106 protein-coding genes and 1 tRNA gene (2 of these 107 only partly in view) are annotated in these 112,796 nt (G+C 59.5%); 50 read left to right on the top strand and 57 right to left on the bottom strand.

Annotated features, from left to right (window positions below):
* From N6L24_RS07075 to clpB, 3 genes are all read right to left on the bottom strand, one after another.
* Positions 1-193: the 5' end (the start) of a multidrug effflux MFS transporter gene (locus tag N6L24_RS07075; RefSeq protein WP_271843960.1), read on the bottom strand. The gene continues 992 nt to the left of window position 1, outside the view; 193 of the gene's 1,185 nt are visible here — the first part of the coding sequence; the start codon lies at positions 191-193; the stop codon falls past the left edge of the window.
* Between the two features lie 103 nt (positions 194-296).
* On the bottom strand, positions 297-1,658 hold the full coding sequence (gene dgt / locus N6L24_RS07070) for a dGTP triphosphohydrolase (protein WP_271843959.1): 1,362 nt from the start codon (positions 1,656-1,658) through the stop codon (positions 297-299).
* A 61-nt stretch (positions 1,659-1,719) separates the two neighbouring features.
* Positions 1,720-4,335, bottom strand: coding sequence for an ATP-dependent chaperone ClpB (gene clpB, locus N6L24_RS07065; protein WP_271843958.1), 2,616 nt, complete (start codon positions 4,333-4,335; stop codon positions 1,720-1,722).
* A 567-nt stretch (positions 4,336-4,902) separates the two neighbouring features.
* On the opposite strand from clpB, the gene N6L24_RS07060 reads away from it, so the two are divergent.
* The gene (locus N6L24_RS07060; protein ID WP_271843957.1) at positions 4,903-5,187 is read left to right on the top strand and encodes a hypothetical protein; all 285 of its coding nucleotides are present in this window, start codon (positions 4,903-4,905) and stop codon (positions 5,185-5,187) included.
* Between the two features lie 90 nt (positions 5,188-5,277).
* Positions 5,278-5,973 carry an orotidine-5'-phosphate decarboxylase gene (gene pyrF, locus N6L24_RS07055; protein ID WP_271843956.1) on the top strand — a complete coding sequence of 232 codons (696 nt, stop codon included), beginning with the start codon at positions 5,278-5,280 and terminating at the stop codon, positions 5,971-5,973.
* Here pyrF and N6L24_RS07050 read toward each other — a convergent pair whose 3' ends face one another.
* Positions 5,974-6,432, bottom strand: coding sequence for an NUDIX hydrolase (locus N6L24_RS07050; protein ID WP_271843955.1), 459 nt, complete (start codon positions 6,430-6,432; stop codon positions 5,974-5,976).
* A 15-nt stretch (positions 6,433-6,447) separates the two neighbouring features.
* Between N6L24_RS07050 and N6L24_RS07045 the strand changes: the two genes are divergently transcribed.
* On the top strand, positions 6,448-7,704 hold the full coding sequence (locus N6L24_RS07045) for a DNA polymerase IV (RefSeq protein WP_271843954.1): 1,257 nt from the start codon (positions 6,448-6,450) through the stop codon (positions 7,702-7,704).
* Here the strand turns inward: N6L24_RS07045 and N6L24_RS07040 are convergent, their stop codons facing one another.
* Positions 7,705-8,565 carry an N-formylglutamate amidohydrolase gene (locus N6L24_RS07040; protein ID WP_271843953.1) on the bottom strand — a complete coding sequence of 287 codons (861 nt, stop codon included), beginning with the start codon at positions 8,563-8,565 and terminating at the stop codon, positions 7,705-7,707.
* A gap of 150 nt (positions 8,566-8,715) precedes the next feature.
* Here N6L24_RS07040 and N6L24_RS07035 point away from each other — a divergent pair.
* Together N6L24_RS07035 and ykgO are read left to right on the top strand one after the other, a co-directional pair.
* Positions 8,716-8,790, top strand: a tRNA-Val gene (locus N6L24_RS07035).
* Between the two features lie 69 nt (positions 8,791-8,859).
* A complete protein-coding gene (ykgO, locus tag N6L24_RS07030; protein ID WP_012177066.1) occupies positions 8,860-8,985 on the top strand; it encodes a type B 50S ribosomal protein L36 in 126 nt (41 codons plus the stop codon).
* A gap of 80 nt (positions 8,986-9,065) precedes the next feature.
* Here ykgO and N6L24_RS07025 read toward each other — a convergent pair whose 3' ends face one another.
* The 9 genes from N6L24_RS07025 to N6L24_RS06985 form a co-directional block, all read right to left on the bottom strand.
* Positions 9,066-10,049 (bottom strand): Hint domain-containing protein, encoded by a 984-nt coding sequence (locus N6L24_RS07025; protein ID WP_271843952.1) that lies wholly within the window; start codon positions 10,047-10,049, stop codon positions 9,066-9,068.
* Between the two features lie 121 nt (positions 10,050-10,170).
* Positions 10,171-11,820, bottom strand: a complete 1,650-nt coding sequence (locus N6L24_RS07020; protein WP_271843951.1) for a peptidoglycan-binding domain-containing protein — start codon at positions 11,818-11,820, stop codon at positions 10,171-10,173.
* 154 nt (positions 11,821-11,974) lie between these two features.
* Positions 11,975-13,195: a phenylacetate--CoA ligase family protein gene (locus tag N6L24_RS07015; RefSeq protein WP_271843950.1), complete on the bottom strand. Its 1,221-nt coding sequence runs from the start codon at positions 13,193-13,195 to the stop codon at positions 11,975-11,977.
* A gap of 57 nt (positions 13,196-13,252) precedes the next feature.
* Positions 13,253-14,077, bottom strand: coding sequence for an ABC transporter ATP-binding protein (locus N6L24_RS07010; protein WP_271843949.1), 825 nt, complete (start codon positions 14,075-14,077; stop codon positions 13,253-13,255).
* A gap of 59 nt (positions 14,078-14,136) precedes the next feature.
* Positions 14,137-15,420 carry an ABC transporter substrate-binding protein gene (locus N6L24_RS07005; protein WP_271843948.1) on the bottom strand — a complete coding sequence of 428 codons (1,284 nt, stop codon included), beginning with the start codon at positions 15,418-15,420 and terminating at the stop codon, positions 14,137-14,139.
* 88 nt (positions 15,421-15,508) lie between these two features.
* On the bottom strand, positions 15,509-16,585 hold the full coding sequence (locus tag N6L24_RS07000) for a branched-chain amino acid ABC transporter permease (protein ID WP_271843947.1): 1,077 nt from the start codon (positions 16,583-16,585) through the stop codon (positions 15,509-15,511).
* A gap of 55 nt (positions 16,586-16,640) precedes the next feature.
* Positions 16,641-17,627 (bottom strand): branched-chain amino acid ABC transporter permease, encoded by a 987-nt coding sequence (locus N6L24_RS06995; protein ID WP_271843946.1) that lies wholly within the window; start codon positions 17,625-17,627, stop codon positions 16,641-16,643.
* 32 nt (positions 17,628-17,659) lie between these two features.
* Entirely contained in the window at positions 17,660-18,481 is an 822-nt protein-coding gene (locus tag N6L24_RS06990; protein WP_271843945.1) for an ABC transporter ATP-binding protein, read from the bottom strand.
* Complete coding sequence (locus N6L24_RS06985) at positions 18,478-20,469, bottom strand: AMP-binding protein (protein ID WP_271843944.1); 1,992 nt, start codon at positions 20,467-20,469, stop codon at positions 18,478-18,480. Before N6L24_RS06985 ends, N6L24_RS06990 begins: the two co-directional genes overlap by 4 nt.
* 177 nt (positions 20,470-20,646) lie before the next feature.
* Between N6L24_RS06985 and N6L24_RS06980 the strand changes: the two genes are divergently transcribed.
* Together N6L24_RS06980 and N6L24_RS06975 are read left to right on the top strand one after the other, a co-directional pair.
* Positions 20,647-22,563, top strand: coding sequence for a hybrid sensor histidine kinase/response regulator (locus tag N6L24_RS06980; RefSeq protein ID WP_271843943.1), 1,917 nt, complete (start codon positions 20,647-20,649; stop codon positions 22,561-22,563).
* Positions 22,560-23,264 (top strand): response regulator transcription factor, encoded by a 705-nt coding sequence (locus N6L24_RS06975; protein ID WP_271843942.1) that lies wholly within the window; start codon positions 22,560-22,562, stop codon positions 23,262-23,264. The genes N6L24_RS06980 and N6L24_RS06975 overlap by 4 nt, the downstream gene beginning before the upstream one ends.
* Positions 23,265-23,532: 268 nt before the next feature.
* Here N6L24_RS06975 and N6L24_RS06970 read toward each other — a convergent pair whose 3' ends face one another.
* Both N6L24_RS06970 and N6L24_RS06965 read right to left on the bottom strand, forming a co-directional pair.
* Positions 23,533-25,458 (bottom strand): PhoX family protein, encoded by a 1,926-nt coding sequence (locus N6L24_RS06970; protein ID WP_271843941.1) that lies wholly within the window; start codon positions 25,456-25,458, stop codon positions 23,533-23,535.
* 109 nt (positions 25,459-25,567) lie between these two features.
* Positions 25,568-26,440 (bottom strand): LysR family transcriptional regulator, encoded by an 873-nt coding sequence (locus N6L24_RS06965; RefSeq protein ID WP_271843940.1) that lies wholly within the window; start codon positions 26,438-26,440, stop codon positions 25,568-25,570.
* A gap of 201 nt (positions 26,441-26,641) precedes the next feature.
* On the opposite strand from N6L24_RS06965, the gene N6L24_RS06960 reads away from it, so the two are divergent.
* Positions 26,642-26,875 carry a WGR domain-containing protein gene (locus N6L24_RS06960; protein WP_271843939.1) on the top strand — a complete coding sequence of 78 codons (234 nt, stop codon included), beginning with the start codon at positions 26,642-26,644 and terminating at the stop codon, positions 26,873-26,875.
* 24 nt (positions 26,876-26,899) lie between these two features.
* Here the strand turns inward: N6L24_RS06960 and fdhF are convergent, their stop codons facing one another.
* Positions 26,900-29,665, bottom strand: a complete 2,766-nt coding sequence (fdhF, locus tag N6L24_RS06955; protein WP_271843976.1) for a formate dehydrogenase subunit alpha — start codon at positions 29,663-29,665, stop codon at positions 26,900-26,902.
* A gap of 206 nt (positions 29,666-29,871) precedes the next feature.
* Between fdhF and N6L24_RS06950 the strand changes: the two genes are divergently transcribed.
* Entirely contained in the window at positions 29,872-30,531 is a 660-nt protein-coding gene (locus tag N6L24_RS06950; protein WP_271843938.1) for a histidine phosphatase family protein, read from the top strand.
* 5 nt (positions 30,532-30,536) lie between these two features.
* Here N6L24_RS06950 and N6L24_RS06945 read toward each other — a convergent pair whose 3' ends face one another.
* Positions 30,537-30,719 (bottom strand): zinc-finger domain-containing protein, encoded by a 183-nt coding sequence (locus N6L24_RS06945; RefSeq protein WP_271843937.1) that lies wholly within the window; start codon positions 30,717-30,719, stop codon positions 30,537-30,539.
* A gap of 84 nt (positions 30,720-30,803) precedes the next feature.
* On the opposite strand from N6L24_RS06945, the gene N6L24_RS06940 reads away from it, so the two are divergent.
* Entirely contained in the window at positions 30,804-31,736 is a 933-nt protein-coding gene (locus N6L24_RS06940) for an ABC transporter ATP-binding protein (RefSeq protein WP_271843936.1), read from the top strand.
* Here the strand turns inward: N6L24_RS06940 and N6L24_RS06935 are convergent.
* Positions 31,733-33,310: a DUF5928 domain-containing protein gene (locus N6L24_RS06935; protein WP_271843935.1), complete on the bottom strand. Its 1,578-nt coding sequence runs from the start codon at positions 33,308-33,310 to the stop codon at positions 31,733-31,735. The two genes, N6L24_RS06940 and N6L24_RS06935, sit on opposite strands and share 4 nt — an antisense overlap.
* A 146-nt stretch (positions 33,311-33,456) precedes the next feature.
* On the opposite strand from N6L24_RS06935, the gene N6L24_RS06930 reads away from it, so the two are divergent.
* Positions 33,457-34,275 (top strand): sulfotransferase family protein, encoded by an 819-nt coding sequence (locus tag N6L24_RS06930; RefSeq protein ID WP_271843934.1) that lies wholly within the window; start codon positions 33,457-33,459, stop codon positions 34,273-34,275.
* Between the two features lie 73 nt (positions 34,276-34,348).
* Here the strand turns inward: N6L24_RS06930 and N6L24_RS06925 are convergent, their stop codons facing one another.
* Both N6L24_RS06925 and nth read right to left on the bottom strand, forming a co-directional pair.
* Positions 34,349-35,335 (bottom strand): adenosine kinase, encoded by a 987-nt coding sequence (locus N6L24_RS06925; protein WP_271843933.1) that lies wholly within the window; start codon positions 35,333-35,335, stop codon positions 34,349-34,351.
* The gene (nth, locus tag N6L24_RS06920) at positions 35,332-35,976 is read right to left on the bottom strand and encodes an endonuclease III (protein WP_271843932.1); all 645 of its coding nucleotides are present in this window, start codon (positions 35,974-35,976) and stop codon (positions 35,332-35,334) included. Before nth ends, N6L24_RS06925 begins: the two co-directional genes overlap by 4 nt.
* 260 nt (positions 35,977-36,236) lie before the next feature.
* Between nth and N6L24_RS06915 the strand changes: the two genes are divergently transcribed.
* Together N6L24_RS06915 and N6L24_RS06910 are read left to right on the top strand one after the other, a co-directional pair.
* Positions 36,237-36,890 (top strand): OmpA family protein, encoded by a 654-nt coding sequence (locus N6L24_RS06915; RefSeq protein WP_271843931.1) that lies wholly within the window; start codon positions 36,237-36,239, stop codon positions 36,888-36,890.
* A gap of 137 nt (positions 36,891-37,027) precedes the next feature.
* The gene (locus tag N6L24_RS06910) at positions 37,028-37,573 is read left to right on the top strand and encodes an NADPH-dependent FMN reductase (RefSeq protein WP_271843930.1); all 546 of its coding nucleotides are present in this window, start codon (positions 37,028-37,030) and stop codon (positions 37,571-37,573) included.
* On the opposite strand, the gene N6L24_RS06905 is transcribed toward N6L24_RS06910, so the two are convergent.
* Entirely contained in the window at positions 37,570-38,616 is a 1,047-nt protein-coding gene (locus N6L24_RS06905) for an NAD(P)/FAD-dependent oxidoreductase (RefSeq protein WP_271843929.1), read from the bottom strand. The genes N6L24_RS06910 and N6L24_RS06905 overlap by 4 nt on opposite strands.
* 69 nt (positions 38,617-38,685) lie before the next feature.
* Here N6L24_RS06905 and mnmD point away from each other — a divergent pair, with 69 nt between their 5' ends.
* Together mnmD and N6L24_RS06895 are read left to right on the top strand one after the other, a co-directional pair.
* The gene (gene mnmD, locus N6L24_RS06900; protein ID WP_271843928.1) at positions 38,686-39,363 is read left to right on the top strand and encodes a tRNA (5-methylaminomethyl-2-thiouridine)(34)-methyltransferase MnmD; all 678 of its coding nucleotides are present in this window, start codon (positions 38,686-38,688) and stop codon (positions 39,361-39,363) included.
* Entirely contained in the window at positions 39,360-40,226 is an 867-nt protein-coding gene (locus tag N6L24_RS06895; protein ID WP_271843927.1) for a DMT family transporter, read from the top strand. The genes mnmD and N6L24_RS06895 overlap by 4 nt, the downstream gene beginning before the upstream one ends.
* Before the next feature lie 9 nt (positions 40,227-40,235).
* Here N6L24_RS06895 and N6L24_RS06890 read toward each other — a convergent pair whose 3' ends face one another.
* Positions 40,236-42,173, bottom strand: a complete 1,938-nt coding sequence (locus N6L24_RS06890; RefSeq protein ID WP_271843926.1) for a lytic transglycosylase domain-containing protein — start codon at positions 42,171-42,173, stop codon at positions 40,236-40,238.
* 160 nt (positions 42,174-42,333) lie between these two features.
* Here N6L24_RS06890 and dapA point away from each other — a divergent pair, with 160 nt between their 5' ends.
* Positions 42,334-43,209 (top strand): 4-hydroxy-tetrahydrodipicolinate synthase, encoded by an 876-nt coding sequence (gene dapA, locus N6L24_RS06885; protein WP_271843925.1) that lies wholly within the window; start codon positions 42,334-42,336, stop codon positions 43,207-43,209.
* 83 nt (positions 43,210-43,292) lie between these two features.
* On the opposite strand, the gene ubiB is transcribed toward dapA, so the two are convergent.
* Together ubiB and ubiE are read right to left on the bottom strand one after the other, a co-directional pair.
* On the bottom strand, positions 43,293-44,822 hold the full coding sequence (gene ubiB, locus N6L24_RS06880; protein WP_271843924.1) for a 2-polyprenylphenol 6-hydroxylase: 1,530 nt from the start codon (positions 44,820-44,822) through the stop codon (positions 43,293-43,295).
* A 1-nt stretch (position 44,823) separates the two neighbouring features.
* Entirely contained in the window at positions 44,824-45,576 is a 753-nt protein-coding gene (gene ubiE / locus N6L24_RS06875; RefSeq protein ID WP_271843923.1) for a bifunctional demethylmenaquinone methyltransferase/2-methoxy-6-polyprenyl-1,4-benzoquinol methylase UbiE, read from the bottom strand.
* Between the two features lie 116 nt (positions 45,577-45,692).
* On the opposite strand from ubiE, the gene mutM reads away from it, so the two are divergent.
* The 7 genes from mutM (at position 45,693) to gyrB (ending at position 54,792) form a co-directional block, all read left to right on the top strand.
* On the top strand, positions 45,693-46,544 hold the full coding sequence (mutM, locus tag N6L24_RS06870) for a bifunctional DNA-formamidopyrimidine glycosylase/DNA-(apurinic or apyrimidinic site) lyase (RefSeq protein WP_271843922.1): 852 nt from the start codon (positions 45,693-45,695) through the stop codon (positions 46,542-46,544).
* Between the two features lie 64 nt (positions 46,545-46,608).
* Positions 46,609-47,385 (top strand): enoyl-CoA hydratase, encoded by a 777-nt coding sequence (locus N6L24_RS06865; RefSeq protein WP_271843921.1) that lies wholly within the window; start codon positions 46,609-46,611, stop codon positions 47,383-47,385.
* A 311-nt stretch (positions 47,386-47,696) separates the two neighbouring features.
* Entirely contained in the window at positions 47,697-47,960 is a 264-nt protein-coding gene (gene rpsT / locus N6L24_RS06860) for a 30S ribosomal protein S20 (RefSeq protein WP_271843920.1), read from the top strand.
* A 474-nt stretch (positions 47,961-48,434) separates the two neighbouring features.
* The gene (gene dnaA / locus N6L24_RS06855) at positions 48,435-49,802 is read left to right on the top strand and encodes a chromosomal replication initiator protein DnaA (RefSeq protein WP_271843919.1); all 1,368 of its coding nucleotides are present in this window, start codon (positions 48,435-48,437) and stop codon (positions 49,800-49,802) included.
* Between the two features lie 169 nt (positions 49,803-49,971).
* Positions 49,972-51,090, top strand: coding sequence for a DNA polymerase III subunit beta (gene dnaN, locus N6L24_RS06850; protein ID WP_271843918.1), 1,119 nt, complete (start codon positions 49,972-49,974; stop codon positions 51,088-51,090).
* A 58-nt stretch (positions 51,091-51,148) separates the two neighbouring features.
* On the top strand, positions 51,149-52,243 hold the full coding sequence (gene recF, locus N6L24_RS06845) for a DNA replication/repair protein RecF (RefSeq protein ID WP_271843917.1): 1,095 nt from the start codon (positions 51,149-51,151) through the stop codon (positions 52,241-52,243).
* A gap of 131 nt (positions 52,244-52,374) precedes the next feature.
* Positions 52,375-54,792, top strand: a complete 2,418-nt coding sequence (gene gyrB, locus N6L24_RS06840; RefSeq protein ID WP_271843916.1) for a DNA topoisomerase (ATP-hydrolyzing) subunit B — start codon at positions 52,375-52,377, stop codon at positions 54,790-54,792.
* A 26-nt stretch (positions 54,793-54,818) separates the two neighbouring features.
* On the opposite strand, the gene N6L24_RS06835 is transcribed toward gyrB, so the two are convergent.
* From N6L24_RS06835 to N6L24_RS06825, 3 genes are all read right to left on the bottom strand, one after another.
* Complete coding sequence (locus tag N6L24_RS06835; protein ID WP_271843915.1) at positions 54,819-55,475, bottom strand: GntR family transcriptional regulator; 657 nt, start codon at positions 55,473-55,475, stop codon at positions 54,819-54,821.
* Positions 55,476-55,582: 107 nt separating this feature from the next.
* Complete coding sequence (locus N6L24_RS06830; protein WP_271843914.1) at positions 55,583-55,843, bottom strand: hypothetical protein; 261 nt, start codon at positions 55,841-55,843, stop codon at positions 55,583-55,585.
* A 235-nt stretch (positions 55,844-56,078) separates the two neighbouring features.
* The gene (locus N6L24_RS06825; RefSeq protein WP_271843913.1) at positions 56,079-56,753 is read right to left on the bottom strand and encodes a GntR family transcriptional regulator; all 675 of its coding nucleotides are present in this window, start codon (positions 56,751-56,753) and stop codon (positions 56,079-56,081) included.
* A 292-nt stretch (positions 56,754-57,045) separates the two neighbouring features.
* On the opposite strand from N6L24_RS06825, the gene N6L24_RS06820 reads away from it, so the two are divergent.
* Genes N6L24_RS06820 through N6L24_RS06805 form a run of 4 tightly spaced genes read left to right on the top strand, consistent with a single transcriptional unit; the run spans position 57,046 to position 60,961 of the window.
* On the top strand, positions 57,046-58,413 hold the full coding sequence (locus N6L24_RS06820) for an NAD(P)/FAD-dependent oxidoreductase (RefSeq protein ID WP_271843912.1): 1,368 nt from the start codon (positions 57,046-57,048) through the stop codon (positions 58,411-58,413).
* A 9-nt stretch (positions 58,414-58,422) separates the two neighbouring features.
* Positions 58,423-59,244 carry a pyrroline-5-carboxylate reductase gene (gene proC / locus N6L24_RS06815; RefSeq protein WP_271843911.1) on the top strand — a complete coding sequence of 274 codons (822 nt, stop codon included), beginning with the start codon at positions 58,423-58,425 and terminating at the stop codon, positions 59,242-59,244.
* Positions 59,245-59,276: 32 nt separating this feature from the next.
* A complete protein-coding gene (locus N6L24_RS06810) occupies positions 59,277-60,035 on the top strand; it encodes an electron transfer flavoprotein subunit beta/FixA family protein (protein ID WP_271843910.1) in 759 nt (252 codons plus the stop codon).
* Complete coding sequence (locus tag N6L24_RS06805) at positions 60,035-60,961, top strand: electron transfer flavoprotein subunit alpha/FixB family protein (protein WP_271843909.1); 927 nt, start codon at positions 60,035-60,037, stop codon at positions 60,959-60,961. Before N6L24_RS06810 ends, N6L24_RS06805 begins: the two co-directional genes overlap by 1 nt.
* An 82-nt stretch (positions 60,962-61,043) precedes the next feature.
* On the opposite strand, the gene N6L24_RS06800 is transcribed toward N6L24_RS06805, so the two are convergent.
* From N6L24_RS06800 to N6L24_RS06775, 6 genes are all read right to left on the bottom strand, one after another.
* The gene (locus N6L24_RS06800; protein WP_271843908.1) at positions 61,044-61,370 is read right to left on the bottom strand and encodes a DUF3775 domain-containing protein; all 327 of its coding nucleotides are present in this window, start codon (positions 61,368-61,370) and stop codon (positions 61,044-61,046) included.
* 77 nt (positions 61,371-61,447) lie between these two features.
* Entirely contained in the window at positions 61,448-61,819 is a 372-nt protein-coding gene (locus tag N6L24_RS06795) for a hypothetical protein (protein ID WP_271843907.1), read from the bottom strand.
* Between the two features lie 44 nt (positions 61,820-61,863).
* Positions 61,864-63,162, bottom strand: coding sequence for a DNA recombination protein RmuC (locus N6L24_RS06790; RefSeq protein ID WP_271843906.1), 1,299 nt, complete (start codon positions 63,160-63,162; stop codon positions 61,864-61,866).
* Entirely contained in the window at positions 63,162-65,054 is a 1,893-nt protein-coding gene (gene mutL, locus N6L24_RS06785; protein ID WP_271843905.1) for a DNA mismatch repair endonuclease MutL, read from the bottom strand. The genes N6L24_RS06790 and mutL overlap by 1 nt, the downstream gene beginning before the upstream one ends.
* A 113-nt stretch (positions 65,055-65,167) precedes the next feature.
* Positions 65,168-66,724 carry an alanine/glycine:cation symporter family protein gene (locus N6L24_RS06780; RefSeq protein ID WP_271843904.1) on the bottom strand — a complete coding sequence of 519 codons (1,557 nt, stop codon included), beginning with the start codon at positions 66,722-66,724 and terminating at the stop codon, positions 65,168-65,170.
* 21 nt (positions 66,725-66,745) lie between these two features.
* Positions 66,746-67,180: a universal stress protein gene (locus N6L24_RS06775; protein ID WP_271843903.1), complete on the bottom strand. Its 435-nt coding sequence runs from the start codon at positions 67,178-67,180 to the stop codon at positions 66,746-66,748.
* Between the two features lie 111 nt (positions 67,181-67,291).
* Here N6L24_RS06775 and N6L24_RS06770 point away from each other — a divergent pair, with 111 nt between their 5' ends.
* Positions 67,292-67,807, top strand: coding sequence for an Lrp/AsnC family transcriptional regulator (locus N6L24_RS06770; protein ID WP_271843902.1), 516 nt, complete (start codon positions 67,292-67,294; stop codon positions 67,805-67,807).
* Between the two features lie 2 nt (positions 67,808-67,809).
* On the opposite strand, the gene N6L24_RS06765 is transcribed toward N6L24_RS06770, so the two are convergent.
* Genes N6L24_RS06765 through N6L24_RS06750 form a run of 4 tightly spaced genes read right to left on the bottom strand, consistent with a single transcriptional unit; the run spans position 67,810 to position 71,712 of the window.
* Positions 67,810-68,736, bottom strand: coding sequence for a metal ABC transporter permease (locus tag N6L24_RS06765; RefSeq protein ID WP_271843901.1), 927 nt, complete (start codon positions 68,734-68,736; stop codon positions 67,810-67,812).
* Positions 68,733-69,938 carry a metal ABC transporter permease gene (locus tag N6L24_RS06760; RefSeq protein ID WP_271843900.1) on the bottom strand — a complete coding sequence of 402 codons (1,206 nt, stop codon included), beginning with the start codon at positions 69,936-69,938 and terminating at the stop codon, positions 68,733-68,735. The genes N6L24_RS06765 and N6L24_RS06760 overlap by 4 nt, the downstream gene beginning before the upstream one ends.
* Positions 69,938-70,741: a metal ABC transporter ATP-binding protein gene (locus tag N6L24_RS06755; protein ID WP_271843899.1), complete on the bottom strand. Its 804-nt coding sequence runs from the start codon at positions 70,739-70,741 to the stop codon at positions 69,938-69,940. Before N6L24_RS06755 ends, N6L24_RS06760 begins: the two co-directional genes overlap by 1 nt.
* Before the next feature lie 8 nt (positions 70,742-70,749).
* On the bottom strand, positions 70,750-71,712 hold the full coding sequence (locus tag N6L24_RS06750) for a metal ABC transporter solute-binding protein, Zn/Mn family (RefSeq protein WP_442872584.1): 963 nt from the start codon (positions 71,710-71,712) through the stop codon (positions 70,750-70,752).
* A gap of 173 nt (positions 71,713-71,885) precedes the next feature.
* Between N6L24_RS06750 and deoC the strand changes: the two genes are divergently transcribed.
* From deoC to N6L24_RS06735, 3 genes are read left to right on the top strand one after another with little or no spacing between them, the layout of a single operon-like run.
* Complete coding sequence (gene deoC / locus N6L24_RS06745; RefSeq protein WP_271843897.1) at positions 71,886-72,878, top strand: deoxyribose-phosphate aldolase; 993 nt, start codon at positions 71,886-71,888, stop codon at positions 72,876-72,878.
* 9 nt (positions 72,879-72,887) lie between these two features.
* On the top strand, positions 72,888-75,233 hold the full coding sequence (locus N6L24_RS06740) for an aldehyde dehydrogenase family protein (protein WP_271843896.1): 2,346 nt from the start codon (positions 72,888-72,890) through the stop codon (positions 75,231-75,233).
* Complete coding sequence (locus tag N6L24_RS06735) at positions 75,230-75,913, top strand: NAD(P)H-binding protein (protein ID WP_271843895.1); 684 nt, start codon at positions 75,230-75,232, stop codon at positions 75,911-75,913. The genes N6L24_RS06740 and N6L24_RS06735 overlap by 4 nt, the downstream gene beginning before the upstream one ends.
* Here the strand turns inward: N6L24_RS06735 and N6L24_RS06730 are convergent.
* The 8 genes from N6L24_RS06730 to N6L24_RS06695 all read right to left on the bottom strand — a co-directional run bounded on the left by N6L24_RS06730 (position 75,910) and on the right by N6L24_RS06695 (position 85,160).
* A complete protein-coding gene (locus N6L24_RS06730) occupies positions 75,910-76,431 on the bottom strand; it encodes a GNAT family N-acetyltransferase (RefSeq protein ID WP_271843894.1) in 522 nt (173 codons plus the stop codon). The two genes, N6L24_RS06735 and N6L24_RS06730, sit on opposite strands and share 4 nt — an antisense overlap.
* 89 nt (positions 76,432-76,520) lie before the next feature.
* A complete protein-coding gene (locus N6L24_RS06725) occupies positions 76,521-77,816 on the bottom strand; it encodes a M16 family metallopeptidase (protein WP_271843893.1) in 1,296 nt (431 codons plus the stop codon).
* Positions 77,813-79,156, bottom strand: coding sequence for a M16 family metallopeptidase (locus N6L24_RS06720; protein ID WP_271843892.1), 1,344 nt, complete (start codon positions 79,154-79,156; stop codon positions 77,813-77,815). Before N6L24_RS06720 ends, N6L24_RS06725 begins: the two co-directional genes overlap by 4 nt.
* A gap of 81 nt (positions 79,157-79,237) precedes the next feature.
* Entirely contained in the window at positions 79,238-79,753 is a 516-nt protein-coding gene (locus N6L24_RS06715) for a DUF3035 domain-containing protein (RefSeq protein WP_271843891.1), read from the bottom strand.
* Positions 79,754-79,803: 50 nt separating this feature from the next.
* Positions 79,804-80,274, bottom strand: coding sequence for a signal peptidase II (gene lspA, locus N6L24_RS06710; RefSeq protein ID WP_271843890.1), 471 nt, complete (start codon positions 80,272-80,274; stop codon positions 79,804-79,806).
* 138 nt (positions 80,275-80,412) lie between these two features.
* The gene (purH, locus tag N6L24_RS06705; protein WP_271843889.1) at positions 80,413-82,002 is read right to left on the bottom strand and encodes a bifunctional phosphoribosylaminoimidazolecarboxamide formyltransferase/IMP cyclohydrolase; all 1,590 of its coding nucleotides are present in this window, start codon (positions 82,000-82,002) and stop codon (positions 80,413-80,415) included.
* Between the two features lie 16 nt (positions 82,003-82,018).
* The gene (locus tag N6L24_RS06700) at positions 82,019-83,767 is read right to left on the bottom strand and encodes a heparinase II/III family protein (protein WP_442872583.1); all 1,749 of its coding nucleotides are present in this window, start codon (positions 83,765-83,767) and stop codon (positions 82,019-82,021) included.
* A gap of 124 nt (positions 83,768-83,891) precedes the next feature.
* The gene (locus tag N6L24_RS06695) at positions 83,892-85,160 is read right to left on the bottom strand and encodes an RsmB/NOP family class I SAM-dependent RNA methyltransferase (RefSeq protein WP_271843888.1); all 1,269 of its coding nucleotides are present in this window, start codon (positions 85,158-85,160) and stop codon (positions 83,892-83,894) included.
* A gap of 87 nt (positions 85,161-85,247) precedes the next feature.
* On the opposite strand from N6L24_RS06695, the gene N6L24_RS06690 reads away from it, so the two are divergent.
* Positions 85,248-85,433, top strand: coding sequence for a DUF1674 domain-containing protein (locus N6L24_RS06690; protein WP_271843887.1), 186 nt, complete (start codon positions 85,248-85,250; stop codon positions 85,431-85,433).
* A gap of 149 nt (positions 85,434-85,582) precedes the next feature.
* Positions 85,583-85,957 carry a DUF983 domain-containing protein gene (locus tag N6L24_RS06685; RefSeq protein ID WP_271843886.1) on the top strand — a complete coding sequence of 125 codons (375 nt, stop codon included), beginning with the start codon at positions 85,583-85,585 and terminating at the stop codon, positions 85,955-85,957.
* A 72-nt stretch (positions 85,958-86,029) separates the two neighbouring features.
* Here the strand turns inward: N6L24_RS06685 and dapB are convergent, their stop codons facing one another.
* A complete protein-coding gene (dapB, locus tag N6L24_RS06680) occupies positions 86,030-86,839 on the bottom strand; it encodes a 4-hydroxy-tetrahydrodipicolinate reductase (RefSeq protein WP_271843885.1) in 810 nt (269 codons plus the stop codon).
* A gap of 84 nt (positions 86,840-86,923) precedes the next feature.
* On the opposite strand from dapB, the gene rbfA reads away from it, so the two are divergent.
* From rbfA to truB, 3 genes are read left to right on the top strand one after another with little or no spacing between them, the layout of a single operon-like run.
* The gene (gene rbfA / locus N6L24_RS06675) at positions 86,924-87,331 is read left to right on the top strand and encodes a 30S ribosome-binding factor RbfA (RefSeq protein ID WP_271843884.1); all 408 of its coding nucleotides are present in this window, start codon (positions 86,924-86,926) and stop codon (positions 87,329-87,331) included.
* 2 nt (positions 87,332-87,333) lie between these two features.
* Complete coding sequence (locus N6L24_RS06670) at positions 87,334-88,071, top strand: phosphodiester glycosidase family protein (RefSeq protein ID WP_271843974.1); 738 nt, start codon at positions 87,334-87,336, stop codon at positions 88,069-88,071.
* Positions 88,072-88,129: 58 nt separating this feature from the next.
* Positions 88,130-89,035: a tRNA pseudouridine(55) synthase TruB gene (gene truB / locus N6L24_RS06665; RefSeq protein ID WP_271843883.1), complete on the top strand. Its 906-nt coding sequence runs from the start codon at positions 88,130-88,132 to the stop codon at positions 89,033-89,035.
* Positions 89,036-89,038: 3 nt separating this feature from the next.
* On the opposite strand, the gene N6L24_RS06660 is transcribed toward truB, so the two are convergent.
* Positions 89,039-89,587 carry a CAP domain-containing protein gene (locus tag N6L24_RS06660; RefSeq protein ID WP_271843882.1) on the bottom strand — a complete coding sequence of 183 codons (549 nt, stop codon included), beginning with the start codon at positions 89,585-89,587 and terminating at the stop codon, positions 89,039-89,041.
* 345 nt (positions 89,588-89,932) lie between these two features.
* Here N6L24_RS06660 and N6L24_RS06655 point away from each other — a divergent pair, with 345 nt between their 5' ends.
* The 9 genes from N6L24_RS06655 to N6L24_RS06615 all read left to right on the top strand — a co-directional run bounded on the left by N6L24_RS06655 (position 89,933) and on the right by N6L24_RS06615 (position 98,650).
* Entirely contained in the window at positions 89,933-91,195 is a 1,263-nt protein-coding gene (locus tag N6L24_RS06655; protein ID WP_271843881.1) for a hypothetical protein, read from the top strand.
* Between the two features lie 40 nt (positions 91,196-91,235).
* Entirely contained in the window at positions 91,236-91,790 is a 555-nt protein-coding gene (locus N6L24_RS06650; RefSeq protein ID WP_271843880.1) for a DUF1643 domain-containing protein, read from the top strand.
* Positions 91,774-92,058, top strand: a complete 285-nt coding sequence (locus N6L24_RS06645) for a DUF5665 domain-containing protein (protein WP_271843879.1) — start codon at positions 91,774-91,776, stop codon at positions 92,056-92,058. Before N6L24_RS06650 ends, N6L24_RS06645 begins: the two co-directional genes overlap by 17 nt.
* Before the next feature lie 95 nt (positions 92,059-92,153).
* Positions 92,154-93,248 (top strand): calcium-binding protein, encoded by a 1,095-nt coding sequence (locus N6L24_RS06640; protein WP_271843878.1) that lies wholly within the window; start codon positions 92,154-92,156, stop codon positions 93,246-93,248.
* A 156-nt stretch (positions 93,249-93,404) separates the two neighbouring features.
* Positions 93,405-93,674, top strand: coding sequence for a 30S ribosomal protein S15 (gene rpsO, locus N6L24_RS06635; RefSeq protein ID WP_271843877.1), 270 nt, complete (start codon positions 93,405-93,407; stop codon positions 93,672-93,674).
* Between the two features lie 148 nt (positions 93,675-93,822).
* The gene (gene ypfJ, locus N6L24_RS06630) at positions 93,823-94,671 is read left to right on the top strand and encodes a KPN_02809 family neutral zinc metallopeptidase (RefSeq protein ID WP_271843876.1); all 849 of its coding nucleotides are present in this window, start codon (positions 93,823-93,825) and stop codon (positions 94,669-94,671) included.
* Positions 94,672-94,861: 190 nt separating this feature from the next.
* On the top strand, positions 94,862-97,003 hold the full coding sequence (gene pnp, locus N6L24_RS06625; RefSeq protein ID WP_271843875.1) for a polyribonucleotide nucleotidyltransferase: 2,142 nt from the start codon (positions 94,862-94,864) through the stop codon (positions 97,001-97,003).
* Positions 97,004-97,100: 97 nt separating this feature from the next.
* Positions 97,101-97,817: a glycosyltransferase family 25 protein gene (locus tag N6L24_RS06620; RefSeq protein WP_271843874.1), complete on the top strand. Its 717-nt coding sequence runs from the start codon at positions 97,101-97,103 to the stop codon at positions 97,815-97,817.
* Positions 97,814-98,650: an alpha-1,2-fucosyltransferase gene (locus tag N6L24_RS06615; RefSeq protein WP_271843873.1), complete on the top strand. Its 837-nt coding sequence runs from the start codon at positions 97,814-97,816 to the stop codon at positions 98,648-98,650. Before N6L24_RS06620 ends, N6L24_RS06615 begins: the two co-directional genes overlap by 4 nt.
* Before the next feature lie 3 nt (positions 98,651-98,653).
* On the opposite strand, the gene N6L24_RS06610 is transcribed toward N6L24_RS06615, so the two are convergent.
* Together N6L24_RS06610 and rarD are read right to left on the bottom strand one after the other, a co-directional pair.
* Positions 98,654-99,307 carry an RluA family pseudouridine synthase gene (locus tag N6L24_RS06610; RefSeq protein WP_271843872.1) on the bottom strand — a complete coding sequence of 218 codons (654 nt, stop codon included), beginning with the start codon at positions 99,305-99,307 and terminating at the stop codon, positions 98,654-98,656.
* A 37-nt stretch (positions 99,308-99,344) separates the two neighbouring features.
* The gene (gene rarD / locus N6L24_RS06605) at positions 99,345-100,247 is read right to left on the bottom strand and encodes an EamA family transporter RarD (RefSeq protein WP_271843871.1); all 903 of its coding nucleotides are present in this window, start codon (positions 100,245-100,247) and stop codon (positions 99,345-99,347) included.
* Between the two features lie 136 nt (positions 100,248-100,383).
* On the opposite strand from rarD, the gene N6L24_RS06600 reads away from it, so the two are divergent.
* A complete protein-coding gene (locus N6L24_RS06600) occupies positions 100,384-100,701 on the top strand; it encodes a hypothetical protein (protein ID WP_271843870.1) in 318 nt (105 codons plus the stop codon).
* On the opposite strand, the gene N6L24_RS06595 is transcribed toward N6L24_RS06600, so the two are convergent.
* From N6L24_RS06595 to N6L24_RS06570, 6 genes are all read right to left on the bottom strand, one after another.
* Positions 100,698-103,151 (bottom strand): GcvT family protein, encoded by a 2,454-nt coding sequence (locus tag N6L24_RS06595; protein ID WP_271843869.1) that lies wholly within the window; start codon positions 103,149-103,151, stop codon positions 100,698-100,700. The two genes, N6L24_RS06600 and N6L24_RS06595, sit on opposite strands and share 4 nt — an antisense overlap.
* A gap of 97 nt (positions 103,152-103,248) precedes the next feature.
* Complete coding sequence (locus N6L24_RS06590; protein ID WP_271843868.1) at positions 103,249-104,211, bottom strand: GlxA family transcriptional regulator; 963 nt, start codon at positions 104,209-104,211, stop codon at positions 103,249-103,251.
* Positions 104,208-106,652 (bottom strand): GcvT family protein, encoded by a 2,445-nt coding sequence (locus N6L24_RS06585; RefSeq protein WP_271843867.1) that lies wholly within the window; start codon positions 106,650-106,652, stop codon positions 104,208-104,210. Before N6L24_RS06585 ends, N6L24_RS06590 begins: the two co-directional genes overlap by 4 nt.
* 12 nt (positions 106,653-106,664) lie before the next feature.
* Positions 106,665-107,237, bottom strand: a complete 573-nt coding sequence (locus N6L24_RS06580) for a helix-turn-helix domain-containing protein (RefSeq protein WP_271843866.1) — start codon at positions 107,235-107,237, stop codon at positions 106,665-106,667.
* 148 nt (positions 107,238-107,385) lie between these two features.
* Positions 107,386-107,850 (bottom strand): GAF domain-containing protein, encoded by a 465-nt coding sequence (locus tag N6L24_RS06575; RefSeq protein ID WP_271843865.1) that lies wholly within the window; start codon positions 107,848-107,850, stop codon positions 107,386-107,388.
* A 66-nt stretch (positions 107,851-107,916) separates the two neighbouring features.
* The gene (locus N6L24_RS06570) at positions 107,917-109,089 is read right to left on the bottom strand and encodes a thiolase family protein (RefSeq protein WP_271843864.1); all 1,173 of its coding nucleotides are present in this window, start codon (positions 109,087-109,089) and stop codon (positions 107,917-107,919) included.
* A gap of 207 nt (positions 109,090-109,296) precedes the next feature.
* Here N6L24_RS06570 and N6L24_RS06565 point away from each other — a divergent pair, with 207 nt between their 5' ends.
* From N6L24_RS06565 to ggt, 3 genes are read left to right on the top strand one after another with little or no spacing between them, the layout of a single operon-like run.
* Positions 109,297-109,626: an STAS domain-containing protein gene (locus tag N6L24_RS06565; protein ID WP_271843863.1), complete on the top strand. Its 330-nt coding sequence runs from the start codon at positions 109,297-109,299 to the stop codon at positions 109,624-109,626.
* Positions 109,619-110,116: an ATP-binding protein gene (locus N6L24_RS06560; protein ID WP_271843862.1), complete on the top strand. Its 498-nt coding sequence runs from the start codon at positions 109,619-109,621 to the stop codon at positions 110,114-110,116. Before N6L24_RS06565 ends, N6L24_RS06560 begins: the two co-directional genes overlap by 8 nt.
* Before the next feature lie 54 nt (positions 110,117-110,170).
* Positions 110,171-111,748, top strand: coding sequence for a gamma-glutamyltransferase (ggt, locus tag N6L24_RS06555; RefSeq protein WP_271843861.1), 1,578 nt, complete (start codon positions 110,171-110,173; stop codon positions 111,746-111,748).
* 28 nt (positions 111,749-111,776) lie between these two features.
* Here ggt and hspQ read toward each other — a convergent pair whose 3' ends face one another.
* Positions 111,777-112,103 (bottom strand): heat shock protein HspQ, encoded by a 327-nt coding sequence (gene hspQ / locus N6L24_RS06550; protein WP_271843860.1) that lies wholly within the window; start codon positions 112,101-112,103, stop codon positions 111,777-111,779.
* 196 nt (positions 112,104-112,299) lie between these two features.
* On the opposite strand from hspQ, the gene N6L24_RS06545 reads away from it, so the two are divergent.
* On the top strand, positions 112,300-112,796 hold the 5' portion of the coding sequence (locus tag N6L24_RS06545) for a transglycosylase SLT domain-containing protein (protein WP_271843859.1). It continues 91 nt past the right edge of the window; the window shows 497 of its 588 coding nt (coding positions 1-497); its start codon is at positions 112,300-112,302; its stop codon lies off the right edge, out of view.

Raw genomic sequence — 112,796 nt, 5'->3', positions numbered from 1 at the left:
CGGCCCAGGGGCCATAGACCAGTTGCGCAATGCCAAAGGCGACAAAATAGACGGTCAACGTCTGCTGCACAGCGACAACATCAGCGGCCAGATCCTGGCGGATCGCTGGCATCGCTGGCAAATACATATCAATGGCAAAGGGTCCCACCGCTGACAGCAGGCCGAGCACAAGCGCAATTCGAAACAATGACATGGCGGCCTCGCGGAAAATCAGGGGTCATGGAGCTGCCGCAGGCTTGCACGCGGCTTGGCGCGCGGTCAAGCGGGACAGCGCCCCTGCGGTCCAGAGGTACCCCCTAGGCTCCGGATATCAACGTCGCGACCTCAACGGCATAGCGGTCGGTCATGCCCGACACGTAATCGGCCATGGCGTGCAGCGCCGAATAGCCATCGGTCACATCGCGGACATCCAGATCAAGCGCGCGCATCAGCTGGGTTTCATAATCCGGCAAACCCTTGGGGTTCCAACCGTTTTGCGCCATGGCCTCATAGACCGGCAAGATCCCATCCAAGACCGTCATCAAAACATTGCGTCCGCGCACCTCAAGCTTGGTCTTGCGCGGCGCGGTAAAGAGCTGATCCCGTGCCTTCTCTTTGATCCGCGCAAATTCCGCCGCTTTTCCCGACACCGCAATCAACTCGCCAGAAAAACGCCCCGCCAGAATAGCATCGTGATAGGTTTGGAAGGCTTTGACACAGGCCTCGATGCCGCCGCCAATCGCCCGCGCGCGCAGGTAGGCCATTTTTTCCTGCAAATTATATTGGCTTTGATCGCGGTTGGTCTTTTTGTCGATCAGCGGATCAAGCAGCGCCTTGGCCTCGTCAAACGCGATTTCACCCGCGATGACGCCGTCTTCAAGGTCAACGATATTATAACAGATGTCATCCGCCGCCTCGACCAGATAGACCAGCGGATGCCGCCGCCACCAGATGTCGCCATTGGGGGCGGTTTCCTCGGGCAGGCCCAGCGCCCGGGCCGCGCGCGCCAATGTGTCAAATTCGGTTTCAAACACGCCGAATTTCTTGGCCCCCACATAAGGTATCTGCCCGCTTTCCTTGGCAATCGCCCCCAGCGCCTCTGAGGTGCAGGCCCGCATCGGGTATTTGCTAAAGGCCCCCAAGACAGCGTTGGACAGGTTCATACCGCCGTCATTGCGATACATCTCCAGCCGCGTCAGGATGCGAAACCCCTGCGCGTTGCCTTCAAATTTCGTGAACTCCGGCCAGCGGTTGGCGTCGATGCCGCGAAAGATGCCGTTGGAAGCATGCAGCTTTTGTGCAAACCAGGCCCCAATCGTGGCCTCGCCGGAATGGCCAAAGGGCGGGTTGCCGATGTCATGCGCCAAACAGGCCGCATGCACGATGCCCGCCAATTTCGCGGCCTCACCGGGGGCGATCTGCCCTTCGTGCTCCAGCCAATGGCCAATCTGTGTGCCAAGCGACCGGCCCACGCTGGCCACCTCGACCGAATGGATCATGCGATGACGCAGATGGTCGTTGTTATACAGGGGATGGACCTGCGTTTTATTGGCCAGCCGTCGAAACGGCGCGGAAAAGGATATGCGATCCGCGTCCTGCACATAGTTGGGGCGCGCCGGATCTTCGGGCTGCACGGTGCCATGGGATCGGTCGGTATTCAGGAGGGTCTGCCAGTCCATCGCGGCCTTTTCCGTCGTTATCTGTAAAAGGAGGCCGGGCTGAAGCCCGGCCTACAAATGCTTAATGCACAACCGCATCATCAGGGCGCGGTCGATCCGAGGTGCCCAGACGATCGCCGATCAGCAGCCCATCTTCATTGGCGCTGACGGGGATTGTATCGCCGTCGGTCACTTCGCCGCCCAGCAGCATCTCTGCCAGTGGGTTTTGCAAAGCGCGTTGGATCACCCGCTTCAGCGGACGTGCGCCAAAGACCGGATCATAGCCTTCGTCAGCCAGCCATTGTTTGGCAGCGTCATCCAGCGTGATCGTGATCTTGCGCGCCGCAAGCCGTTTGATCAGACGCGCCAGCTGGATATCAACGATGCCATCCATATCAGCGCGGCCCAGACGGTCAAAGATGATGGTTTCATCCAGACGGTTCAGGAACTCGGGCCGGAAATGCGCCCGCACCGCATCCATCACGTCCCGCCGCGCCTGGCTGGCATCAGCCCCATCGGGCAGCTGGCTGAGGGCCTGCGCCCCAAGGTTGGAGGTCAGCACAATCAGCGTCTGCTTAAAATCAACGGTGCGCCCCTGACCATCGGTCAGCACCCCATCATCCAGCACCTGCAACAGCACGTTGAACACATCTGGATGCGCCTTTTCGACCTCGTCAAACAGCACCACCTGATACGGGCGGCGCCGCACGGCTTCGGTCAGTACACCCCCTTCGTCATAGCCGACATAGCCCGGAGGGGCCCCGATCAGCCGCGCGACAGCGTGTTTCTCCATGAATTCAGACATGTCGATGCGCACCATCGCATTGTCATCATCAAAGAGGAAATCCGCCACCGCTTTGGTCAGCTCGGTCTTGCCCACACCCGTTGGCCCCAAAAAGAGGAAGGAACCAAGCGGACGATTTTCATCATTCAGCCCAGCGCGCGCCCGGCGCACCGCATTGGCGACCGCTGTGACCGCCTGCGATTGGCCAATCACCCGGCGGTGCAGCTCGTCTTCCATGCGCAGCAGCTTCTCGCGCTCGCCCTCCAGCATTTTGGAGGTCGGAATACCTGTCCAGCGCTCGACCACTGCAGCGATCTGCTCAGGGCGCACGGCCTCTTCGATGGTCATATTGGCGTCTTGGGTTTCCGCCTCGGCTAGTTCCTTTTCGAGCTGCGGGATCACGCCGTAGGACAGCTCCCCCGCTTTGGCGAGGTTGCCATCGCGCTTGGCGATGTCGAGTTCTGCGCGCGCCTGATCGAGCCGTTCCTTGAGGTCGCGGGCCGAGGCCAGCTTGTCGCGCCCCGCCTGCCATTTCGCGGTCAGCTCAGAGGAGCGATCTTGCAGATCGGCCAGATCTTTTTCCAGCTTCTCCAGCCGATCCTTTGAGGCTTGGTCATCCTCCAGCCGCAGGGCCTCGCCCTCGATCTGCAATTGCAGGATCTGACGATCCAGCGCATCCAATTCCTCTGGCTTGCTGTCCACTTCCATCCGCAGACGGCTCGCCGCCTCGTCCATCAGGTCGATGGCTTTGTCCGGCAAGAACCGATCGGTGATATAGCGGTGGCTCAAATTGGCCGCCGCCACCAAGGCAGAATCCGAGATCCGCACCCCATGGTGCAATTCGTATTTTTCCTTGATGCCGCGCAAGATCGACACGGTGTCTTCCTCGGTCGGCTCTTCGACCAAGACCGGCTGAAAGCGCCGCGCCAGCGCCGCGTCTTTTTCCACGTATTTGCGGTATTCATTCAGGGTCGTCGCGCCAACGCAGTGCAGCTCCCCGCGCGCGAGGGCCGGTTTGATCAGGTTGGCCGCATCCATGGCACCATCGGTCTTGCCCGCGCCGACCAGCGTGTGCATTTCGTCGATGAACAGGATGATTTCCCCCGCTGCCTCGGTGACTTCGGTCAGAATGGCCTTCAGGCGTTCTTCAAATTCACCGCGATATTTCGCCCCGGCAATCAGCGCGCCCATATCGAGCGCCAAAAGCTGCTTGTTGCGCAGGCTTTCGGGCACATCGCCATTGACGATGCGCAGCGCGAGCCCTTCGGCAATCGCGGTTTTCCCAACGCCCGGCTCACCGATCAGCACCGGGTTGTTCTTGGTGCGGCGTGACAGAACCTGCATGGCGCGGCGGATTTCGTCATCGCGGCCAATGATCGGGTCAATCTTGCCCGCGCGCGCTCGTTCGGTCAGATCGGCGGCGTATTTCTTCAGCGCGTCATAGCCGTCTTCGGCGCTGGCACTGTCCGCCGTGCGCCCTTTGCGGATGTCATTGATAGCGGCATTCAGCGCCTGCGCATTAACTGCGCCTGCTTCCAGCGCCTCGCGCGCCTTGGATTTCACCAGCGCCAGCGCCATCAGAATGCGCTCCACCGGGACAAAGCTGTCGCCTGCTTTCTGCGCGACTTTTTCCGCCTCGCTCAGCACTTTGACCGTTGCGGCATCCATATAAGGCTGCCCGGTGTCGCCGGTCACACGCGCGATTTTGGCCACCGCCGCATCCACGGCCTCGGCCACGCGGTTGGGGGCACCGCCTGCGCGGCTGATCAGATTGGAGGCAAGCCCCTGATCATCATCCAGCAATGTTTTGAGTAGGTGTTCTGGCAGGAGCCTTTGGTGGCTTTCCCGCATTGCAATCGTCTGCGCCGCCTGAACAAAGCCGCGCGACCGCTCTGTGAACTTGTTAAAGTCCATCGCTCTCTCCTTTTTTAAGCGCCCTGTGTCTGGGATATAGCGCCCGCTTGGCGGCACGCCCCCTCTTGGGCCTCAAGAATAAATTGGGGGTTTTGCGCGGTGGCTTCAACCCCACTTGGGTCGGATATTGCAGGAAAATAACCGCCGGTGGACCGCCACAGAACAAACTTCGCACCAGCCTCAGCCAAATCGCCAGCCAGAGGAGGGGCTGACGATAGGCGGGCCGCTACCGCGGCTGTGAACCGGCTGGGTGCATTGCGGCGATGTCTGCAACGAGCTTCATTCAGACCTTAGCTGCGCTCCGCACGAAGGCCAGCTCTCAGATTTTATGAAAATGGTCAGACGTGTTGTGACCTCATGGGCTAACATTTCTGATCCCCCACAATCGCGGTTTACGGCGGCGGCATGCCCCGGATGCCTCGCGTGTTGCACGGGGCGCGCGCGTTGCGAAAATGGGGGGCTTTCAGTAACATATTATTAACGCCTTACCCGCGGATAAGATGCTGTAATATAGGCGATTTATTAAGGTCTGTCGCGCTAGATTTCCCCGCATCAACAGGGGATGCCATGAAGATCACACGCACCGAATTGCTGGAACGTTATTTCACCGACGATGGCCGCTGTCATGGCAAACTGCGCCTGCATGGGGATGGCGGCGAAAGCATTGAACTGGCCTGCAACGTGCCCGGCCATTTGCTTGGCGGCAGCGCCGCGCTGAACAAGGCGCTGGCGCAGGATGCATTGCGGCAGCTGGCGCGCATGCCCGAGTTTCGCCGCGCGCCCTGCCCGACGGCGGCAGATTTCGCCCTGCCCAAAGGGCGCAAACAGCGACGCTTGCGGCTTTCCTTTTAGCACCCTCCTTTTGGCACCCCGCCAGACGGCTTGCGCGCAAGGGCCGCGCAGCATACACAAGGCCGATTTCTTTAGCGCCGGAGCCCTGCCATGTCTGATGACCGTTTGATTGTTGCCCTTGATGTCCCCAATGCCATTCAGGGGCTGGAACTGGCCGGGCAGATCGGCGACGCCGTGTCGTTTTATAAAATCGGGTTGGGCATGCTGACGGGCGGCGGGCTGGCGCTGGCCAACGAGCTGAAAAGCGAGCACGGCAAACGCATTTTCTTGGACATGAAGCTGTTTGATATCGGCGCAACCGTTGAAAAGGCCGTCCAGGGCCTGGCGCAGTTTGACCTGGATTTCCTCACCGTGCATGGCGACCCCTATGTGGTCAAAGCCGCCAAAGAGGGCGCGGCGGGCAAGGACATGAAAATTCTGGCTGTGACCATTCTGACCTCGCTTGACCGGCAGGATCTGGACGGCGCGCTGATCAAAGACGGCGCGATCAAGGATCTGGTGCAGGAACGCGCGGGCAACGCATTTGCCGCTGGGGCCGACGGGGTGATTGCCAGCCCACAGGAAGCGGCGCTGATCCGCGCCCTGCCCGAAGCCAAGGGCAAGCTGATCGTCACCCCCGGCGTGCGCCCCGCCGGCGCGGCGCTTGGCGACCAAAAGCGTGTCGCCACCCCCGCTTCGGCCGTGGCTGATGGCGCTGATCACATCGTGGTGGGCCGCCCGGTCTGGACCGCCAAAGACCCCCGCGCCGCGGCCCAGGCCATTGTGGACGAGCTGCGCGGCCTCTGATCAGATATCAGCCCCCGCCATTCCTGCGATCCAATCGGCCAGACGGCGTTGGAAATTCGGGATGGCTTTGGGGTGGGTCAGGTAGTGGTCGATGGACATACGCATGAGCGCCTGCCCTTCGCTGCCCAGATGCATCGCGCCGGCGCGCGCTTCGGAGATCCGCGCCACGAAAAACCAATTGGTATGTGCGCCGTTCACATAAGAACGCGCCCAGATCACATCGCGCCGTGTCAGGCGCAGATGGGTTTCCTCAAAGCACTCGCGCGCGGCGCAGCCCCAGGGGCTTTCATCGCCTTCGCGCCCACCACCAGGCAGATCCCAATGGTTGGGATAGGGGATATCCGCGCGCGCATCGCGCAACAGGGTCACAAGATCCCTGCTGACAAGAACCGTCACTTTGGCGCCGTGAAAGCGGCTGTGATCCCCCGCCGTGAATGCTATGCTCTTGCCTGACGTCACACCCGGACCCTTCTGATGCCTACCCTTTGCCGCGATTGCCTAACGACTGTCAGCGACACCCGCCGCTGCCCCGCTTGCGGCAGCCTGCGGTGTCTGCAGCATGACGAGCTGTTTGACCTGTCGATCGCGCATATGGACTGTGATGCCTTTTATGCCAGCGTGGAAAAACGCGACAACCCGGAATTGGCCGACAAGCCGGTGATCATCGGCGGCGGCAAGCGCGGCGTGGTTTCCACCGCCTGTTATATCGCGCGCATACGCGGGGTGCGCTCGGCCATGCCGATGTTTCAGGCACTGAAACTGTGCCCCAATGCAGTGGTGGTCAAGCCGCGCATGCAGGTTTATGTCGAGGTCAGCCGCCAGATCCGCGCTCTGATGGATGAGCTGACGCCCGCCATTGAACCGCTCTCGCTGGACGAAGCCTTTCTGGACCTGACCGGCACGGCCAAGCTGCACGGCGCGCCGCCCGCCGTCATGCTGGCGCGGCTCGTCAAACGCATGAAGGATGAGGTCGGCGTGACCGGCTCCATCGGGCTGAGCCACAACAAGTTTCTCGCCAAGGTCGCCAGTGATCTGGACAAGCCGCAGGGCTTTGCCATCATCGGCAAGGCGGAAACCGAGGATTTTCTGCGCGACAAACCCGTGCGCCTGATCTGGGGCGTGGGCCCGGCGGCGCAAGAGTCACTTGAACGCGCGGGCATCTATACCTTTGCCGACCTCTTGCGCTGGGATCAACAGGAGCTGAGCGAGCGCTTCGGCAGCATGGGCTATCGCCTCTGGCACCTGGCGCGCGGGCAGGACCGGCGCAAGATTTCCGCCCGCCAGCCGGTCAAAAGCATCAGCAAGGAAACGACCTTCTTTGAGGACACCAGCAGCCTTGATTTGCTGGACGGCCACCTTTGGCGGCTGAGCGAACAGGTTGCGGATCGGGCCAAAGCCAAACGCAAGGCGGGCCGGGTGGTAACGCTGAAACTCAAGCAGGCCAATTTCTCGCTGATCTCGCGCCGTGTCAGCCTGCGCGACGCCACGCAAATGGCGGACACCATCTATGCCACCGCGCGGGGGCTGTTTGATCAGGTTGGCGATCAGGGCCCCTACCGGCTGATCGGCGTCGGAATTTCCGACATCGTTGACGAAAGCGGCGCGGACCTGAGCGGCGATCTTCTGGACCCCAAAGCCGCGCAGCGCCGCAAGGCCGAACGTGCCACCGACAGCATTCGCGCGCGCTTTGGCAGCGATGCGATCCAAAAGGGGCGCGGGTTGCGGCGCTGATTATTCCGCTGCCACCCTTTGATCACAGGTCCCAATGGTGGCGATTTTGGCGATCACCCCGTCGAGCGCAGCTTTGAACCCGTCAAAATCGGCACTCGGCACAATGCGTTTTTCGTCCATATAAAGCGCGCGGTCGATTTCGACCTGAATTGCATGCTGCCGCCGCGAGGGGCGGCCATAGTGCTGTGTCACGTAAGCCCCGGCAAAGGGCGCATTGCGCGACACGACAAAGCCCGCCTCCTGAAAGGCGGCCTCGATAGCATCGACGATCTCGCCATGGGCCGATGCACCAAAGCGATCACCCAGCACGATCTCGGGGCGGCGACCGCCGGGCATCCGCACGGAATCGATCGCCTCATGGGGCATGGAATGGCAATCCACCAGAATCGCCTCGCCAAAATGCTGCACCGCCTCGTTCAGCAGCCCCTGCAGCGTGGCATGATACGGCCGCCAATAGCCGCTGATGCGGGCATCGGCCTCCGCGCGCGTCAGCTTGCCGCGATAAATGGCGCGGCCATTGGACACCACGCGGGGAATCACCCCAAGCCCGGAAGACACCCGCGGGTTGTTGCCAACCCACGCCACCCCGGCAATCAGGGCAGGGTCCAGTTCTTCGGCGCTGCGGTTATAGTCGACAAAGGCGCGCGGCGCGCCGCTGCGCAAAAGCGGGGCCCCATAGGTCGGGGCGGCGGCAAATAGCGCGTCTACAAAGGCATCTTCGCTGCTTCGGATGCTCCGCGCATTGAGAATACTGCGCTCTAGAAACCAGCTGGGGTAATCGCGGCCACTGTGCGGGGAGGCGAAGACCACCGATGAGGTCAGCTTTGCGGGACGATCCAAGATGAAAGCGTGTTCGGGCATTTGACCTCCTGATTGAAATAAATCATAGCCCGAAACAGATAATTGCTGAAAGCCCTTGATCCCCCTCCCGACTCCTTTTATAGACCGCTCCACCAGCGCGGAATTCCGCGCCCTTTTTTCTTGAAGGGCTTAGGTTTCGCAAGGTTTCATGGGCGATTAGCTCAGCGGTAGAGCACTTCGTTGACATCGAAGGGGTCACAAGTTCGATCCTTGTATCGCCCACCATGAATTCACCGACCCGCAAGGGTTGCCCGTTAACTGGCGCACGCCGCGCCGCGAACTAAGGAGAAGGCCATGAAGGTCAAAAACTCGCTCCGCTCGCTCAAGCAGCGTCACCGCGACTGCCGTGTTGTGCGCCGTAAGGGTCGCGTTTACGTCATCAACAAGACGCAACGCCGCTTCAAAGCGCGTCAGGGCTAAGCACCGACGCCTGAAGGCAGAGACAAAAACCGCTCCGAGATTTCGGAGCGGTTTTTTTGTCGCCAATGCAAAGAGAAACGTCAGCTGTAAAGCGTCGTGCCCGCACTGCGTTTGAGACGTTCGATCAGCTCATTCTGCGCTGGCCCGGTCGGAATCAGGCGCGCGGGGGTCATGGCGCTGCCTTCGGCTTTCAGGCCCGGGAACATCAGATAGAGTTCCTCGCGCGCGGCATCCGGCATGGCGCGCAGCCCCTCTGGGCCGGTAAAGAGGCTTTCGGTCGCCGCGCCTTCGGTCAGGATGATCTCATGCTGGTCAAACACCAGGTGATAATAGGTCACAACCGGCAGGCTGGAATCGACATAGATACCCGGCAGCTGCGTGAGCTTTATGGCGGGCAAAAGCACCTCGGCGCTGTCAAACAGACGCGCCACAACCGGGGCATTCACCAGCATCCGATGCTGGCGCGAGACCAGCAGGTCGCGCTGCGGCAAGCCATTGCCCATGGCCCCAGCCACAATGCGCACCGGGGCAAGCGCCCCATTGGCGGACACATCGCGCGCCGTGAAACTGCTGGAAAGCACCATGCGCAAGGTCAGGCTGCGCCCATCTTGGGCGGTCACGGTCATGCCCGCCTTGAGCATTTCAACCGGCACCGGCCCCTCGGGTGTGGCCACCAGCGTTCCAGCGACCAGGCAGGGCGGGCCGAGATCTTCGCTGACATCCAGGCTGCCGTTTTTGGTCACATAGGTTGAGGAAACAAAACTGGCCTCATCCAGCGCCGAGCCGTCGGTGGGCGTAAACACAACCGAGCCATCGGCCAGGTAAAAGGTGATCCCCTCGATGGTGGTGGTGCTGCCATCTTCCAGTTGGACCGTGACCGTGTCGCCCGGATAGGCATTGGTGACTTCCTGCCCGTTGACGGTGTCATCGCCTTTGCCGCGGCTGATATCACCGTCGTCGTCCTGATCGACAAGCTCATACTTTTCCACGGTCAGCGTCGTGCCATCCGCAGGCGGACTTGAGGGGTCCAGCACCCAAAACTGGTCCAAATACGTTGCTGGCATGTTCTGCTCCGATGCCTGATTTTCTTTTTCCCAAATCATAATCCCAAGTGGCGACACAAAAAAAGAGGCAATAAAAAATTGCCTCTTTGGTGTGGCCTTGGGCCAATTGTCACATCGCGCGTTAGCGACCGAGCAGCATTTGAACCATTGTCGCCTGATCCATATAGCCCGTGACCGTCAAATTACGCGCCTTTTGAAAGCGGCGCAGGGCGCGGCGGGTGTCCTTGTCGAATGCGCCGTCAACCTTGCCCGGCTCCAATCCGAGGCTCTGCAAGCGGTTTTCGATCAGCAGCCGTGCAGCGGTGCTGCCCGCCACGGCGTTTTCCGCGGACTGGAACCGCGCCCGCGCTTCGTCGTCGTCGGCCTCGTTGGTGAGCTCATCAATACGTGTCTGCGCCGCTTCGGCAAAGACACCTTCGGGATGGGCCTGCAAAAAGGCGCGATAGCTCTCGGCCGTGTTCTGGTTGCGCGCCTCGTCCCAGGCGTTGCGTTCGCGCGCGTCCATTTCTGCGCGGCGTTCAGATTCGATCGCATCCAGTTCCTCGCGGGCCAGTTCGGCAAAGACCCCATCGGGGAATTCCTTCAAATAGGCGCGATAGCCCGCTTCGGTGTTGCGTGCGCCGGTATCCTGCCAGAACGCGCGGTCGCGCGCTTCTTCGATCTCGCGGCGGCGGCGGGCCTCTTCTTCCAATTCTGCAGCGCGGCGCATCGCAAATTCCTGCATCACTTGCAGCTGATCGCGGCTGAGATAGCCGGTGGCTTCGCGGCCCTGCGCTGCCTGCCAGGAGCGGATGGCACTGCGGGTCGCAGGCCCAAAGACGCCGTCAATACCGCGCGGGTCAAACCCCAAAAGCGACAGGTCCCGTTGCACATCGCGGCGCTGGTCGCGCGACAGGTTGAGCGCGGCTTCCGCCTCTTTCAACCGTGTCTCGCGGCTCGCCTCGCGCTGCGCCATCAGGCGGCGGGCATCGTCGACAAATTGGCCATTGGGGTACTGTTCGATGTATGAATTCAGCGCGTTTTGCGTGCCAATATCGCGCGCGGCATTCCAATAGGCCTGTTCGCTGGTACTTTCGCTGACCGCCTGCGTGTCGGCACGCGCTGAGGCGTCAAAATCCACTTCGGTGAAGGCAACCGTACCGGAAATGAACCCGGAGACATCAATGTCCCCCGGGGCTTCGGCCAACTGCCGGGTGGTCGCCCCTTCGGCCAAAAGGTTGCGTAGCGCCGATTGCACCGCGCGGCTGTCCCCTTCGATCAGCGTGGCACCCTGCACGGGCGTATAGATCAGATCATCATGCCCCAGCCCCTCGATATCCTCTAATGGGCGCGGATCATCCACGATGGCGATCAGCGCGCGCCCCGCCGCTGCGCGCAGCGCGGTATCAAATAGCGGCAGCGGCATGGCTTTAGAGTTGATGTCAAACCGGTCAGGCGCGCGGGCCTCTTGGGCCAGCACCCAGCCTTGGCGCGTATCAGACAGCACATGACCGCGAATAATGATCACAAGGCGATCCACCTCGCTTTCGGCGGCGGTCTCAAGCGCAAATATGGCGGCGCGCAACTCGCTAAGCGTGGCATTTTTCACCGAAGAGACGTCAAACCCCGCGTTGTCGAGCGCATTTGACATGGCCTCCATCCGGGCATCCCGTGGCAGATCTGAGAGCGATCTATAGTCCTGCTGATCCACGATGAGCGCCAAATCCCGCGCGCTAACGGCGGCGGCGGACATCATCAATGTGGCCATACATGCTGCTTTGAAAATACGCATTCTTCCCTCCTGATCCTCAGCGGATGCTGAAATTCCTTATGTAGTTAAACATGTTTGGATAAATTTTGGTTCCCGTTGAGGGGAAAAACAGCAAACGCGCGCCCACAACGGGAGCGCGCGCCATAGACTCTCACCAGTCTCTAATAAGGGAATGTCAGTCGTATTTACGCTGATCTTCGATCACCACGCCGTCGTTCGGCAGGCTGCCGGGCGCGACGATTTCGATCTGCCCCTTGAGTTTCAGGACCCCGACAACACTGTCCAAATAGGCTGAACTGTCCTGTGCCTCGGTCTCAAGTTGCACGGTCATCACATCCATTTCGCCCTCGCGGCTGGCGATGACGCGGGCGCGGCTGACATCGGCGTGACGCGCCACCAATGCGGCGACCTGTTCGGGACGCACAAACATGCCTTTGATCTTGGCGGTCTGATCGGCGCGGCCCATCCAGCCCTTGATGCGCATGTTGCTGCGCCCGCAGGGGCTTTGCCCCGCCATCACAGCCGAGAGATCCCCGGTGGCGAAGCGGATCAGCGGATAGTCCGGGTTAAGCGAGGTCACGACAACTTCGCCAACCTCGCCGGGGGCGACGGGGGTGCCGGTGCCAGGGACGACAATTTCGACCACCACATTCTCATCCACAATCATCCCCTCCATCGCGGGGCTTTCATAAGCGATATTGCCCAGATCCGCCGTGGCGTAGGATTGCAAACATAGAATGCCGCGATCCGCGTATTCTTGGCGCAGGCTGGGGAAGAGCGCGCCGCCACCGACCGCTGCCTTGCTGATCTGAAGCGAGGTGCCCAGAGCCTCGGCCCGATCAAGGATCACCTTGAGGTAGTCGGGCGTGCCGGCATAGGCGGTGCTGCCCAGCGCGGCGGCCGCCTGCACCTGCAGATCGGTCTGGCCGGTGCCCGCAGGCAGAACCGTCGCGCCCACAGCCCGCGCGCCGCTTTCAAACATCATGCCCGCAGGTGTCAGATGATAGCCAAAGCAGTTCTGGATGATATCACCCGGGCCAATGCCCACCGCATGCAACAGCCGCCCCATGCGCCACCAGTCGTGGCCCGCACCGCCCGGCTCATAGATCGGGCCGGGGGACTGAAACACATGCGCAAACCCCGTGGGGGCAAGCGCATTGTAGCCCCCAAAGGGCGCCTGCGCGGCCTGCGCCGCGCTCAGGTCTGACTTTCGCAGAATTGGCAACGCCGCCAGCGCGGTAGGCGTGGTGATCGCCTCTGCATCAACCTCGGCAAAGGCGGCGGCGTAGCCCGGCAGCGCCTTGGCGCGCGCGATTTGGCGCGGCAGCGCGCTGGCCAGTGCCGCTGCGCGCGCATCTGCCGATCTTGTTTCCAACTCATCATAAAAGGCGCTCATGCGTCCCGGTCCTTTTGGTCTTGGTGTGTCCGCTTGGGGTCCATCTTGGGCGTTCGGTCAGCTGAGCCAGCGTTTGCGGCGGCGATAGGACCGCACGTCGCGGAAGGATTTTCGGCCTTCGTCGGACATGCCGAGATAGAATTCTTTTACATCGGGGTTTTCACGCAGCTCGGCGGCCGGGCCGTCCATCACCACGCGGCCGGATTCCAGAATATAGCCGTAATGCGCATAGCGCAGCGCGACATTGGTGTTCTGTTCGGCCAGAAGAAAGCTCACGCCTTCGTTTTCATTCACCGATTTCACAATCTCAAAGATCTGTTCCACCAGCTGAGGCGCAAGGCCCATGGACGGCTCGTCGAGCAGGATGGTTTCCGGGCGGCTCATCAAGGCGCGGCCCATGGCGACCATCTGCTGCTCCCCGCCCGAGGTATAGCCGGCCTGTGATTTGCGGCGTTCTTTGAGGCGTGGGAAATAGTGGTAAACCATCTCAAGGTCCGTCTGGATATTGGCCCGCCCGTCGCTGCGGGTGTAGGCCCCGGTCAGGATGTTTTCCTCAACCGTCAGGTGTTCAAAGCAATGGCGACCCTCCATCACCTGGATCACCCCGCGTTTCACCAGCGCGGCGGGGTCCAGATCCTGGACCTGGGTGCCGCGATAGGAAATCGTGCCTTTTGTCACCTCCCCGCGCTCAGAATGCAGCAGGTTGGACACGGCTTTCAGTGTCGTGGTCTTGCCCGCGCCATTGCCGCCCAAAAGCGCTGTGATCCCGCCCTTTGGCACCGTCAGGCTGACGCCTTTGAGCACAAGGATCACATGGTTGTAGATCACTTCGATATTGTTGACGTCCAACAGGGTTTCTTCGGTCCGGGCCGCGTCAAGCATGGGTGTCATTCCTTCAATCATAAGGGGCCCGGCCAGACGACCGGCCAGGCCAATCCGGCTTAGCTGCAGCCTTCTGAGATGTTGTTCTCAGAGGCATAGGCCGCAGAATCGGCGTTGATCAGCGGATCGATCACCGAAGCGTCGGAAGGCGCGAATTCGGAAATCAGCGTCCATGCCTGTGCCTCGGCATCCCACTGTGCAATCGCTGCCATGCCGTCACCGCCATGGTTCATGCAGCTCACGCTGAATTCCGGGCCGAAATTCGGCAGACCCGCCGCTTCCATGGTTTCAGCGGTGATGGTCAGGCTTTCCATCGCATCCCGCATCATGCCGGAATCGATCGCAGAGGTGCCATTGGCTTCCTGCGCCTGTTTCGCCGCTTCGGCTGCAAGGAAGGCCGCGTAAACGCCGCGGTTATAAAGAACCGTGCCCACCTGATCGCCCGCACCGGCGGCTTTGCCCGCGTCGACGACATATTTCTGGATGTCGTCAAACACTGGGAAATCAGAGCCTACGTTGTGGAATTGCACCGATTTATAGCCATCCGCGCCCATGCCCGCAGGCTTCACGTCGTTCTCGGAACCGGACCACCAGATGCCCATGAAATTTTCCATGTTAAAGCGGATGTTGGCCGCTTCCTGAATGGCCACCTGGTTCATCACGCCCCAGCCCCAGAACAGGATATAATCCGGACGTTCGCGGCGGATTTGCAGCCACTGGGATTTTTGCTCTTGGCCCGGGTAGTCAATCGGGATGGCGTTAAACTCAAACCCGTGCTTTTCGGCCAAGGCTTCCAGTGTTGGGATCGGTTCGCGCCCATAGGCCCCGTTAAAGTGCAACAGCGTGATTTTCTTGCCGTCCAGAGAGCCGCCGGACTGCTCAAGGAAATGGTTCACCCCGGCAGAGGCCCCATCCCAATAGTTGGCCGGATAGTTAAAGACGTGGCTAAAGACCTTGCCGTTTTTCGCCGAGGTGCGCCCATAGCCCATGGTGTGCATGGGGATGTTGTCTGCGGTGACTTTGGGGATCAGCTGATAGGTGATGCCGGTGGACAGCGGTTGATAGATCAGCGCGCCAGAATCTTTGGTCGCCTCGTAACATTCCACGCCTTTTTCGGTGTTATAAGCGGTTTCGCACTCTGGCACCTGTGCGATTTCGCCGCCGATGCCACCGTCGCGTTCATTGAGCAGCGTGAAATAATCCGCATAGCCATCAGCAAACGGAATGCCGCCTGCCGCAAAGGGGCCGGTGCGGTAGCTCAGCGATGGGAACACAAGGTCTGCCATGGCTGGGGCCGCTGCAACTGTTGCGCCAAGTGCAAGGCTTGCAAGTTTCATTTTCATCGGGGTTCTCCTCCCTAATAGAATGTCCGATTTCGAGGTGTTCAGAGCTTTCGAGCGCCCTGTATTTCTGGGGTGGTCTGGCCCCGCCTTAATGCGGGAAGGGCCAGAGCCGCAGTTTTTCCTTGGCCACGCGCCAAAGCTGCGCGAGCCCGTGGGGTTCAAGGATCAAGAACAGGATGATCAAGCCGCCCACGATGATGAATTCCAGATGCGCCGCCAGATCGGTGGGCCAGCCCAGCATGCCGACCAGCACGTTCTTGAGCAGCACAGGAAGCAGCACGAGGAAGGCCGCCCCTGCAAAGCTGCCAAAGATCGAGCCCAGACCACCGATGATGATCATGAAGAGCACAAGGAAGCTTTTGGTGATGCCAAAGCTGTCGCCTGCCTCGGCCGCGCCCAGATAAACTGCGAACAGCAGCGCGCCTGCGATGCCAACGAAAAAGCCCGAGACCCCAAAGGCCGAGATCTTGGCCTTCAGCGGGTTCACCCCGATGATTTCCGCCGCAATATCCATGTCGCGAATGGCCATCCAGGTGCGGCCAATGGTGCCGCGTGTCAGGTTACGGGCGATCAGCGCGCAGAAAGTCAGGAAGACCAGGCAGAACATGTATTTCGCCCAGGCATCGGTATTCGGGCCGGTGACGGCAATATCCAGAACAGTGCGCTCTGGCGCGTTGATCTGACCGGAGGCCGAGTAGTTGTAGAACCAAGGTACCCGGTTAAAAAGCCAGACCAGAAAAAACTGCGCCGCCAGCGTGGCCACCGCCAGGTAAAACCCTTTGATGCGCAGCGAGGGCAGGCCAAAGAGAATGCAGACCGCCGCCGTCACCCCGCCTGAGAGGATGACATGCACGATGATGCTGATCTCGGGGAAAGCGGTCATGAACTTGTAGCAGGCATAGGCCCCCACCGCCATGAAACCGCCGGTGCCCAGCGACACCTGTCCGCAATAGCCGGTCAGAATGTTCAGGCCGATGGCCGCGATCGAATAGATCAGGAACGGCAGCAGCATGGCGTTGACCCAGTAGTCATTCACGATGAACGGCACCAAGGCAAAAGCCACAAACAAAACAGCGTAGTAACGGTAGCGATCAAACTTGATCGGAAAGGTTTGGTTGTCGTCTTTATAGGACGTTTTGAAATCGCCCGCTTCACGATAGAACATGGCTCAAAACTCCTGCATTCGTGTCTGTTTCAGCTCGGGTTGGGGCGGGGTCAGGTCAAACGCGCTCAATGATCTTCTCCCCAAAGAGGCCCTGCGGGCGGAACACCAGGAAGACCAGCGCGAGCACATAGGCGAACCAGTTCTCGGTCGCGCCGCCCACCAGAGGGCCGACTGCGAATTCAAAGAGTTTCTCGCCCACGCCAATGATCAGACCGCCGACAATCGCGCCCGGGATCGAGGTAAAGCCCCCCAGCATCAGCACCGGCAGTGCCTTGAGCGCGATCAAGCTGAGCGAGAATTGCACGCCCGATTTGGTGCCCCACATGATGCCGGCAACCAGCGCCACAAAGCCTGCGACCGACCACACCATGACCCACACAAAGCTGAGTGAGATTCCGACCGACAGCGCGGCTTGGTGATCATCTGCCACAGCGCGCATGGCCCGGCCCTGTTTGGTGTATTGGGCAAAGACAACCAGTGCCGCCACCAAAAGCGCAGCGATTATGGTTGCGACGATATCAAGGTTATCGATGAAGAAACCGTAGCCAAACCACTCAAAAGTGGTTTCATCAATGACCGCGTTGATGCCCTGGGGCAGACCAACGTCGAGTTTCTTGATCTCAGAGCCCCACATCAGATCGCCGACGCCCTCAAGGAAATAGGCAAGGCCGATGGTGGCCATGAAAAGGATGATCGGCTCTTGGCCCACCAAGTCACGGAACACAAAGCGCTGAACGCACCAGGCCAGCAGGATCATGACGCCCATGGTCAGAAGGATCGCCGCGAAGGCCGGCACATGCCAGCCAAACCCGTGAATTTCCGTGCCAAAGATCGCGTTGACCAGATGGCCAAAGGGCACTTGCCCTTCCATGATCCCCACCAAGGTCAGGGCAGAGAATAAGGCCATCACACCCTGCGCGTAGTTAAAGATGCCGGATGCTTTGTAGATCAGGACAAATCCGAGCGCGACAAGGGCGTAAAGAACACCCGCCATGAGGCCGTTCAGAAAGACCTCCATGCCAAAGATCAACTGTTCAGGCATTGGACTGGCCTCCGGTTTTGATGCGTGTGTGGTTAGTCATGGGCGACCCCCAGATAAGCGTCGATAACGTCTTGGTTGTTGCGCACTTCGTCTGGCGTGCCGTCGCCAATTTTCTTGCCGTAATCCATCACGACCACCCGGTCGGACAGATCCATGACAACGCCCATGTCGTGTTCGATCAGGGCGATGGTGGTGCCAAATTCGTCATTCACGTCGAGGATAAAGCGGCTCATGTCCTCTTTCTCTTCGACGTTCATGCCGGCCATCGGCTCATCCAGCAGCAAGATCGACGGTTCCGCCGCCAGGGCGCGCGCAAGCTCAACGCGCTTTTTCAACCCATAAGGCAGCCGGCCAACGGGGGTCTTGCGAATGCTTTGGATTTCCAAGAAGTCGATAATCTTTTCAACGGCTTCCCGGTTCTCAACCTCTTCACGCTCGGCGCGGCCTTTCCACAGGGCCTGCGAGAACAAGCCCGCCTTCATGTGGTGCAAACGGCCGGTCATCACGTTGTCGAGCACAGACATGCCCTCAAACAGCGCGATGTTCTGGAACGTGCGCGCGATGCCAAGACGGGCCACTTGATAGGGGCGCATCGGGGGGCGTTTCTGGCCCTTGTAAAACACATCGCCTTCCTGCGGATTATAGAACCCCGAGATGACGTTGAGCATTGAGGATTTGCCGGCACCGTTGGGGCCAATGATGGCGCGGATTTCGCCCTGACGGATGTCAAAGCTGATGTCCTTGATCGCCACCACACCGCCAAAGCGCAGGGTGATGTTTTTCATCTCCATCACGGTGCCGCCGATGGTGCGGCCATCCGCCGTGACGTAGCTGTCTGGTGTAATCTGATTCATTCTGCGGCCACCTGTTGCGAGAGGGTGGGAAGGACGGCGACATCGCGCAGTTCAAGCGTGGCGCTGATGCTGCCTTTGCGCCCGTCCTCATAGGTCACTTCGGTGGTCGTCGAGACGGTTTTGGAGCCGTCATAAAGCGCATCCACCAGATCCTTGAACTTGTCAGCGACGACAACCCGGCGCACTTTCTTGGTGCGGGTCATTTCGCCGTCATCCGCATCCAGTTCCTTGTGAAGCACAAGGAAACGATGGATTTGACAGCCAGACAGCATCGGGTCTTCGGCAACGCTGCGGTTGACCTCTTCGACATGCCCTTGGATGGTTTCAAGCACACGCGGATGCCCGGCCAATTCCTGATAAGAGGCATAGGCGATATTGTTGCGCTCAGCCCAGTTGCCGACGGCCTTGAGGTCGATATTGATAAAGGCAACACACCGATCCCGGCCATTGCCAAAGACCACAGCCTCCAGAATATCGGGATAGAACTTCAGTTTGTTTTCCACAAACTTGGGCGCGAACATCCGTCCATCGGCCAATTTGCCGACATCTTTGATGCGGTCGATGATGCGCAGATGGCCACTGCCCTCTTCAAAGAAACCTGCATCACCCGTCGCAACCCAATTCTCCGCATCTTTGGTGGAGGCGGTGGACTCCGGGTTGTTGAGATATTCGACAAAGACACCTGGAGAGCGATAGAAAATCTCGCCGCTGTCTTCGATCTTGATCTCAACTTCGGGCGCAGGCACGCCAACGGTATCTGCACGCACTTCGCCATTGGGCTGCAGCGTGATGAACACGGTTGCTTCGGTCTGGCCATATAGCTGTTTCAGGTTGATGCCGAGGCTGCGGTAAAACTCAAACAGCTCGGGACCGATCGCTTCGCCCGCTGTATAGCCGACGCGCACGCGCCCCAGCCCCAATGTGTCTTTGAGCGGACCATAGATGAACAGATTGCCCAGCGCATAGTTCAAGCGATCCAGCGGTCCGACGGAATGGCCATCCAGAATTTTGCCGCCCACTTTCTTGGCGTGGGCCATATATTTGCGGAACAACCATTGCTTGAAACGGCCGGCATCTTCCATGCGGATCATCACATTGGTCAACTGGCTTTCAAACACGGCAGGTGGCGCGAAAAAATACGTTGGCCCGATTTCACGCAGGTCTGTGACCATTGTGTCTTCGCTTTCTGGGCAGTTCACGCAGAAACCGCACCACATCGCTTGGCCAACCGAGAAAATAAAATCGCCGACCCAGGCCATGGGCAGATAGGCAAGGATGTTTTCATCCGCACGCAGGCTGTCAAAATCGACCGAATTTTTCGACGTCTGAATAACGTTGCGGTTGCTCAGCACCACACCCTTGGGCTTGCCGGTGGTGCCCGACGTATAAAGCATCACGCAGGTGCTGTCATAGGTCAGCCGGCCTGTGCGCGCCTCCAACTCGGCTTCATGCGCCAGACGCTGGGCGCGACCTTCGGTTTGCAGTTTTTGAAACTGATGCAGAGCCGTATGATCGTATTTCCGCAGCCCGCGCGGGTCGAGGTAGACCATATGCTCAAAATTGGGCAGTTGGTCTTGCACGTCGATGACCTTATCGACCTGCTCTTGATCTTCGGCGATGACAAAGCGCGCGCCGCAGTGGGCCAGCACATAGGCCATTTCTTCGGCTGCGCTGTCTTTATAGACCGGCACCGGGACCGCGCCGACCATCTGCGCGGCCACCATGGACCAATAGAGATAGGGTCTGTTGCGGCCGATAATGGCGACAAAATCGCCCTCTTTGATGCCAAGCGTCAGAAGCCCAAGCGCAAGGGTCTCAATCTCCTCGCGGGCCTCGGACCACGTCCAGCATTGCCAGATGCCAAATTCTTTTTCACGATAAGCGGCTTTGCCTGCGAACCTCTCCGCATTGCGCCGCATCAGCGCAGGGATGGACATAAGTCCATCGGTCGCCTGTGACGACTGTGCCAATTCCAATTCCTCCCTCATGCCCACAACCGCAAATTGCAATCACGGCTGTGATTCCCAACTGCATTAGGCGTTTCGTTAAGATAGCGGGTCAACTTTTTCCTGAACATTTCCCAATCCTTACGAATTGTAACAGCGCAGTTTTGTCCCTTTCCCTGACGGTCAATCCGGTGCTAGCCATAAGAGGGAGGAGACAAAATGGCACCGCGCTCTGACAGCCAGCAGGCGATGATGATGGCCGGGCTGAACCTTATTCAGCAGGCCCTTTCGATCTATGACGACCAGCTGAGGCTGGTGGTCGCGAATGCGCGGTTTCGCGACATGTTCGACCTGCCGGAACATCTGATGACCCCCGGAGCATCGTTTGAAGACACGATCCGCGTCATCGCGTCGCGCGGGGAATATGGCGACAGCGAGGATGTCGAAGCGCTGGTGCAGGAACGGGTGGAGCGCGCCAAAGACTTTGAGCCGCACTATATGGAGCGGCAGCGACACGATGGCCGCTGGATCAGCGTCGAAGGCACCCCCCTGCCCGGTGGCGGTTGGGTTGCGGTCTATACCGACATCACGCGCACCAAACGACAAGAGGCGCTGCTGCGCGGGCGCTCCGAAGAGCTGTCCGATCAGCTCCTGCGCTATGCTGAAGAACTCTCAAGCGCGAACCGGGAACTTGAAAGTACCATTGTGGCGCTGGAAGAGGCCAAGCGTCAGGTCACGATCAGTGAACGCCGCATGCGCCTGACGGCCGAAATGATGCCGGCGCATATCGCCCATGTCGGCCCTGACCGGCGCTACACCTATTCCAACCGGCGCCTGACCGCGATCATGCCCGGTCGCCCGAGCAATATTATCGGGCATGGCATTGCCCACACGCTGGGACAGGCCACCTATGACAAGATCGAACCCTATCTCAATGCCGCCTTTGAGGGCGCGCCCGGTGTCTTTGAATTCAATGACCCGATGAGTTCGCGCCGCATTCGGCTTGCCCTCACGCCGGACAGTGAAAAAGGTGACGAGCGCGGGGTTTACATCCTGTCCATGGACGTGACCGCCGAAACCCAGGCGCGCGTGGCGCTGCAACAGACACGCCGCCGCGAGATGGCGGCGCAGATGACCAGCGGGCTGGCGCATGATTTTTCCAACCTGCTGACCATCATTCTGGGCATGCAGTCCAAACTGGAGAAAATGCCCCTGCCAGCGCCTGCACAGGAGTTGATTGGCGGCACGCTGAATGCCGCGCGCCGCGGCGGCACCCTGCTCAACCGTATTGCTGACATGACCGGCCAGCGTGCGCCCCAGCTCAAGGCGACCGATCTGGCCCGCGTATTTGCCGATCTGCGCACACTGGCCACCCCCTCGTTGCCGGAGGGTATTACCCTGGTCATCGACAACCAGATCCCGCCTGCGCCGCTGCTTTTGGATGCCGGCATGTTGCAGGACAGCCTGCTGAACCTCGTGCTCAATGCCCGCGATGCCTGCGGCAGCAAAGGCACGATCACCCTGCGCGCCGCGCTGATCAAAGACACTTGGGTCCAGATCGAGGTTGATGACACCGGCGCGGGATTCTCAAAACTGGCGCTGACCAAGGCGCTTGATCCCTTTTTCACCACCAAGGGCACCGATGGGTCAGGCCTGGGCCTGTCCATGGTCTATGACACCACAAAGCTTATGGGGGGGCAGCTGCGCATTGCCAATATGGATCAGGGGGCCCGCGTGACGCTGCAATTGCCGCTGCGCCCGGTGCATGACTCGCGCCGCCCGGGGTTGAGCCTGCTGGTCGAAGATGACGCGGAACTGCGCGGCGTGATCCGTGATATGCTGACCGCGCAGGGCCATATGGTGATCGAAGCCACCAGCGCCGACGAAGCGCTTGCCCTGATGGATCAGGTGCCCGAGATCACCCTGGTTCTTTCCGATATCGATATCGAAGGGGACGCCACCGGCGTGGATCTGATCACAACGCTGACGCAGCGCGCCCTGCCCGCCTATCTGATGACCAGCTTTCCGCGCACCCACCCGCTTTATGTCAAAGGGGCGCAGATCGCGCCGGTGATCCGCAAACCTTTTACCGCAGAGGCCCTGCGCAGGTTTCTGACGGCTGAGGACCAAACATGACTGACCCGCTCATAACAATCCTGGATGACGAACCTGAGATTCGCCAAATCCTCAGCGAGGCGCTGGCCGATGCGGGGTTCCGCACCATGAGCTTTGCGCGCGCGACCGAATTCGAAGCCTTCTTGCGCAAAACCACCCCGGCGGTTTGCCTGGTGGATCTGAGCCTGCCAGATCGCGATGGGCTGACCCTCGTGCACCGGCTGGCGCTGGAACAGGGCGCCGTGGTGATCATCATTTCGGGACGCGCGCAAGTGCAGGATCGTGTCACCGGGCTGGAGCTGGGCGCAGATGATTACATCATCAAACCCTTTGATGCGGTCGAAGTGGTCGCCCGGGTGCGCGCGCATCTGCGCAAGGAACGCGCCGCCGCCCCGGCCCCGTCAAATATCGCCGAATTCAACGGATGGCGCGCCAATTTCGACAGTTACACACTTGAGAACGCCGACGGTCAGACCACCCCTTTCAGCCATGCCGAGGGCGAGGTGCTGCGGCTGTTTCTCAACAGTCCTAAACGTCTGATCAGCCGCGCGCAGATGCAGGAAACGCTGGGCGGCGCAGCTGGCGAAAGCTTTGATCGGGCGATGGATGTGCGCATCTCGCGGCTGCGCACCAAATTGGGCGAAGACCCCAAGAACCCCCGCCTGATCAAGACCATTTACGGGGCAGGCTATATCTTTCTTGGCGATGTCTCTTGGCACTGATGCGCGGAAAATTGCGCAATATAGGGGATATTCCCGCTGCTGCGCCACTATATCTAGCCAATCCCTGCCAGCTGTTGTAGCTAAGAGTCATCGGAGATTTTGACTCATTTCCTTCCAAACGCGGAAATCTCGGCTCGTCTGCCTCAGTAACGTTCCGGGGAAGGTCACTCCCACTTTCCCCCCGCGGCACCCTGTGCTGACGGGGGTTTTCTTTTTATGCCCATGGCAGGGCGTCTCAGGCGAGCGGGCCGCCTGAGACAAGATCACATCACCCAACCAGCGCGTTGTCTTTGCGCTTGATGGTCACGATGGACGAGCGTGGCAGCGCGCCTTCGCCATCTGGGAAAGGGGCGGCAGGGTGCTGGATGCCGACAAACATGGTGCGGCGGTCGGCGGACCATGTCAGACCTGTCACTTCCGAACCGTTCGGCCCGGTCATGAAGCGGCGGATTTCGCCCGTCACCGGATCGCCGGCGAGCATTTGGTTGTTGCCCATGCCGAGGAAGTCGCCTTCGTTGTCGTCATTGCCGTCGGTCTGGATCCAGATCAGCCCGGTGCTGTCGATCTGCATTCCGTCCGGGGAATTAAACAGGTTGCCCGCGTTGATATTGGCGGTGCCTGCATAAAGCCCATCCGTATGCACGGTCGGGTTGCCCGCCATCACATAGAGATCCCAGTCAAAGGTCGACGCCGCATGATCGCCACGATGCGGACGCCAGCGCACGATCTGACCATAGCGGTTGACCTCACGCGGGTTTGGCGCGTTGACGCGCATCGGCTCGCCCGCCGCATTGGTGCGCAGCGATCCATCGTCGTTGGTGGCCCCGCGGCGCGAGTTGTTGGTCAGGCAGCAATAGGCCTCAACGGCGGTGGGGTTCACGGCGATCCATTCAGGGCGGTCCATGGTGGTGGCGCTGACCTGCGTGGCGGCAATGCGGGTGAAGATGGCGATTTCAGCAGGGGACATGCCGGTGTCTTCGGGCGTCAGCGCAATCCAGGTGCCGGTCATGTCGTCGTTGAACTTGGCCACATAAAGCTGGCCTTCGCTCAGCAGACTCGAGGTGTCGCCCCCCGGCGTATAGACATCGCGGCTGACCCATTTGTACATGTATTCGCCACGTTCATCATCGCCCATATAGACCACCACGCGGCCATCCGGCGCGACAACACAGGCGGCGTTTTCATGTTTGAAACGGCCCAAAGCAGTGCGTTTGATCGGGGTTGAATCTGGGTTGGCAGGGTCAATCTCAACGATGTAACCGGCACGATGCGGCTCGTTCGGTTCTTTGGACAGATCAAAGCGCGCATCAAAACCGTGATAGTTGTAGCGGCCCGGATCCACTTTGGTGCTGACCCCGTAGCGGGCAAAACCAGCGGCGGTGGCATCGTCCAGCGACAGCTCTTCGGTGGTGCCAAAATAGCCGTTGAAGTTTTCTTCGCAGGTCAGATAGGTGCCCCAAGGGGTGCGCCCGGAGCCGCAATTGTTGAACGTGCCCAGCGACTGCGTGCCGCTTGGATCAGCGCTGGTTTTCAGCAGGTCATGCCCAGCCGCTGGACCGTCGATCTGCATCGGGGTGCGGTGATGGATACGGCGGTTGTAAGGGCTGTCGACGACGACCTCCCAACCAGCGTCGGTTTCGGTCACTTCCATCACGGTCACACCTTGGAAGTTCTGCAGTCGGGTCACATCGGCTGCCGACACCGGCTTGCCCCCTTGATCTGCGGGCAGGTTGATCTTGCCATTCACATATTCGGAATTCACAACCAGCAGTTCTGTGTCGCCGACAAGGAACAGTTCCATACCATCGGTGTTTTCGCCAAACACGCGGTCAGAGCCTTCGGTGGGCACGCCGGTGGCCGCATCAAATGCCGGCGCATCCGAGAAGAGCGGATCCCCCCAGCGCACGAGAACATCCCAATCATAACCGACGGGGACGTGCACCGTGCCATCGGTCTGCGGGGCAATCTGTTCAAACGCAAAGCGCGAGGCCTGCATCGCTGTGGCCGCGCTGCCCGACAGCAGGCCGGTGCCCATCACTGCCGCGCCAGACCCAAAGGCCAGAGCGCCGCCCAAAAACCCGCGGCGCGACACCGCGCGATCAACCACCGCGTCAAAACCCTGCGTGCTGGGACGCGGAAATTTCAGTTCGTCTTCATCGTCAAAAGACAGTTCATCATAATCAATTTGGGACATATCCGCTCCTGCTGTGGCCCGACATGGGCCCTGACAGGCGCGGTTGGTACGCGCGAAATTCAACAGTTCTGCAATAGCGATATTGCGGTTTTGTAAATCTTGGCCGGGCTTACGCCATATACAAATGCGCGGTCTTCTTGAAATGCGGGATCAGGATCTCGCGGAAGGCCGCCACCCGGGCCGAGCGCCAGACATCACGATGCGCAACGGCCCAAATCTCGGGAAAGGGCTGCGGATCCATGAGTGGAAGTTCAACCAGATCAGGGCAGCTGCGGCCCAAAAACATCGGCATGACCATAACGCCCATGCCAGCTTTCGCCGCCTCGATCGTCGCGGCCATATCATCCAGCCGCATCAGAATATTTTGGGGGTTGAGTTGCGGCACAAGCGCGCGAAATCGCGCCGGAACGTTTTCGGGCAGCAGCCATTTGATGTCATCATCGCGCCCGGCTTTGATCTTGTCCAGCCAATGGGCGGCCCCAAAGACCGCGCATTGCTGCGACGCCAGACGGCGCCCGGTCAGGCTGTCACCCGGATCATCGCTGATACGGATGGCCAAGTCGGCCTCTCGGCGGCCCAGATCCAACAGTTCGCTGGAGGAGCGCACGTGCAATTCCACATCCGGATATCGCTGTGTGAACTCTTCGAAGACGGGCAGCAGGCTGGTCGCGCAAACCAGCTGCGGCGCGGTGATCGTCAACTGGCCACGCAGTTCCTGATCCGCGCCCGCCAAACTGCGCATGAGATTGAATTCTTCGGTTTCCATGGCGGCCGCCTTGCGCGCCACCTCTGCCCCGGCCTCGGTCGCCTGATAGCCATCTGCCAAGCGATCAAAAAGTTTGAGGCCGAGGTCATCTTCGGCCCGCTTCACCCGCCGCGCCACGGTCGTATAGCTGACGCCCAGGGCATCTGCCGCCGTCGCCAGCGAACCACCACGCACCAAATGCATGACTGTTTTCAGATCATCCCAATGTGCTGACATGTGATCCCTCCGCAATTCTGGGCCGCATGACCTCGGATCAACGAGCGCAACTTATGTATAAAATATGACACATCAAGATGTGCCGTGGTCATCCGGCGCGCTTGCTGGCAGAAATTGTCAGCAGGCTGCCCGTTCGCGCGCTTGCCTTTCAGACCCGACGACGATAGTTGCATGCGCCCGAAAAGATGGTACTCTCAACTTATGGCTGTATGTCTGCTTTATCGCCAAAATGCTGCGCGTCGGCCAAGGTTTTACCGGGTCGAGATTGCCTATGATCTTTTCGACAATATCACTGTGTTTCTGGAATGGGGCATTGCGGGCCGCAAAGGCAAAGCGCTGAGCAAAACCTTTGGCAATCTGCGCGAGGCCTCGCTGGAGGCGGACCGCCGCCGTCAGCGCGCGCTAAAACGCGGATTTGTGCGCAGCGGCAGCTGAATTTTCAAGACGCCCGCGCGGGCCTCAGCCCAGCGCCTCTGCCTTTTCCACACGCACCGCCGAGAACTTGAATTCCGGGATCTTGCCATAGGGGTCAATCGCCGGATTGGTCAGCACATTGGCGGCGGCCTCAACATAAGCGAAGGGCACAAACACCATATCCTCTGCTACCGCGCGGTCGGCGCGGGCCATAATGTCGATACTGCCGCGCCGCGTAGTCAGCCGGATCATGTCGCCCGGCTGCACACCCAGTTTGCGTAGAGTCTTGGGATGCAGCGAACAATTGGCTTCCGGCTCCACCGCGTCCAGCACTTTGGAGCGGCGGGTCATGGACCCTGTATGCCAATGCTCGAGTTGCCGGCCAGTGGTCATGATCATCGGATAGTCGGCATCCGGGGCCTCATCTGGCGCAATCACATTGGCCGGAGTAAAGCGCGCGCGGCCTTCATCGCGTGGGAACCCATCACCAAACACAATTGCCTGCCCCGGATCGGTGGGCGACAGCGATGGGTAGGTCACAGTTTCAGTCTCAAGCCGTTCCCAAGTGATATTGTCAAGGCTGGCCATATTGAGCTTCATTTCGGCAAAGACTTCGGACACGTCGGGGTAGTCCCACGGCAGGCCGATGCGCCGGGCCAGGTCAACCGTGATGCGCCAATCCTCGCGCGCTTCGCCCGGTGGCGTGACGGCAGGGCGCACCCGCTGCACCTGACGGTTGGTGTTGCTGACGGTGCCATTCTTTTCATACAGCGCCGAGGCAGGCAGGATAATATCGGCATAATTGGCGGTTTCGGTCAGGAAGATATCCTGCACGATCATCAGTTCAAGCTTGGCAAACGCATCCCGCGCATGATCCACATCCGGGTCGGACATGGCCGGGTTTTCCCCCTGAATATACATGCCTTTGATATTGCCCGCATAAACCTGATCGACAATCTCGGTGACGGTCAGCCCCGGCTCATTGGAAAAATCGCCGCCGCCCCAGACATCGGTAAAGGACCGGCGCACATCATCGCTGGTCACGGTCTGATAGTCAGGCAGGAACATCGGGATCAGCCCCGCATCTGAGGCCCCTTGCACGTTGTTTTGCCCGCGCAGCGGATGCAGCCCTGCGCCGGGCTTGCCAACATTGCCGGTCATCAGCGCCAGCGAAATCAGGCAGCGCGAATTATCTGTGCCGTGAATATGCTGGCTGACGCCCATCCCCCAAAAGATCAGCCCCGCCCTGGCCCCAGCAAAGGTACGCGCAACGCGGCGGATTTGATCGGGGTCGATACCGCAGATATCGGTCATGGCCTCGGGGCTGAATTGCTTCAGATGGGCCTTTTCAGCGTCCCAGTTTTCTGTCCATTTTTCGATGTATTCCGCATCGTACAGCTCTTCTTCGACGATCACATGCATGATCGCATTCAGCAGCGAAACATCAGCCCCCGGACGGAATTGCACCATTTCATCAGCAAAGCGGCGCAGACCGACACCACGCGGATCCATCACGATCAACTTGCCGCCGCGCTTGGTGAACTGTTTGAAATAGGTGGCCGCCACCGGATGGTTTTCGATCGGATTGGCCCCGATCACGATGGCCACATCGGCGTTTTCGATTTCGTTAAACGTCGCTGTCACCGCGCCAGAACCAACGTTTTCAATCAGCGCAGACACAGATGAGGCGTGACACAGCCGGGTGCAGTGATCGACGTTGTTATGCTTGAACCCTTGGCGGATGAATTTCTGGAAAAGATAGGCTTCTTCGTTGGTGCATTTGGCCGAGCCAAACCCGGCAACGGCTTTTGGATCTTGATCGCGCAGCGTCATCAGCCCTTTGGCGGCCAGATCCAGCGCCTCATCCCATGTCGCTTCGCGGAAATGCGTATCCAGATTGCCGGGATCAACGTTCAGCCCCTTGGGCGGGGCATCTGCGCGCCGGATCAGCGGCTTGGTCAGGCGGTGCGGATGGTGGATGTAGTCAAAGCCAAAGCGCCCTTTGACACAAAGACGCCCCTCATTGGCGGGGCCATTGATGCCCTCAACGTATTTCACCTTGCCATCTTTGACCTTGAGGCTGACTTTGCAACCCACGCCGCAGAAGGGGCAAACGCTTTCGGTTTCACTGTCAAAATCGGCGCTGTCGCCGACTTGCTGATCATCCATCACGGTTGCGGGCATCAGCGCGCCGGTGGGGCAGGCCTGAACACATTCGCCGCAGGCCACGCAGGTTGAGGCCCCCATCGGATCGGCAATGTCAAAGGTCGGATAGGCCTCATGCCCGCGCCCGGCCATGCCGATCACATCATTGACCTGCACTTCGCGGCAGGCGCGCACGCAGAGATTACAGGAAATGCAGGCATCCAGATTGACCTGCATCGCCACATGTGAGTTGTCGAGCAGCGGAATGCGCCCCTCTTCCAGCTTGGGAAAGCGGCTTTCGCTGACGCCGTTCAGATCCGCCATGTCCCATAGGTGGCTGGATTTGTCGCGCGCCGTCTCGCGGGCGGGCTGATCGGCAATCAGCATCTCGATCACCATATTGCGTGCCGAGGTCGCGCGCGCAGAATCGGTGGTGACAACCATGCCGTCGCTGGGTTCGCGAATGCAGGAGGCGGCCAGCGTGCGCTCCCCTTCGATTTCCACCATACAAGCCCGGCAGTTGCCATCGGGGCGATACCCCGGGGCCGGTTTATGGCAGAGGTGCGGGATCACAAGGCCGCGGCCATGGGCCGCTTCCCAGATGGTCTGCCCCTTGGGCACGGTAATTTCATCGCCATCCAGCAAAAACGTGACGGTGTTGGGCAGGGGATCAGACATGCGGGCTCCTCATCTTGCGCTCACCTTAGCCGAAATCGATGGCATGGACAGTCATCATAGCGACGCAAAGCCGTGAATTCCCGTCAATTGCCCCGCCCGGATAGACGGCGGCTTTTCTCTGCTCTGCTCGCAGATTGATGCTTTCATCGGCTCTGAAAAGCCCCTATCCAAGGATCGCAACGCGAGGGCAGAAGATGGCGCAGCTTACATTCGTTCGACACGGGCAGGCCAATACCGGCGCACGGGATGAGGCCAGCTATGACAGATTGTCAGACCTCGGCCATCAGCAAGCGCGCTGGCTCGGCGAATACCTGCACCAGACGGGCGATCATTACCAACGGGTCTATTGCGGCACGCTCCAGCGTCATATTGAAACCGCCGAAAGCATGGGGGCCGCCACCTTTGGCGAGATCACCGTGGATCCGCGCCTAAACGAGTTTCCCTATTTCTCGCTTGAGCAGGCCATGCAGGCCCAGCACGGGCTGGCCCCACCCACCAGCCGCGAGGAATTCGCCGCGCATCTGCCGCAGGTGCTCGCGGCCTGGGCCAGCGATTCGCTTGAGAATGTGGACGAAAGCTTTGGCGATTTCGCCGCGCGTGTCAGCGACGTTACCGCCGACATTGCCGCAGGCAAAGGCCGGGCGCTGGTGATCACCTCGGGGGGGCTGATCAGCACGGTCATGCGCGAGACGCTGCGGCTTGAGATCGATGGCTGGGCGCAGCTCTGTTTGGCGATCATGAACAGCTCTGTTCACCGCTGGCAAATGCTGCTGGAGCGCCCGATGCTGACGCAGTTCAACGCCGTGCCGCATCTGGAAACGCCAGAACGGCACTATGCGCAGACGCATATCTGAGCGGTTTAGGCGGCTTGCGCGGCCTTGTCCTTGTGGATGAATTTGCAGTCGCAATAACCGCATTCCACAAAGCCTTCGTCATGCGGAATGCTCAGCCAGACCCGGGGATGGCCCAGCGCACCTTCGCCGCCGTCACAGGCCACGCGGTAGCTGTCAACGATCTTGGTTTCTGGCGCTTCGATCGACATTTGCAATCCCTCTTGGTTGTCGCTGGGGTCCAATTTGGCTATGCGCGAATATGAGGGAACAATGCGCCGGGGGCAAGAGACGCAATGGCTGAGAATGCAATTGAAATCAGCGGGCTGACAAAAACCTATCGCGGCAGTGGCAGCACCCCGGACAAACAGGCCCTAAAGGGTGTCGATTTGACGGTGAAAGCCGGATCAATCTTTGGCCTCTTGGGGCCCAATGGGGCCGGAAAATCCACTCTGATCAATATCATGGCGGGTCTTGTGCGCAAAAGCGCCGGGCAGGTGAAAATCTGGGGATTTGATCAGGATCAGAACCCGCGCCAGTCCCGTGCCGCCATTGGTGTCATGCCGCAGGAGCTGAATTTTGATCCGTTTTTTGCCCCGCGCGCCGCGCTTGAGGTGCAGGCCGGGCTCTATGGCGTGCCGCGCCGCCAGCGCAGGAGCGACGAGATTCTGAAACTTGTCGGGCTTGAAGACAAGGCCAACGCTTATGCGCGCACCCTGTCAGGCGGCATGCGGCGTCGGCTGCTGCTGGCCAAGGCGCTGGTGCATGATCCACAAATTCTGGTGCTGGATGAACCCACCGCCGGGGTCGATATCGAATTGCGCCAGATGCTTTGGGACAATATCCGCATGCTCAACAAGACCCGCGGTATGACGATCATCCTGACAACGCATTATCTGGAAGAAGCCGAAGAGATGTGCGACGAGATCGCCATCATCAACCACGGCGAAAAAATTGCGCAGGACAGCACTCAAAACCTGCTGGGCGCGCTGGATGCTAAAACGCTGCTGATCACCCCCAGCACCCTGCCCGACGCCTTGCCTGAACTTGACGGCGTCAGCGCCAAACTGCGCGAGGACGGCACGCTGGCCATGGCGTATCACACCAGCCGCACCAGCGCCGAAGAGGTGCTGGATGCTGTGCGGGCCCACGGCATCCGCATCAGTGATATCCGCACCGAGCAGGCCGATCTGGAAGATGTCTTTCTGGAACTGACCCGCGCGCGTTAATCCGCGAAGAGATGCGGCGTTGTGGCAATCGCCCGTGCCTTGTCTTCGCTGACGCTCAGAAACTCTGCAATGGGTTTGAGAAAATCGCCGACCTCATCGACCTGCCGGATGCGCCCGTAGTTTTCGAAGTTGGCGTCGCGAATGGCGTCGCTTTCATCTTCGATATCGCGCTGAATCGTGGGCAGGATGCGGTCAAACGTGTCCTTGGGCGTGGTTTCCCCCGCAAGGCCAATGCGGCTGGCGTGGCCCTTCAGGTAGTCCTCGGAGTATTCACATTGAATTTCCAGCGCGCGGGTGATCGAGCGGTCGTTGTAAAAATCATGCAACAGGTCCAGTGAACCCGGGTCCATGCAGATAATCATGCGGTTGGTCTGGAAATAATCAAACAACATGCGGATCAGCGCGCGGCGATGGCGGGTGCGCTTTTCAATAGTGGCCTGAATGCCGCCCAAATCCGGCAAGAGCGTGTGTTCTTCGTGAAAGAGGTAGTCAATCGCCGGAATATTGGTTTCCTGTTTGATCTTGCCCAGCAACCGTTTGGCGACATGCCATTTTTTGCAGACCAAAATCATCAGTTCGCGTTCGCGGCCCAGCGTGGCTTCTGTTTCCCAGAAACGGTTGGCAAATCGGCGACCGACGCGCCCGCGCTCGGTCACGAATTTGAAAAGGCTCGGCCCTTCACCGGAAATACGGAAATCAATGCCGCTGGAGGCATAGAGCTTGCCCAGCCTCTGCTTGAGCTCAGCAGCATCGGGGCTGATCTTGCGTGCAAACAGGAAATCCTGATTGAGCAACATGTCGTAGTGATCATTGTAAAACATCAGCGGCATGCCGTAGTCGGTGAACATCAGGAACGTCAGAGTGCGCCCGTTGATTTCGTCTGCCGGGATGAGATGGCGCACCAGCGTCTGGAAAAACGTTTCATCCGGAATCCAGGTAGTGCGGAAAAACCGCATGACATCGCGCCGCCGCTTTGTCATCTCCATCACCGCCTCAACCGTTGGGCGGCGCAGACACCACCATTGGCTGCCGATCTGGATCTGCAGATCCTCTGGGATCTTGCGTTTCAGGCCTAGGCGCTTTTGCAGATGAAACGCTTTGTAAAACAGGTTTTTCTGTTCGCGTTCATTAAAGAAGTGGCGGTAGATCAGCCGGTCTTCCTTCATCCCGGTTTTGATCCAGTCACTTTCGAAGAAATCAAAACTCTCGATGAAATCGCAATCATGCTCGTGCAGATATTCATGCACATATTCCGAGGTCTTGATCGCCATGCAATCACCGGACAGCATGTAAAAATGCGTCGCCCGCGGGAACGCATCGAGCGCGGCCTGCATCGCATTCAGCGTCGCCTGCACCAGCGACCATTCCCCCCAGCCGCATTTCACGCGCTTTTTCGCAAAGATGACGTTTGGGTTGTCGGCGAGCCCTGCGGTGATCTGGTGAAAATCTGCGGCGGGCGCGCTGGCGTCAAAGTGAATCGCCATGCAATCCCCGGTCGCGGTCAGCTGTTGCGCCTGCTGAATGATCGCCTCAGGGTCCTTGTGGCAAAGCAATATGAAAGCGATCTTTGCCATTCTCGAAACTGAAACCCCGCATTAACCCGATTGTTTACCTATTAAAGGTGAACACCAATTGAATAAAGCTGGGAAGTTTGGTTTTTTAAAGTCTGATAAAAAGTGTGGCCTGAAGAACTTAGGTCCATCATGCAGGAGGCAGTCACATGGGTTTTCCAGGCACCTGGATGACAGAGAGTCAGAGCGTGCTTTACAGGGTTGTGCCCAAATGCGCCTGCTCTTCCATCGGGCAGATCCTTTATTACTCTGATCACGGCAGCTATTTTGACGGCGACATCCATGATGCCAAGACCGGGCTACACAAATGGTCGCAAGACGAAAGCAAGCCGCTGATCACCAGTGCAGCGCAGGCGCAAGACACCTTTGCCTTTACCTGCGTGCGCAACCCCTACACCCGCATTCTGAGTTCGTTTTTTGACAAGATCTGCGGCATCCAGCGCAATGGCCGCCGGTATCGCGGCAACCTTGTGCCGATGCTAATCCAGAAATATGGCATTGATGTCGGCGGCGAGGATGGCCGCGAAGAATTTGACCAGATCCAAAGCTTTCGGCGGTTTTTGCTGTTCGCCCGCGACACCGTGCGTTGGCGGCGCCCGATGGACCCGGACATTCACTGGTCCGCCAGCTCGGGGCATGTTTCGACCTATGTTGTGAACGGCGGCCGCTACGATCACATTCTCTGGACGGAAAAGTTCAACGAGGGCATGCAAACCGTCCTAGACGCCATTGAGGTACCGCATTCGGTGGACCTCGGCGCGGTGCCCCGGTTCAATGAATCGGCCGACCATGGCCCCAAACGCGCGCATCCGGTGGAAGATTACTTTGACGATCTGTCGATGCATCTGGTTTATGAGATGTACAAACGCGACTTTGACCTCTTCAAATATGATCCCGACGATCCGGCAAACAAGTTGCCCGTGGCAGAGATCGACCTTGACGAAGTGCACGCCAAACTCGGCGATTGAGCGGCGGTCAAACAAGAAAAGGCGCGGTCAGATCACTGCCGCGCCTTTGTAGTTGAGATTGGCTAATCTGTGATCAGATCAGATCTGCTTGCGAGAACAGGGTTTTCAGATCCGCCTCGGGGCGCGCGCCATAGTGGCTGATCACTTCGCGCGCCGCGACACAGCCCATCGCGCCGCAAACCTTCAGCGATTGTCCGGTGGCATAGCCATAAAGGAAACCCGCCGCGAACTGATCGCCAGCGCCGGTGGCATCCACCGGCACGATTTCTTCAACCGGGACCGTCACTTTTTCAGCGCCCCGGATCAGCACCACCTCTTGGCCCGATCGGGTGCAGACCACAAACCCGCAATCCTCGGCGGCGGCGGCCAGCGCTTCGTCCAGCACCTCGGTTTCGTAAAGCGATTTCCATTCGTGTTCATTGCCGATCACAAAATCAAGCTCGCGCACCAGGCGGCGGAAATCGCTGCGGTGACGATCCACGCAGAAGGGATCGGACAGCGAAATACCGGCACGCCCGCCGCTGGTTTTGCACAGGGCGGCCGCGCGCTCAAACGCCTCTTTGCCCTGCGGCTTGTCATAGAGATACCCTTCAAGGAACAGGATCATCGCCTGCCCGGCCACATCATCGGCCACATCTTCTGGGCCAAGTTCAGAGGAGATGCCCAGATAGGTGTTCATCGAGCGTTCGCCATCGGGCGATACAAAGATCATCGAGCGCGAGGTGGGCAATTCGCCCCCCGCCACAGGCGCGTTCGGAAAATCCGTGCCGTCTGCCGCCATTTCCTGCGCATAGAACCGGCCCAGCGCATCATCATTCACCCGGCCGATAAAGGCGGTTTTCAGCCCCAGATTGCCCAGCCCGGCCAACGTATTGGCCACAGAGCCACCGGGGGCCTGCACCCGATTGGTCATCGCGCCATAGAGCGTTTCGCCGCGCTCTTTTTCGATCAGCTGCATGATTCCTTTCTGGATGCCCATCAGGTCCAGGAAACTGTCATCAGACTGGCTGATCACGTCGACGATGGCATTGCCGATGCCGACAACTTGATATGTGCTCATAGGTTCTTGTCCTCAAACATGCAGAGATCGCGGATCAGGCAGGTGCCACACAAAGGCTTACGCGCTTTGCAGTGATAGCGGCCATGCAAGATCATCCAGTGATGTGCATGCAGTTGAAAATCTGCGGGAATATGGTCTTCGATGGCGCGTTCAACCGCGACCACGTCTTTGCCCGGGCACACGCCCGAACGGTTGCCAAAACGAAAAATATGCGTGTCGACGGCCTGCGCCGGAAATTGCCACCACATGTTCAACACGACATTGGCTGTTTTGCGCCCGACGCCTGGCAGGCTTTCCAGCGCGGCGCGGGAATTGGGCACTTGCCCGTCATAATCATCGACCAGAATGCGCGACAGCTTGATCACATTCTTGGCCTTATTGCGGAACAGGCCGATGGTTTTGATGTGCTCGATCAGCTTTTCTTCGCCAAGATCCAGCATCTTTTGCGGCGTGTCGGCAATTTTGAACAGCTCTTTGGTGGCTTTGTTCACGCCCGCGTCCGTGGCCTGGGCAGACAGGGCGACCGCAACAACCAGCGTATAGGCATTGACGTGGTCCAATTCGCCCTTGGGTTCGGGCGCAGCCTCGCGAAACCGTGTGAAAATCTCGCGGATCGTGTGGTAATCCAGTTGCTTGGCCATGGCCGCCTCGGCGTTTTCCTGCGTCCGGCCTGCCTTAGCTTGCAGCCCCGCAAAGATCAATGCCGGGCCCGAATGCCCCCCGATTCTGGTGGCCGTTTGAGCGCATAACCCCCGTCAGCAACCATGGGCGAAAGATCGCTTAAATCCCTGATTTTGCGCCAAGCTTTGCTTATTTCCCCCTTGTGAGGGAACCATATAGGGCGCAGGGTCGTTAAAGACCTTACACGGACACGAATTGTTTTCAGATGAAAGAGGCACTTATGATCCGATCTAAACTGACCGTCGGCCTGACCTTCTCGGCAGCGCTGGTATTGGCGGGGTGTACAGATCCGAATTACGCGGGCATCGACCGCACGAACACCAAAGGCGGCGCAGCGATTGGTGCAGCCGTCGGCGGCATCTTTGGTGCGGCAACGGCCGATGACAAAGGCAAAGGGGCCCTGCGCGGCGCGGCCATCGGGGCCGGGATCGGCGCGCTTGTTGGCAATGAGCTGGACAAGCAAGAGGCCGACCTGCGCCGCAGCCTGGACAATGACGATGTGCGCATCACCAACACAGGTGATCGCCTGATCGTCACCCTGCCGCAAGATATCCTGTTTGCCACCGACAGCAGCTCGGTGCGGCCAGACCTGCAGCGTGATCTGCGCGCCATCGCGGGCAACCTGAACGCTTATCCGAATTCGACCATTCAGGTGATCGGCCATACCGACAACGTCGGGGATGCCACCTATAACCAAGATCTCAGCCTGCGCCGCGCCAATTCTGTGGCCAGCGTGCTGCGCAATGCTGGCGTACCGTCCAGCCGTATCTTGGCAATGGGTCGCGGCGAAGATCAGCCAGTGGCCTCTAACCTGACCGCAGAGGGCCGCGCCCAAAACCGTCGGGTGGAAATTGTGATCCTGCCAAACGCCTGATCGCATAATGCCTTAATCACAAAAAACCCGCACAGTGCTGCGGGTTTTTTCTTGCGCAGAGCGGCTGTGCGCCCCTGCGCATTGCCCACTGCTGCCAGCGCGCTAATCTTTGGAGCGAAACAGAAAAGTAGGGTCTCATGGCACATAAACTTCTTGGCCTCTCCGGTTCGCTGCGTGCGGACTCCAGCAATACCAAACTTCTGCGCGAGGCCGCGCGCCTCTATGGCGATGCCGCCTATACAGAAGCGAATTTGAACATCCCGCTTTACAATGGCGACGACGAAGAGGCCTCTGGCCTCCCGGGGCCTGCGCAGACTTTGGTGCGCCAGATTGCCGACGCCGACGCAATCCTCATTTCGACGCCGGAATATAATTCGGCCATCACCGGAGTGCTGAAAAACGCGCTGGATTGGGTCAGCCGGAGCAAGCCCCAGCCATGGGAGGGCAAGCCCGTTGCCGTGATGAGCGCGGCTGCCGGGCGCGCAGGCGGCATTCGGGCGCAGAGCATGCTACGCAGTTGCATGACGCCGTTCAAAGTCCGTTTGGCACCTGCTGCCGAGCTTGCCGTTGCCGACTCGCGCAATCAGTTTGACGCTGAGGGCCGCCTGACCAATGACCGTTATGAGGCGGCGCTGACGCGGCTGATGGAGGCGCTAAAAGACGAAGTTGCGCGCGGCCACTAACGCCGCCGGGTCAGCGAAGCCTCTGGGCGAAAATCTTCGGGGATGGCGTCGATGTCCTCAAGAACAAGATCCGCCATCACCTCGGCGATTTTCGGGGCCATGCCAAAACCGATCTTGAACCCGCCATTGGCGATGAAGTGGCCTGATCGCGTCGGGTGCGCCCCAAGCATCGGCGCGCGGCTGCGCGCGCGCGGGCGCACACCCGCCCATTTCCGGATCACCCGCGCCTCGGCGAGCTGCGGCATCGCCGCCACCGCCCGCGCCAGCAGCGCATCACTTTGAGCGTCCACCGTGTCGGGCGCATCAAAGTCGCGCTCGCTGGTGGACCCAATCGCCGTCGTGCCATCGGCATGGGGAATGACATGCACCGTATCGGCAAATAGCTGCGGTTGATCGCGCTGATCCAGATCCAGCAGTACAGCCTGCCCCTTGACACCATTGCCAATCGCGCGGCCCATTTCTGCGGAAAGGTCCATGAGACCCTGCCAACCCGTGGCCCAGATCACCTGACCTGCCACGGGACCCTCGGCCAGAATGCGGCCCCCTTTGGCGCGGAGGGCGGCGGCCAGCGCTTCGCACGCCTGCCGGGGGTGCAAGCGGCCGCTGAGCGTGTCGTGAATCACATAACCGCTTGGCGACGGCGGGCACCACGCCCCGGCCTCGGCCGCTGGCATCACACGCCATTGCGCCTTGCCCTGCCACAGGGTTTCGGCCTGCGCCGCGCGGGCCTGCGCCAATTCGAGTGCCCGTGCATCTGCAATCGGTTGCAGACGGCCCAGCCGCCCATAGCCGCCAGACAGGCCGCCCGCATCCTCAACCCCGCGCCAGAAATCTTCGGCCATGATCAGGCTGTCGAACTGAAAAGCTTTCTTGTCGTTCCAGTTTTCCGGCGTATGCGGCGCAAGCGCGCCGACAATGCCGCCAGAGGCCCCGGCAGCAACCCCGCCCGGATCAATCACCTGCACTTTTGCACCGCGCAGAAGGCACGCCCAGGCCACCGACAGCCCCAAAGCCCCCGCCCCCATGACTGTGACATCCACCATTGCAAACTCCCGTGCTTTTGCCCAAAGCTGCGGCTTGGGCATTCTGAAGCATCTGTAGGGCAAATGACGATGAGCGACCAGTCAGCAAAGCTGGAATGGCGGGACGCAAAGATCCCGGTCTCAACCCAGTTTGACGACCCGTATTTCAGCCTGGACAACGGGCTGGCCGAAACGCGGCATGTCTTTCTGGCGGGCAATGACCTGCCGGCGCGCTTTGCGCCCGGGTTTCACATTGCAGAACTGGGGTTTGGCACCGGGCTTAATCTATTGACCACCTGGCAGGCCTGGGACGCCGCAGGCATGACAACGCCGCTGCGGTTCACCAGCTTTGAGGCGTTTCCAATGGCGGCCGAGGAAATGGACCGGGCCTTGCAGGCCTTCCCAGAGCTCGCCCCCTACGCCGCCCGGCTGGTCGCGGCTTGGGCCGAGGACAAGACATTGGCGAACCTTCAGGGCCTTGAGGCGCGCGTGGTTCTGGGCGATGCGCGCCAGACACTGGCGGCGCAGGACTGGCAGGCAGATGCCTGGTACCTGGATGGGTTTTCGCCCGCCAAAAATCCCGAACTCTGGGACACGGCATTGATGGCAGAGGTCGGGCGACACACCTGCACAGGCGGCACCTGCGCGACTTATACGGCGGCGGGTTTTGTACGGCGCAATCTGGATGCCGCCGGATTTGACATCACCCGCGTGCCCGGATTTGGCCGCAAACGGCACATGTCCACCGGGCAAAAACGCGCGCCATGATCAAGACGGACAACCGCCTTGGCATTATACTGATGAGCCTGACGTCGCTGATCTTTGCCTTGCAGGACGGCATTTCACGGCATCTGGCGTCGGAATATAACGTCTTTGTGGTGGTGATGTTTCGCTACTGGTTTTTCGCCGGATTTGTGCTGATCCTCGCGCATCGCTCCGGCGGGATCACGCGCGCTTTGCAAAGCGAGAGGCGCTGGCTGCAGATCTTGCGCGGGCTGCTGCTGGCCCTGGAAATCTGCGTCACAGTGGGCGCGATTGCGCTTTTGGGGCTGACCGAAACCCATGCCATTTTTGTCTGCTATCCGCTGTTTATCGTCGCGCTGTCAGGGCCCTTTCTGGGCGAGCGCGTCGGCTGGCGGCGCTGGTTGGCGATTGCTGCCGGGTTCTGCGGCGTACTGATCATCCTGCAACCGGGCAGCGGGGTCTTTTCGCCCTTGTCAGCCATCCCGCTCCTGGGCGCGATGATGTTTGCCGCTTATGGTTTGCTAACACGTTATGCCGCGCGGTTTGACAGCTCTGCCACCAGCTATTTTTACACCGGTGTTGTCGGGGCCGTTGTCATGACGGTCATCGGGCTCTTGAACTGGGAGCCGATGGTCGGCACGGATTGGATCTGGCTTTTGATGCTGTGCAGCATGACGCTGCTCGGCCATTGGCTCTTGATCAAAACCTATGAATTTGGCGAGGCCAGCGCCGTGCAGCCCTTTGCTTACCTGCAGCTGCCTTTTGCGGCGATGGTGGGCATCACCGTGTTTTCGGAAACCCTGCGCCTGAATGTGGGCCTCGGCGCGGCCATCATTGTTCTGGCCGGGCTCTTCACGCTCTGGCGAGCAGAGCAATCCAAACCCTGAGCGGCCCCATCAGCCCGAAGTCAGGCTGCGGCCCACGAGTTCCTGACTGAACGGCACCGGCAACGGTGCTTTGCCCAGACGGGCGCGGTAAACCGGCAGGCTCTCCGCAACACGCATCACATAATTGCGGGTTTCGTTGAACGGAATGTGCTCGATCCAATCGACGATATCCATGCCGCCACGGCGGCGCGGGTCGCCATTGGTGGCCATCCAACGGGTCGGGCGACTGGGGCCTGCGTTATATCCGGCGGCCACCATGATGACATTGCCGTCAAACTCTTCGATCAGTTTCGCCAAATAGGCAGTGCCCAGCGTGACATTATAGGCCGGATCACTCAGCAAGCGGGGTTTTGAATAGGGGGTGCCAATCTCTTCGGCGACCTCTTTGGCGGTGCCCGGCAGGATTTGCATCAGCCCCTGTGCATTGGCTCCGCTGACGACTTTGGGGTCAAATTCGCTTTCGCGGCGCGCAATCGAGAGCACCATTTCCGGTGGCACGGGCAAATCCCGGCGCGTGGCCAGAGAATGCAGCGCGTAATAGGGCGCGGTGACGGTCTGCCCGTATTGCGCAAAACGCTTGCCAAGCATGACCGCCAAATGCGGCTCGTTCATGTCGATCGCCATCGCGCCCATGGCCGCCATGTTTGACGGGTCTTGCGTTTCGGCGAGATGGGTCCAGAACCGTTCTGCCAGGCTGAGTTCCCCGGCCGCATGCAGGGCCTGCGCCGCGCTGTGAACCGATGATTTGGTAAAGTCCGCCTGTCGCCATGCGCGCGGCAAACCCTCGCTCAGGCCGACATCAAACGGAACGCCGGCCTTTTCCGCCGCAAGCAACCCATAAAAGCTGGTCTGATGCGCCGCCCCGCCTTGATAGGCGCGTTGCGCAGCCTCCTTGTCACCCATTGCCTCATAGGCGCGGCCTATCCAATACCCTGCGCGCCCGTAGGAAATCGGCGTATCCACCGCCTGTTCAAACCGAATGAAATGCTGCAGCGCACGCTGCGGATTGTTCTGATAGCGCAGCGCCAAATAGCCGGACAGCCATTCAAGATCGGCATAGCTGCTGCCGTCTAATAGCCCATGGCCGCTGGCCAATTGATAAGCCGCACTATGGTTGCCCGCACGCATTTCGCTGCGCGCCAGGGCGCGTCGCCAGCCCGCCCAAGCGCTCGGCTTGCCCAAATTCCCGGCCTTGCTTTGCGCCAGTGCCAATTCGATCGCCGAGGCATTGCGCCCTTTGCGTGCGCGCCATGAAAACCGTTCATACGCCAGCCCGGGGTGCGCGGCCAGCGCGCTTGGCACCGCCTCAATCAGCGCATCCACACCGGGGGCGTCATCGCGCAGTGCCAGCCGTGCTGCGGCCAATTTTTGCCACCCTTCGCTGACCAGCGCATACATATCTGTGGCGTTGCGTTCCCAGCCATTCCACAATGCCATGTCCAGACGCGCCTCGTGATGTGGCGCAAGCACGCGCCCAAAATCCGCGAGATAGCGCGCCTGCAGGTCTGCCGACATGGCAAAGGAGGTCCAGGCGGTCACAATCTGGGCCTCAGCGGCAGGCCCCTGCCCGGCGGCCTTCAGGGCCTGCGCATAGGCCAAGGCCCCTTCGGCGGTTTGCGGTAGCGTGTCCGCGAAAAAACGGCGCACCTCATTTGGCGTGGCCAGCAAGAAGGCCGGTTCCATCTGTTTGCGTAGATAGGGCAGGCCCGGCCAATCGCCGCGACGCGCGAGGAAATCAATCGCCTCTTCCGCGCGCCCTTCGCCTGCGCGCAAACGATGCCAAGTCACAATGTCTTTGGAAATCTGCCCATCACGGGCGACGGCGGCTTCTGCCACTTCCCAATCGCCAAAGCGCACGCCCACCATGGCATCGCTCAGCTGCGCCGCGCCCAAGGACGGCACAAGAAGCGAGACGGCAAGAAAGCCGGTTTTCAGAACCTTTAACATGCTTGCATTTTCCCATGTGACACTGGATATGACCCGAAACCTAACATCCCGGCGCGGCGGGCCAATCCCTAACTTGGCAAAGTGGCAACATCCCGCTAGTGTCCGCGCGATCTGAAACGGGCGTTTCGCCCAGCTACGCAAAAAACAAAAGGAGCGTGTCATGTTCAAAGGGTCTTTTCCCGCACTCGTCACGCCGTTCGAGAACGGCGAGCTGGATTTGGATACGCTTAAGAAGCTGGTCGAATGGCATATCAACGAAGGAACCAATGGTTTTGTTCCCGTTGGCACCACCGGCGAATCCCCCACACTGTCGCATGAAGAGCATGAGACCGTAATCCAAGAAGTCGTGCGCGCCGCCGCTGGTCGCGTGCCGGTGATTGCGGGGGCTGGCAGCAACAACACCGCCGAAGCGATGCGCCTGATGCAGTTTGCCGAAAAAGCCGGTGCAGATGCCGGTCTTGTTGTGACGCCCTATTACAACAAGCCGACGCAACGCGGCCTGATTGCGCATTTCACTGCGCTGCATGATTGCTGCAACTTGCCGATCATCATCTACAACATTCCGGGCCGCTCGATCATCGACATGACGCCTGAGACCATGGGTGAGCTTGCGAAACTGCCGCGTATCATCGGGGTCAAAGACGCCACCGGCGATATCAACCGCGTCAGCCAGCAGCGCATTACCTGCGGCACCGATTTCATTCAGCTCTCCGGGGAGGACGGCACCGCGCTGGCGTTCAACGCCCATGGCGGCCAAGGCTGTATCTCGGTCACGGCGAACGTCGCGCCAAAGCTCTGCGCAGAATTCCAGGCCGCAACGCTGGCCGGTGATTATGCCACGGCGCTCGAATTGCAGGACCGCCTCTTCCCGCTGCACGAAGCCATCTTTGTGGAGCCGGGGCTGGTTGGCGCGAAATACGCAATGTCGCAGCTTGGGCTGTGTTCGGATGAGGTGCGCTCACCGCTCACCGGGCTGCTGGACAGCACCAAGGCGCAGATCGATGCCGCCATGCGTCACGCGGGCCTGATGAACTAAACGCAAGACAACGACAGCAAAAAGCCCCGGCAGTGACCGGGGCTTTTTTGTGAGGTGCAGGGTCTCAGCCGCGCAAAAGGGCCTCAGAGCCAATAAAGCGCCAATGTGCCCGCAATACCAAGCGCAAGCCCCGCTGTGCCGCCAGTTAGTACCCAGGGCCAGACGCGGCGCTGTGGGGCCTCCTCTTCGCTGGCCTGACGGATCAGCGCCGCTTCCACCAGCTTTGGCAGGCGCGGGCCGAACCGGCCGAGCACCCGCGCGGTTTTCATCAGATCCTGCGCCAGCGCACGGGGGCCGATGGAGTCTTTGATATAGCCCCCGACCACGGGTTTGGCGACGTCCCAGATGTTGATCGTGTTATCGAGCGAGCGCGCCACACCCTCGACCACAACCATAGTGCGTTGCAGTAGGATCAGCTCGGTGCGGGTTTCCATGCCGAAACGTTCGGTGACTTCAAAGAGGTAATTGAGCAAACGGCCCATGGAAATCCTGGTGGCGTCCATGCCGAAAATCGGCTCGCCGACCGCGCGCAGGGCGCGGGCAAACTCATCCACATCCTGATGCGCCGAGACATAGCCTGCCTCAAAATGTACCTCAGCGACACGCTGATAGTCGCGCTGGATGAACCCAAAGAGGATCTCGGCATAGACCCGGCGGGTGTATTCATCGATATGCCCCATGATGCCAAAATCATAGGCAATGATGTCCCCATTGGCCGCAACCTTCAGATTGCCTTGATGCATATCCGCGTGAAAGAACCCATCGCGCAAGGCGTGGCTGAGAAAGAGTTGCAGCACCCGGCTGCCGAGCGCGTGGCGATCATGCCCTGCGGCGTCCAGCGCGGCGTTATCGCCAAGTGACACGCCTTCGGCCCAATCCATCGTCATCACGCGGCGGCTCGAATATTCCCATTTGACGACAGGCACCTGAAAGCCCGCATCGCCCTGGGTATTGGCGGAAAATTCACTGGCTGACGCGCTTTCAAGCCGCAGATCCAACTCGCCGGTCACGACACCGTCAAAATGTTCGATCACCGCCCGCGGGCGCAGGCGGCGCGAAAACGGCGCGATGAATTCAATGACATCCGCAGCAAAGTAAAACGCATCCACGTCTTTGCGAAACGCGCGCTCGATACCCGGACGCAGCACTTTGACTGCCACGGTTTCGCCGGTATCGGCCAAGCGCGCCTTGTGGACCTGCGCAATCGACGCAGCGGCGACAGGTTCGGAGAATTCGGAAAACACCGCATCCGCCGGACGGCCGAGCTCTTGGGCGACGGCCTGTTTGGCGGCGGCAATGCTAAACGGGGGCAGCTTGTCCTGCAGGACACGCAGCTGCGTGGCCATTTCTGCGCCCACCACATCTGGGCGTGTCGAGAGAACCTGTCCGAACTTGATATAGGCCGGGCCAAGCGCTGTCAGCGCACGCACAACCGGCGGCTGGGTCACGTCGCCTTTGATGCCGAGCCAGCGAAACGGCCAGACCAAGCTGCGCGCCAGGATGCGCAAGGCGCGGGGTGCCTCAAATGCGGTTAAGACAACGCCCATTGCGCCGGTGCGTTCAAGGGTGGCCCCAGTGCGGATGAGGCGCCAGATATTGTGAGGTCCGCGCATGTTAGATTTTCCAACCCGAATGCAGCGCGGCAATGCCCAAGCTGAGGTTGCGGTATTTCGCGTTTTCAAACCCCGCCTGACGCACCATGCCCAGGAAAGTCTCCTGATCCGGGAATTTGCGGATGCTTTCGACCAGATATTGATAGCTGTCGCGATCATCGGCGATCAACTTACCCATTTCCGGGATCACATTGAAGGAATAGCGATCATAGGCCCATTGCATCGCCGGGTTCGGCAGCTGGCTGAATTCCAGCACCATCAGGCGGCCACCGGGTTTGAGCACACGGTAAGCTTCGTTCAGCGCCTCTTGCGGGCGCGTGACATTCCGGATGCCAAAGCTGATGGTGTAGACATCAAAGCTGTTGTCGGCAAAGGGCAGCGCCATGGCGTCGCCCACCACCCAATCAAGGCTCTCGGCGAGATTGTCCGCCTCGGCGCGCTGCCGGCCGGCGACAAGCATCGGTTCGGTCAGATCACAGACCGTGGCATGGCCCTCGCCTGCCCGCGCGAGAAAGCGGAACGAGATGTCTCCGGTGCCGCCGGCGACATCCAAAAGCCTCTGACCGGGACGCGGCGCAAGCCAATCCATCATCGCGTCTTTCCAGATGCGGTGGATCCCCATGCTCATCACGTCATTCATCACGTCGTACTTGCTGGCAACCGAGCCAAAGACCCCCTGCACACGCCCGGCCTTTTCGGATTCTGGAACGGTTTCGAACCCGAAATGGGTGGTTCTTTGCTCTTGCTCGCTCATGTCACTGCCATCTTTGCTGTTGCGCCTTACATATAGGGCGATTGCGGCCCAGACAATGCGCTGTATGGCCGCCGCGTTTCGCTGTATGCAGAGGCAAGCCAAGCCAAAGGACCACAATGCCCGAATTACCCGAAGTTGAAACCGTGCGGCGCGGTCTTGCGCCCGTGATGGAGGCGGTGCAGATCGCCAAGGCGCATGTGAATCGCCCTGACCTGCGCTGGCCGTTTCCAGAAAACATGGCCGATCGGCTGACCGGCGCGACGGTGCAGCAGCTGCGGCGGCGCTCGAAATATATTCTGGCCGAGCTGTCCACCGGTGAAACCCTGCTCATTCATCTTGGCATGTCCGGACGGATGCTGATCTCTGGTGATCCGCTGGGGCGCTTCCAACACGACCACCCCGCGCCGCAAAAACACGACCATGTGGTGTTTGAAATGGCCAATGGCGCGCGCATCACGTTTAACGATCCGCGCCGCTTCGGGGCCATGGACTTGCTGGACACGGCAACCGCGCCGCAGCATCCCTTGCTGGCCTCTATTGGCCCTGAACCTCTGAGCAATGATTTTAACGAGTCCTATCTGATTGCGCGGCTTCAGGGACGGCGCACGCCGATCAAATCTGCGCTGCTGGATCAGAAAATTGTCGCCGGTTTGGGGAACATCTATGTCTGCGAGGCGCTCTTCAGAGCGAAAATCAGCCCAATACGCCACGTCAACACATTAAAAGAAACCGAGGTTCGCCCGCTTGTTTCGATCATTCGCCAGGTGCTGTCCGATGCCATTGAAGCGGGGGGATCATCGTTGCGAGATTTTCGCCAAGCCAATGGAGAACTTGGATATTTTCAGCATCGCTTTGATGTTTATGGACGCGAAGGGGACCCCTGCCGAACCCCGGGCTGTGCGGGGGTCATTGGCCGAATCACGCAGTCCGGTCGGTCATCCTTCTATTGTCCGCAATGCCAAAGATAACTTGATCCACCCCCTCCAGATGGTAAGGAATCGTTCCTGACCGGAAACAACAGAAAGCAGATACATGGCTTTTGAGACGATCATCGTCGAAGTTGAAGATCACGTAGCACTGATCAAGCTGAATCGCCCAGACGCATTGAATGCGCTGAACTCGCAGTTGCTGGGCGAACTGGCACAGGCCCTGGAGGAAGCGGACACCAACGACAAGGTGCGCTGCATTGTCCTGACCGGATCGGAAAAGGCCTTTGCTGCCGGGGCCGATATCAAAGAGATGGCCGAAAAGACATTCGTGGACATGTTCCTGTCGAATTTCTTTGCCCGCGAAGGTGACGCCGTGGTCAACACCCGTAAGCCGATCATCGCCGCGGTATCTGGCTATGCCCTAGGCGGGGGCTGCGAACTGGCGATGATGTGCGATTTCATCATTGCCTCGGACACCGCAAAATTCGGCCAGCCGGAAATCAACCTTGGCGTCATCGCCGGGATCGGCGGCACGCAGCGCCTGACGCGCCTTGTCGGCAAGTCCAAATCCATGGACATGCATCTGACCGGACGCTTCATGGACGCCGAAGAAGCAGAGCGGGCCGGATTGGTGTCGCGTGTTGTGCCGGCCAAAAAGCTGATGGACGAAGCTTTGGGCGCAGCGCAGAAGATTGCGGTGAAATCCGTGATCGCCTCGATGGCCGCGAAAGAAGCGGTGAACCGCGCCTATGAGACCACGCTGTCCGAAGGCATTCTGTTTGAACGCCGCCTCTTCCATTCGCTCTTTGCGACTGAGGATCAAAAGGAGGGCATGGAAGCCTTCCAGGAGAAGCGCGAGGCGCAATTCCGCGGCAAGTGATCTTGCGCTGCATCAACGAAGAAGGCCGCCGCTTGGGCGGCCTTTGTCATGTCTGGGTTACATAGATTTGCGATTCTCTTCGCAAGGCCCCAGACGATGAAACAGACCGTTTCTTGAGCGTTGCCAATCGGCCACGATTCGATGCCCTGAATTAACGCTTTCCAAGCGGCGGGAATCTCTGTATACGCCGCCGTCATACATGCGCGTGATGCCCGCTTAGGCAAGAATCGTCCCAAGAGATTGGGCAGACCCGTTTGGGCGGCAGTCACGCAACCGCATCGCAACGAACACGAAATAAAGGTCTGAGATTCATGGCAAACTCACCACAAGCTAAAAAACGCGCCCGTCAGAACGAGCGTCGTTTCGCCGTCAACAAAGCACGCCGTTCGCGCATCCGCACCTTCCTGCGCACCGTCGAAGAAGCGATCGCTTCCGGCGATCAATCTGCAGCAGCTGAAGCGCTGAAAGCAGCACAACCAGAAGTAATGCGCGGCGTGACCAAAGGCGTCTTCCACAAGAACACCGCTTCGCGCAAAATCTCGCGTCTGGCGGCACGTGTAAAAGCCCTGGGCTAAGTCCCTATCAAAGCTTTGAAATTTAAGGCGCTGTCGTTTTGGCAGCGCCTTATTTTTATGTCATTCCCGACGCCCCAAAGAGATTCTTTTTTCGCTTTTGCAGAGTCAAGATCGAAGATCGGTTGCTCGGAACAAGTCGGAATTGCTACCTTCAATCCAGCGATTCACATCGTCACATCGGGGGGCCGGCGCGAAATAGCGAAACCGCTAAATCGCAGCTTGCATTACAACTCAAAGTGCATTCGCCGCATTCAGGCGGGGTATTGAGTATTGCAAGAAGCCATGCCTGTTTGCTCGCACTTAGTGCGCAAGAAAGACATGATGCCAGAGAAAGTGGGGACTTTCTCGGGACAGGAAAGTTATGTCTTGTTGCCATTCTGTGTTGCGACCTTCTGCCCGCTGCGACCCTGTGATTGCTTAGGGAAGGCAATAGACGGGGCGTAAGCCCATTGGCAGAAGCGGAATCGGGGACGAATGACACAGGAACAGTGGGGGTCACTTCAGGAAGACCTTCTGAACACCGTTGGGCAGAACAACTACAAAGCTTGGATCGAACCGCTGCAACTCGCGGAGCTGAGCGATGGCGTGGCCACCTTTACAGTGCCAACCAACTTCATCGGCAACTATGTCTCGCAAAACTTTGGTGATCTGATCATTCATCAGCTTTCGCAAGCGGGTGAAGACGTACAGCGCGTCCATTTCCGCGTTGGGTCTGCGGCCAATCGCAATCACGCCAGCAGCAGCAAACCAAACGCCGGCGCACGCGCTGTCGCTGCTGACGCAAGCTCCCTGAAAACCGATCTGCCCGGTGCCCCGCTGGATGCGCGCTTTACATTTGATACCTTTGTCGTCGGCAAGCCGAACGAGCTTGCCAATGCCGCCGCCCGGCGCGTCGCCGAAGGCGGCCCAGTGACCTTCAACCCGCTGTTCCTTTACGGTGGGGTTGGCCTTGGTAAAACCCACCTGATGCACGCCATCGCCTGGGAATTGCAGACGCAGCGCCCGGACCTGAATGTGCTTTACCTGTCGGCTGAACAATTCATGTATCGCTTTGTGCAGGCACTGCGCGACCGCAAGATGATGGACTTCAAAGAGCTGTTCCGCTCTGTGGATGTCCTGATGGTGGATGACGTGCAGTTTATCGCTGGCAAGGATTCCACACAGGAAGAGTTCTTCCACACGTTCAACGCGCTGGTGGATCAGAACAAACAGATCATCATTTCGGCCGATCGCGCGCCCGGTGAGATCAAGGATATGGAAGATCGCATTCGCTCGCGCCTGCAATGCGGCCTTGTGGTCGATCTGCATCCCACCGACTACGAATTGCGCCTTGGCATCCTGCAAAGCAAGGTGGACCAATACAAAGCGCAATATCCCGACCTGCAACTTGCGCCCGGCGTGCTGGAGTTTCTGGCCCATCGCATTTCCACCAACGTGCGCGTTCTGGAAGGGGCTCTGACCCGCCTCTTTGCCTTCGCCTCGCTTGTGGGCCGCGAAATCACCATGGAGCTGACGCAGGATTGCCTGTCGGACGTTCTGCGCGCCAGCGAGCGCAAGATCAGCGTTGAAGAGATTCAGCGTCGCGTGGCCGACCATTACAACATTCGCCTGTCCGACATGATCGGCCCCAAGCGTGTGCGCACCTTTGCCCGGCCACGTCAGGTCGCCATGTTCCTGTGCAAACAGCTGACCAGCCGCAGCCTGCCTGAAATCGGCCGCCGCTTTGGTGGGCGCGACCACACCACGGTCATGCACGGTGTGAAACGCATCGAAGAGCTGCGCAGTTCTGACGGTCAGATCGCCGAAGATCTGGAAATGCTGCGTCGCGCGCTGGAAGCGTAACATTAACGCCATTCAAACAGACAAAGCGGGCCCACTTGGGTCCGCTTTTTCCATGGCCGCTTGACGCCCCTTAAATTACGGTTGAAAAAGCAAAAAAGGCTTGAGCGCGAAGGGGAAACAGCTACTGTGAGCACCCCGGCACAAGGCCCGGCACTCGGAGGATGAAGAGATGAAAATCAGCATCGAACGCGGCACCCTGCTGAAAGCGGTATCTCAGGCCCAATCTGTGGTCGAAAGACGCAACACCATCCCTATTCTGGCCAATGTGCTGATCGAAGCTGACGGCAATACCGTCCAGTTCCGCGCGACCGATCTGGACATTGAGGTCGTCGACAAAGCTGCGGCCATGGTCGAGCGTGGCGGTGCCACCACGGTCTCGGCCAACACGCTACATGAGATCGTCCGCAAATTGCCGGACGGTGCCTTGGTGACATTGACGGATGACCCGGCCACCGGCCGCCTGACTGTGGAGGCCGGCCGCTCGAATTTTTCTTTGGCGACCCTGCCAAAAGAAGATTTTCCCGTGATGGCCAGCTCGGAATATGCCAGCAACTTCACGGCCAAAGCCGCGCAGCTGCGCCGACTCTTTGACAAGTCAAAATTCGCCATTTCCACTGAGGAAACCCGCTATTACCTCAACGGGGTCTACATGCATACGTCGGATGCGGACGGCGGCAAGGTGCTGCGCTGCGTGGCCACCGATGGCCACCGTCTGGCGCGTATTGATGCCGAACTGCCCGAGGGGGCGTCTGACATGCCCGGCGTCATCGTGCCGCGCAAAACCGTTGGCGAGCTGCGTAAGCTGCTGGATGACGACGATATGGACATTGCCGTGTCGGTCTCGGAAACCAAGGTGCGCTTTGCCACCCCCGACATCACGCTGACCTCCAAAGTGATCGACGGCACCTTCCCCGATTACACCCGCGTCATTCCAACCGGCAACACCCGCCGCCTTGAGGTCGACGCCGCAGAGTTTGCGCAGGCCGTGGATCGTGTCGCAACCGTCTCTTCCGAACGTTCGCGCGCGGTGAAACTGGCGCTGGACGAAGACCGATTGATCCTGTCGGTGAATGCGCCGGATTCCGGGGCCGCCGAAGAAGAACTGGCCGTGGCCTATGGTGATGAGCGGCTTGAGATCGGGTTCAACGCCAAATACCTGCTGGAAATCGCCAGCCAAGTGGATCGTGAAAATGCCGTTTTCATGTTTAATTCCGCCGGCGATCCGACCCTGATGCGCGAAGGCAATGACACCACGGCCGTCTATGTCGTGATGCCGATGCGCGTGTGACAGGACGACACGGCATATCTTTTTTCCATAGGGCCTCCGCAATTGCGTCGGGGGCCTTATGACTCTTGCCGTCACCAGCCTGAGCCTCAGCCATTTTCGCAGCCACAGGCACAGCCGCCTCGCCTGCGACAGCCGGCCCATTGCCATTTACGGTGCCAATGGCGCAGGCAAGACCAATATTCTCGAAGCGGTTTCGCTGTTCTCTCCGGGACGCGGCATTCGCCGGGCCTCCGCGCAGGACATGACGCGCAGGCCCGAGGCACTCGGTTGGAAAGTCAGCGGCACATTGGCGGCGGCCGAAACAGTGCACGAAGTCGAAACCTGGTCCGACAAAGGCGCGGCACGTCAGGTCAAGTTGAATGGCAAGGCAGCGCCACAGACGCGGCTGGGCGAACTCTGCCGGGTTATCTGGCTGATCCCGGCGATGGACCGGCTCTGGATCGAAGGGGCCGAAGGCCGCCGCCGGTTTCTGGATCGAACGGCGCTGTCTTTTTTTCCAGATCACGCCGAGGCGGCACTGACCTATGAAAAAACCATGCGCGAACGGAACCGCCTGCTGAAAGACCAGATCCGCGATGGCCATTGGTACAAGGCGTTGGAGGATCAGATGGCCGGGGCTGCGGAAAAGCTGCACGCCAATCGAACGCGCACGTTAACCTTTCTACGCGACGCGCAGGCGCAGGCCGAGACGGCCTTTCCGGTGGCCGAACTTGACCTGCAACACCCAGATGAGGCCACGCCCGTCACAGCCGAAGAATTTCGCGCCGCCTTTGCCGACAGCCGCCCACGCGATCTGCAGGCAGGACGCACATTGGTGGGGCCACATCGCGCCGATCTCTTTGGGACCTATGCCGCCAAGGGCGTGCCTGCAGCAGATTGCTCCACGGGCGAGCAGAAGGCGCTGCTGATCTCGTTGATCCTGGCCAACGCCCGCGCTTTGGCCATGCAAATTGGCGCGCCCCCCATCCTCCTTCTGGACGAAGTGGCCGCGCATCTGGATGCAGGCCGGCGCGCCGCGCTTTATGATGAAATCACCGCTCTGAGCGCGCAGGCCTGGATGACAGGCACCGACAAGGCGCTGTTTGAAACGCTTGAGACCCGCGCCCAGTTCCTGACGGTCTCTGACAGCGGCGGCCTTTCAGAGGTACGCTGATTTAGGCGAAACTTGAGCCGCAGACACCCCCAGCGAAACCGCGCCGAACGCAGCGGAAAAATACGCCGGATTGCGTGACATTACCGGGCTGAAACGGTATAAAATCCGCAACGAACAAAGGACCAAAGCACATGAGCGACAGCGCGCAAAACACCGAGCAATATGGCGCGGATTCTATTAAGGTTCTCAAAGGCTTGGAAGCGGTCCGCAAACGGCCCGGCATGTATATCGGTGACACCGACGACGGCTCAGGCCTGCATCACATGGTTTATGAAGTCGTGGACAACGGCATCGACGAAGCCTTGGCCAAACATGCCGATTTCGTCAGCGTGAAAATTCATGCCGATAGCTCGATTTCTGTCGCCGACAACGGGCGGGGCATTCCGGTGGACATCCACCCCGAAGAAGGCGTCTCTGCCGCCGAGGTCATCATGACCCAGCTGCACGCTGGGGGTAAATTTGACAGCAACTCCTACAAGGTGTCCGGCGGCCTGCACGGCGTGGGTGTGTCGGTTGTGAACGCGCTGTCTGACTGGCTGGAGCTGCGCGTCTGGCGCAATGGCAAGGAACACTTCGCCCGCTTTGAAGGCGGCGAGACCACCGAACATCTGAAAGTGGTCGGCGAGGCCGGCGATCGCACCGGGACCGAGGTGCGCTTCCTCGCGGCGACCACGACCTTCTCAAATCTCGAATATTCCTTTGACACGCTCGAAAAGCGCCTGCGCGAGCTGGCGTTTCTGAATTCCGGTGTCCGCATCATCCTTGAAGATGAACGTCCTGCCGAACCGGTGAAAACAGAACTGTTTTACGAAGGCGGCGTGAAAGAATTCGTCAAATACGTCGATCGTCACAAAACCCCAATGCTGGAAGAGCCGATCTATGTGAACGGTGAAAAGGACGACATCGGCGTTGAGGTCGCGATGTGGTGGAATGACAGCTACCATGAAACGGTGCTGCCCTTTACCAACAACATTCCGCAGCGCGATGGCGGCACCCATATCGCCGGTTTCCGCGGCGCGCTGACCCGCACGCTGACCAAATATGCGCAGGAAAGTGGCATCGCGAAGAAAGAAAAGATCAACTTCACCGGCGATGACGCCCGCGAGGGGCTGACCTGCGTGCTTTCTGTCAAAGTGCCGGACCCGAAATTTTCATCGCAGACCAAAGACAAGCTGGTGTCTTCTGAGGTGCGCCCCGCTGTCGAAGGGCTGATGGGGGAAAAGCTGTCCGAATGGTTTGAAGAAAACCCAAATGCAGCCAAAATGATCGTCGGCAAGATCATCGAAGCGGCCATGGCCCGTGAAGCCGCGCGCAAAGCGCGCGAGCTGACCCGCCGCAAAACCGCGATGGATGTGAATTACCTGGCCGGCAAGCTGAAGGATTGTTCCGAAAAAGACCCGTCCAAAACCGAAGTCTTCCTGGTGGAGGGTGACTCTGCTGGCGGGTCCGCCCAAACAGGCCGGGATCGCGGCACACAGGCCGTCTTGCCCCTGCGCGGCAAGATCCTGAACGTCGAACGCGCGCGCTTTGATCGCATGCTGTCCAGCCAGGAAATCGGCAACCTCGTCATGGCGCTTGGCACCGGGATTGGCCGGGATGAATTCAACGTCGACAAACTGCGCTACCACAAGGTGGTGATCATGACTGATGCGGACGTTGACGGCGCGCACATTCGCACCCTGCTGTTGACCTTCTTCTATCGCCAGATGCCAGAGCTGATCGAACGGGGCCACCTCTATATCGCGCAGCCGCCGCTTTATAAGGTCGCGCGCGGCAAGTCCGAAGTCTATCTCAAGGATCAGGCGGCGCTGGATGATTACCTGGTGGAACAGGGCGTGGAAGGCGCGATCCTGCGGCTGGGCAGCGGCGAAGAGATCGTCGGGGCTGACCTCGGCCGCGTGGTGAACGAGGCGCGGCAGCTCAAGCGGGTGCTGGACGCCTTCCCCACCCATTATCCGCGCCATATTCTGGAGCAAGCGGCCATCGCCGGGGCCTTTGTGCCCGGCGCGATCGAAGCCGACCTGCAGGGCGTCGCCGACAAGGTGGCTGCACGGCTTGACCTGATTGCACTGGAGTATGAGCGCGGCTGGCAAGGCCGGATCACTCAGGATCACGGCATCAAGCTGGCGCGCATTCTGCGCGGCGTCGAAGAGGTGCGCACGCTGGACGGGCCCATGCTGCGTTCTGGCGAGGCGCGCAAGACCGGCAGCTTTACCCAAAGCCTGCAGGAAACCTATGGTACGACAGCCACTTTGGTACGCAAGGAACGCTCGCAGCTGATCCAGGGCCCGCTGGATCTGATGAACGCGATCCTGACCGAAGGCGAGCGTGGCCTGACCCTGCAACGCTATAAGGGCCTAGGTGAGATGAACCCCGACCAGCTGTGGGAAACCACGCTTGACCCGGATGCGCGCACGCTGCTGCAGGTGAAGGTCGAGGACATGGCAGATGCCGATGACCTCTTTACCAAGCTGATGGGCGACGTGGTGGAGCCACGCCGCGAGTTCATCCAGAAAAACGCCCTGAGCGTCGAGAACCTGGATTTCTAAAGGCAGCGGGGCGCTGGGGGCATCCTTCAGTGCGCCGGTCTTCGTCTGAGATAGGCTGTCGCGACCTTCTTGGTCGTCAGGATGTGATCGCGCATCAAGTCTTTGGCTTTTTGCGCGTCGCCTTCTTTGCACGCAGCCAGAATGGCCAAATGTTCCTGATGCGGGCGATCAATGCCGGAGGCCTCAGAAACGATGGTGTTGGAATAGACCCCCAAGCGCGATCTGATTTCTGAGATCATGCGCAGCAGGTGATCATTGTGGCACGGCTCATAGATACATTGGTGAAAGGCAATATTGTGCGCGCTCCAGGCCTTTGCCTCTGTTTGATGGGTATATGAGCGCAGAATGTCCTCCGCCCGCTGCAGGTCGGCATGGATCATGTTGGGCACGGCCAACTCTAGCGCGAGGCATTCCAGCGCGACGCGAATGTCGATGAGGTCGAGGATTTCATCGTCCGACACCTCTCGGACGGTGGCCCCTTTGTTTTTGCGGAATTCGACGTAGCGCTCGGCCTCCAGCTTCAGCAGCGCTTCGCGCACTGGCACTTTGCTGACGCCGAAGCGCTGGCCGATCTCGTGCTGGCGCAGCGCTGTGCCGGGCGCAAGCAAGCCGTTCGCGATATCGCGCTTGAGCTGCTCATAGATCGGTTGGCTGGAGTTTTTGCTACTGGGTGCCTCGGTCATAGCAGAGCTATAACCGAGGTTTTCTCTTTGCAAAAGCGCTGAGCCATACGAATGCTCAGTCGCGCTTGCGCCGTGAACGCTTCGGCGAGTTGATCCAGATCGACGGCTCAGATCATCGATGGTTCGAAGATCGGAGTGATCTTTGCATTTTCTGACCCGCCATCTTCAAGAGGTACGTCCAAAAGCGTGCGCTTCGGGGTAACGTCAGAGAACTTCAGATCCATATAGACGAACGCCTTCAGCTGACGTTTTTCGAAAGAAGACAAGTATTCTACGTTCCTGAACGAAGAGGATTGAACGGCGTCAAAGCTGCCTTCGCGCGCCGCGCTCAGGATCAACGAACAGAAAAATAGCTTCTGCTCTGTCAAGGTCAGCCGACCGTCAGGTGTCTTTCTAACACCTTGGATAATGAGCCTATCTTTAAAGAATTGGTAAATCGATACTTCGGCTATAGGCGCGATCTACATCCACGCCACCTTTCCTGCAAAATCGAATATACGCCATCACCCGCAGCGACAAAAAGAGCCGCGCGAGTCATCCGTGCGAGTTTTGTTCGGTCACTCTTGCTAAACGCGTTGCGGCTGCATGAGTCATCTTTGTGTTTCAGATGTTAGTTGATCGGGACGGTTGCCTGCGCATAAACGCGGCGACTTCCTTTTTTGTCTCTTGGATATGCCTGCGCACTAGGGCGGCTGCCTCTTTGGCGTTCCCGCTCAGGCAGGCCTGAACGATCAGGTCGTGATCACGCCGCGGTCGTTCCATGCCGCTGGCTTCGGTCACGGTCAGCCGCAAAAATGGGCCAATTCTCAGCTGGATATCTTCCAGCATCAGCATCAGCTGGGTATTGCCGCAGGGCTCGCAAAGCATGCGGTGAAATTCAAGATTCAACTGACTCCATGCCGGAATATCCGGCGCTTCGGAATAGGCCTTTAGGTTGGCTTGCAAGGCCTGCAGATCAGTTTCAATCATTTGAGGTACGGCGTTTTCCACCGCCTGGCTTTCAAGCGCGGCCCGGATGTCCAAGAGGTCCAGAACCTCTTCGGCGGGCACTTCACGGACAAAAGCCCCCTTGTTTGGCAAGAGCAGCACAAAACCTTCCGCCTCAAGCTTTTGCAGCGCTTCGCGCACGGGCACTTTGCTGACCCCAAATTGTTTTGCGATCTCGCTTTGACGCAAAGCGCGACCTGCCGGCAAGTCCGACGCCAAGATAGACGCCTTCAGCGCCCGGTAGATTGGCGCCGCGGCGCTTTGTGCGACGCTCTGCATTTCTTCTGTCATGCGATCTCCATTGGGTTCCCTTCTTGCAAATCGGATACCATTTTGTCAATAAGGGATACGCAAAGAGGACCCAAGCATGGAACCAATGCTCTTTGACAACCAACTCAGGTAAGAAATGAACAACACTTTCAAAACGTTGGACAGCACGCACTTTGGCAAAGCCTCGGCCGACCAAGCTGCGACTCATGACCTGGAAACTATGCCCAACCTCGCCCCCGGGTGCGTCGGTCCTGCTTCGTGCACGTGCCGCCACCCATAAAGAATCGCCAAACCACAAACCGGTACTCGAGACATGTCACCACACTCAAAATTCGACGTTGCGATCATAGGCACTGGGATCATCGGGATCTCGACCGCTTATTACTTGGCAAAAAACCACGGCATCACCAATATTGCCCTGATCGATCGCAGCCAGCCAATGGAATTCACCTCGGCGCAATCCGGCGAGAATTACCGCAATTGGTGGCCACATCCCGAAATGGTCGATTTCACCAACCGCTCGATCGACCTGCTGGAAGAGGTTGCGCGCGACAGCGGCAATCGCATCAATATGAACCGCCGTGGTTATGCTCTGGTCACGCGCAACACCAATATTGATGAACTGGTATCACAATTGCACGATGGTCTGGGGGACAGCGCGAGCAGCCTGCTGAGATACCATAGCGACGCCGCAGCCCCGACCTACCAGCGCCCAATCAAACCCGATTGGGAAGGGGTGCCGGACGGCGTCGATATTCTGCAAAACCAAGATCTCATCCGCGCCACCTTCCCTTCTTACGCGCAGGACGTGCAGACCATCATCCACATCCGTCGCGGCGGTGACATCAGCGGCCAGCAGCTCGGCATGTACATGCTCGAATACCTCAAAGAGGTTGGGGCCGTGCGCATCATCGGCACTGTCGAGGGCATTGACCAAAACGATGGATATCAGGTCGCGCTGAGCGGCGGGGACACCAAGGTTGTCCACGCCGACAAAATCGTGAATGCCGCCGGTCCGTTTGCCAAAGAAATCGGCGAAATGCTGGGCGTGTCCTTGCCAATTCGCTGCACCTTCCAGCAAAAAATTGCCTTTGACGACCGCGAAAATGCGATCCCGCGCGATATGCCATTCTCCATTGATCTTGACGGTCAAAAGATCGACTGGACCGACGAAGAACGCGAGATGCTGCTTGAGGAACCAGAATTTCGATGGCTGGCCGAAGACATGCCGGGCTGCATCCATTGCCGCCCAGATGGCGGCGACGGCGGCACTTGGCTGAAACTCGGCTGGGCGTTCAACCATGAACCGTCACGCGCCAGCTGGACACCCGAACTGATGGACAATTTCCCCGAGATCGTCCTGCGCGGTGCTGCGCGGCTGAACCCGTCGCTCAAGGCCTATTATGACAACCTGCCCCGCACCATGCACCACTATGGTGGTTATTACGCGATGACCGAAGAAAACTGGCCGCTGATTGGTCAGATGGGCCCGGAAGGGGTCTTTATGAACGCGGCGCTGTCGGGCTATGGCACCATGGCGGCGACCGGCTCTGGCGAGTTGACGGCCGCATGGGTCGCAGGCGCGGAACTGCCAAGCTATGCGCGGAAGTTTTCGATGCAGCGGTATGATGACGATGCGTTTATGGCCAAGCTCCGCGCGGGCAACCGTGGCATTCTGTAGGGGATCGTGATGAAAACCATCCTGCTTATTGGCGCGGGCCGCATGGGCGGCGCGATGCTGCGCGGTTGGCTGACCGCACTGAAAATGCCGGTCAACCTGATCGTGGTGGACCCGCACAACCAACCTGTTCTGGATGAGCTGGTCGAGGCCCCTGTACCGGGCAAGACCTATTCTTATTACAAGGACGCCGGCGCGATCCCGAAAGGCATTGTGGCGGACGCGCTTGTGCTCGCCACCAAGCCGCAAATGGTCGCCGACGCGATCCGCTCGGTCGCGCCCCATATCACCGGGCAAACGGTCCTCGCCTCGGTCGCTGCCGGCATTGCCACCGACACAATCGCGGGTGCTGCTCAGAACACCGATGCGGCAGTGCGCATTATGCCCAATATCGGCGCGATGGTGGGCCACTCGGCCAGCGCGGGCTTTGCCAACCCAGCGGTCACAGCCGATCAGAAAGCGCTCATCGAAGCGCTTTTTGCCTCCTTCGGTGTGTTCTCCTGGCTTGAAAACGAAGAGCAGTTGCACACGGTCACGGCGCTGTCGGGCAGCGGCCCTGCCTATTATTTTGCGCTGTGTGAGGCGATGACAGAGGCAGCCAAGTCCATGGGGCTTCCGGCAGATGTCGCCCGCGATTTGGCCATTGGCACGGTTGTTGCCGCGGGCCGGTTGCTCGAACAAACGGCCGACCCCACCCATCTGCGCGAAACCGTCACCAGCCCCAATGGCACGACCCATGCGGGCCTGATGGCGATGGCGCAAGATGAAGCGCTGCAAAATCTGGCCGCCGCAACGCTCAAGGCTGCGCACGATCGCTCCATCGAACTCGCATAGCAGAGACACAAAACTCCAAAGGAAGAAACGCAATGAAGGTCATGGTACCTGTCAAGCGCGTGATTGACTACAACGTGAAGGTTCGCGTGAAAGCGGACGGCAGCGGAGTTGATCTCGCCAATGTTAAAATGTCGATGAACCCGTTTGACGAGATCGCGGTGGAAGAGGCGATCCGTCTGAAAGAGGCCGGTCAGGCCGAGGAGGTGATCGCGGTGTCCATCGGCGTGAAGCAGGCGCAGGAAACCCTGCGCACGGCGCTGGCGATGGGCGCAGACCGCGCCATTCTGGTGGTGGCGGCCGATGACGTGCATCAGGATATCGAGCCGCTGGCCGTGGCCAAGATCCTGGCCAAGCTGGTGGAAGAAGAACAGCCCGGTCTGGTGATTGCCGGCAAACAGGCGATCGACAACGACATGAACGCCACCGGCCAGATGCTGTCGGCGCTGCTGGGCTGGTCGCAGGCGACCTTTGCTTCCGGCGTTGAAATCGCCGGTGAGACCGCCAAAGTGACCCGCGAAGTTGACGGCGGCCTGCAGACCATTTCGGTCAAACTGCCCGCGATCATCACCGCTGATTTGCGCCTGAACGAGCCGCGCTACGCCTCGCTGCCCAATATCATGAAGGCCAAGAGAAAGCCGCTGGAGGAAAAGACCGCTGCCGATCTGGGCGTGGATGTGACCCCGCGCCTCAGCGTGGTGAAAACGGCAGAACCGGCAGAGCGCTCTGCCGGGATCAAAGTCGGCTCAGTGGATGAGCTGGTTGAGAAACTCAAAGACGCGGGGGCGGTGTAATGGCTGTACTTCTTTTGGCTGAAGTCACCGATGGCGCGCTGGCGCTGGATGCCACTGCAAAGGCTGTGACTGCGGCGCAGGCCCTGGGCGATGTCACTGTTCTGGCGGCGGGTGCCTCTGCGGCGGCCGCGGGCGACGCTGCCGCCAAGATCGACGGCGTGACCAAGGTTCTGGTGGCCGAAGATGCCGCCCTGGGCCATCGTCTGGCGGAGCCGACGGCGGCGCTGATTGCGTCCCTGGCGGCCGATTATGAGCATATCGTGGCCCCGGCGACGACGGATGCGAAAAACATCCTGCCGCGCGTTGCGGCGCTTTTGGATGTGATGGTGCTCTCGGATGTGACGGCGGTTGTCAGCGCCGATACGTTTGAGCGCCCGATCTATGCCGGCAACGCGATTCAGACCGTGCAAACCTCGGACGCCAAAAAGGTCATCACCTTCCGCACCGCCGGATTTGAGGCCGCGGGCGAGGGGGGCGCAGCCCCTGTTGAGAGCATCCCTGCCGCCGAAAACCCCGGCCTGTCCGAATGGGTGGAAGACAAGGTCGCAGAAAGCGACCGGCCCGAGCTGACTTCAGCAGGCATCGTTGTCTCTGGCGGGCGCGGCGTCGGATCTGAAGAGGATTTTGCGCTGATCGAAAAGCTGGCCGATACACTCGGCGCAGCGGTGGGGGCCTCGCGCGCGGCGGTGGATTCAGGCTATGCGGCCAATGATCTGCAAGTCGGGCAGACCGGCAAGGTCGTCGCGCCGGAGCTGTACATCGCCATCGGCATTTCCGGCGCGATCCAGCACCTGGCCGGGATGAAAGACAGCAAGATCATCGTTGCGATCAACAAGGACGAAGACGCGCCGATCTTTCAGGTCGCCGACTACGGCCTCGTCGCCGACCTCTTTGAAGCCGTGCCGGAACTCACCGAAAAGCTCTAAAACCTCGTGAAACTTGACTGGCGCGTCACCGCGCCAGTTCTTTTCCCACGTGTGCCGCCCGGCACTTAGGGCCAGATGTGGGTCAGTGACCACTCATCAAATCATCCTCGGCATCTGTGAGCGATATTCCAAGCGCGTCCATACCGTTTTCAAGATGATCTGAAAGATGCGGCGTCCCAAGCAGATAATCCACCGATGGCGTCGTCTGTTCGGCGCGCGCGGTCTCCAGCGCTTCGGCGAGATCCTCGGGCTCAAAGCTTTCGCGCCCGATCCACATAATTGCGACAAGGCTTGTCAGTGCATCTTCATTCAGGCGTTCGAAAAACCCGCGCAGCTCCCCTTCGGCGCGATCCAATTCTCGCCCCATCAGAACAACCTGCGCCACTTGGCGGGGGGTGATTTCCAACATGTTCGGCTCCTTTCACAGCGCCAACATGTCGGAGTTTAGCACATCCCCGCTTTGATCCTGCTCAATTACCGGTGACTTTACACTCTTGAGCGAGATGTGACGATCACAGCGAGAAACGCCAGACCCGACAGCACAGCCAAGACCGAACCAAGTTTGGCCAGGGTTTCCCCGGTTTGGTTGATCGCCATCACGATGCCCGGGATCATGATGATGACCGCCCCGGCGGACAGCGCAAAATGCAGTTTCGCGAGCGCCTTATCCGCGGCTGCCGGCACCGTGTGATAGAACAGACCAAACACGCTCATCAAAACAAAACCGACCAAGTTCAAATGCGCATGGGCCGGTGACAGTATATGATTTTGCGTCGCTGACATCTGGATACCCCAGACCATGCCGAGCAACAGAAACACCGTGCCCAAACCTACAAACCAAAGTGCAACACCTCGCATCGTTCCTCTCCCTCTACGATTATGTTGCGCAGTTTAGCACATTTTTATTCGCCGGGCTGCTTTGCCAGTGGAACCACATTTTCGGGGTCGGGCGCGATCTCTTCGAAATCGAAATTGTCCAGCCGATGCGCGCGTTTGCCGGCCCGGGATGCCGCGGTGAGAATACCACTGACATCCTCGCCCGCCTGCCGCAGGTGCGTTTCAAGCTTGCCCGCACGCTCGCCAACGATTTCGACATCCCGGTGTAGGTTTTTCAGCGCCTTGCGGATTTCCCCCGCCTGCTCGCGCATGCGCGCATCCTTTAGAATGGCGCGCATGGTATTGAGCGTCGCCATGCAGGTGGTGGGCGACACGATCCAGACGCGGGCGGTAAAGCTTTCTTGCACCAGATCCGGAAACTTGGCGTGCAATTCGGCATAGATCGCTTCTGACGGCAGGAACATCAGCGCGCCGTCGGCGGTCTCGCCCTCAAGGATATAGCGTTCTGAAATATCCTTGATGTGTTTGCGTACCGAGGTGCGGAACATCTGAATGCCGGCTTTCAACTCGGCCTCAGTCTGCGAGGCGAGCATTTTTTCATAGGCCTCTAGCGGGAATTTGCTATCGATCACAATCGGGCCGGGCGGGTTGGGCAAATGCACGAGACAGTCGGCGCGGCGCCCGTTGGAGAGAGAATGCTGGATGGCATAGCTGTCGCGCGGCAAAGCTTTGCTGACGATATCATGTAGCTGGATTTCGCCGAAGGCCCCGCGCGTCTGTTTGTTTGACAGAATGTCCTGCAAACTCAGCACATCGCCGGACAGCTTGGTGATGTTTTCCTGCGCCTTGTCGATGGTGGCCAGACGCTCCTGCAAGGCGGTCAAAGAGGTTGCCGTTTGCTTGGCGTTGCCGGACAAGCTGTGGTTCAGCTTTTCCTGCAAATCCGCCAGCGAACGGTTAGTCCGCAGCTGCATATCGGCCAGATTTTCCTGCAGTTTCAGCTGCTGCGCGGCCAGATTGTCGGTCATCTGCTGCTGCATCTTCGCAAGGTTTTCGCCGGTACGCCGTTGCACGGCGGACAGGTTTTCATGCAGGTTCAATTGCACTTCGCCCAGGCGCTGTTCCATCAGATTGGTCAACTGAGTCTGCGCAATGGTCTGGTTCTGGGCCACATTGCTAAGGCTGCCGCCCAGTTGGTCCTGTCCCGAAGACAGCTGCCCAACACGTTGTCCGAGCGCGTCCATCTGGTGCGCAGAGAGTGATGATTGCTGCAACACAGCGCGCAGCATCAGCAAGATGGCGGCGACCAGAATGCCCGCGCCGATCAGCACATACATCTGAATTTGCGGATCAGAAAAATCCATCAGCTCCGTCCGAACAGCCGTTCAATATCGGCCAATTTGAGTTCAACATATGTGGGGCGGCCATGGTTGCATTGGCCAGAATGCGGCGTGGCTTCCATCTCGCGCAAAAGCGCGTTCATTTCGTCGGCGCGCATGCGGCGCCCCGAACGGATCGAGCCATGGCAGGCCACGCGGCTTAGGATGGCTTCGATTTTGGCCTGCACCAGCATGCTTTCGCCCTGATCATCGATCTCATCCAGGATATCAAGCACCAGCGCGCGGGCGTTCACCTCGCCTAAAATGGCCGGGGTTTCGCGCACGGCCACGGCTCCGCCGCCAAATGCTTCGACCCCGAGGCCAAATTTGGCCAGATCATCCGCCACCGCCAACAGGCGTGCAGCGTCGCCTTCGGAAAGTTCGATAATTTCGGGGATCAGCAGCGCCTGGGCGGCGACGCCGTTTTCGGCCATCTGCTTTTTGAGCCGCTCATAGACCAAGCGTTCATGCGCGGCGTGCTGATCCACAATCACCATGCCGGTTGCGGTCTGGGCGATAATGTAATTCTCATGCACCTGCCCGCGCGCTGCGCCCAGCGGAAAGTCCTCGGCCTGTTCTTGCGCGTCGTCAGTGATCGGATCAACGCGGCCTGACAGGCCGGCCCCGGCCTCGGCAAAGCCGGGCATTTCCACCGGGGCGTCTGGAAAGCGCGCATTGAAAGTCCCGGTCGGGTCCGGTGCCTGAGAGTGAAACGCTGCACTTCTTGCGCCCAGTGACGGGCGGTCCATCTGATAGATCGGTGCTGCGCCGCGCTGTTCTGGCCGCATCGCCCCCAGCGTTGCCCCCGCCACGGTGGTTGAGGCGCGATGCCCCGCCTCAGCCAAGGCATGGCGCAGCGCCGAAACGATCAGCCCGCGCGCCAGCCCCGGATCGCGGAACCGCACTTCGGATTTGGCCGGGTGCACGTTCACGTCCACGAGCTGCGGATCGCAGTCGATGAAAAGCGCCGCCGCCGGGTGCCGATCCCGCGACAGGAAATCAAAATAGGCCCCGCGCAGGGCACCCACCAACAGTTTGTCTTTGACCGGGCGGCCATTGACGAACAGATACTGCGCTACGGCAGAGCCGCGCGAATAGGTCGGCAAGGCGGCATAACCAATCAGGCGCAGTCCGTCGCGGTCAGCATTAATGCGCAGCGCGTTCTCGGCGAATTCGCTGCCCAAGATGCGCGCCAGACGCCCGTGCAGCGCGTCAAACAGATCGCCCGTTTCCGCATCGGCGCGAAAGGTGATCCGCCCATCGCCGCCCCCGGTCACGTCGCGCAGGGTGAAACCGATGAAAGGCTCGGCCATGGCGAGACGTTTGATAACGTCGCTGATGGCCTGACTTTCGGCGCGATCAGAGCGCATGAATTTCAGCCGCGCTGGCGTCGCGTAAAACAGATCGCGCAGCTCTACAATTGTGCCCGCGCTAAGAGCGGCTGGTTTGACTTCTGACATTTTGCCACCCGCCACCGAAATCGTGGCCGCGCCGTCGCCCTTAACCCGCGAGGTGATCGACAGACGCCCAACCGCACCAAGCGAGGGCAAGGCCTCGCCGCGAAAGCCGAAGGTGTGAATATCCAGCAGATCGCTGCCGTCGATTTTCGAGGTTGCATGCCGCGACAGGGCAAGAGGCAATTGCGCTGGCGAGATGCCGCAGCCATCATCCGTCACCCGAATAAGCGTCTTGCCGCCATCGGCAATCGCCACTTCAATGCGGCGTGCGCCAGCGTCAATGGCGTTTTCGACCAGCTCCTTGACGGCGCTGGCTGGACGCTCGACAACCTCCCCCGCTGCAATGCGGTTGATCGCCCCGTCGTCCAACTGGCGGATTACGGGCTGATTTTCGCTTATTTTGGGGTCAACACTTAGCATACCGCCAAATCTAGCACATCCACCGCCGATTCTGCCACCGCATTCAGAAGAGAACAAAACAAGAAAAAAGGCCGGGTTGCCCCGGCCTTTTCCATAGTGATTTTCAGTGAAACTTATTCAGCTGGTGTGGTGAATTTCTTGATTTCACCGGACTTCAGGCGACCAAGGTAGCCCTCCAGTTCACGCTTCACGATTGGCATCAGGAAGTAGAGACCAATGATGTTCACAACCGCCATCGCAAAGATCGCCGCATCGGAGAAGTCGATGACTGGGCCAAGCGATGCAGAGGCCCCGATGATCACGAAGATGCAGAACAGAACCTTGAAGAACAGCTGGGAGCCGTTGCTTTCACCGAACAGGAAGGTCCAGGCTTTCAGACCGTAGTAGGACCAAGAGATCATGGTGGAGAACGCGAACAGGATCACGGCCAACGCCAGGATGTACTGGAAGCCACCAAAGGCCGACGAGAAGGCCGCAGAGGTCAGCGCCACGCCGCCGTTGCCGTCAACGGTTGCAATTGCTGTGCCCGCTTCGTTCAGCATGTAGTTGCCGGTTGCTGGATCAATCATCAGCTGGCCGGTGATGATGATCACCAAAGCCGTCATGGTACAGATCACAACGGTATCAATGAACGGCTCAAGCAGGGACACATAGCCCTCGGTAATTGGCTCTTTGGTGCGGACCGCAGAGTGTGCAATCGCCGCAGACCCAACGCCCGCTTCGTTCGAGAAGGCCGCGCGTTTGAAACCCTGGATCAGCGCGCCGACCATACCGCCAGCAACACCCAGACCCGTAAAGGCGCCCTCAAAGATCTGACCAAAGGCCCAGCCAATTTGGTCAAAGTTGATCAGCAGGATCACCAGCGCCGTGGCCACATACATCACGCCCATGAAAGGCACGACTTTTTCGGTCACTTTTGCGATGGATTTCAGGCCGCCAACGATCACAGCAAACACAACGGCTGCAAAGATCACGCCGGTGATCACACCTGGGTAGTCACCGACAACGTTGGTGATTTGTGCGTGCGCCTGGTTCGCTTGGAACATGTTGCCGCCACCGAATGCGCCGAGGATACAGAAGATCGCGAACAGAATGGCCAATGGCTTGCCACCTGGGATGCCGCGCTCTGCGAAACCTTTGGTGATATAGTACATTGGGCCACCGGAGACGGTGCCATCTGGGTATTCATTGCGATATTTCACACCGAGCGTACATTCGGTGAACTTGGACGCCATGCCCATCAGACCCGCCAGGATCATCCAGAAGGTTGCGCCCGGGCCACCGATGCCAACCGCAACGGCCACACCAGCAATGTTGCCAAGACCCACGGTCCCGGACAGCGCGGTTGCAAGCGCTTGGAAGTGGCTAACCTCACCCGCGTCATTCGGGTCAGAATAATCCCCTTTCACCAGCGAGATCGCGTGGCGAAAGCCGCGCAGCTGAATGAAAGCAAAGTAGAGTGTGAAAACAGTTGCTGCGATCACCAGCCACGCCACGATCCAAGGGAAAGATGTCCCGGGGAATGGGCTAAAGATCAGGCTGACGAACCAGCCGGTGGAGTTTGCGAAAACTTCATTTACTTTTTCGTCGATGGATTGCGCATATGCTGGCAAGCTTGCCATGGATAGCGCGGCTGCAGCTACGGCTGCACGCGAGAACACGGATTTCATGTTGTCTGTCCCTGTCAATTATTATGGCACGATGGTGCAAGCGACCGGCGAGGTCTGCGCGAGCGACCCGGCAACCGAACCAAACAGGCGGCTGCCAATGCCGCTGTGGCCGTTGCGTCCGATGACGATCTGGCTGGCGCCGGCATCTTCGGCAATTTTGCCCAACTGCTCTGCAATATGGCCGTACTTGATAGAGGTTTCGATGGTCACGCCGCTCCCGGCAAGCCCATCCACCACTGGCTTCATCAGCGCTTTTTCAGCGCGATCCAGTTCTTCTGAGCGGCGCTTGTGGCGTTCTTCAAGCTCAGTTGGTGTCAGGAAGGAATATGGCGACCATTCCAGAACATGGGCAATCACGACAGATCCCCCGGTTGCTTTGGCATGGTCCACAGCGAATGCAAGCGCGCGCTCGGCGGCTTGGCTGCCGTCAAAACCGACGACGTATTTTTCGGACATTATGTGTCACTCCCGATCTTTTTTATTGTTGCGCGTCAAACTGACGCGACAACAACCTACATTGTCAAGAGAGGCAATAGTTCTTGAAGTTGGCGTATTTTTGAGAAATATTTGGAATTACGCAGCAAAAATTCAGATAAAACGAGAAATATTCCTATGGATAGGATAGACAGCAGGATTCTTTCCATTCTGCAAAAAAACAGCCAAATCTCGATGGGACGCCTGTCAGAACAGGTTGGCCTGTCGCTCTCTGCGTGCCATCGCCGAGTGAAAATGATGGAGAGTGATGGGAGGATTTCCCATTATTCAGCACAACTTGACCGTGCAAAGCTGGGGATCGAGATTCAGGTTTTTATCGAGGTAAAGCTCGTTTCGCATCGGCGCGAGGACTTGGATGCCTTTGAAGAATCCGTGATGAAAATGGACGATGTGCTCGAATGTCACCTGATTTCAGGCGAGTTTGATTTTCTGATCCGAGTCGCGGCCACCAACCCGGCCGATTTTGAGCGGCTGCACCGTGATCGCCTTGCGGACCTCCCGGCTGTGCAGCAGATGAAAACCCTGCTCAGCATGCGGACGGTCAAGGAATTCACCGGCTACAATCTTGAGGCGCTGGCCACCAACTGATGTCAGTTGGCGGGCGCACCGCTGCGCATGCGCTGGGGGGCACATAGCGCTGCCATTGCCAGGATGATGCCCGAGACCGTGGCAATCATACCGGCCGCGCTGACGGCATGGTCCGCGCCAAGCCAGAGCGGCCCATAGCCTGCCAACACATAGCCAAGCACCGCCGAAACCGTCGCGAAGACGACACTCCAGGTGATCTGACGCTCCAGCCGGTTGGTCATCAACCGGGCCGCAGCGGGGGGGCAGATGAACATGGCGATCACGATGATCGAGCCGACGGCATCAAACGCGGCGACGGCGGCAACCGCCGCAACCACCACCAGCGCCAGGCCCATTGCAGTTGGCCGCGCGCCCACCGACTGCGCAAACCCGGTGTCAAATGTTGCGATTTTCAGGGGCCGCCAGAACAGGCGCATAAAGGCGATGACGGCAAGCAGCGTCAGAAAGATGCGCGGCAACTCATCGGGCACGCCCGCAAGCGCCTGCGGATCCAGAACACTGCGCCAGCCTGTGGCATCCAGCCAAATCAGACTTTCCAGATTGCCGTAAAGCGCGTGCTCGACATCCAGATGCACGGCAGAGGTATCAGTCTGCTCCAGCAACAGCACCCCGCCTGCAAACATCGCGGTAAACGTCACGCCCATTGCCGCGCCCGGCTCTATCCGGCCCAGACGTTTGATCAATTCAATCAGCCCGACCGCCAGCAGCGATGCCGCCGCTGCGCCCAGCATCATGGGCCAGGCCGACACGTATCCTGTCACCAGAAAAGCCACGACAATACCGGGCAGGACCACATGGCTGATGGCATCCCCAATCAGCGCCTGCCGCCGCAACAGTAGAAAATTGCCGGGCAACGCGCAGGCAATGGCCGCAAAGACGCCAATCAGCAGCGGCGTCAAACTGAGGGAAACGAATTCTTCACCCATCATAGTGCAACGCCCTGCGGCGCGCCGATGCGCCTGTCGATTTCAGTAATTTGATCCATCGTCAGCACGGTCTCCAGATCGCGCAGCCCATCATATAGCGCCGCCGCCCCCTCCAGTGCCTGATCAGACCGCACAAGCGCCCAGCGGGCCTCATCGCGCAGGGCTTTGGCGGCGCGGGCACGCCCGGTCTCGGTCGCCACCCCGTCCGCCTCCACAAGTCCGGCGCGCTGCAAAAGACGCAGCGTATAGCGTTCGTAAATCGGTTGTCCCTGCGCCAAAGCGAGCAAGCCTTGCCGGATATGCACCCGTCGCTGAAACCGCCGATGCCGCAGCACCGCTGCCAAAACACCCCGCCCCGGGGCGAGCAAAAGCGAGATGAGGAATGTGGCAAAGCTGACCAAGACGATAATTGGCCCGGTGGGCAGCGCCGGGGCCACCGCCGACAGCCCTGCCCCGATATACGCGGATGCGCCGCCAATCCCGCCGGCAATCAGCGCCACATGGTCCGTGCGCTCGCTCCAGAACCGCGCGGCCACAGGCGGAATGATCAACATGGCGACGATCAGGATCAGGCCAACGATCTTCAGGCCCACGACCGTCACTGCCATGGCCAGCCCCATGATCGCCAGATCCACACGCGCAACATTCAGCCCGCGCGCCGCAGCATATTCAGGGTCAAACGCCACAAGCGTCATCGGGCGGCGCAGCGCAATCACAACCGCCAGGGTCAACGCCCCGCCGACCGCGATAATCACCGCATCATTCCACAACATGCCAGCGGTCGAGCCGAGCAGAAAGCCTTCCAGCCCCGCCTGCTGCCCCACGCGCATGGTTTGAATGATCGTCAAAAGCACAATGCCAAACCCAAAGAACACCGACAGCACCGCGCCAATGGCGGCATCTTCGGCCAGTCGCGTGCGGCGGGTCAGCCAGCCGATGCACAAGAGACCAAAACTCGCTGACAGGGCCGAGCCGAGCAGCAATCCCAGCAGATTGCGACCGTCACCGCCAAAAGCGACCATGATCATAAATGCCAAACCTACCCCGGGCAGGGTGGCGTGGCTGATCGCATCACTGACAAGGGCGCGTTTGCGCAGGAACAGAAAGGTGCCGGTCACGCCGGCTGCGACACCCAGAAACATCGCGCCCAGCGCCACGAGCGTGGCATTGTAGCCAAGCTGCAGAGTGAGCGCTTCCGTCAGCATCAGAGCGCTGAGACGGCGAGCCGGTCGATCTGCGCGGTGGCAAGACGCCCGCCATAGGCAGCGTTCAGGTTCTCGGCGGTAAAGGTGGTTGCAACCGGCCCTTCGGCCACTTTGCGCGTATTGATCAAAAAGACCTGATCAAAATAATCGCTGACCGTGGCCAGATCGTGGTGCACCGCAACAACCGTTTTGCCATCGTCCTTGAGCGATTTCAGCACAGCGATGATCGCCTTTTCGGTCGCGGCATCCACGCCTGCAAAGGGTTCGTCCAGCAAATAGAGATCCGCGCCCTGCGCCAGGGCCCGCGCCAGAAAGACACGCTGCTGCTGGCCCCCGGACAGTTGGCCAATCTGCCGCTCGGCAAAATCGGTCATGCCGACACGATCCAGGCAGGCCATTGCGGTTTCCATATGGGATGTGCGGACCCGGCGCAGCAGGCCCAGTTCGCGGTAAAGCCCCATCAGAACCACATCAATCACGCGGGTCGGAAAATCCCAATCCACGCTGGCGCGCTGCGGCACATAGGCGATGCGATGATGCTGGCTCTTTAGAGGTTTGCCATAGACCGAGACCCGGCCCGCCAGCGGCTTGATCACGCCAAGCGCGGCCTTCAGAAGCGTCGATTTCCCCGCCCCGTTTGGGCCGATGATCGCACTCATGGAGCCATTCTGGATCGTCATGTCCACGGAAAAGACCGCTGGCTTTTGCCCATATGACACGGTCATGCCGCGCACTGCGAGCGGCACGCCGCTGAGGTCTTCGGTGGGGGGTGTTCCCAAATCAGATGCCAGTTTCAAATTCATGTCCGTTCCTAGTATCCGGCGCTCAAGCGGCCATGCAATCCGCGCGCAGGCACATCACCGCCCAAGGCGGAGGCGATCACAGTCACGTTGTGATCCAACATGCCAATATATGTGCCTTCATAGGTGCCGTCTTGCCCCATGGCGTCGCTGAACAGCTCACCGCCGATGGACAGTTTGTGCCCCTTGGCCGCCGCCCCTTCAATCAACGCGCGCATGTTGCGGTCCGATACCGAGCTTTCGACAAAAACCGCCGCAATCTCGCGCGCAACCAAGAGGTCCACCAGTTCACCAATGCGGTTCAGCCCCGCTTCGGACTGCGTGGAAATGCCCTGAATGCCCATGACCTCAAAGCCATGTGAGGCCCCAAAATACCCAAATGCGTCATGCGCCGTCACCAGAACGCGCGCCTTATCCGGCACCGAAGCAAGCGCTGTATCGGCATAGTCTGACAGCGCTTTCAACTCTTCCAGATGCCGGTCGGCATTTGCTGTGAACTGCGCGGCGCTGTCTGGCTGCACCGCGATCATCGCATCGCGCACGGCCAGAACAACCTCAGACCAAAGCGCCGGGTCCATCCAGACATGCGGATCATATTTCTCTGCATAATCATCATGGCCACGCAGCTTGTCCTTGGGCAGCGCCTCGGCCACAGCCACAACGGTGCGTTTCTTGGCAAGGTCATGGAAAAAATCTTCCATCTGCGCTTCGAGATACAGCCCATGCCACAGCACCAGATCGGCACGTGTCATGGCGACAATATCACTGCGGGTCTGCCGGTAGGCATGCGGGTCGACACCCGGCCCCATCAGACCGCGCACCTCAACGCTATCGCCGCCGACCTGACGCGCGGCGTCGGCAATCATGCCCGTTGTCGCCACAACCGAAAGCTTTTCAGCCGCTGCAACTGGCATTGCCAAAAATAGCGCAGCGACCGCTGCAAAGGCCCGTCGAGAGAATCGCATGTCACCCATCCTTTTCCTTAAGTATGAATATGAGAATTATTCGCAACAAGTCAACGCAATTGAGAATTATTCGCAACTTAACTTTGTCCAGATGGTCAAAAAATCCAGAATTCCCCAGCGTGAACGCTTGAAAAATAGGGGCGCGCGTGACAGCTTGGGCGGGTTCTGAATGTGAGCGAGACATGCAAACCACCTCCACCAAAACTGACGCAGCCCAGCTGCCGCAGGCGATAGAGCCACGCAACCCCGGTATGGCGCTTGATCTGGACTGGGTCCGTTCTGTCCAAGCCAATACATCGGCCATTGAACGCCGCGCCGGGACAATTGCCGGCCGGCGCTCGGTCAAGAAAGATCATCAGGCCGCATGGCTGCTGAAAGCCCTCTCTCTCATCGACCTGACCACGCTGGCCGGGGATGACACCGAAGGGCGTGTCAAACGGCTTTGCGCCAAGGCCAAACAGCCGGTGCGCGCCGATCTTTTGGAAACGCTGGGTCTACCTGATCTGACCACCGGCGCGGTATGCGTGTATCACGATATGATCGAAACGGCAGTCACAGCGCTCGACGGTTCGGGCATCCCGGTGGCCGCTGTTTCAACGGGGTTTCCGGCCGGACTGTCGCCCTTTGCACTACGGGTCGAAGAAATCAGGCAATCCGTGGCCGCTGGCGCGCAGGAAATCGACATCGTGATCACCCGTCGCCATGTGCTGCAGGGCAATTGGCAGGCGCTTTACGATGAGATGAAAGCCTTTCGAGAGGCCTGCGGCGACGCGCATGTCAAAGCGATTTTGGCCACCGGAGAGCTGGGCACCCTGCGCAACGTGGCGCGCGCCTCGCTGGTCTGCATGATGGCCGGGGCCGACTTTATCAAGACCTCAACAGGCAAGGAATCCGTGAACGCCACCCTGCCGGTGTCATTGGTCATGATCCGCGCGATCCGCGATTATTACGAACACACTGGCTTTCGCGTCGGCTACAAACCGGCGGGCGGCATTTCCAAAGCCAAAGACGCGCTGGTCTATCTGGCGCTGATCAAAGATGAACTGGGCGATCGCTGGCTTGCGCCTGACCTGTTCCGCTTTGGGGCTTCTTCGCTCTTGGGTGACATCGAACGCCAGCTCGAACATCACGTCACCGGCAAATACTCGGCGGGCCACCGCCATGCGATTGGGTAAGGACATACCATGACCGTCAAAGAGATATTCGAAACCATGGACTATGGCCCCGCCCCGGAATCTGCCGCGGATGCACTGGCCTGGTTGATCGACCAAGGGTCCGGCTTTGGGCATTTCATCAATGGGGACTTCACAAAGCCCACCGGAGAGTTTGAAAGCAAAAACCCCGCAAATGGCGAAGTTCTGGCCCAGTTGTCGCAAGCCAAAGAGGCCGATGTCGACGCCGCGGTCAGCGCTGCGCGCGCCGCGCAGGGCAAATGGGCCGCCCTACCCGGTCACAACCGCGCGCGCATCCTATATGCGATTGCGCGCCTTGTGCAGAAACACAGCCGGCTCTTTGCTGTGCTGGAGACCTTGGACAACGGCAAGCCGATCCGCGAAAGCCGCGACATCGACATTCCGCTGGTGCACCGCCATTTCTATTACCATGCGGGCATGGCGCAACTCATGGATGCCGAGCTGCCGGACCGCGAGGCGGTTGGCGTCTGCGGTCAAATCATTCCGTGGAATTTCCCGCTGTTGATGCTGGCCTGGAAGGTCGCGCCCGCGCTGGCAATGGGCAACACCGTGGTGTTGAAACCGGCGGAATATACCTCGCTGACGGCGTTGCTTTTTGCCGATATCTGCCGCCAGGCCGGTGTGCCCAAAGGGGTTATCAACATTGTCACCGGCGACGGCGCTGTGGGTGAGATGATCGTCAATCACCCGGATATCGACAAAATCGCCTTCACCGGCTCCACCTCGGTCGGGCGCAAAATTCGCGAAGCCACCGCCGGGTCAGGCAAGGCGCTGACACTGGAGTTGGGCGGTAAATCCCCCTACATCGTCTTTGAAGATGCCGATATCGACAGCGCCATCGAAGGTCTGGTGGACGCGATCTGGTTCAATCAGGGTCAGGTCTGCTGCGCGGGATCGCGCCTGCTGGTGCAAGAGGGCATCGCCGAGACTTTCTATCGTAAACTGCGCGCGCGTATGGCGCGGCTCCGCATCGGCAACCCGCTGGACAAAAGCATTGATGTCGGCGCGATCGTGGACCCTGTGCAATTGCAGACCATCACCGATCTCGTCAGCGCGAATGACGAAGGCGAGGTTTTTGTGGCAGACAGCGCGCTTCCAGCCGAGGGATGCTTTTACCCGCCCACATTGATCACCGGGCTGTCCACAGCCTCCAAGCTGATGCAGGAAGAGATCTTTGGCCCCGTGCTGTGCGCCATGACCTTCCGCACACCAGCCGAAGCCGTCGAAATCGCCAACAACACGCGCTATGGGCTTGCGGCAACACTTTGGACCGAAAATGTGAATCTTGCGCTGGATATTGCGCCCAAGCTGGCGGCGGGCGTGGTGTGGGTCAATGCCACCAACCTCTTTGATGCAGCCGCAGGTTTTGGCGGGGTGCGCGAAAGCGGATTTGGCCGTGAAGGAGGCTGGGAAGGATTGGAAGCCTACACCAAACCCATCGGCAACATCAAAACCCTGCGCCAGATTGAACCGTTTCAGGGCGATGACGGGCCGATAGACGCGCTGGACCGCACAGCCAAACTGTATATTGGCGGCAAGCAGGCGCGCCCGGATGGGGGCTATTCGCAGAACATCTATTCTTCGCGCGGCAAGCTGCTGGGGCAGGCCCCCATTGCAAACCGCAAAGACATCCGCAACGCGGTTGAGGCGGCGGCTGGGGCAAAATCCTGGTCCAAGACCAACGGCCATCTGCGGGCGCAAATCCTTTACTACATCGCAGAAAATCTCTCGGCGCGCGCCGAAGAATTTGGCAAGCGCATTGATGCGCTGACCGGCAAACGCAGCGGCCTGTCCGAGGTCGACGCTGCAATATCGCGCCTCTTTACCTATGCGGCCTGGGCGGACAAATATGATGGCCAGGTCCATGGTGTTCCGATCCGGGGCGTGGCATTGGCGATGAAAGAGCCGGTTGGCACTATCGGCGCGATTTGCCCGGACGAAGCCCCGCTGCTGGGCCTTGTGTCTTTGATGGCCCCCGCCATGGCGATGGGCAACCGGGTGGTGCTTGTCGCCTCCGAAGCCTTCCCGCTCGCGGCGCTTGATTTCTATCAGGTGCTTGAAACTTCAGATGTGCCCGCGGGGGTCGTGAACATTCTCTCGGGCAGTCACGCTGAGCTGGCGCAGACCTTGGCGGATCACCTGAATGTGGATGCGGTTTGGAGCTTTAGTTCCTCCGATATCTCAGGTGCGATCGAGGCGGCGAGCGCTGGCAACCTCAAGCGCACCTGGGTCAACAATGGCCAAACCCGCGACTGGTCTGGTCCAGATGGAGAAGGCCGCGTTTTCCTCGAAGCCGCGACCGAGGTCAAAAATATCTGGGTGCCCTACGGCGAATGACCAAAGCGCCGCTGCATATTGTGATCCTCGGGGCCACCGGCGCGGTTGGCACCGAGGTGGTGCGCGCACTGGTGGCGATGGATCATGTCGCGCAGATCACCCTATTGACGCGGCGGCCTTTCACAGCACTGCAAAGCGACAAGATCACCGAGCATCATGTCGACCCATTAGATCCTGACAGCTATGCGCAGCATTTGGCGGGACACTCTGTGGCGATCTGTACATTGGGCGTCGGGGCGGTATCGTCAGTCAGCCGGGCAGAGTTTCGGCGGGTGGATCATGATGCAGTGGTTGCCTTTGGCAGCGCTTGCGACAGGGCCGGCATCGCGCAGTTTCAACTGCTGTCATCCGTCGGGGCCAGCCCTACCTCGGGCGTGTTTTATCTGCGCAGCAAGGGCGAGCTGGAGGCCGCACTGAAAGCGATGAACTTTGAACGCCTCAGCCTGTTTCACCCCAGCAATATCCTGACACCTGAAAATCGATATGGCATCGGCCAAGCGCTTGTTCTGGCGCTTTGGCCCAAATTGACACCGTTGCTTGCGGGCCCCTTGCGCAAATACCGCGGCATCAAGGTTGAGACCCTGGGCCGCGCCATCGCGCAGAATAGCGGGCTGGGCAAAACCGGCGCCGAAGTGCTGGAATGGGACGATTTTCAGCGCCTAGCCAGTGTCCGCGCCTAGCCTAGGGGCAGGGCGTACATTTCTGTCTCCGAATCCGACAGGTCAGAATCCACCGTAAACCCAGCCTTGAGCAGCACCTTTGCAGAGCCAGGATTATTGCGCCCGACCCCGCCCAAAAGCGTGACCTTCTGCCCCATTGGCGCGGCAGCAATCAGCCCTTTGACAAGCTCGGTTGCATATCCTTTGCCCCAAGCGTCCTGCGCAAAAAGATACCCGATATGCAGTTGGATCGCGCCAGAGGAGTCTTTGAAATCCGCGAGGATCAAGAGGCCGAGCACCCGCCCGGAATGGCGGTCCTGCACCAGAAACGTGTCGCCTTCGTCGGTTTGCATCGACACCCAATCGGCAATCTGATTGCGCCCTTCTGAAAGCTGCAGGGGCGGCGGCAGGAATTGCAGCACATCGTCGGTCAGCAGCTTTGCCAGGTCCGCCTCAAGCCAGCGCGGCGCAGCCCCTTGCTGCAACACCGTATCCCAATTGCGCACGCGCAATCGGTCTGTTTCAAAATCCTTGATCATGGCGAGCCCTCCCCGCTCTCAGCCAAGAGGCTATGCCTAAATCCAGGTCCGGGCAAATGACGATTGGCGGCGCGCCGCCAATCTGTGTGTTACCCTTCCGGTTGCCCCACGATCACAAAATGCAGATCTTCGGGCCGCAAGATGCGCTGCGCAACCCGTCTGACATCCTCGAGCGTCACGGCATTGACCTTGTCGTTGCGCGTCGCGGCGTAGTCGATCGGCAGGTCATCCAGCTGCATGCCCACAAGGATGTTCGCAATCGGGCCATTGCCATCAAACCGCAAGGGATAGGCCCCGGTCAGATAGGTTTTGGCTTCGGCAAGTTCCTCTTCGCTTGGCCCCTCTGCGGCCATGCGCGCCCATTCATCGCGAATGACGGTCATGGCCTGACGAATGCGATCATTGGCCGAAGCGACGCTGCCCAGATACAGCTGCCCGTGATCTTTGGGGATCAAGAACGTATTGACCCCATAGGTCAGCCCGCGCTTTTCGCGGACTTCGGTCATCAGCCGGCTTTCAAAACCGCCACCGCCCAAAATGACGTTCAACACATAGGCGGCAAAGAAATCCGGGTCGTGGCGCTCAATCCCTTCGTGGCCAAAGATGGCGACCGACTGCGGCGTTGCAAAATTCACCAGGGTCTCGCCGCCCTCCAGCGCATATTCTGCCGCTGCCGGCAGCGCAGCGCCGGTCTCTGGCAACCCGCTCAAAAGGCGGTCAAGCAGCAGGCCCAACTCTTCTGCGGTGATGTCACCGACCGCAGAGACATAGACGCGATCCAGCGCCAGCGCGCCCGTATGGGCCGCCAAGATATCATCGCGGCTCAGCGCCGTTACGCTGGCCTCGGTGCCGTTCAGCGACGTGGCATAGGGATGGTCCCCAAACGCCAGCGCATCAAAGGTGCGCCCGGCAATACGATCAGGGTCCTTGGCGTCGGCGCGAATGGCGGCGATGACCTGATCCTTGACGCGGGCAATGGACACATCATCAAAGCGCGGCGCGACAATAGACCTGCGCAGAAGATCGACCGAGGCGTCACGATATTCGCTCAGGAACCGGGCCGAAATCATGACCGAGTCATCAAAAGTGTCATATTCAAATTCCGCAGCCAGCTCTTCGGCCGCACGCGCATAATCCATCGCGTCCATCTCGCCGGTGCCCTCTTCGAGCAGACCGACCATCAGATTGGTTGCGCCGCGCTTGCCCGGCGCATCCAGCGAGCCGCCGCCCTTAAAGCGCAGCTCAAGCGCGACAAAGGGAATCGAATGCTCTTCCACCAGCCAGGCGGTGATGCCGCCAGGGCTGACGACTTCTTTGATGGCAATCTCGGCGCGCAGTGGCAGCGCAACCATCAGTGCGGCAAAAACGGTGACAAAGCGGATCATTGGCTCACCTCCGAACCCGCTTCGGGGCGCATGAGCCAGCCTGTCACGGAATTGTTGATCTCAAAAATCTTATTGCCGGCTGCGATGATGTCTTCGGCGGTGATGCCCTGCAAAATATCGGGCCAGGCGCGCACATCCTCGACGGTCAGACCGCTGGTCAGTGCCCGACCATAGCGGTTACCCACCGCATCAGCTGCGTCGCGGGCATAGATCTGCTCGGCCCGGATCTGGCGTTTGATACGGGCCAGATGTTCCGGGTCGATGCCCTCCTCAAGATAGGCTGCGATGGTCGCATCCAGCGCGGTTTCGGCCTCTTGCAGGCTGACGCCTTCGGACGGCACGATCACAAGGTTAAAGGTTGTGTCATCCAGCGACACGCCGCTGTAGAACGCGGTCACATAAACTGCCTGCTGGCTGCCAAATTGCAATTCGCGTGCAAGCACGGAGTTGGGGCCATCGCCCAGCAGCCGCGCCAAAAGCACCAGAGCTGCGGCGTCCTGTTGCGCACCCGGGTCACGTTCTGGCGCAAGATAGGAGCGCGTCACATATTCTTGCGCAACGCGCGGATCGTGAAACACCATGCGCCGCGCCGAGGTATGCGGCGGCTCTTGGGGGCGCATACGCTCGGGCAAATCCCGATTGGCTGGGATGACTCCATAATAGGTTTCAGCCAAGGCTTTGACTTCGTCCGGGTCCACATCCCCGGCCACGACCAATATGGCGTTGTTGGGCGCATAAAAGGTCTCGTAATAGTCCAGTGCGTCTTCAAGCGAGAGGGTTTCCATCTCATGGCGCCAGCCGATGATCGGCACGCCGTAGCGATGGTTGAGAAACTGCGCCGCATTGCGTTGTTCACGGAACAGCGCGCCAGCGCTGTTTTCGGTGCGCTGGTTGCGCTCTTCGATGATCACGTCACGTTCGGTGAGGATATCGGCCTCGGTCAGTTGCAGATTAACCATGCGGTCGCTTTCCATCTGCATCATCAGCTCTAGCCGGTCAGCGGCAACGCGCTGATAATAGGCGGTATAATCCAAACTGGTGAAGGCATTGTCGCGCCCGCCGTTGGCCGCCACCACTTTGGAAAATTCGCCCGGCTCAAGCGTTTTGGTGCCCTTGAACAAAAGATGTTCGAGAAAATGCGCGACGCCCGAAACGCCGGGCCGTTCATCTGCGGATCCAGCCCTGTACCAGACCATGTGCATGACAACCGGGGCGCGGTGATCTTCGACCACAACAACCTGCATCCCGTTGTCCAGAACAAAATCCGTGACCATTTCCTGCGCCTTTAGGGGCAGGGCTGACAGGGCAAATACCCCGGCCAGCATCATCAAACGGCGCATACACATCTCCTCTCGCGTTACATGGGGATAGTTACGCCCGATTTGTGCGTCTTCAACCCATCCAACGGCTTTGTGAGGTGATTATCGGTTTGATGGGGCGGCGGGCGTTTTCACACCGCGGGCGCGCCAGCGGGCCAGCTCGCGGTAGGCATTGAGGTGATAGAATCGATAGACATCGTTGTAGCGATCCGGATTGGCAAGCCGCCAGCCCGTAAAGCGGGCAAACCGGCCGCGCACAATCTCATCTTCTTGCGCCAGTTGCTCGCGAATGCCCGCGCCGCTGCCTTGGCGCGCCGTATATGACACCAGCGCCGCATCTGCGGACGGGTAACTGCCATCCACCGAGGGGCCATCGTTGCGTCCACCCAGCGCGACCGCAATGTCGCTGCGCGGGTTCTGATCGGTCAGGTTGCTGCCGCCGGGCGTCGGCTCTGGCAACGCGGCATAGGATTCAGGCGCGCTGAGAGGTTTGGATGGGATAATGGCAAATTCATCCGGGCCATTGTCCCCAGAGGAAAGCACGCGAATCCCGCGTTCGTTTGCGCAAGCCGAAACCAAAAGCGCCAAACCAAAAATAACCGCTCGCGACATGCGCATTGCATCACTCCTGCCGTTTCCGTCAGCTTTAACCCATCCGCTGCCCGGCGTCACGCCTGCTTTTTGCTGCCGCCCCAAATCGCAAGGCCCAGCGCCCCGCCAAAGATGGCAATATCTGCAACATTAAACGCATAAGGGTTGTCGATGCCGCAGCAGGACATGTTAAGAAAATCCGCCACAGCGCCATACAGCAGCCGATCCACCACATTGCCCAGCGCCCCGCCGATCAACATGCCACCGGCAATCAGGCCCAGCCTGCCGGGCCGATCCTTGAGCATCCAGTAATAGACAAAGCCGCTGATCAGCAGCGCAATGGCCACCAAGATCCAGCGCGCGGCTTCGGCGCTATTGGCCATCAGGCCAAAGTTGATGCCGGTATTCCACGCCATATGAAGGTTGAGAAGCGGCGGCAGCACCTCAATGCGCCCGACCTCTTGCAGGTTCATACCGTGCACCACCAGATACTTGCTGGCTTGATCGACGATAAAGGCCCAGAAGCCTGCCCAAAACACGAGTTTCATTGCCCGTTCCTCTTTGCTCGCGCGCCTTGCACGCTGTCGCGGGTCTCTCCCGCATCCCTGGCTGGACCCTTCTGAGTCTCTGCTGGGTGCCGACATCGGCCCGCGCGCCTCGCGGACCGATGCCTCTTTATAGCATATTTAGTGACGGAAGTGGCGCATGCCAGTAAAGACCATGGCAAGACCTGCTTCATCCGCCGCTGCAATCACTTCGTCATCCCGCATAGAGCCACCGGGCTGGATCACGCAGGACGCGCCTGCTGCCGCCGCTTCCAGCAAACCATCCGCAAATGGGAAGAAGGCATCCGAGGCCACAGCCGCGCCTTTGGCGAGCGATTCATCGAGCCCCAGCGCCTCGGCCATACGCTCGGCCTTTGTGGCGGCAATAAGCGCCGAATCCAGGCGACTCATCTGGCCAGCGCCGACGCCTACGGTCTGCGCGTCTTTGACGTATACGATGGCATTGGATTTCACATGTTTTGCGACTTTCCAGGCAAACAGCAGATCCCGCAGCTGCTCTTCGGTTGGCGCTTTCTTGGTGACAACCTTCAGATCATCAATCCCGACATAGCCATTGTCTTTGTCCTGAACGAGGTAGCCGCCAGAAACCTGGCGAATGGTGTCCGCCGCTTCCATCGGATCAGCCAGCCCTTCGGTGGTCAGCAAGCGCAGGTTTTTCTTTTTGGCAAAGATCGCCTTGGCTTCGTCGCTCGCGCCGGGGGCAATCACCACCTCGGTAAAGATTTCGGTAATAGCGGTTGCCGTTTCGGCATCCAGCGGCTGGTTCAGCGCGACAATGCCGCCAAAGGCCGAGGTGCGGTCGCAGTCAAACGCCGCCTTATAGGCCTCAACCAAAGTTGCGCCCTTGGCAACACCTGACGGGTTGGCGTGTTTGATAATGGCGCAGGCCGCGCTTTCGGCGGGGTCAAATTCGGACACCAGTTCAAAGGCCGCATCGGTGTCGTTGATGTTGTTATAGGACAGTTCCTTGCCCTGATGCTGAATCGCGGTCGCCACACCGGGGCGACCGGTCCCATCGGTATAAAACGCCGCTTTCTGATGCGGGTTTTCGCCATAGCGCAGCGTTTGGGCGATGGTACCCGCAACCGAACGGCGGCGCGGGGCCTCAACCTCAATTGCGCCAGCAAGCCAGGTGCTGACGGCGGTGTCATAGGCAGCGGTGCGACCGTATGCGATCTGCGCGAGCTTTTGGCGAAATGCCAGCGTGGTCTGACCATCGTTGGCTTCGAGCTCTGCCAGCAGCGCTTCGTAATCTTCCACATCGGTGACAACGTTCACGAAGCCATGGTTCTTGGCCGCAGAACGGATCATCGCCGGGCCGCCGATATCGATGTTTTCAATGCAGGTCGCGTAGTCCGCGCCTTTGGCGACGGTTTCTTCAAACGGATAAAGGTTCACGACCAACAGGTCGATTTTGCCAATGCCATGTTCTTCCATCGCTGCGACGTGACCGTCGTTGTCCCGTAGGGCCAGCAGCCCGCCATGCACAATCGGGTGCAGGGTTTTGACGCGACCATCCATCATTTCGGGAAAGCCGGTCACTTCGGAGACATCTTTGACCTCAAGCCCCGCATCGCGCAGCGCCTTGGCTGATCCGCCAGTCGACAAAAGTTCGACGCCACGTGCGGTCAGCGCCTGGCCAAGCTCAATCAGCCCGGTCTTGTCGGAAACGGAAATCAGCGCGCGGCGGATGGGGTAAAGGTCGGTCATGGGAGTGCAATCCAAATCAGTGTGTCAGGTCCAGCTCATCCCGGTTCAGATCTCGGATGGCGATGGCGCTTTCCTGCGCCTTGGCCAGAGACCACCGGATGCGCGTCGCATACTCCATCGCGACGCCAGATAAAACGATCTGTTTGGCTGCACGGGGCTTTAAACGGCCTTTTTCCAGATAAACTGACGGGGATAGCGCCAATTTCGCCTTTGAATCGTGTCTGAACACCCAGATCTCACCACTTTTGAGGGCAATCGAAACCGCGTTTCCCCCCATGTCGACCTCTGCGTCAACATCTGGGTGCAAATGGAATCGGGCCTGAAACGGCACGCCCTGCAGGGTGCGGGCGTCCATCACGCGATCAAACTGGCGCTTGGCTGTGTCCTTCATCGCCAGCAAAAGGTCTTCCCCGGCGAGGCCGCGGCCGTCTGATGTCAGCTCCAGTATGCGGGCATGGGTCAGCCCGTGGGTGGCCAGATAGCCATCATGCCCACCTTCAAATCGCATCCCATCACTGGCGTGGCTCATTTGAATCGGCACATCACGTGGCGCGTCAATCAGTTGCTCAGATCGCCAGCTGCCATTTTGCCCGCCTTCGCCGAGCCGCGCCGAAGAATACCCCTCAAGGGCCAGTGTAGAATGGCTGGGTGTCGCACGACCCGCCCGGCGCCAATCTTCGCCAAAACTGGCCCCCGAACCGCAGTTCACGATCACCGGGCGGCGCCCGCTTGTCATCTCAAAGGCCAGGGTGGAGGCATGGGCATTCAGCGAATGCTCCCCCGTTGGCGGCGGGCTGGCGTCCACAATCACGCTGGTGCGCCCAGAGGACAAGCGTGCAAATCCCATCGCCAGACCGTCGGCTTGCCGCGTCTTGATGGCGCTGGCTGCCAGCGCTGCATCCAGCCGGCCTTCCTGTCCGCGCCCGCCCCCATGAAACCGCGCCAGACTTCCATCAGAATGGCGCAGGGTCCGTAGCGTCGGGGCGATGCGTTCGATCGCGGTTTGATGGACACGATCCGCAGGCCGCTCGGCGTCATCAAGCGCCGCCCGCGCCCATGTCAGTAAGGTGAAAATTTCCAGCAGTTCTTCTGGGTTGCGCGTGGCGATGCCGCCCTGCTCATCAATCTGCGCCCGGCACTCACGCGACAACGCTTTTAACGCGGGGCCCACATGTTTTTGCATCCCTTCAAGCGCTAAGCCCGCATAAATCAGCCCTGTCAGCGCTTCGAACTTTGGCAATCCGGGTGTTGAGGTTTTCCAGCGGCGCGAAAGGAAAATCACCTGTTGGCCGAGGCTGCGGTAAAACGCTTCCGATTGTGCCTTGTCCTGCCCCTGCAACAGGAAAATCGCGTGATTGATCCAGCGGATCAAACGGCGGCCCGTCAGTTCAGGCGTCCAGCCGGGGCCGCGCCCGCCACCAAAACGGTCGATCCAGCGCCACACCCAAAGCTGCGCGCGTTTGCGCGCCGCAGAATCGCCCACAGCAGCCAGATCATCCAGCCATGCAAACCCATGCAGATCCTGTTCAAATTCGCGATCCGGTGCCTCAAGATCCCAGATCGAGGTGTCGGGGGCTGCGATCAGATGCCCCGCAAAGAGAAAATTGCCGACAAGAAGCTGTCGCCCCTTGGCATATACGCCAATGGTGCGCGGTTCTGGCGTGGACATAAAGCAGGTGGCCGGACGCGCCAGAGCGCTGAGGCGCGCATGCACCCGATGCATGGCGCGCACATATCGCACCCCCGGTCGGTTTGGATTAACCATCAACTCTGCCTCTACGCTCTGCTGGCGTTTTAACAGATTTTACGCAGCAAAGGGATTCTTGTCACCGATTGAATCATACTGACATCGAAACACGCAACGTTTGTGCAAATTTTCGCGCAGGGGCTTAGTCTTTTTTCAGACAAGCGATGTAAAACCCATCCATGCCGCCCTTGTCCGCCCAGTAATCCGGACGCAGCCGCAGCCCACCTTCTTCGGTGATCCAGGCCGGGTCCACCCCCGGGACGGTCAGCGCGTCGCGATCAATGCTCAGCCCGGCATGACGCGCCAAGGCCTCTTCGATCTGGCATTCCCCTTCGTCCGGCAACAGCGAGCAGGTGCAAAACACCAGACGCCCACCGGGGGCCAACAGCGAAATCGCGTGATCCAGCATCTGCGCCTGCAGGTCAATCAATGCGCCGATCTCGGCACCATCTTTGGCATGCGGCAGGTCCGGGTGGCGACGAATGGTGCCTGTGGCCGAGCAGGGCGCATCCAGCAGGATCATGGGCCATGTGCCGCTTTCGGCCAATGCATCCCCCACGTGCAGCTCTGCGGGCAGTTTGGTGCGCTTGAGGTTTTCGCGCACCCGTTCCATCCGGGCCGGGTTGTCATCCACCGCGCGTACCTCTGCGCCCATGGCCGCAAGCTGCATGGTTTTGCCACCTGGCGCGGCACAAAGCTCCAGCACCTTGTCACCGGCTTTGGGGGCCAAAATCTGCACAGGCAAGGCTGCTGCCGCATCCTGAACCCACCAGCTGCCACGCTTAAAGCCCGGCATCATCGAGACCTGCCCCGCATCTGCCAACCGCACGCTGCCCGTTTCGAGCAGCTCACCCCCGAGTGAGCGTTGCAGCGCGGCTTTGTCGCCTTTGGCGGTCAGATCAAGCGGCGCGCCCGCGAAATGCCCGGCCTCCATAGCGGCGACCACATCCTTGCCATAGGCCATGACCAGTGGATCGCGAATCCATGCGGGCAGATGCGGCACCCGCAGGGTCGGCCAAATCTCCGCGCCATTGGCGGCGACTTTGCGCAGCACCGCATTGACCAGCCCTTTCATCGACTGGGTCCGCTTATTGCGGCCGACGATTTCCACCGCGCTATTGACGATCCCATGGGCCGCGCCACCTTGGCAGAGCTCCACCGTGGCGACACGCAGGGCATTGCGCACCATGAGCGGCGGCTGCTTTTTCAGGTGCTTTTGCAAAATCCGGTCCGCGCGCTCCATCCCGCGCAGGGTATCCAGCGCTAGACGCTGCGCCGTCGCGCGCTCTGCGGGTTGCAGTTTTTCAAGTGCCCCAGTTGCGATCAATTCGGACAGCAACCGCCCCTCCCCCAGGATCTGATCCATCAGATAAACCGCACTGCGCCGCGCCTGAACGCCGGTCTGGGACATGGGAAGGCTCCTGTTTTTCTTGTCCAAAGGCGGACGGGGGCGTATATCAAGGCCCCGACGCGAAAGAAACCCCGGAAAGGCCGCGAGATGAGCGATACAAAACAGGAAACGCAAGACCTGCCCCCAGCGGCGCTGCGCGCCCTCGCCGAGGCCGAAGAGCGCCGCCGCAAAGCGCAGGAGATGGACTTGCCACCTGAACTGGGTGGACGCGATGGCCCGGAACCCGTGCGGTATGGCGACTGGGAAAAAAAGGGCATCGCCGTCGATTTTTGACGCTGCGGGCAAAACCGGATCTTGTGAGATATGATCGCATTTCGCAGCGTGCGACATAGCACCACCCCGTGCGCCTTGGTCGCAGGCGCTGGGATTGCCAGGTCTCCTTTTGAGGCTTACCTGCCTCCAATGGTATCAAGGAACGCGATATGACTGAGACGATGGAACACCGCGCAATGAAACCCGCGCTTCTGCGGGGGCTGAAAATGCGTTGCCCAAATTGTGGCGAAGGCAATGTCTTGCACAGCTATCTGAAGATCGAAGACAGCTGTTCGGTTTGCGGCGAAGAATTTCATCATGCCCGCGCGGATGACGGCCCGGCGTATGTGACCATTCTGGTGGTTGGCCACATCATGGGCCTAGCGCTGACATTCATGTGGGAGCTTTACCGCCCCTCCCCACTTTTCATGGCGCTGTCGCTGTCGGTCATCGCAATTATCTGTTCGCTGCTGATGCTGCCGCGCATCAAAGGCATGATTATCGGATATCAGTGGGCCCACCGGATGCACGGGTTTGGCCGCTAAACTGTTCAACGAAGCAGAAACGACAAAGGCGCGCCCTAGGACGCGCCTTTTTTCATGCGGTTTGAACTGCGCTCAAAGCCCGAGCACGTCCATCATGTCGTACTGACCGGGCATTTTGTCCTGCCCCCAGAGGGCGGCCTTTAGCGCGCCACGCGCAAAGATCGTGCGATCTGTCGCCAGATGGCGCAACACAATGCGCTCCCCTGCGGCGGCAAACAGCACATCATGTTCCCCGACGATGTCGCCGCCGCGAATGGCAGTAAAACCGATATCGCCACGTTTGCGCGCGCCAGTGATGCCATCGCGCCCGCTGTCGCGCACATCCGCCAGCGTCACGCCGCGCCCTTCGGCGGCGGCCTCGCCCAGCATCAGCGCGGTGCCCGAGGGGGCATCAACTTTGTGATGATGGTGCGCTTCGATGATCTCGATGTCAAAGTCCTCATCCAACGCCGCCGCGACCTTTTTGGTTAGCTGTGTCAGCAGGTTCACCCCAAGGCTCATGTTGCCGGCGCGCACGATCACCGCATGATGCGAAGCTGGCTCAAGCTGGGCGATTTCTTCGTCGCTCATCCCGGTGGTGCCAATAACGTGCACAGCACGCGCCTGCGCGGCGAGTTTGGAAAACGCAAGCGTCGCCGCTGGCGCCGTAAAATCAATGACCGCCTGCGCCTTGGCGAATGCCTCCAGGGGCTTGTCCGTCACGGTGACGCCCAAGGGCGCACCGCCCATTGCGGTGCCAATATCTTGGCCGACCCAAGCATGGCCACTGCGCTCAACCGCGCCGGCCAATCGGGCTTTGTCGCTCTCGGCAACTGTTTTGATCAGCATCTGGCCCATCCGTCCCGATGCCCCGGTAATCACGATGCCTGGCAGCTCTTCCATCTCACTCTCCATCACGGGTATGTCCTGCCTTTACTGCAAACAGCGGCGCTTGGCAAAGGCTCTGAAAAGGCATAAGTGACACCCATGGCAAAGAAGAATTTTCATGACGGCCCATCACAGCGGCAGTTACGTGTTGGCGAAACCATTCGCCGAGCGCTTTCAGAAATCCTGATGCGCGGCGAGGTCCATGATCCGGACCTGAACCGCCTGTCAATCACCGTTGGCGAGGTGCGCACATCACCCGATTTGCGCATTGCAACGGTCTATGTGCTGCCGCTTGGTGGCCAAGGCAAAGATGTTGTGATCAAATTGCTGGCCCGCAATGAATATGAGCTGAAGCGCATGATCAGCAAAAAGCTTGGCCTCAAGCACACGCCAGAAATGCGGTTTCGTCTGGATGAAACCTTTGACCAGATGGACGCGACGCGCCGGATGTTCAGCGACGCCAAGGTGCAGCGCGATCTCGCGGCAGATGACGAGGCCCAAGAGTGAGACTGCTGCTGGGGATCACCCTGGCACTTTGCAGCTTTGCGTCCCTGGCCAGCGCCGTGGACTGTCGCGAAGAGGCCCACCAAAGCAATCGCTACACGGTTTGCGAAGTTGACGCTGGCAGCGAAGATCTGAGGCTGTTCCTCAAGGATGACGCCGGGCAGATCCTTGGGCAGTTTGACGCGATTGAGGCGTTTCTGCCGGACGGCCAAAGCCTGCGCTTTGCCATGAACGCCGGGATGTATCACCCCAACCGCACCCCGGTGGGCTACTACATCGCTGAGGGCAATCAAGAACAGCGCCTGTTTACCAAGGCCAGCCCCGGCAATTTCGGCTTGTTGCCCAACGGCGTCTTTTGCATTCGCGAGGCACGCGCAGATGTGATTGAAACCCTGCGCTTTGCCGCGGAACAGCCGGACTGCACCTATGCGACGCAATCCGGGCCGATGCTGGTGATTGATGACGCATTGCATCCGCGATTTTTGCCGGACAGCACCTCTGCCTTTGTGCGCAACGGTGTCGGCACGTCGACCGATGGTCAGCGCGTGGTGTTTGTGAAGTCGGAAAACAGCGTGACCTTCCACGCCTTTGGCAGCTTTTTCAAAGACAGGCTCAAGCTGCCTCAGGCGCTGTATTTTGACGGCAAGGTCAGCCGGTTGCACGCGCCACAAATCGGCCGATCCGATCCTGGGTTCTGGCTCGGGCCGATCGTTGGCGTCGTGTCTGATGCCGGCGGCGATTGACGCGCCGCGACAGGTTCGGTAGGCGGCAGCTTCTGACAGACAGAGTGATGAGGGCACCATGGGGCGCACACGTAAGGGACGGGATATTTCAGGCTGGATGATTGTCGACAAGCCTGCGGGATTGTCCTCAACCGCCGTTGTCAACAAGGTGCGCTGGGCGCTGGGGGCCAAAAAAGCGGGCCATGCCGGCACGCTTGACCCCGAAGCCACAGGGCTCTTGGCGGTGGCGCTGGGCGAAGCGACGAAAACCATCCCCTACATCACCGATGCGCTGAAATGTTACGAATTTACCGTCCGGCTGGGTCAGGCGACAAACACCGATGACACCGAAGGCGAGGTGATCGCCGAAAGTGCGCTGCGCCCGAGCGATGACGACATCAAAGCAGCATTGGGTGCTTTTGTTGGTGACATTGAGCAGGTGCCGCCCAAATTCTCAGCCGTCAAAATCGATGGGCAGCGGGCTTATAAATTGGCGCGCGATGGAGAAGACATTTCGCTGGCCGCGCGTCCGCTATGGGTTGAAAGCCTTATCATGCTGGACCGCGAGGACGCGGATCATGTGCTTCTTGAATTGACCTGTGGCAAGGGCGGCTATGTGCGCTCTATCGCCCGCGATCTGGGTGCGACCTTGGGGTGCCTGGGCCATGTGCGCGAATTGCGTCGCGTCTGGTCTGGCCCCTTTGATGTGGCTGGCGCGGTGACATTGGATCAGATCGAAGCGCTGGCCAAACAGCCCGAACTGGATGACCTTCTGCGGCCAATCACCGAAGGTCTAACAGATCTGCCCGAGGTGACATGCACCCCCGAAGGGAAAACCCGGTTGAAAAATGGCAACGCGGGCATGGTTGTCGCCCATGACCTCGAATATGGCGACGAGTGCTGGGCAAGCTATGAGGGCCAGCCTGTTGCTGTTGGCACCTTCAAGGCAGGGGAATTGCACCCCAGCCGTGTGTTTAACCTCTGACGATCAGAATTCGGACCCCAAAAGCAGAACCCAGCGGGTGCTATTGCCGCTGCCTGCTTTGGCGATGCCAAAATCTTCGAAGTTCGGATTGACGTTATTGGCGTGGTGGCCGGGGGAATTGGTCCAGGCGGTCATCACCTCTTCTTCGCTCTCCTGCCCCCGTGCAACGTTTTCGCCATAGGTGCGCCAGTTATAGCCCGCCGCAGTGATGCGGTCGCCGGCACTTGATCCATCGCTGCCGGTGTGGCCCATGAAGTTGTTGGCCAGCATATCATCCGCATGGCCCTGCGCCGCATTGGCCAGCCGGGCGTCAAAACTAACGGCCCCTGCGCCATTGGCCAATCGCGAGTCGTTCAAGAGCCCTGCAAAAGCGACCCGATCAACGGAGTCTGGCGTTGATGTGCTGCTGACCGATGGCGAAGATGTCGGCGTGCTTGTTGTGGTGGTCGTAGTTGGCCCGGGCGGCGGTGCAACCGAAGCGGGGACAATGTTAGACGTGCTCTGGCACGCGGCCAGCATGCCCAGCGTGACGCCGAGATAGACAATTTTCAAAAGACTGCTCCTTGTGCATTGGCCGGACAATGCCGTGCCTCAAAACCAGCTAGATCAGCGCGATCCATCCCGTAAATAGCCACGCAGCACAGCTGCGGAATGTGGCGAAAGCCTGCAAGAATGCCGGGCCGCAGGTGGCAGAGATTTGCCATGACATCCGGCCCCGGATCAATTTCAGCGAAGCTTCGCCCAAGCTGGGCAAAACCCCGCCCAAAAACAACATAACACCCAAGCCGAATTGCCCGACCCCGGAACATTTCACAGGGTGCGGCAAATGTTTCCGGACCAGTTGCAATGCAAACCCTCAAATCACGAGCAGTGCGGCGCAGTCGGGGTATCGCTCGCATGGCGTGCCTTGCTGCGCTTTTTCTTTGGACGCCGCAGATCGCTCTGGCGTCAGAACCGCCCAGCGCCTGTGCGGCCGCATCGTGTAGCGGTGCGCAATGGCTTGAAATCGGGTTGCGCGCGCTTGAGCTTGGTCAGGCCCCTGCTGCGGCAGAGGCCGCAAGCGCCGCGTTTGCCGCCGCACAGGATCATCTGACAAAACAGCGCGCCGCCCGGCTGGCTGCGGCGGCCCACGCCCGTCAGGGCCAGTACTTGCGCGCGCAAATCTGGCTGCGCCGCGCGGCCAATCACGCCACGGATCAGGCCACCGCCGATCAGATCCGCAGCGAATTTCGCGCCCTGCGCGCCGAAAGCCCGCTCCGCCTAAGTTTTGATGCCGGGATCGCCGCATCAGACAATATCAATGGCGGCGCGCGCAGCAGCCAGTTTTTCCTGGGCGACATCGAATTGGAGCTGGCCCCAAGTGCGCTGGCGCTGTCGGGTACGGAACTTACCGGGGCCTTTGATCTGGATTACCGCCTGTCGCAATCCGCAACCCAGCGCACCAGTCTGGGACTCAGCGGGTTTGGTCGCAGTTTTGTGCTGTCCGGTGCCGCCAAGGCGCAGGCCCCAAGCGCCCGTGGCGGTGACTATGCGCTGGCGCAGCTGGGGGTGTCCCTGCGCCATCAACGCATATTGAATGATCGGCTGGGGCCCACCGCCATCGCCCTGAGCCTGGGCCGCACCTGGTATGGCGGCGCACCGCTTTGGGGCTATCAGCGGCTTGATCTGGCGCAGGAGTTCAAAATCGGCCAGGCCGCCACGCTGACGGTGCGGGGCCGGGTCGAAAATCGAGAGGCGCTCAGCGTTGGGGAACCGGACGCGCAGCTTTTTGGCTTTGGGGCGACCTATGCCCAGCGTCTTGGCAATGAGGATGTCTTTACCCTGTCCTACAGTGGGCGGATGCTGAACGCTGATATTGCCACCTATGAATACCGCTTTCACGAAGTGGCGGCTGAATACCGTCTGGCGCAGCCGATCTGGGGGGCCAGCCTGTCGTTCCGCGCCGCGCTGTCGCAGAAAACCTATGATGAGTTTTCGCTCTCGCTCAGCGGGCGCCACGACAAAACCGCAACGCTGTCGGCCACCGCTCTATTTAACCAGATCTCGCGCTTTGGGTTCTCCCCGCGCCTGACCATTGCCGCGACGCGCACCGATTCTGATGTCTCGCGCTTTAGCACGCAGGGTCTTCAGGCGAGTTTCGGCATTCAATCGACGTTCTGACGGGTTTTTCTTTGCGCCCTTGCGCCCTATGGTGCGGCGGATGTCCATGCTCTCCGATCCACCCCTTATTCACCGCAGCTTTCAAAAAGCGGACGCCGCCAGTGAGGCGATCTATTCGCCAGATGAAACCTATCGTTATGCGCTGACACGGGTCTGGGATGGGTCTTTGCCCCGCGTTGCCTTTGTGATGCTGAACCCGTCCAAGGCCACCGAGGTGCAGAATGATCCGACGATTGAGCGTTGCGAGCGGCGGGCGCGCGCGCTGGGGTACGGCGGGTTCCGCGCCGTCAATATCTTTGCCCTGCGCGAGACTGACCCTGCCAAAATGCGCCGTCATCCGGCCCCCGAGGGTCCGGCCAATCGCGCCACGCTACGCGCGGCATGTGATTGGGCTGATGTGGTGATTGCTGCCTGGGGCGCACATGGTGCGCATTTGGAACAGGGGGCGAAAATAGAAAACTTCCTGTTTGAAACCGGGGCCAAGATTTATCACTTTGGCCTGACAAAACACGGCCACCCAAGGCATCCGCTTTATGTGGCCTACGCGCAGCAACCGATCAGATGGGAGGCCCCGCCTCATGAGCCACAGCCCTGACAGCGATGCGCCGACCACCGAGGCGCTGGATCGGCTGACCCGCGAGGTCGAGCTGCTGAACAGCCATCGGTTCATTCGGTTGCAGAATTCGTTCTGGCGGATGGTCGGCTTTCAGTTTGTGCGCGGTCTAGCCTTTGGTCTGGGGTCGGTGATTGGCGCGACCATTCTGGTTTCGGTCTTTGCCTGGTGGATTGCCCAGCTGGAATTCATCCCGATCATCGGCGATTGGGCGGCGCAGATCCTCGAAGAGATGAACCCGACAGACTGAGTCCAAGCAAGGATCTGTTAACCACGAGTCCAAGCTCCGCTTTGGAATATCCTCTGCTTATGGTCTGCTTGCACGATCCCTGAGCGGAGTGGGCAATGTTCCTATTGGCGAGCATTTTGGGCATGGTTGCGCTTGGCACGGCATTTGTCGGCCTCAATCTTGAGGACGACCCTGATGCAGAGGATGAAGCTTATGAGGGTGACACATCCGAAGGCGACATCGGCGGCGCCGGTTCAGACGACGGTAGCGCGGACGACGGGAACTCAGACGACGACAACGCAGACGGCGCGGCCCCGACCGAGGCAGAAGACACCCGGCCGCTGGATCGCCCCATGCCCAGTGTCCCCAATGGCGCAGCAGATGACAGCGCGCCTGACAGCGGCGGGGTCATCCTATCTGGCGGCGCGTCTACCGATCTGATCAGCGGCACGGCCGGGGATGATCAGATCAACGGATATGCCAATGATGACACGATCAAAGGGGGCGCAGGCGACGATCAGATTTTCGGCGCGACCGGCGCGGATTTTCTGCGCGGTGAGGCGGGCGACGATCGCCTCATGGGCGAAGACGGCGCCGATTCACTGGACGGCGGCACGGGCAATGATGCGCTGTTCGGCGGCGGCGACAATGACCACCTGAGTGGGGGGGGCGGCGATGACAGCCTGATTGGCGGTATTGGCGATGATACGCTGCACGGCGGCGATGGCGCGGATTGGTTGGCCGGGCGGCATGGAAATGACCATCTGATCGGGGATCTTGGGGCAGATACGCTCAGCGGGTTTTCTGGCCATGATGTGCTGGAGGGGCGCGTGCTCAATGCCGCGGGGCATGACATTGATATAGGTGACAGCCTCAGCGGGGGCGACGGCGAGGATACGCTATTGGCCGGCAAGCAGGATCTGCTGTTCGGCGGGACGGGGGCCGACACGGCCATTGTGGGAAGTTGGATCAGCGACAGTTCTGACGCCGCGGTTTGGCAGGATTTTGACCCGGAAGAAGATAACGTCGTGATCCTGCTGCCAGAGGCGGAGGCCGCCAGCGCGGAAATCACCGTGCGCACCGACGCTGCGGACCCGAACCTTGGGCACGTGATGTTAAATGGCGTCACGCTGCTGTCGGTGCATGGCGGCGGCGGTCTTTCGGCCAGCGATATTGCCATCATGCGCACGCCAGCCTTTGGGGTGGCCTAACGCCTGCCCCTAGAGGCGCACCACAAAACCCTTTTATTTCTGACCGGTTTTGCGTATACGCCCGCATCGGCGACCGGAATCGGTGGCCGTTTTCTCCGGACCCTGCTGGACGACATCCCGGCTTGCGCCCATAACCCTTTGATATAGGAGACCCCGATGTCGATCACTGTTGAAGACAAAGCCCGCGTGATGAAAGAATTCGCAACCAAAGAAGGCGACACCGGTTCGCCTGAAGTTCAGGTTGCCATCCTTTCTTCCCGCATCTCGACCCTGACCGAGCACTTCAAATCCCACAAGAAGGACAACCACGGCCGCCGTGGTCTTCTGAAAATGGTTGCTCAGCGCCGTAAGCTGCTGGATTACCTGAAGGGCAAAGACGAAGCGCGCTACGCTGATCTGATCAAGCGTCTCGGCCTGCGTCGCTGAGAGACTGCCAATCTACATACGGTTTCTAAACGCCCGCCCCGCCAGGAGCGGGCGTTTTCATTTGTGCCGCCTGTCGCGCAAATATGAACCGAACTGAGTCTCATGCGTTAGACTGTAGTAATCTGCCAGCAGCCACGGAGGATCAGCCATGCGATGGAAGGGACGGCGCGGAAGCCGCAATATCGAAGACCGACGCGGACGCCGCATGGGCCTCGTCGGTGGTGGCGGGCTCGGCGTGGTCGCCATCGTCGTGATTGGGGCGCTTTTTGGAGTTGATCTCACGCCCCTGCTGCAAGGTGGATCAGCGGGGTTGGCACCGCCCACCAGCAGCGCACCCGTGACTGAGGCGGATGAACAAGCGGCGGAATTTGTCAGCGTCACGCTGGCCGACACCGAAGAGGTCTGGCAGGGCATTTTTGCGCGCCAGCTGGACACGCGCTATCGTCCGGCCACGCTGGTCCTGTTCAAGGGTGTGACCCAATCGCCCTGCGGCGGTGCCTCGGGTGCCACCGGACCGTTTTATTGCCCGGCAGACAACAAAATTTACCTCGACACGCAGTTTTTCACCACGATGCGAGATCGCCTGGGGGCGGGCGGCGATTTTGCCGCCGCCTATGTGGTCGCCCACGAGGTGGCGCACCATGTGCAGCATGAGCTTGGCATCCTTGGCGAAGCGAACCGCCTGCGCCGCGCCGTCTCTGAACGCGAGTCCAACGCCATCTCTGTTCGAATCGAACTGCAGGCTGATTGTTTCTCGGGGATCTGGGCGCGACTTGCGGACCAGAAATTTAACTCGCTCGAACCGGGGGACATCGAAGAGGCCATGAACGCCGCCCGTCAGATCGGCGATGACACCTTGCAACGCAGCGCCGGCCGCGTGCCGCGCCCGCATACCTTTACCCATGGGACCAGCGAACAGCGGCAGCGCTGGTTCGCCACCGGCTATCAAAGCGGTGACATCCGCGAATGTGATACATTCTCGGCCCGCACCCTTTGAGCGCGCGCAGCGCGGATCCGATCCACAGCGGACTTTCATTGCGACGAAAACTCATGTAAGGCGCATGTATCTGAGACGAGCGCCAAGGCCCCGGCGCACGAAAGAAAGATAGATGGGGCCGGCGGCAATGGGGCCGCTATGCAATCGGGAGACCCGGAGGGCCGGGAGCGCTCCCATTTAGGATACGATGATGTTCAACGAAGTTAAAAAATCGATGCAGTGGGGCGAAGAGACGCTCACACTGGAAACGGGCAAGGTTGCCCGTCAGGCTGACGGCACCGTGATCGCCACTTTGGGCGAGACACGTGTCATGGCCAACGTGACCTTTGCAAAGGCACAAAAACCCGGTCAGGATTTCTTTCCGCTGACCGTACACTACCAAGAAAAATACTACGCAGCCGGCAAAGTGCCTGGCGGCTTTTTCAAGCGCGAAGCGCGCCCGACCGAAAAAGAAACTCTGACCGCGCGCCTGATTGACCGTCCAATCCGCCCGCTGTTTGTGGATGGCTTCAAAAACGAAGTCCTCGTGATGTGTACCGTTCTGTCGCACGATCTGGTCAATGACCCAGACATCGTGGCGATGATCGCGGCCTCTGCAGCGCTGACCATTTCTGGCGCGCCATTCATGGGCCCAATCGCCGCCGCGCGCGTCGGCTTTGAAGCGGGCGAATATGTGCTGAACCCGCAGGTCGATGACATGCAGGATCTGCGCAACAACCCTGATCAGCGCCTTGATCTGGTTGTGGCCGGCACCAAAGACGCCGTGATGATGGTGGAATCCGAAGCCTATGAACTCAGCGAAGCTGAGATGCTGGGCGCGGTGAAATTCGCCCACGACGCTTTCCAGCCGGTGATCGACCTGATCATCTCGCTGGCCGAAGAATCCGCAAAAGAACCTTTTGCCTTTGACGCGCCTGATTACGCTGATCTTTATGCCGCGATCAAAACCGCCGGCGAAGAGCAGATGCGCGCCGCCTTTGCGATCAACGACAAGCAAGAGCGCACCAGCGCCGTTGCCGCTGCGCGTGACGCAATCAAAGCGACCCTGAGCGAAGAGCAACTGGAAGACGCCAGCCTTGGCTCTGCCATGAAAAAGCTCGAAGCCAGCATCCTGCGTGGCGACGTGGTGAAAACCGGCAAGCGGATCGACGGTCGCGACACGACAACTGTGCGCCCAATCGTTGCCGAAACCGGCCTGCTGCCACGGACCCACGGCTCTGCCCTGTTCACCCGCGGTGAAACCCAGGGTCTGGTTGTGACCACACTCGGCACCGGCGATGACGAACAAATCATCGACGCGCTGCACGGCAACTTCCGCAGCAACTTTATGCTGCACTACAACTTCCCACCCTATTCCGTGGGCGAAGTTGGCCGCGTTGGTTCCCCTGGTCGCCGTGAAATCGGCCACGGCAAACTGGCATGGCGCGCGCTACAGGCGGTTCTGCCAGCAGCAACCGACTTCCCTTACACCGTGCGTGTGGTTTCCGAGATCACTGAATCCAACGGCTCGTCCTCCATGGCGTCCGTCTGTGGTGGCTCCTTGTCGATGATGGATGCAGGCGTGCCGCTGAAATCCGCCGTTGCCGGTGTTGCCATGGGTCTGATCCTGGAAGATGACGGCTCTTATGCGATCCTGACCGACATTCTGGGTGACGAAGATCACCTGGGCGACATGGACTTCAAAGTGGCGGGGACCGAAAACGGCATCACCTCGTTGCAGATGGACATCAAGGTTGCAGGCATCACGCCTGAGATCATGGAAAAGGCGCTGGCGCAGGCCAAAGACGGTCGCATGCACATCCTGGAAGAAATGAACAAGGCGCTGTCTGGCACCTCTGATTTCTCTGTGCACGCACCGCGCATCGAAACCATGAACATCCCAACCGACAAGATCCGTGAAGTGATCGGCTCTGGCGGTAAGGTCATCCGTGAGATCGTTGAAGTGTCAGGTGCAAAAGTCGACATCAACGACGAAGGCGTCATCAAGATCGCATCGCCAAATGGCGACTCGATCCAGAAGGCTTATGACATGATCCACTCGATCGTGGCCGAGCCAGAAGAGGGCGCGGTCTACACTGGTAAAGTGGTCAAGATCGTCGACTTCGGTGCCTTTGTGAACTTCTTTGGCAAACGCGATGGCCTGGTGCACGTGTCTCAAATTGAGAACCGCCGCCTGAACCATCCGTCGGATGTGCTGAAAGAAGGCCAGGAAGTGAAAGTCAAACTGCTTGGCTTTGACGACCGCGGCAAAGTGCGCCTGTCAATGAAAGTGGTTGATCAGGAAACCGGCGAAGAAATCGCCCCTGAGAAAAAAGAAAAAGCGGACGGCTAAGCGCCCGACCGTACCAAAGAAAAGCCCCGGCGCAGCCCGGGGCTTTTTGCGTTCTGGACGTGTGGACGCAGTTCTGAAAACCCGTTAGGACAGATCCATGGCGCACTCCTACATCATTCACCTTGAGCGCAGCACCAATCGCGCAGCGCTTGTTGCGGCGCTGCAGACTGCACTGCCGAACGCGAAACTGCTGCCTGCCGTTGATGGCCGCGCCATGACCGATGCCGCCCGCGCCGAAGTGATGCGGCAGGTACCACTCAAGCCGGCCTATCCGTTTGGACTGATGCCTTCGGAAATCGGCTGTTTCTTGTCGCACCGCAAGGCATGGTCTGCGATTGCAGAGGGGGCCGATGCCTTTGGCGTGGTGGCCGAAGATGATGTGGTGGTGGGCCCCGAATTTGCCGAAGTCTTTGACGCTGCGATCGCTCATGCGGATGAGGATTGTTTGATCCGCTTTCCCATGAAGGGCCGCGAGGTTGCGCAGAAAACGCTAGAGCAATCCGCCACATGTCACATTTTCCGCCCTAAAGAGATCGGGCTGACGGCTGCGCTTTACATCCTTGGGCGCAGTGCCGCACGAAAACTGGTGATGGCCTCAGAAAAAATCGACCGCCCGGTCGACACCTGGTTGCAGATGCGCTGGGAAACCGGCGTTGACAGCCTGACCCTTTGGCCCAGCCATATCCGCAGCGGGGCTGAGGCGACGGGCGGCTCCACCATTCAAAAGAAACGCAGTTTGCGCGGAGAGTTCACTCGCGCCATTGCGCGCGCGCGGTATCGCGCGGCGATTACACGGCTGTCCAAATCCTCATGATCTACACACGTTTTCACGGCCGCACCGGCAACCAGATGTTTCAATATGCCGCCGGCCGCGCGCTGGCGCTGCGGCTGGGGACGTCTTTGGCGATTGATGACCGCTATGCGCTGCACCGGGGCGAGAAATCCCTGACGCGGGTCTTTTCTTTGGCCACGGAAACACCCATGGATCTGCCGCCCGCGCAGCATAGCGCGAAATTGCGCTATCACCTTTGGCGCGCCTTCGGGCGCACCCCGCGCTTTTATCGTGAACCCTCGCTGGGGTTTGACCCGACCGTTCTTGCCCTGCCCGACAACAGCTATCTGCACGGCTACTGGCAGTCGGAAAAATATTTTACGGACCATGCGGATGCGATCCGGTCAGATTTCACCTTTCCGGCGCCTTCCGGGCAAAACGCAGATCTAGCGGCGCAGATTGGCGAAACGCTCTCGGTCTCGCTGCATGTGCGGCGGGGGGATTATGTCTCAAACGCTTCGCATGTGGTCTGCGCACAGCCCTATTACGATGCCGCGCTCGCCGCGCTTTTGCCCCAGCTTGAGGCGGCCCCGCAGATCTTTGTGTTTTCTGATGACCCGGACTGGGCGCGCAACAATCTGAAACTGCCGGGCACGCCCATTGTCATTGATCACAATGGCGATGCGCAGGACTACGAAGATATGCGCCTGATGTCGCTCTGCCGGCACAATATCATCGCCAATAGTTCGTTTTCATGGTGGGGCGCATGGCTCAACCAAAACCCGCAGCGAACCGTCATTGCCCCCAAACGCTGGTTTGGCAAAGACGCGCTGTCAAACCCCGACATCTGGGCCGTGGGCTGGACAAAGGTCTGACCCTTAGAAAGGGGCTTTGGCGCGAAAACTCAGGCCTTTGCCGGACTCAGGGTGATTGATCCGCAACTCTTCCGAATGCAGCATCAGGCGCGGATGGGCGCGCGCCGCGCCTGTTGCATAAAGCGGATCACCCAAAATCGGATGTCCCAGCGCCAGCATATGCACCCGCAGTTGATGGCTGCGACCGGTCTTGGGCGTCAGGCGCACGCGGGTCTCATCGGGTGTGCTGCGCAACACGCGCCAATCGGTGACGGCAGGCTTGCCGGTCTCATGGCAGACCTTCTGCAATGGGCGATTTGGCCAATCCACGATCAGGGGCAGATCAACCGTGCCGGTTTTAGGAGCCAGCCCCCCATACACCCGCGCGACATAGGTCTTTTTGGTGGTGCGCTTTTCAAACTGCATCGACAGGCTACGCTGCGCATGCGGCGTAAGCGCAAAGATGATCACCCCCGATGTGTCCCGATCCAGACGATGCACCAGCAGCGCATCAGGAAAAACCGTCTGCACGCGGCTGATCAGGCAGTCCGCCAGCTCCGGGCCCCGGCCCGGCACCGACAACAGGCCACTCGGCTTATTGACGACAACGATGCTGCTGTCTTCATGCAAGATTTCCAGCGGGTCTTGCGGCGGCATATAGGGGGTGATCTGAACCATGGCTTTGCCATACCCCCTCGCCGGCGGCGCGACAAGCTTAGCGCGCGCGCATCTCGCGCAGCATGCTGGTGGTATAGATCACCAAGGCGGTCCAGATCAGCGGAAAGGCGATCTTGCGGCTGGTGTCCAGTTCTTCTCCGAAGACAAAGACCGCAATCACAAAGATCATGCTGGGCGCAAGGTATTGCAAAATCCCTGCGGTCGACAGGCGGATCAGTTTCGCCCCGTTGGCATAAAACAGCAGCGGCACCGCCGTGACGATCCCACAGCCCAACAAAAGCAGCGTGTCGCGGGTCGACCCCAGGAAATAACCCTGACCGCTCGCCGCCAGATATATCAGAAACAACGACGCCGGCAGCGCCAGAATAATCACCTCAAGCAAGAAACCTTGGTTGGGGCCGATCGGGAGCGATTTCTTGAAATAGGCATAAAACCCCCAGCTGAACGTCAGGCCCAGCGGCACCCAGGGCGGCCGCGCGGCGGCGACGAACAGAATAACCACAGCCAGAGCCGCAATCGCAATGGCCACGATCTGCGCCGGGTTTGGCCGTTCGCCCAGCAGGGTTATCGCCAGAAACATCGAAAAGAGCGGGTTGATGTAATAACCCAAAGCGGCATCCGCCGCGCGGTCCGTCGCAATGGCATAGACATATATGCCCCAGTTGACCGTGATCAGCGCGGCAGTAACGCAGCCCATGGCCAACATGCGCGGCGAGCGCAGCGCCTCGCGCAGGTCCTGGGTGCGGCGCATGATGATCAATACCGCACCAGCCACCGGGATCGACCAAACCACACGGTGCGCCACCACTTCGGCTGCAGGAATATGCGCCACGAGCTTCATGTAAAGCGGCAAGAACCCCCACATCACATAGGCGGTCAACGCAAAAACGAGGCCCTGCGGCGTGTCCTGATCTTTGATCAATCCAGCTGGTGTCACCATGAGATATCTCCTTCTGACAACCCATAAGACAGGCCCGCCGCCGCGCATAGCCACCCGGCAATGAATTTTCGTGATGGTGGCGACGGAAAAATGTGATGGTCGCGTATTACCTCTGATTGCAACTGAGGAGATCAAGATGAGATTTTTGCCCCTGGCCGCGATAGTTGTTTTGGGAGGGCTGAGCCTGGCCACCATCGCAACGTCAGAAACATTCCAACGTGGCGACCGGCCCACCCATCTGATTTCCGCCGATCTGGGCGTGTCAGAAGAAGCGTTTATTCACTGTTTTTCAAACGTGCAGCGCGACCCCAACCATGCCCCCAGCGGCGTGCGTCAAAAGATGAACAAAGCTGTGCTTCTGCCCTGTTTGCAGGCAGAAAACACAGCCATTACCAACGACCTCTTGGATGAGGTGATGGATCGCTACCGACCCGAAGGGCCGATCCGGGGTTAGACCTTCACGCGCTCTGATTTTGGGTCATACATCGGCTTGAGCGAGGCTTCGGCCTTCACGCGGGTGCCCATGACGTCAATCTCATAGGTTGATGCCAGGACATCCGCCGCCTTTTCGCCCGCAGATGGCACATAGCCCAGACCAATAGCACCGCCAAGCGTGTGCCCATAGTTGCCGGACGTGAGATAGCCAACAACCTCGCCATCCCGCAAAACCGGCTCATTGTGATACAGCAGCGGTTCCGGGTCGGTCAGGCGGAATTGCAGCAGGCGCGATTGTGGCCCGCTGGCCTTGCGCTCTGCCACCGCGGCGCGCCCGATGAAATCACAGCCCTTGTCCACTTTGACGGCAAAGCCAAGACCCGCATCAACCACGTGGTCTTCGCAAGTAATGTCATGCCCAAAGTGGCGATAGCCTTTTTCGATACGGGCGGAATCCATCATATGCATACCGCAAAGTTTCAGGCCCATATCCTGCCCTGCGTCCCAGAGGGTTTCAAACACATGGCCTGCCATATCGGTGGAGGCATAGATTTCCCAGCCAAGTTCACCCACATAGGTGACACGGTGCGCCCGCGCGAGGCCCATGCCGATCTCAATATCTTGCGCCGTGCCAAACGGGTTGGTCGCGTTTGAGAAATCGGCAGGCGATACTTTTTCCAGCAGCTTGCGTGAACTTGGCCCCATCACAGCAAGCACCGCCTCGCCCGAGGTGACGTCGGTGATCACCACATTAAAGTCACCTTTGTGGCGCACCATCCAGGTCTGATCTGCCAGACGTGTGGCCGCCGGGGTGATCACGACATAGGCGGTTTCAGACAGGCGCGTGACGGTCACGTCCGCCTCGATCCCGCCGCGCCGGTTCAGAAATTGTGTGTAGACGATCTTGCCGACCGGCACGTTGTAATCGCCGCCGCCAACATAGTTCATAAAGGCCATGGCATCGGGGCCTTCGACACGGATTTTGCCGAAAGACGACATATCATACATGCCGACATTCTCGCGGATGGCGCGATGTTCGGCGGCGGCGTTCTCAAACCAGTTCTGCCGTTTCCAGCTGTAGTGATAGGCCCGTTCCTGACCGGGGCCCGCGATCCAGTTGGCGCGTTCCCAACCGGCGAACTCGCCCATCACGGCACCCTGTTCTAGCAAATGATGATGGAAGGGCGAGCGGCGGATTCCGCGTGCCGTGTCTTTTTGTTTGTAAGGAAAGTGATCCTTGAACAGCAGGCCAAGCGTTTCGGTGGAGCGTTCATAGAGATATTGTTTGTTGCCCTGAAACGGCTGCATGCGGGAAATATCCACATCGCCAAGGTCAAAGGGTTTTTCCCCCGTGTCCATCCATTCAGCCAGCGCCATACCCGCACCGCCAGCGGATTGAATACCGATAGAGTTAAACCCGGCAGCCACCCAGAAATTATCAAGCTCGGGCGCAAGGCCAAGGTGATAGGCATCGTCCGGGGTGAAAGATTCCGGCCCATTAAAGAACGTATGAATGCCAGCCTCGGCCAGCAGCGGCACACGCTCCACCGCCATCTCCAAAATCGGCTCAAAGTGATCGAAATCTTCCTGTAGCTGGTCAAATTCGAACTCTTCGGGGATGCCATCCATCGCCCAGGGTTTCGCCACCGGCTCAAACGCGCCCAGCAAAATCTTGCCCGCGTCTTCTTTGTAATAGGCGTATTCGTCCGGCACCCGCAACACCGGGAGCTGCTCAAGCCCGTCGATATTCTCGGTCACAATGTAGAAATGTTCACAGGCTTGCAGAGGCACATTGGCACCCGCCATCTTGCCCACGGCCTGCCCCCACATCCCGGCGCAATTGACCACCATGTCGGCCTCAATATGGCCCGAGGCCGATCCGTCATCGGCCTGCCAATCCACACCCGTGATCCGCCGGCCTTCCTTGGCCATACCTGTGACCTTGATGCGTTCCTTGATCAGCGCGCCGTTCTGGCGTGCGCCTTTGGCCAAGGCCAAAGCGATATTGGCCGGGTCGCCTTGGCCATCAAGTGGCAGGTACACCGCGCCTTTGACGCCCTCAAGGTTGAAATGCGGGTAGAGGTCCTGCACGCGCTCATTCGAGATTTCTTCGACCTCCACCCCAAAGGCCCGCGCCATGGCAGCTTGGCGGTAGATCTCTTCTTTGCGCTCATCTGTCAGGGCCACGGTGATAGAGCCGCAGCGTTTGAAGCCGGTTGCCACACCTGTTTCCGCCTCAAGCGTGCCGTAAAGCTCCTGGCTGTATTTCGCCAGCTTGGTCATGTTTTTGGTCGCGCGCAGCTGTGCAATCAGACCGGCGGCATGCCACGTGGTCCCCGATGTCAGCTGTTTGCGCTCCAGCAGAACAATATCTTTCCAGCCCTTCTTGGCCAGGTGATACGCAACGGAGCACCCAATCACGCCGCCCCCGACAATAACGACACGTGCCTTGGCTGGAATATCGCTCATTCTCATGTTCCCTTACAGATTGACCAGAATGTCGTGACATAGATTCGAGGGCGACAAAGTGCCATTTCCGTCGCCTTTGTCGAAAATCGCCCTCGGCTCAGTTGTTTTTTTCACCGCGCCGCAATTTGCGCAGCGCGAAAGGCGTGATGCCATAAAAGCTTTTGTAAAGGCCTGAGAACCCGTTGCTGAACCCACAGGCAAGACCGACGTCACGCACGCTCATCGTGGTGTTGAGCAGCAGGTTGTTGGCTTTGGTCAGCCGCAGTTCGCGGTAAAAACGGTTGGGGGTTGTGTCCAGCTGGGTGCGGAACTTGCGCTCAAGCGAGCGGTTGGACATGCCCAGCACCGCCACCAATTCACCAATCGGGATCGGGTCTTCGATATTGGCCTGCATGATTTCTATGCATTGATCCAACTCACGATCGCCGGTCCCCGTCCCCTTGGCCCCAGAAAAGGGCTGCACGGTCGAAAAATCGCGTATTTTGTCGTGCAGCAAGATATTCGCCACCGCAATTTTGGTCGCTTGGGACACATGGCGACCAATCAGCGCCAACATGACATCCACCGTTGCGCCCATACCGGCGCAGGTCATGATTTCACCGCTTTGGGCCGCAATGGCGTGGTTGGTGCCAAAGTACCCGTGCCGTTCCTTGATAAGCTCGGAGTTTTCCCAATGTGTGGTATGCCCCGCCATATCGGCACCGCTGTCATTGATATAGCGGCTGGCAGCTTCGGCCAGCAGCACCACCAGACTTTGGCGATGCGTATAGGCCGCAATGGTATGTGTCAGGCTCAGCGCCGGGCAATCCTGATCAGAGTTGCCCAACACAAAGAGATAATGCGCGTCAGGGCGCTGCGGGATCTGCTCGGTTTCAACCATGGCCTCCGCGCTGGAACGCACCATGCCGCCCTTGGCAGATCGGTAGGTCCAGGAAAACGGCGGCAATGCGCTGATACGATTGCAGATTCTCAGGGTGTCCACGACGGCAGCCAGCTCGGTCAGTACAAAGCCCTCGGCAACGATAATGTCTATCGTCGTGGTTTCACCCCGCGTCATCATGCGCGCAGACGCTCGTTTTCAGGGTCCCACAGAGGGGCATCTGCCTGCACCACCGCGCGACATTTCTGGCCATAGATTTCAACCTCGAGCTCGGTGCCGGGTGCGGCCAAATCTGCGCGTACAACCCCAAGCGCGATCGACTTTGATACCCGATATCCGTAGTTGCCAGAGGTCGTTTCGCCCACGACCGCCCCATCCTTATACACCGTCGACATATACGGCGCGTCCGCATCACCGGCATCGACAACCAGGGTCACAAAGGCCTTTTTAGAGCCTGTTTCCGCCTCAGCAGCGAGCGCCGCTTTGCCCGGAAAATCCTGCGGTTTGGCCAAGCGGACAAAGCGCCCAAGCCCGGCTTCGTGCAGGGTATAGTCAGTCGACAGGTCGCCCTTCCAGGTGCGATAGCCTTTCTCGATGCGCATGGAATCAAGCGCAAACATCCCAAAGGGCACCGCGCCCGCGTCGCGGATCGCGTCATAGACCACAGCGGCCTGCGCCGTGGGTACGTGGACTTCCCAGCCGAGTTCACCCACAAAGCTCACGCGCGCCAGCATCGCCTCTTGTCCGGCGACGGCGGCAGACTGAATGCTGAGCCACCCCAGGGACAGATCGGCGTCAGAAAGCCCGGCCAGCAGCGCGCGTGATTTTGGACCTGTCACAAGCATCGTTGTGTAGTCTTTGGAGATGTCGATCAGCTCCAGCCCATCGGGCAGATTGCGCCACAAAAGTTCAAAGTCATGCCATTGCGCCAGCGCCGCGGTCATCAGCGTGAACGCATCCTCGCCATGGCGGATGCAGGACATTTCTGTCACCACGCGCCCGCGCGTATCAGCAAAATAGACCAGGTTCATGCGGCCCACTTTGGGCAGGGCGCCGGCCACACGGGAGCGCAGCCATTCTGCCGCGCCGTCCCCTTTCAGCGCGTAGCGCGAGAACCCGCACATGTCGATGACGCCCACGCCGTCGCGCACCGCTTCGACTTCTTCTTTCACCCGCACAGCCCATGGGCCATTGCGGTTCCAGGTTTCGGTGGCCGCCTCTGAGGTGTCATCACCGTCTTTTGCAAACCAATTCGCGCGTTCCCAGCCGTTGTAGGCCCCCATCTGGCCGCCATCGGCGACAAGGCGATCGTGATTGGGTGAGAGTTTCTTGTTGCGCGCGGCGGGCCATTCGTGATGCGGGAAATGCATGGCGTATTCGTGGCCATAGGTTTCCAGCGCCTTGTTCAGGCAGAAATCAAAGTCGGCATGTTCAGTATAACGGCGACTGTCGACCGCCCACATGTCCCATTCGGTTTCCCCTTCGGTGATCCATTCGGCCATGACCTTGCCTGCCCCGCCCGCCTGTACGATGCCAAAGGTAAAACTGTGCGCCTCAAAGGCATTTTTGACGCCCGGCATCGGGCCCATCAATGGCAGGCCATCGGGCGCATAGGGGATCGGGCCATTGATGACACGGCCTACGCCTGATGTTCCCAAGAGCGGCACGCGCCCCATGGCATCCTCAATGTACCATTCCAAACGGTCCAAATCGTCAGGATAAAGCTGAAAGGAAAAATCCTGCGGCATCGGGTCTTCGGGTGTCACCCAATGGGCTTTGCAATTGCGCTCATAGGGGCCGAGGTTCAGACCGTGCTTGTCCTGACGCAGATAATACGAGCTGTCGACATCGCGGATCATCGGGAGTTTCTTGCCGTTTTCCTTGGTCCACGCTTCGATTTCCGGGATCTCTTCGGTCAGGAAATACTGGTGCGACATCACGGTCAGCGGAACATCGCGGCCGCCATAAGGTTTGAACCACTCGCCAACTCGCTTGGCGTAATAGCCTGCGCAGTTCACGACAAATTCGCATTTGATGTCGCCCTTATCGGTGTGCACGATCCATTCGTCGTTGTCCCGCGACACGCCGGTGGCAGGGCAGAACCGCTGAATGCTCGCCCCCAGATCACGCGCACCTTTCGCCATGGCCTGTGTCAACTGGGCCGGATCGATGTCACCGTCCAGCGGATCCCAAAGCACACCTTCCAGATCGTGCGTTTCCATGAAGGGGTAATAGTTCAGCGCTTCTTGTGGGGTCAGCATGTCCATCTCAAGGCCTTGATAGCGGGCCATCGACGCGACGCGCTCAAACTCCTGCATGCGCTCTTTGGTATGCCCCAGACGCAGCGCGCCCGTGACGTGATAGTTCATCGGGTAGTCGACCTCGTCTGCCAAGGTGCGATACATCTCAAGCGAGTAGCGCTGCATGTTCATCACGGCCCAAGAGGCGGAGAAGTTCGGGCAATTCCCGGCGGCGTGCCAGGTAGACCCTGCGGTCAGCTCGTTCTTTTCAAGCAGCACACAGTCGGTCCAGCCCGCTTTGGCGAGGTGATAAAGTGTGGAAACGCCGACGGCACCGCCGCCAATAATAACGACCCTTGCGGTGGTGGGAAAATCAGACATCGTCTCTGGCTCCTAGTAAACTGGGGGAGCAATGACCCAAATGGCCACTGCGGAGTGATTGTAGGGGTTGGCCCATTGGTAGGCTTCGCCCCGAATGCGGAAACTGTCACCGGCACGGACGGTGAACTTCTGTTGCCCAATCGTCAGATCAAGCGTGCCGGAAATCATGTAGGCGACCTCTTGCGTGGGCCGCGTGATGGGATGGCGCAGGCGGGAATGAGGCTGAAACGTCGAATGGACCATTTCGAAATCGTCGGTCAGGTCGGGGGACAGCAGTTCTTCGATCAACCCTTCCTCAGGCGCGCCGATGGGGCGGCGCGTGCCTGCCCGCACAATGTACCCCTGTTCATTTGCAGGGATATTTGTGTGACCGAACAGCATCGAAACCGGAACGTTCAGCCCGCGCGCAATGGCTTGCAGGTCTGAGATGGACGGCGCGGACTTATCGCGTTCAACCTGACTGAGCCAACCGACAGACCGGCCCAGCACATCTGCCAGTTCCGACAAGGTCAGCCCGCGTGCCTTGCGCAGCGCGCGTACATCCGCCCCAAGTGTTTTGATGTGATCGACGTTGCTGTGCTGCATGGCGCGCTCGTGAAAAAATTCGTGATATTTTCACGATGCGCTTTCAGCATGAAATTTCAAGCAATTTTTTCACGCCACGCCCTGCGCGCGCGCAAACGCGATATTCTCTGTCGGATTTGAAGATTTATGGCGCGGAATACAGGCGCGATTAACCGGTCTTCACCTCGGCAAACACGGTATCGAGAATCGTCTGCAACCGCTCTGCATCTTCGGCATCAAAGGCGTCTGCGCTGTTGCTGTCGATGTCAAAGACGCCCAAAAGCGTGCCCTGTGCATTGATGACCGGCAGCACAATTTCAGATCTCGTGCTGCTTGAGCACGCGATGTGACCGGGGAAAGCCTCAACATCGGCGACCAATTGCACCGCGCGTTCCCGCGCCGCTGCGCCACAGACGCCGCGTGAAAACGGGATGACCAGACAGCCGTGGCCGCCCTGATACGGGCCGATTTTCAGCAGTTCGGGTGCGACAACGCGGTAAAACCCTGTCCAGTCAAACCGCGCATCCGCATGATGCACCTCGCAGGCCACCGTGGCCATCAGGGCAACCGCATCTGTCTCGCCCTCTGTCAGAGCGGCTATGGTTTGGGATAGGTCATCGTAATTGACGCGCATGGTGCATTCCTTTGGGGCCCAGTGCTCTATCGGCATTTGTACCCCAAAGGTCAATTCATGTCGCGCTTAGACGCGCTCAATCGCGATGGCCGTGCCTTCGCCGCCGCCAATACAGATCGCGGCAACGCCACGCTTCAGCCCGCGTTTTTCCAGCGCGTTCAGCAATGTCACGATGATGCGCGCGCCAGAGGCCCCGATTGGGTGGCCGAGTGCGCAGGCACCGCCATTCACATTCACCTTGTCGCGCGACAGGCCGAGTTCATCCATGAAAGCCATGGGCACAACTGCAAAGGCTTCGTTGACCTCCCAAAGGTCGACATCTTCAACAGCCCAGCCAATGGATTGCAGCAGCTTCTGCGTCGCCGGCACCGGCGCAGTTGGGAATTGCGCAGGCGCATGGGCGTGCGAGGCATGGCCAACAATCCGGGCACGCACGTTCAGTCCACGCGCTTTGGCGGCATCCTCGCTCGCCAGAACCAATGCGGCAGCCCCATCCGAAATCGACGAAGAGTTTGCCGCGGTCACAGTACCATCCTTGCGGAACGCAGGTTTCAGCTGCGGGATCTTTTCCGGACGGGCCTTGGCGGGCTGCTCATCGGCCTCAAAGGTGACGTCGCCCTTGCGGGTTTGCAGCGTCACCGGGACAATCTCGCCCTCAAAACTTCCCGCCTCTTGGGCCGCCAGCGCGTTGGACAGGGACTTCAACGCGTAGTCATCCTGCGCTTCGCGCGTGAACTGAAATGCCTCGGCGCAGTCTTCGGCGAAAGTACCCATCAGGCGGCCTTTGTCATAGGCATCTTCGAGGCCATCCAGGAACATGTGGTCCATCACCTGCTGGTGGCCACTCCGTGCCCCGCCGCGCATCTTTGGCATCAAATATGGGGCGTTGGTCATGCTTTCCATCCCGCCCGCGATCATCACATCCGCATGGCCCAGCGCGATTTGATCAAAGCTCATCATCGCCGCCTTCATGCCCGAGCCGCACATTTTGTTCAGCGTCGTTGCAGGCACCTCTTCGCCGAGCCCGCCAGCAAATCCGGCCTGGCGTGCGGGGGCCTGACCCTGACCTGCGGGCAGAACGCAGCCCATCAAAACCTCATCCACGGTCTCAGCGCCGGCGTCTTTCAGAGCCCCGCGGATCGCAGTGCCGCCCAGTTCCGCCGCAGGAACGCCATCAAAAACCCCCTGAAATCCACCCATCGGGGTGCGCGCTGCACCGGCAATCACAACATTTTTCATGGAAACCTCCCATCTCGCACGTGGTTCATGTCCGCATGTATCCACGCCAATTTTTTCAAGATCATTGCAGATGTATGCGGCACGGCATGTTTTGGGAACCGCCCGTGCAAAAGACGTCGCGTCGCAACTGCGCTGGTCAGACTTTGGTAAGAAAACGCACATAAGCTGGCATCGATCGCAAATAACGCGACCTATTTCGGAGGGGCTATGGAGCTTCTGGCGCAAAAGCAGGGTGACATACTGGTGATCGCGGTTCCAGGTGATCGCATTGATGCAGCGGTGTCGCTGGAATTCAAAGAGGCGATGCGACAAGCCACGACTGAGCCGTCCAAGCGCGTTATCCTGAATATGCGCAATGTGAAATTTATCGATTCCAGTGGCCTTGGCGCAATCGTGGGCGCGATGAAACAGCTTGACGAAGGCCGCAGCCTTGAGCTGTCGGATGTGCGCGGGGCCGTCGAAAAGGTGTTTCGCCTTACGCATATGGATTCGGTTTTTGACATCCATCACACCTTGTCGGATGTGATCCATGTCTGAAGCGCCGCAGCCCGAAAAATCAACGCCGCGTGTCGCCAGATCCGCGCTGGAGACGGCAGAATTTGTCTTTCAATCTCGCCCGCCCGCGGACATGAACGAGGTGCGCCGCGCGCTGCGCCACACCCTGCGTGCGCTGGAAACCGAAGATATTGCCGCTGATACGCTCAACGTGGTCAGCATTGCTTTGGCAGAAGTGCTGAACAATGTCGTCGAACATGCGCTGCGCGGCCGGCAAGGCGGCAGGTTCGAACTGCGATATCTGCTGAGCGAGGCCAAATTGCGATTTTACGTGCAGGACAATGGGCGTCCCATGCCGGGGAATACCTTGCCTAGCGGCCTGCCGCCGCTGATCGGCAACACGCGCGCCGATTTGCCCGAAGGCGGTTGGGGCTGGTCCTTGGTCACAAAGCTAGCAGAAAACATTCGCTATCAACGCGCGGAAGACAAAAACCTCATTAAGTTCAGCATTTCGACTCACACTAAACTTTAGGGTAGTTGGCAACCGCCGCCGCTCAGCTTACGGTTCTGTCAAAGGAACCGATCCATGCGTGATTTACATCTTCCCGGTCGCTCTGCTGTTTGGGCCAGCAATGCCATGTGCGCAACAAGCCACCCGTTGGCCGCGCAGGTGGCCGTCGACATCATGAAGCGCGGTGGCAACGCGATGGATGCGGCGATCGCTGGCGCTGTTATTCTTGGGCTTTGCGAGCCGCAAATGACCGGCATTGGCGGCGACTGTTTTGTGCTCTTCTCCCCTGCGGGCAGCGATGACATCCTTGCCATGAACGGCTCTGGCGTGGCCCCCGCCGCCGCGGATGCAGAGGCGCTGCGCAGCGCGGGTCATGATAAGATCCCTGCCCATGGGACCGACTCTGTCACCATTCCAACCGCCGTCGATTGTTTTTGCCAGCTGTCTGACCGTTGGGGGCGGCTGGGCATCAGCGATCTTCTGGCCCCGGCCATTACCTATGCTGAAGCGGGTGTCCCTGTGGCTGAGCGCGTCGCCTTTGACTGGGGTACAGATCAAACTGTGCTGAAACCAGCAGCGCAACGGTTCTATCTGAACAACGGGGCCCCATTCAAAACCGGAGAGCTGTTTCGCGCACCCAAACAGGCTGAGGCGCTGCGCAAAATTGCGGCGCAGGGCCGCGACGGTTTTTACAAGGGCGACGTAGCCGACGACATGGTGCGCAGCCTGGCAGCGCTTGGTGGGGTACATACGCTTGACGATTTTGCGGCGGCAAAGGCGATTGAAACGACCCCTATTCAGGGCCATTACAAAGCACACGACCTGTTTGAACATCCGCCCAATGGGCAAGGTGCCATTGCGATATTATTGCTGAATATTCTGAAGCAGTTTGATTTGGCGTCACTTGATCCGATGGGAGCGAAACGTGTGCATATCGAGGCGGAAGCCACAAAGCTCGCCTATGATCTGCGCAACCAAGTGATCGGCGACCCCAGCCGCGCGGCGGACGCCGAGGCGCTTTTGTCGGAAGAGACCGCGCAAAAGCTTGCGGCGCAAATCGATCTGACACAGGCACGCCCGGCTGAAACCCAGATCCACGAGACCGTGCACAAAGATACGGTCTATATCACGGTGGTGGACCGCGATGGCATGATGGTCTCGCTGATCTATTCGATCTTCAATGGGTTTGGCTCCGGCATTGCCTCTGAGGACTACGGCATTTTGCTGCACAATCGCGGGGCGGGCTTTTCGCTGACGCCTGGCCACCCGAATGAATACGGGCCCGGCCGCCGGCCGCTGCACACCATCATTCCTGGCATGCTGGCCAAAGACGGCGCGCCGATCATGCCGTTTGGTGTGATGGGCGGCCAATATCAGGCCGCGGGCCATGCGCGCCTGCTGAGCAATATGCTGGATTTCGACATGTCACCCCAGGCGGCCATTGACGCGCCGCGTGCCTTTGCCGAAAAGGGCCAGCTGAAACTGGAACGAGGCTTTGCGCCCGACGTTGCGCAGGCTCTGGCGGATCTCGGCCACGACATCGTTGTGCCCGATCCGCCTATTGGCGGCGCGCAGGCGATTTTGCGGCACGATAGCGGTGTTCTGGAAGGCGGCTCTGATCCGCGCAAGGACGGCTGCGCCCTCGGCTATTAACGCGCGCTCCGGCGGTGCGCGCCCAGAATCAATTCATGTTGAAATGCAGCGGGTAGTGCCCGTCCTGAAACGGGCCAAAGAGATCACCGATATCCGGGTGGTCAACCGGCTCGCCCGAATAATCCGCGATCAAATTCTGCTCTGAAACATAGGCAACGTAATAACTCTGATCGTTTTCGGCGAGCAGATGATAGAAGGGTTGCGCACGGGCTGGGCGGCTATCTTCGGGAATCGCGTCATACCATTCTTCGGTATTGGAAAACTCTGGATCAACGTCAAAAACCACACCGCGAAACGGGTGTTTGCGATGACGAACCACTTGGCCAAGGTAATATTTCGCGCGCGTCGTATTCATAACTAGCAGCCCCTATCTTTCAAACGTAGCGCGTTCAAGGGGGATTTGTCCAACATCTGGCCCAAATTTCGCGGAAACAGTCTGTGAAGCGACCTGCGACAGTGCGCGCATACACGGCCCGCGCGCAATTGTGATTTTCAAAAATCCCACATTGCGCTAGACTGATAGGAAATAAATAAAACACAGCGAGAGGCCCATGAGCAGACACTTTCGCGCCCTGATCGTTCTCCTTCTCGTTGCGGCTTGCGGCGGGGGAAACAATTCGGCGCCCCGAAACCTGAATGACGCATGTTCCATCCTCAACCAGCGGCCCCAGTTCGTGCGCGCCTTTAAGGCGACGGAACGGCGGTGGCGCGTGCCCGCGCATGTGCAGATGGCGATCATCTATCAGGAAAGCAAATTCATCGCCAACGCGCGTACGCCGCATCGCTATGTTCTGGGTGTGCTGCCCATGGGCCGGCAAAGCAGCGCCTATGGCTATTCGCAGGCTCTGGATGCCACATGGGACGGCTACAAACGGGCCACCGGCCGCTGGAGCGCCGATCGCGATGACATCTTTGACGCCACGGATTTCATGGGCTGGTACATGAATGAAACCCGCGAGCGCAACGGCATTGCCCTGACAGATGCGCGCAATCAATACCTTGCCTATCACGAAGGGCACACAGGATACGCGCGTGGCACCTATCGCAA

It is taken from the genome of Cognatishimia sp. SS12, assembly GCF_028369055.1.
GTDB lineage: Bacteria > Pseudomonadota > Alphaproteobacteria > Rhodobacterales > Rhodobacteraceae > Cognatishimia.
Note: the sequence above shows the minus strand (reverse complement) of the source record. Positions and strands in the feature narration are given on the sequence as shown.

Excerpts from the sequence above, each read along its gene's own strand:
- N6L24_RS06565 (WP_271843863.1), top strand. The coding sequence starts at position 109,297 with ATGGAGCTTCTGGCGCAAAAGCAGGGTGACATACTGGTGATCGCGGTT.
- N6L24_RS06740 (WP_271843896.1), top strand. The coding sequence starts at position 72,888 with ATGACCGTCAAAGAGATATTCGAAACCATGGACTATGGCCCCGCCCCG.
- purH (WP_271843889.1), bottom strand. The coding sequence starts at position 82,002 with ATGACCGACCTTTACCCCATCCGCCGCGCGCTGATTTCCGTTTCCGAC.
- N6L24_RS06820 (WP_271843912.1), top strand. The coding sequence starts at position 57,046 with ATGTCACCACACTCAAAATTCGACGTTGCGATCATAGGCACTGGGATC.
- N6L24_RS06720 (WP_271843892.1), bottom strand. The coding sequence starts at position 79,156 with ATGCGCCGTTTGATGATGCTGGCCGGGGTATTTGCCCTGTCAGCCCTG.
- N6L24_RS07060 (WP_271843957.1), top strand. The coding sequence starts at position 4,903 with ATGAAGATCACACGCACCGAATTGCTGGAACGTTATTTCACCGACGAT.
- gyrB (WP_271843916.1), top strand. The coding sequence starts at position 52,375 with ATGAGCGACAGCGCGCAAAACACCGAGCAATATGGCGCGGATTCTATT.
- N6L24_RS06895 (WP_271843927.1), top strand. The coding sequence starts at position 39,360 with ATGATCAAGACGGACAACCGCCTTGGCATTATACTGATGAGCCTGACG.
- N6L24_RS06655 (WP_271843881.1), top strand. The coding sequence starts at position 89,933 with ATGGCGTGCCTTGCTGCGCTTTTTCTTTGGACGCCGCAGATCGCTCTG.
- rarD (WP_271843871.1), bottom strand. The coding sequence starts at position 100,247 with ATGGTGACACCAGCTGGATTGATCAAAGATCAGGACACGCCGCAGGGC.
- N6L24_RS06600 (WP_271843870.1), top strand. The coding sequence starts at position 100,384 with ATGAGATTTTTGCCCCTGGCCGCGATAGTTGTTTTGGGAGGGCTGAGC.
- N6L24_RS06805 (WP_271843909.1), top strand. The coding sequence starts at position 60,035 with ATGGCTGTACTTCTTTTGGCTGAAGTCACCGATGGCGCGCTGGCGCTG.
- N6L24_RS06995 (WP_271843946.1), bottom strand. The coding sequence starts at position 17,627 with ATGCCTGAACAGTTGATCTTTGGCATGGAGGTCTTTCTGAACGGCCTC.
- N6L24_RS06595 (WP_271843869.1), bottom strand. The coding sequence starts at position 103,151 with ATGAGCGATATTCCAGCCAAGGCACGTGTCGTTATTGTCGGGGGCGGC.
- N6L24_RS06940 (WP_271843936.1), top strand. The coding sequence starts at position 30,804 with ATGGCTGAGAATGCAATTGAAATCAGCGGGCTGACAAAAACCTATCGC.
- N6L24_RS06715 (WP_271843891.1), bottom strand. The coding sequence starts at position 79,753 with ATGCGCATGTCGCGAGCGGTTATTTTTGGTTTGGCGCTTTTGGTTTCG.
- N6L24_RS06645 (WP_271843879.1), top strand. The coding sequence starts at position 91,774 with ATGAGCCACAGCCCTGACAGCGATGCGCCGACCACCGAGGCGCTGGAT.
- N6L24_RS06750 (WP_442872584.1), bottom strand. The coding sequence starts at position 71,712 with ATGGGTGACATGCGATTCTCTCGACGGGCCTTTGCAGCGGTCGCTGCG.
- ypfJ (WP_271843876.1), top strand. The coding sequence starts at position 93,823 with ATGCGATGGAAGGGACGGCGCGGAAGCCGCAATATCGAAGACCGACGC.
- lspA (WP_271843890.1), bottom strand. The coding sequence starts at position 80,274 with ATGAAACTCGTGTTTTGGGCAGGCTTCTGGGCCTTTATCGTCGATCAA.
- N6L24_RS06945 (WP_271843937.1), bottom strand. The coding sequence starts at position 30,719 with ATGTCGATCGAAGCGCCAGAAACCAAGATCGTTGACAGCTACCGCGTG.
- rpsT (WP_271843920.1), top strand. The coding sequence starts at position 47,697 with ATGGCAAACTCACCACAAGCTAAAAAACGCGCCCGTCAGAACGAGCGT.
- N6L24_RS07025 (WP_271843952.1), bottom strand. The coding sequence starts at position 10,049 with ATGCCAGCAACGTATTTGGACCAGTTTTGGGTGCTGGACCCCTCAAGT.
- N6L24_RS06915 (WP_271843931.1), top strand. The coding sequence starts at position 36,237 with ATGATCCGATCTAAACTGACCGTCGGCCTGACCTTCTCGGCAGCGCTG.
- N6L24_RS06690 (WP_271843887.1), top strand. The coding sequence starts at position 85,248 with ATGAGCGATACAAAACAGGAAACGCAAGACCTGCCCCCAGCGGCGCTG.
- N6L24_RS06610 (WP_271843872.1), bottom strand. The coding sequence starts at position 99,307 with ATGGTTCAGATCACCCCCTATATGCCGCCGCAAGACCCGCTGGAAATC.
- mnmD (WP_271843928.1), top strand. The coding sequence starts at position 38,686 with ATGAGCGACCAGTCAGCAAAGCTGGAATGGCGGGACGCAAAGATCCCG.
- N6L24_RS06765 (WP_271843901.1), bottom strand. The coding sequence starts at position 68,736 with ATGATGGGTGAAGAATTCGTTTCCCTCAGTTTGACGCCGCTGCTGATT.
- N6L24_RS06910 (WP_271843930.1), top strand. The coding sequence starts at position 37,028 with ATGGCACATAAACTTCTTGGCCTCTCCGGTTCGCTGCGTGCGGACTCC.
- N6L24_RS06795 (WP_271843907.1), bottom strand. The coding sequence starts at position 61,819 with ATGCGAGGTGTTGCACTTTGGTTTGTAGGTTTGGGCACGGTGTTTCTG.
- nth (WP_271843932.1), bottom strand. The coding sequence starts at position 35,976 with ATGGCCAAGCAACTGGATTACCACACGATCCGCGAGATTTTCACACGG.
- N6L24_RS06700 (WP_442872583.1), bottom strand. The coding sequence starts at position 83,767 with ATGGTTAATCCAAACCGACCGGGGGTGCGATATGTGCGCGCCATGCAT.
- N6L24_RS06780 (WP_271843904.1), bottom strand. The coding sequence starts at position 66,724 with ATGAAATCCGTGTTCTCGCGTGCAGCCGTAGCTGCAGCCGCGCTATCC.
- N6L24_RS06935 (WP_271843935.1), bottom strand. The coding sequence starts at position 33,310 with ATGGCAAAGATCGCTTTCATATTGCTTTGCCACAAGGACCCTGAGGCG.
- N6L24_RS06650 (WP_271843880.1), top strand. The coding sequence starts at position 91,236 with ATGTCCATGCTCTCCGATCCACCCCTTATTCACCGCAGCTTTCAAAAA.
- N6L24_RS06865 (WP_271843921.1), top strand. The coding sequence starts at position 46,609 with ATGGCTTTTGAGACGATCATCGTCGAAGTTGAAGATCACGTAGCACTG.
- N6L24_RS06580 (WP_271843866.1), bottom strand. The coding sequence starts at position 107,237 with ATGCAGCACAGCAACGTCGATCACATCAAAACACTTGGGGCGGATGTA.
- N6L24_RS06975 (WP_271843942.1), top strand. The coding sequence starts at position 22,560 with ATGACTGACCCGCTCATAACAATCCTGGATGACGAACCTGAGATTCGC.
- N6L24_RS06615 (WP_271843873.1), top strand. The coding sequence starts at position 97,814 with ATGATCTACACACGTTTTCACGGCCGCACCGGCAACCAGATGTTTCAA.
- N6L24_RS06930 (WP_271843934.1), top strand. The coding sequence starts at position 33,457 with ATGGGTTTTCCAGGCACCTGGATGACAGAGAGTCAGAGCGTGCTTTAC.
- N6L24_RS06890 (WP_271843926.1), bottom strand. The coding sequence starts at position 42,173 with ATGTTAAAGGTTCTGAAAACCGGCTTTCTTGCCGTCTCGCTTCTTGTG.
- N6L24_RS06575 (WP_271843865.1), bottom strand. The coding sequence starts at position 107,850 with ATGCGCGTCAATTACGATGACCTATCCCAAACCATAGCCGCTCTGACA.
- N6L24_RS07015 (WP_271843950.1), bottom strand. The coding sequence starts at position 13,195 with ATGAGCGCCTTTTATGATGAGTTGGAAACAAGATCGGCAGATGCGCGC.
- N6L24_RS06990 (WP_271843945.1), bottom strand. The coding sequence starts at position 18,481 with ATGAATCAGATTACACCAGACAGCTACGTCACGGCGGATGGCCGCACC.
- N6L24_RS06620 (WP_271843874.1), top strand. The coding sequence starts at position 97,101 with ATGGCGCACTCCTACATCATTCACCTTGAGCGCAGCACCAATCGCGCA.
- N6L24_RS06590 (WP_271843868.1), bottom strand. The coding sequence starts at position 104,211 with ATGATGACGCGGGGTGAAACCACGACGATAGACATTATCGTTGCCGAG.
- N6L24_RS06825 (WP_271843913.1), bottom strand. The coding sequence starts at position 56,753 with ATGACAGAAGAAATGCAGAGCGTCGCACAAAGCGCCGCGGCGCCAATC.
- N6L24_RS06560 (WP_271843862.1), top strand. The coding sequence starts at position 109,619 with ATGTCTGAAGCGCCGCAGCCCGAAAAATCAACGCCGCGTGTCGCCAGA.
- N6L24_RS07020 (WP_271843951.1), bottom strand. The coding sequence starts at position 11,820 with ATGCGTATTTTCAAAGCAGCATGTATGGCCACATTGATGATGTCCGCC.
- N6L24_RS06725 (WP_271843893.1), bottom strand. The coding sequence starts at position 77,816 with ATGATCCGCTTTGTCACCGTTTTTGCCGCACTGATGGTTGCGCTGCCA.
- mutM (WP_271843922.1), top strand. The coding sequence starts at position 45,693 with ATGCCCGAATTACCCGAAGTTGAAACCGTGCGGCGCGGTCTTGCGCCC.
- N6L24_RS06835 (WP_271843915.1), bottom strand. The coding sequence starts at position 55,475 with ATGACCGAGGCACCCAGTAGCAAAAACTCCAGCCAACCGATCTATGAG.
- N6L24_RS06800 (WP_271843908.1), bottom strand. The coding sequence starts at position 61,370 with ATGTTGGAAATCACCCCCCGCCAAGTGGCGCAGGTTGTTCTGATGGGG.
- N6L24_RS06970 (WP_271843941.1), bottom strand. The coding sequence starts at position 25,458 with ATGTCCCAAATTGATTATGATGAACTGTCTTTTGACGATGAAGACGAA.
- N6L24_RS06685 (WP_271843886.1), top strand. The coding sequence starts at position 85,583 with ATGACTGAGACGATGGAACACCGCGCAATGAAACCCGCGCTTCTGCGG.
- N6L24_RS06980 (WP_271843943.1), top strand. The coding sequence starts at position 20,647 with ATGGCACCGCGCTCTGACAGCCAGCAGGCGATGATGATGGCCGGGCTG.
- N6L24_RS06775 (WP_271843903.1), bottom strand. The coding sequence starts at position 67,180 with ATGTCCGAAAAATACGTCGTCGGTTTTGACGGCAGCCAAGCCGCCGAG.
- N6L24_RS06965 (WP_271843940.1), bottom strand. The coding sequence starts at position 26,440 with ATGTCAGCACATTGGGATGATCTGAAAACAGTCATGCATTTGGTGCGT.
- dapA (WP_271843925.1), top strand. The coding sequence starts at position 42,334 with ATGTTCAAAGGGTCTTTTCCCGCACTCGTCACGCCGTTCGAGAACGGC.
- ubiE (WP_271843923.1), bottom strand. The coding sequence starts at position 45,576 with ATGAGCGAGCAAGAGCAAAGAACCACCCATTTCGGGTTCGAAACCGTT.
- pnp (WP_271843875.1), top strand. The coding sequence starts at position 94,862 with ATGTTCAACGAAGTTAAAAAATCGATGCAGTGGGGCGAAGAGACGCTC.
- N6L24_RS06925 (WP_271843933.1), bottom strand. The coding sequence starts at position 35,335 with ATGAGCACATATCAAGTTGTCGGCATCGGCAATGCCATCGTCGACGTG.
- clpB (WP_271843958.1), bottom strand. The coding sequence starts at position 4,335 with ATGGACTTTAACAAGTTCACAGAGCGGTCGCGCGGCTTTGTTCAGGCG.
- truB (WP_271843883.1), top strand. The coding sequence starts at position 88,130 with ATGGGGCGCACACGTAAGGGACGGGATATTTCAGGCTGGATGATTGTC.
- N6L24_RS07000 (WP_271843947.1), bottom strand. The coding sequence starts at position 16,585 with ATGTTCTATCGTGAAGCGGGCGATTTCAAAACGTCCTATAAAGACGAC.
- N6L24_RS07010 (WP_271843949.1), bottom strand. The coding sequence starts at position 14,077 with ATGCTTGACGCGGCCCGGACCGAAGAAACCCTGTTGGACGTCAACAAT.
- N6L24_RS06905 (WP_271843929.1), bottom strand. The coding sequence starts at position 38,616 with ATGGTGGATGTCACAGTCATGGGGGCGGGGGCTTTGGGGCTGTCGGTG.
- N6L24_RS06760 (WP_271843900.1), bottom strand. The coding sequence starts at position 69,938 with ATGCTGACGGAAGCGCTCACTCTGCAGCTTGGCTACAATGCCACGCTC.
- rpsO (WP_271843877.1), top strand. The coding sequence starts at position 93,405 with ATGTCGATCACTGTTGAAGACAAAGCCCGCGTGATGAAAGAATTCGCA.
- mutL (WP_271843905.1), bottom strand. The coding sequence starts at position 65,054 with ATGCTAAGTGTTGACCCCAAAATAAGCGAAAATCAGCCCGTAATCCGC.
- ykgO (WP_012177066.1), top strand. The coding sequence starts at position 8,860 with ATGAAGGTCAAAAACTCGCTCCGCTCGCTCAAGCAGCGTCACCGCGAC.
- N6L24_RS06585 (WP_271843867.1), bottom strand. The coding sequence starts at position 106,652 with ATGTCTGATTTTCCCACCACCGCAAGGGTCGTTATTATTGGCGGCGGT.
- N6L24_RS06695 (WP_271843888.1), bottom strand. The coding sequence starts at position 85,160 with ATGTCCCAGACCGGCGTTCAGGCGCGGCGCAGTGCGGTTTATCTGATG.
- dnaN (WP_271843918.1), top strand. The coding sequence starts at position 49,972 with ATGAAAATCAGCATCGAACGCGGCACCCTGCTGAAAGCGGTATCTCAG.
- N6L24_RS06570 (WP_271843864.1), bottom strand. The coding sequence starts at position 109,089 with ATGAAAAATGTTGTGATTGCCGGTGCAGCGCGCACCCCGATGGGTGGA.
- hspQ (WP_271843860.1), bottom strand. The coding sequence starts at position 112,103 with ATGAATACGACGCGCGCGAAATATTACCTTGGCCAAGTGGTTCGTCAT.
- ubiB (WP_271843924.1), bottom strand. The coding sequence starts at position 44,822 with ATGCGCGGACCTCACAATATCTGGCGCCTCATCCGCACTGGGGCCACC.
- dnaA (WP_271843919.1), top strand. The coding sequence starts at position 48,435 with ATGACACAGGAACAGTGGGGGTCACTTCAGGAAGACCTTCTGAACACC.
- N6L24_RS06730 (WP_271843894.1), bottom strand. The coding sequence starts at position 76,431 with ATGATCAAGGATTTTGAAACAGACCGATTGCGCGTGCGCAATTGGGAT.
- proC (WP_271843911.1), top strand. The coding sequence starts at position 58,423 with ATGAAAACCATCCTGCTTATTGGCGCGGGCCGCATGGGCGGCGCGATG.
- N6L24_RS06950 (WP_271843938.1), top strand. The coding sequence starts at position 29,872 with ATGGCGCAGCTTACATTCGTTCGACACGGGCAGGCCAATACCGGCGCA.
- N6L24_RS07040 (WP_271843953.1), bottom strand. The coding sequence starts at position 8,565 with ATGCCCGAACACGCTTTCATCTTGGATCGTCCCGCAAAGCTGACCTCA.
- pyrF (WP_271843956.1), top strand. The coding sequence starts at position 5,278 with ATGTCTGATGACCGTTTGATTGTTGCCCTTGATGTCCCCAATGCCATT.
- dapB (WP_271843885.1), bottom strand. The coding sequence starts at position 86,839 with ATGGAAGAGCTGCCAGGCATCGTGATTACCGGGGCATCGGGACGGATG.
- N6L24_RS07005 (WP_271843948.1), bottom strand. The coding sequence starts at position 15,420 with ATGAAAATGAAACTTGCAAGCCTTGCACTTGGCGCAACAGTTGCAGCG.
- N6L24_RS06640 (WP_271843878.1), top strand. The coding sequence starts at position 92,154 with ATGTTCCTATTGGCGAGCATTTTGGGCATGGTTGCGCTTGGCACGGCA.
- deoC (WP_271843897.1), top strand. The coding sequence starts at position 71,886 with ATGCAAACCACCTCCACCAAAACTGACGCAGCCCAGCTGCCGCAGGCG.
- N6L24_RS07045 (WP_271843954.1), top strand. The coding sequence starts at position 6,448 with ATGCCTACCCTTTGCCGCGATTGCCTAACGACTGTCAGCGACACCCGC.
- rbfA (WP_271843884.1), top strand. The coding sequence starts at position 86,924 with ATGGCAAAGAAGAATTTTCATGACGGCCCATCACAGCGGCAGTTACGT.
- N6L24_RS06960 (WP_271843939.1), top strand. The coding sequence starts at position 26,642 with ATGGCTGTATGTCTGCTTTATCGCCAAAATGCTGCGCGTCGGCCAAGG.
- dgt (WP_271843959.1), bottom strand. The coding sequence starts at position 1,658 with ATGGACTGGCAGACCCTCCTGAATACCGACCGATCCCATGGCACCGTG.
- N6L24_RS06810 (WP_271843910.1), top strand. The coding sequence starts at position 59,277 with ATGAAGGTCATGGTACCTGTCAAGCGCGTGATTGACTACAACGTGAAG.
- recF (WP_271843917.1), top strand. The coding sequence starts at position 51,149 with ATGACTCTTGCCGTCACCAGCCTGAGCCTCAGCCATTTTCGCAGCCAC.
- N6L24_RS06735 (WP_271843895.1), top strand. The coding sequence starts at position 75,230 with ATGACCAAAGCGCCGCTGCATATTGTGATCCTCGGGGCCACCGGCGCG.
- ggt (WP_271843861.1), top strand. The coding sequence starts at position 110,171 with ATGCGTGATTTACATCTTCCCGGTCGCTCTGCTGTTTGGGCCAGCAAT.
- N6L24_RS06985 (WP_271843944.1), bottom strand. The coding sequence starts at position 20,469 with ATGAGGGAGGAATTGGAATTGGCACAGTCGTCACAGGCGACCGATGGA.
- N6L24_RS06790 (WP_271843906.1), bottom strand. The coding sequence starts at position 63,162 with ATGGATTTTTCTGATCCGCAAATTCAGATGTATGTGCTGATCGGCGCG.
- N6L24_RS06755 (WP_271843899.1), bottom strand. The coding sequence starts at position 70,741 with ATGAATTTGAAACTGGCATCTGATTTGGGAACACCCCCCACCGAAGAC.